General features: G+C 72.8%; 104 protein-coding genes (2 of these 104 running past the window's edge). 64 read left to right on the plus strand and 40 right to left on the minus strand.

The window, feature by feature from the left end; genetic code table 11:
- The 19 genes from ACSUPV_RS36315 to ACSUPV_RS36405 form a co-directional block, all read left to right on the plus strand.
- On the plus strand, window positions 1-50 hold the 3' portion of the coding sequence (locus ACSUPV_RS36315; RefSeq protein WP_004003113.1) for a phage tail protein. Its footprint begins 475 nt before the window's first position; only the last 50 of its 525 coding nucleotides appear in the window; the start codon falls outside the window, past its left edge; it ends in the stop codon at window positions 48-50.
- Window positions 51-155: 105 nt separating this feature from the next.
- Window positions 156-890, plus strand: a complete 735-nt coding sequence (locus ACSUPV_RS36320) for a hypothetical protein (RefSeq protein WP_031117150.1) — start codon at window positions 156-158, stop codon at window positions 888-890.
- Window positions 883-1,632, plus strand: coding sequence for a hypothetical protein (locus ACSUPV_RS36325; RefSeq protein ID WP_436949387.1), 750 nt, complete (start codon window positions 883-885; stop codon window positions 1,630-1,632). Before ACSUPV_RS36320 ends, ACSUPV_RS36325 begins: the two co-directional genes overlap by 8 nt.
- Before the next feature lie 75 nt (window positions 1,633-1,707).
- A complete protein-coding gene (locus ACSUPV_RS36330) occupies window positions 1,708-2,628 on the plus strand; it encodes a DUF4255 domain-containing protein (protein WP_436949389.1) in 921 nt (306 codons plus the stop codon).
- Window positions 2,629-2,660: 32 nt separating this feature from the next.
- Window positions 2,661-4,637, plus strand: coding sequence for an ATP-binding protein (locus ACSUPV_RS36335; protein ID WP_436949972.1), 1,977 nt, complete (start codon window positions 2,661-2,663; stop codon window positions 4,635-4,637).
- Entirely contained in the window at window positions 4,628-4,951 is a 324-nt protein-coding gene (locus tag ACSUPV_RS36340; RefSeq protein WP_359795247.1) for a hypothetical protein, read from the plus strand. Before ACSUPV_RS36335 ends, ACSUPV_RS36340 begins: the two co-directional genes overlap by 10 nt.
- A complete protein-coding gene (locus ACSUPV_RS36345) occupies window positions 4,948-11,772 on the plus strand; it encodes an eCIS core domain-containing protein (RefSeq protein ID WP_436949391.1) in 6,825 nt (2,274 codons plus the stop codon). The genes ACSUPV_RS36340 and ACSUPV_RS36345 overlap by 4 nt, the downstream gene beginning before the upstream one ends.
- Window positions 11,773-11,777: 5 nt before the next feature.
- On the plus strand, window positions 11,778-12,473 hold the full coding sequence (locus ACSUPV_RS36350; RefSeq protein WP_031120480.1) for a hypothetical protein: 696 nt from the start codon (window positions 11,778-11,780) through the stop codon (window positions 12,471-12,473).
- Window positions 12,470-13,156 (plus strand): hypothetical protein, encoded by a 687-nt coding sequence (locus ACSUPV_RS36355; protein ID WP_031120481.1) that lies wholly within the window; start codon window positions 12,470-12,472, stop codon window positions 13,154-13,156. The genes ACSUPV_RS36350 and ACSUPV_RS36355 overlap by 4 nt, the downstream gene beginning before the upstream one ends.
- Window positions 13,157-13,163: 7 nt before the next feature.
- Complete coding sequence (locus tag ACSUPV_RS36360) at window positions 13,164-13,529, plus strand: hypothetical protein (protein WP_031120482.1); 366 nt, start codon at window positions 13,164-13,166, stop codon at window positions 13,527-13,529.
- On the plus strand, window positions 13,522-14,661 hold the full coding sequence (locus ACSUPV_RS36365; RefSeq protein WP_037761992.1) for a hypothetical protein: 1,140 nt from the start codon (window positions 13,522-13,524) through the stop codon (window positions 14,659-14,661). The genes ACSUPV_RS36360 and ACSUPV_RS36365 overlap by 8 nt, the downstream gene beginning before the upstream one ends.
- A gap of 41 nt (window positions 14,662-14,702) precedes the next feature.
- The gene (locus ACSUPV_RS36370; RefSeq protein WP_037761994.1) at window positions 14,703-15,239 is read left to right on the plus strand and encodes a phage baseplate assembly protein V; all 537 of its coding nucleotides are present in this window, start codon (window positions 14,703-14,705) and stop codon (window positions 15,237-15,239) included.
- Window positions 15,240-15,254: 15 nt separating this feature from the next.
- A complete protein-coding gene (locus ACSUPV_RS36375) occupies window positions 15,255-15,590 on the plus strand; it encodes a hypothetical protein (protein ID WP_359793817.1) in 336 nt (111 codons plus the stop codon).
- Window positions 15,587-15,991, plus strand: a complete 405-nt coding sequence (locus ACSUPV_RS36380; RefSeq protein WP_031120486.1) for a GPW/gp25 family protein — start codon at window positions 15,587-15,589, stop codon at window positions 15,989-15,991. The genes ACSUPV_RS36375 and ACSUPV_RS36380 overlap by 4 nt, the downstream gene beginning before the upstream one ends.
- Window positions 15,988-19,098: a putative baseplate assembly protein gene (locus ACSUPV_RS36385; protein ID WP_436949395.1), complete on the plus strand. Its 3,111-nt coding sequence runs from the start codon at window positions 15,988-15,990 to the stop codon at window positions 19,096-19,098. The genes ACSUPV_RS36380 and ACSUPV_RS36385 overlap by 4 nt, the downstream gene beginning before the upstream one ends.
- On the plus strand, window positions 19,095-22,919 hold the full coding sequence (locus tag ACSUPV_RS36390; protein WP_436949397.1) for a putative baseplate assembly protein: 3,825 nt from the start codon (window positions 19,095-19,097) through the stop codon (window positions 22,917-22,919). Before ACSUPV_RS36385 ends, ACSUPV_RS36390 begins: the two co-directional genes overlap by 4 nt.
- On the plus strand, window positions 22,919-25,066 hold the full coding sequence (locus tag ACSUPV_RS36395; protein WP_436949399.1) for a hypothetical protein: 2,148 nt from the start codon (window positions 22,919-22,921) through the stop codon (window positions 25,064-25,066). The genes ACSUPV_RS36390 and ACSUPV_RS36395 overlap by 1 nt, the downstream gene beginning before the upstream one ends.
- A 58-nt stretch (window positions 25,067-25,124) precedes the next feature.
- Entirely contained in the window at window positions 25,125-26,672 is a 1,548-nt protein-coding gene (locus ACSUPV_RS36400; RefSeq protein WP_436949400.1) for a DUF6519 domain-containing protein, read from the plus strand.
- Entirely contained in the window at window positions 26,672-27,562 is an 891-nt protein-coding gene (locus tag ACSUPV_RS36405; RefSeq protein WP_359793829.1) for a peptidoglycan-binding protein, read from the plus strand. The genes ACSUPV_RS36400 and ACSUPV_RS36405 overlap by 1 nt, the downstream gene beginning before the upstream one ends.
- Window positions 27,563-27,602: 40 nt before the next feature.
- Here ACSUPV_RS36405 and ACSUPV_RS36410 read toward each other — a convergent pair whose 3' ends face one another.
- The 6 genes from ACSUPV_RS36410 to ACSUPV_RS36435 all read right to left on the minus strand — a co-directional run bounded on the left by ACSUPV_RS36410 (window position 27,603) and on the right by ACSUPV_RS36435 (window position 33,568).
- Entirely contained in the window at window positions 27,603-28,853 is a 1,251-nt protein-coding gene (locus ACSUPV_RS36410) for a glucarate dehydratase family protein (protein WP_359793831.1), read from the minus strand.
- Window positions 28,850-29,758, minus strand: coding sequence for a 5-dehydro-4-deoxyglucarate dehydratase (locus ACSUPV_RS36415; RefSeq protein WP_436949401.1), 909 nt, complete (start codon window positions 29,756-29,758; stop codon window positions 28,850-28,852). Before ACSUPV_RS36415 ends, ACSUPV_RS36410 begins: the two co-directional genes overlap by 4 nt.
- A gap of 28 nt (window positions 29,759-29,786) precedes the next feature.
- On the minus strand, window positions 29,787-30,731 hold the full coding sequence (locus ACSUPV_RS36420; protein ID WP_031120498.1) for a carbohydrate ABC transporter permease: 945 nt from the start codon (window positions 30,729-30,731) through the stop codon (window positions 29,787-29,789).
- Complete coding sequence (locus tag ACSUPV_RS36425) at window positions 30,728-31,639, minus strand: carbohydrate ABC transporter permease (RefSeq protein ID WP_359793839.1); 912 nt, start codon at window positions 31,637-31,639, stop codon at window positions 30,728-30,730. The genes ACSUPV_RS36420 and ACSUPV_RS36425 overlap by 4 nt, the downstream gene beginning before the upstream one ends.
- Complete coding sequence (locus ACSUPV_RS36430) at window positions 31,636-32,988, minus strand: ABC transporter substrate-binding protein (protein ID WP_037762021.1); 1,353 nt, start codon at window positions 32,986-32,988, stop codon at window positions 31,636-31,638. Before ACSUPV_RS36430 ends, ACSUPV_RS36425 begins: the two co-directional genes overlap by 4 nt.
- Before the next feature lie 196 nt (window positions 32,989-33,184).
- Window positions 33,185-33,568: a DUF5997 family protein gene (locus tag ACSUPV_RS36435; protein WP_037762023.1), complete on the minus strand. Its 384-nt coding sequence runs from the start codon at window positions 33,566-33,568 to the stop codon at window positions 33,185-33,187.
- Window positions 33,569-33,626: 58 nt separating this feature from the next.
- On the opposite strand from ACSUPV_RS36435, the gene ACSUPV_RS36440 reads away from it, so the two are divergent.
- Window positions 33,627-34,412: a LysR family substrate-binding domain-containing protein gene (locus ACSUPV_RS36440; protein ID WP_436949402.1), complete on the plus strand. Its 786-nt coding sequence runs from the start codon at window positions 33,627-33,629 to the stop codon at window positions 34,410-34,412.
- A 96-nt stretch (window positions 34,413-34,508) separates the two neighbouring features.
- On the opposite strand, the gene ACSUPV_RS36445 is transcribed toward ACSUPV_RS36440, so the two are convergent.
- The 4 genes from ACSUPV_RS36445 to ACSUPV_RS36460 form a co-directional block, all read right to left on the minus strand.
- Complete coding sequence (locus ACSUPV_RS36445) at window positions 34,509-35,273, minus strand: DUF4142 domain-containing protein (protein WP_031120503.1); 765 nt, start codon at window positions 35,271-35,273, stop codon at window positions 34,509-34,511.
- 142 nt (window positions 35,274-35,415) lie between these two features.
- On the minus strand, window positions 35,416-38,241 hold the full coding sequence (locus ACSUPV_RS36450) for a beta-L-arabinofuranosidase domain-containing protein (RefSeq protein ID WP_436949403.1): 2,826 nt from the start codon (window positions 38,239-38,241) through the stop codon (window positions 35,416-35,418).
- A 119-nt stretch (window positions 38,242-38,360) separates the two neighbouring features.
- A complete protein-coding gene (locus ACSUPV_RS36455; protein ID WP_436949404.1) occupies window positions 38,361-39,056 on the minus strand; it encodes an HAD family hydrolase in 696 nt (231 codons plus the stop codon).
- 20 nt (window positions 39,057-39,076) lie between these two features.
- Window positions 39,077-39,553, minus strand: a complete 477-nt coding sequence (locus tag ACSUPV_RS36460; protein ID WP_031120506.1) for an Lrp/AsnC family transcriptional regulator — start codon at window positions 39,551-39,553, stop codon at window positions 39,077-39,079.
- Between the two features lie 199 nt (window positions 39,554-39,752).
- On the opposite strand from ACSUPV_RS36460, the gene ACSUPV_RS36465 reads away from it, so the two are divergent.
- Window positions 39,753-41,246, plus strand: a complete 1,494-nt coding sequence (locus ACSUPV_RS36465) for an FUSC family protein (RefSeq protein WP_436949405.1) — start codon at window positions 39,753-39,755, stop codon at window positions 41,244-41,246.
- Between the two features lie 146 nt (window positions 41,247-41,392).
- Window positions 41,393-42,421, plus strand: coding sequence for a lactonase family protein (locus tag ACSUPV_RS36470; protein WP_037762034.1), 1,029 nt, complete (start codon window positions 41,393-41,395; stop codon window positions 42,419-42,421).
- A gap of 109 nt (window positions 42,422-42,530) precedes the next feature.
- On the opposite strand, the gene ACSUPV_RS36475 is transcribed toward ACSUPV_RS36470, so the two are convergent.
- The 4 genes from ACSUPV_RS36475 to ACSUPV_RS36490 form a co-directional block, all read right to left on the minus strand.
- Complete coding sequence (locus ACSUPV_RS36475) at window positions 42,531-43,454, minus strand: sirohydrochlorin chelatase (protein WP_031120510.1); 924 nt, start codon at window positions 43,452-43,454, stop codon at window positions 42,531-42,533.
- A gap of 110 nt (window positions 43,455-43,564) precedes the next feature.
- The gene (locus tag ACSUPV_RS36480) at window positions 43,565-44,551 is read right to left on the minus strand and encodes an N-acetylglucosamine kinase (RefSeq protein WP_436949406.1); all 987 of its coding nucleotides are present in this window, start codon (window positions 44,549-44,551) and stop codon (window positions 43,565-43,567) included.
- Window positions 44,548-45,225, minus strand: coding sequence for a uracil-DNA glycosylase (locus ACSUPV_RS36485; protein ID WP_031120513.1), 678 nt, complete (start codon window positions 45,223-45,225; stop codon window positions 44,548-44,550). The genes ACSUPV_RS36480 and ACSUPV_RS36485 overlap by 4 nt, the downstream gene beginning before the upstream one ends.
- A gap of 155 nt (window positions 45,226-45,380) precedes the next feature.
- Complete coding sequence (locus ACSUPV_RS36490) at window positions 45,381-46,538, minus strand: WD40/YVTN/BNR-like repeat-containing protein (protein ID WP_037762040.1); 1,158 nt, start codon at window positions 46,536-46,538, stop codon at window positions 45,381-45,383.
- Window positions 46,539-46,716: 178 nt separating this feature from the next.
- Here ACSUPV_RS36490 and ACSUPV_RS36495 point away from each other — a divergent pair, with 178 nt between their 5' ends.
- Window positions 46,717-47,301, plus strand: a complete 585-nt coding sequence (locus ACSUPV_RS36495; protein WP_037762043.1) for an Rv1733c family protein — start codon at window positions 46,717-46,719, stop codon at window positions 47,299-47,301.
- Between the two features lie 96 nt (window positions 47,302-47,397).
- Here ACSUPV_RS36495 and ACSUPV_RS36500 read toward each other — a convergent pair whose 3' ends face one another.
- Together ACSUPV_RS36500 and ACSUPV_RS36505 are read right to left on the minus strand one after the other, a co-directional pair.
- Window positions 47,398-49,434 (minus strand): hypothetical protein, encoded by a 2,037-nt coding sequence (locus ACSUPV_RS36500; RefSeq protein ID WP_037762046.1) that lies wholly within the window; start codon window positions 49,432-49,434, stop codon window positions 47,398-47,400.
- A 115-nt stretch (window positions 49,435-49,549) separates the two neighbouring features.
- Entirely contained in the window at window positions 49,550-51,232 is a 1,683-nt protein-coding gene (locus ACSUPV_RS36505) for a DNA alkylation response protein (protein WP_436949407.1), read from the minus strand.
- 74 nt (window positions 51,233-51,306) lie between these two features.
- Here ACSUPV_RS36505 and ACSUPV_RS36510 point away from each other — a divergent pair, with 74 nt between their 5' ends.
- Entirely contained in the window at window positions 51,307-52,059 is a 753-nt protein-coding gene (locus tag ACSUPV_RS36510) for a PaaX family transcriptional regulator C-terminal domain-containing protein (protein WP_436949408.1), read from the plus strand.
- 61 nt (window positions 52,060-52,120) lie between these two features.
- On the opposite strand, the gene ACSUPV_RS36515 is transcribed toward ACSUPV_RS36510, so the two are convergent.
- Complete coding sequence (locus ACSUPV_RS36515) at window positions 52,121-52,909, minus strand: pectate lyase (RefSeq protein ID WP_037762052.1); 789 nt, start codon at window positions 52,907-52,909, stop codon at window positions 52,121-52,123.
- Window positions 52,910-52,946: 37 nt separating this feature from the next.
- A complete protein-coding gene (locus ACSUPV_RS36520) occupies window positions 52,947-53,927 on the minus strand; it encodes a pectate lyase family protein (RefSeq protein ID WP_382617431.1) in 981 nt (326 codons plus the stop codon).
- A gap of 685 nt (window positions 53,928-54,612) precedes the next feature.
- Here ACSUPV_RS36520 and ACSUPV_RS36525 point away from each other — a divergent pair.
- Window positions 54,613-55,884, plus strand: coding sequence for an extracellular catalytic domain type 1 short-chain-length polyhydroxyalkanoate depolymerase (locus ACSUPV_RS36525; protein WP_037762058.1), 1,272 nt, complete (start codon window positions 54,613-54,615; stop codon window positions 55,882-55,884).
- 21 nt (window positions 55,885-55,905) lie between these two features.
- Here ACSUPV_RS36525 and ACSUPV_RS36530 read toward each other — a convergent pair whose 3' ends face one another.
- Window positions 55,906-56,985, minus strand: coding sequence for an NADH:flavin oxidoreductase/NADH oxidase (locus ACSUPV_RS36530; protein WP_031120523.1), 1,080 nt, complete (start codon window positions 56,983-56,985; stop codon window positions 55,906-55,908).
- Window positions 56,986-57,103: 118 nt separating this feature from the next.
- Between ACSUPV_RS36530 and ACSUPV_RS36535 the strand changes: the two genes are divergently transcribed.
- Window positions 57,104-57,490, plus strand: a complete 387-nt coding sequence (locus tag ACSUPV_RS36535; protein WP_051851575.1) for an ArsR/SmtB family transcription factor — start codon at window positions 57,104-57,106, stop codon at window positions 57,488-57,490.
- Here ACSUPV_RS36535 and ACSUPV_RS36540 read toward each other — a convergent pair.
- Entirely contained in the window at window positions 57,444-58,778 is a 1,335-nt protein-coding gene (locus ACSUPV_RS36540; RefSeq protein ID WP_031120525.1) for an FAD-dependent oxidoreductase, read from the minus strand. The genes ACSUPV_RS36535 and ACSUPV_RS36540 overlap by 47 nt on opposite strands.
- Before the next feature lie 210 nt (window positions 58,779-58,988).
- Here ACSUPV_RS36540 and ACSUPV_RS36545 point away from each other — a divergent pair, with 210 nt between their 5' ends.
- The gene (locus ACSUPV_RS36545; RefSeq protein WP_031120526.1) at window positions 58,989-59,501 is read left to right on the plus strand and encodes a DUF6214 family protein; all 513 of its coding nucleotides are present in this window, start codon (window positions 58,989-58,991) and stop codon (window positions 59,499-59,501) included.
- A 16-nt stretch (window positions 59,502-59,517) separates the two neighbouring features.
- Here ACSUPV_RS36545 and ACSUPV_RS36550 read toward each other — a convergent pair whose 3' ends face one another.
- The 5 genes from ACSUPV_RS36550 to ACSUPV_RS36570 all read right to left on the minus strand — a co-directional run bounded on the left by ACSUPV_RS36550 (window position 59,518) and on the right by ACSUPV_RS36570 (window position 63,562).
- Entirely contained in the window at window positions 59,518-60,237 is a 720-nt protein-coding gene (locus ACSUPV_RS36550; RefSeq protein WP_051648751.1) for a TetR/AcrR family transcriptional regulator, read from the minus strand.
- Between the two features lie 208 nt (window positions 60,238-60,445).
- On the minus strand, window positions 60,446-61,135 hold the full coding sequence (locus tag ACSUPV_RS36555; protein WP_436949409.1) for an HAD family hydrolase: 690 nt from the start codon (window positions 61,133-61,135) through the stop codon (window positions 60,446-60,448).
- 41 nt (window positions 61,136-61,176) lie between these two features.
- On the minus strand, window positions 61,177-61,854 hold the full coding sequence (locus ACSUPV_RS36560; protein WP_436949410.1) for a phosphatase PAP2 family protein: 678 nt from the start codon (window positions 61,852-61,854) through the stop codon (window positions 61,177-61,179).
- Window positions 61,855-61,969: 115 nt separating this feature from the next.
- Window positions 61,970-62,905 (minus strand): M56 family metallopeptidase, encoded by a 936-nt coding sequence (locus ACSUPV_RS36565; RefSeq protein ID WP_037762076.1) that lies wholly within the window; start codon window positions 62,903-62,905, stop codon window positions 61,970-61,972.
- Between the two features lie 96 nt (window positions 62,906-63,001).
- Window positions 63,002-63,562: a DUF5134 domain-containing protein gene (locus ACSUPV_RS36570; protein ID WP_436949411.1), complete on the minus strand. Its 561-nt coding sequence runs from the start codon at window positions 63,560-63,562 to the stop codon at window positions 63,002-63,004.
- 147 nt (window positions 63,563-63,709) lie between these two features.
- On the opposite strand from ACSUPV_RS36570, the gene ACSUPV_RS36575 reads away from it, so the two are divergent.
- Together ACSUPV_RS36575 and ACSUPV_RS36580 are read left to right on the plus strand one after the other, a co-directional pair.
- A complete protein-coding gene (locus ACSUPV_RS36575; protein WP_436949412.1) occupies window positions 63,710-65,374 on the plus strand; it encodes an FUSC family protein in 1,665 nt (554 codons plus the stop codon).
- Between the two features lie 305 nt (window positions 65,375-65,679).
- Window positions 65,680-66,228, plus strand: a complete 549-nt coding sequence (locus ACSUPV_RS36580; RefSeq protein ID WP_031120534.1) for a MarR family winged helix-turn-helix transcriptional regulator — start codon at window positions 65,680-65,682, stop codon at window positions 66,226-66,228.
- A 59-nt stretch (window positions 66,229-66,287) separates the two neighbouring features.
- Here the strand turns inward: ACSUPV_RS36580 and ACSUPV_RS36585 are convergent, their stop codons facing one another.
- On the minus strand, window positions 66,288-67,049 hold the full coding sequence (locus ACSUPV_RS36585) for a VOC family protein (protein ID WP_037762091.1): 762 nt from the start codon (window positions 67,047-67,049) through the stop codon (window positions 66,288-66,290).
- A 180-nt stretch (window positions 67,050-67,229) separates the two neighbouring features.
- Between ACSUPV_RS36585 and ACSUPV_RS36590 the strand changes: the two genes are divergently transcribed.
- A complete protein-coding gene (locus tag ACSUPV_RS36590; protein WP_037762093.1) occupies window positions 67,230-68,144 on the plus strand; it encodes a GNAT family N-acetyltransferase in 915 nt (304 codons plus the stop codon).
- 2 nt (window positions 68,145-68,146) lie between these two features.
- Here the strand turns inward: ACSUPV_RS36590 and ACSUPV_RS36595 are convergent, their stop codons facing one another.
- Window positions 68,147-68,539 (minus strand): VOC family protein, encoded by a 393-nt coding sequence (locus ACSUPV_RS36595; protein ID WP_037762096.1) that lies wholly within the window; start codon window positions 68,537-68,539, stop codon window positions 68,147-68,149.
- Window positions 68,540-68,601: 62 nt separating this feature from the next.
- Entirely contained in the window at window positions 68,602-69,015 is a 414-nt protein-coding gene (locus ACSUPV_RS36600) for a winged helix-turn-helix transcriptional regulator (RefSeq protein WP_436949413.1), read from the minus strand.
- 107 nt (window positions 69,016-69,122) lie between these two features.
- On the opposite strand from ACSUPV_RS36600, the gene ACSUPV_RS36605 reads away from it, so the two are divergent.
- The 4 genes from ACSUPV_RS36605 to ACSUPV_RS36620 all read left to right on the plus strand — a co-directional run bounded on the left by ACSUPV_RS36605 (window position 69,123) and on the right by ACSUPV_RS36620 (window position 71,429).
- Window positions 69,123-69,836, plus strand: coding sequence for a DsbA family oxidoreductase (locus ACSUPV_RS36605; RefSeq protein WP_436949414.1), 714 nt, complete (start codon window positions 69,123-69,125; stop codon window positions 69,834-69,836).
- A 21-nt stretch (window positions 69,837-69,857) separates the two neighbouring features.
- The gene (locus ACSUPV_RS36610) at window positions 69,858-70,049 is read left to right on the plus strand and encodes a hypothetical protein (RefSeq protein ID WP_359791328.1); all 192 of its coding nucleotides are present in this window, start codon (window positions 69,858-69,860) and stop codon (window positions 70,047-70,049) included.
- A 19-nt stretch (window positions 70,050-70,068) separates the two neighbouring features.
- Entirely contained in the window at window positions 70,069-70,731 is a 663-nt protein-coding gene (locus ACSUPV_RS36615) for an NAD(P)-dependent oxidoreductase (protein ID WP_031120541.1), read from the plus strand.
- A gap of 158 nt (window positions 70,732-70,889) precedes the next feature.
- Window positions 70,890-71,429, plus strand: a complete 540-nt coding sequence (locus ACSUPV_RS36620; protein WP_436949415.1) for a GNAT family N-acetyltransferase — start codon at window positions 70,890-70,892, stop codon at window positions 71,427-71,429.
- Window positions 71,430-71,432: 3 nt separating this feature from the next.
- On the opposite strand, the gene ACSUPV_RS36625 is transcribed toward ACSUPV_RS36620, so the two are convergent.
- Window positions 71,433-72,116, minus strand: a complete 684-nt coding sequence (locus tag ACSUPV_RS36625) for a glycerophosphodiester phosphodiesterase (RefSeq protein WP_037762103.1) — start codon at window positions 72,114-72,116, stop codon at window positions 71,433-71,435.
- Between the two features lie 249 nt (window positions 72,117-72,365).
- Between ACSUPV_RS36625 and ACSUPV_RS36630 the strand changes: the two genes are divergently transcribed.
- From ACSUPV_RS36630 to ACSUPV_RS36640, 3 genes are read left to right on the plus strand one after another with little or no spacing between them, the layout of a single operon-like run.
- A complete protein-coding gene (locus ACSUPV_RS36630; RefSeq protein ID WP_031120544.1) occupies window positions 72,366-73,763 on the plus strand; it encodes a DUF6421 family protein in 1,398 nt (465 codons plus the stop codon).
- A gap of 41 nt (window positions 73,764-73,804) precedes the next feature.
- Window positions 73,805-74,554 (plus strand): SDR family NAD(P)-dependent oxidoreductase, encoded by a 750-nt coding sequence (locus ACSUPV_RS36635; RefSeq protein ID WP_436949973.1) that lies wholly within the window; start codon window positions 73,805-73,807, stop codon window positions 74,552-74,554.
- Complete coding sequence (locus tag ACSUPV_RS36640) at window positions 74,551-75,621, plus strand: threonine aldolase family protein (RefSeq protein ID WP_031120546.1); 1,071 nt, start codon at window positions 74,551-74,553, stop codon at window positions 75,619-75,621. The genes ACSUPV_RS36635 and ACSUPV_RS36640 overlap by 4 nt, the downstream gene beginning before the upstream one ends.
- 48 nt (window positions 75,622-75,669) lie before the next feature.
- On the opposite strand, the gene ACSUPV_RS36645 is transcribed toward ACSUPV_RS36640, so the two are convergent.
- On the minus strand, window positions 75,670-77,040 hold the full coding sequence (locus ACSUPV_RS36645) for a hypothetical protein (protein WP_436949416.1): 1,371 nt from the start codon (window positions 77,038-77,040) through the stop codon (window positions 75,670-75,672).
- 172 nt (window positions 77,041-77,212) lie between these two features.
- Between ACSUPV_RS36645 and ACSUPV_RS36650 the strand changes: the two genes are divergently transcribed.
- Window positions 77,213-77,785 (plus strand): transglutaminase-like domain-containing protein, encoded by a 573-nt coding sequence (locus tag ACSUPV_RS36650; protein ID WP_037762109.1) that lies wholly within the window; start codon window positions 77,213-77,215, stop codon window positions 77,783-77,785.
- 61 nt (window positions 77,786-77,846) lie between these two features.
- On the opposite strand, the gene ACSUPV_RS36655 is transcribed toward ACSUPV_RS36650, so the two are convergent.
- Both ACSUPV_RS36655 and ACSUPV_RS36660 read right to left on the minus strand, forming a co-directional pair.
- Window positions 77,847-78,575, minus strand: coding sequence for a lysophospholipid acyltransferase family protein (locus ACSUPV_RS36655; RefSeq protein WP_031120549.1), 729 nt, complete (start codon window positions 78,573-78,575; stop codon window positions 77,847-77,849).
- Between the two features lie 187 nt (window positions 78,576-78,762).
- On the minus strand, window positions 78,763-79,179 hold the full coding sequence (locus ACSUPV_RS36660; RefSeq protein WP_382617460.1) for a DUF4395 domain-containing protein: 417 nt from the start codon (window positions 79,177-79,179) through the stop codon (window positions 78,763-78,765).
- A 78-nt stretch (window positions 79,180-79,257) separates the two neighbouring features.
- Here ACSUPV_RS36660 and ACSUPV_RS36665 point away from each other — a divergent pair, with 78 nt between their 5' ends.
- The 4 genes from ACSUPV_RS36665 (at window position 79,258) to ACSUPV_RS36680 (ending at window position 82,296) form a co-directional block, all read left to right on the plus strand.
- A complete protein-coding gene (locus ACSUPV_RS36665; RefSeq protein WP_436949974.1) occupies window positions 79,258-79,671 on the plus strand; it encodes a TlpA family protein disulfide reductase in 414 nt (137 codons plus the stop codon).
- A 107-nt stretch (window positions 79,672-79,778) separates the two neighbouring features.
- On the plus strand, window positions 79,779-80,270 hold the full coding sequence (locus ACSUPV_RS36670; RefSeq protein ID WP_078650823.1) for a flavin reductase family protein: 492 nt from the start codon (window positions 79,779-79,781) through the stop codon (window positions 80,268-80,270).
- A 219-nt stretch (window positions 80,271-80,489) separates the two neighbouring features.
- Window positions 80,490-81,278 (plus strand): electron transfer flavoprotein subunit beta/FixA family protein, encoded by a 789-nt coding sequence (locus ACSUPV_RS36675; RefSeq protein ID WP_031120553.1) that lies wholly within the window; start codon window positions 80,490-80,492, stop codon window positions 81,276-81,278.
- Window positions 81,279-81,333: 55 nt separating this feature from the next.
- Window positions 81,334-82,296, plus strand: a complete 963-nt coding sequence (locus ACSUPV_RS36680) for an electron transfer flavoprotein subunit alpha/FixB family protein (RefSeq protein WP_031120554.1) — start codon at window positions 81,334-81,336, stop codon at window positions 82,294-82,296.
- Between the two features lie 56 nt (window positions 82,297-82,352).
- Here ACSUPV_RS36680 and ACSUPV_RS36685 read toward each other — a convergent pair whose 3' ends face one another.
- On the minus strand, window positions 82,353-83,258 hold the full coding sequence (locus ACSUPV_RS36685; protein ID WP_037762115.1) for an endonuclease/exonuclease/phosphatase family protein: 906 nt from the start codon (window positions 83,256-83,258) through the stop codon (window positions 82,353-82,355).
- Window positions 83,259-83,452: 194 nt separating this feature from the next.
- Between ACSUPV_RS36685 and ACSUPV_RS36690 the strand changes: the two genes are divergently transcribed.
- Window positions 83,453-84,781: a DUF6986 family protein gene (locus ACSUPV_RS36690; protein ID WP_436949417.1), complete on the plus strand. Its 1,329-nt coding sequence runs from the start codon at window positions 83,453-83,455 to the stop codon at window positions 84,779-84,781.
- Between the two features lie 136 nt (window positions 84,782-84,917).
- Window positions 84,918-86,738 carry a serine/threonine-protein kinase gene (locus tag ACSUPV_RS36695; protein WP_436949418.1) on the plus strand — a complete coding sequence of 607 codons (1,821 nt, stop codon included), beginning with the start codon at window positions 84,918-84,920 and terminating at the stop codon, window positions 86,736-86,738.
- Here the strand turns inward: ACSUPV_RS36695 and ACSUPV_RS36700 are convergent.
- Both ACSUPV_RS36700 and ACSUPV_RS36705 read right to left on the minus strand, forming a co-directional pair.
- Window positions 86,684-87,508 (minus strand): hypothetical protein, encoded by an 825-nt coding sequence (locus ACSUPV_RS36700; protein ID WP_436949419.1) that lies wholly within the window; start codon window positions 87,506-87,508, stop codon window positions 86,684-86,686. The genes ACSUPV_RS36695 and ACSUPV_RS36700 overlap by 55 nt on opposite strands.
- Before the next feature lie 7 nt (window positions 87,509-87,515).
- A complete protein-coding gene (locus ACSUPV_RS36705) occupies window positions 87,516-88,502 on the minus strand; it encodes a LacI family DNA-binding transcriptional regulator (RefSeq protein ID WP_436949975.1) in 987 nt (328 codons plus the stop codon).
- A 272-nt stretch (window positions 88,503-88,774) separates the two neighbouring features.
- On the opposite strand from ACSUPV_RS36705, the gene ACSUPV_RS36710 reads away from it, so the two are divergent.
- From ACSUPV_RS36710 to ACSUPV_RS36775, 14 genes are all read left to right on the plus strand, one after another.
- Window positions 88,775-89,728, plus strand: a complete 954-nt coding sequence (locus ACSUPV_RS36710) for an ROK family protein (protein ID WP_359791342.1) — start codon at window positions 88,775-88,777, stop codon at window positions 89,726-89,728.
- A 104-nt stretch (window positions 89,729-89,832) separates the two neighbouring features.
- Complete coding sequence (locus tag ACSUPV_RS36715; protein WP_436949420.1) at window positions 89,833-90,300, plus strand: hypothetical protein; 468 nt, start codon at window positions 89,833-89,835, stop codon at window positions 90,298-90,300.
- Window positions 90,301-90,379: 79 nt separating this feature from the next.
- Entirely contained in the window at window positions 90,380-90,823 is a 444-nt protein-coding gene (locus ACSUPV_RS36720; protein WP_031120564.1) for a helix-turn-helix transcriptional regulator, read from the plus strand.
- Between the two features lie 10 nt (window positions 90,824-90,833).
- A complete protein-coding gene (locus ACSUPV_RS36725) occupies window positions 90,834-91,250 on the plus strand; it encodes a VOC family protein (RefSeq protein ID WP_031120565.1) in 417 nt (138 codons plus the stop codon).
- 148 nt (window positions 91,251-91,398) lie between these two features.
- Window positions 91,399-93,795, plus strand: a complete 2,397-nt coding sequence (locus ACSUPV_RS36730) for an ATP-binding cassette domain-containing protein (protein ID WP_436949421.1) — start codon at window positions 91,399-91,401, stop codon at window positions 93,793-93,795.
- A 100-nt stretch (window positions 93,796-93,895) separates the two neighbouring features.
- Window positions 93,896-94,171, plus strand: coding sequence for a hypothetical protein (locus ACSUPV_RS36735; RefSeq protein ID WP_031120568.1), 276 nt, complete (start codon window positions 93,896-93,898; stop codon window positions 94,169-94,171).
- 50 nt (window positions 94,172-94,221) lie between these two features.
- Complete coding sequence (locus ACSUPV_RS36740; RefSeq protein WP_031120569.1) at window positions 94,222-94,458, plus strand: hypothetical protein; 237 nt, start codon at window positions 94,222-94,224, stop codon at window positions 94,456-94,458.
- Between the two features lie 66 nt (window positions 94,459-94,524).
- Window positions 94,525-94,725: a hypothetical protein gene (locus ACSUPV_RS36745; protein WP_031120570.1), complete on the plus strand. Its 201-nt coding sequence runs from the start codon at window positions 94,525-94,527 to the stop codon at window positions 94,723-94,725.
- Window positions 94,726-94,874: 149 nt separating this feature from the next.
- Entirely contained in the window at window positions 94,875-95,918 is a 1,044-nt protein-coding gene (locus ACSUPV_RS36750) for an NUDIX hydrolase (protein WP_037762137.1), read from the plus strand.
- A 305-nt stretch (window positions 95,919-96,223) separates the two neighbouring features.
- Window positions 96,224-97,255, plus strand: a complete 1,032-nt coding sequence (locus tag ACSUPV_RS36755) for an ABC transporter permease (RefSeq protein ID WP_031120572.1) — start codon at window positions 96,224-96,226, stop codon at window positions 97,253-97,255.
- Between the two features lie 76 nt (window positions 97,256-97,331).
- Window positions 97,332-99,008: an ABC transporter substrate-binding protein gene (locus ACSUPV_RS36760; RefSeq protein WP_436949422.1), complete on the plus strand. Its 1,677-nt coding sequence runs from the start codon at window positions 97,332-97,334 to the stop codon at window positions 99,006-99,008.
- A gap of 78 nt (window positions 99,009-99,086) precedes the next feature.
- Entirely contained in the window at window positions 99,087-100,079 is a 993-nt protein-coding gene (locus ACSUPV_RS36765) for an ABC transporter permease (protein ID WP_436949423.1), read from the plus strand.
- 25 nt (window positions 100,080-100,104) lie between these two features.
- A complete protein-coding gene (locus ACSUPV_RS36770; protein ID WP_436949424.1) occupies window positions 100,105-101,205 on the plus strand; it encodes an ABC transporter ATP-binding protein in 1,101 nt (366 codons plus the stop codon).
- 26 nt (window positions 101,206-101,231) lie between these two features.
- Window positions 101,232-102,323, plus strand: coding sequence for an ABC transporter ATP-binding protein (locus ACSUPV_RS36775; RefSeq protein ID WP_051648752.1), 1,092 nt, complete (start codon window positions 101,232-101,234; stop codon window positions 102,321-102,323).
- A 6-nt stretch (window positions 102,324-102,329) separates the two neighbouring features.
- On the opposite strand, the gene ACSUPV_RS36780 is transcribed toward ACSUPV_RS36775, so the two are convergent.
- Both ACSUPV_RS36780 and ACSUPV_RS36785 read right to left on the minus strand, forming a co-directional pair.
- Window positions 102,330-103,031: an MBL fold metallo-hydrolase gene (locus tag ACSUPV_RS36780; protein WP_436949425.1), complete on the minus strand. Its 702-nt coding sequence runs from the start codon at window positions 103,029-103,031 to the stop codon at window positions 102,330-102,332.
- 61 nt (window positions 103,032-103,092) lie between these two features.
- Entirely contained in the window at window positions 103,093-104,448 is a 1,356-nt protein-coding gene (locus ACSUPV_RS36785) for a dipeptidase (protein WP_031120579.1), read from the minus strand.
- A gap of 133 nt (window positions 104,449-104,581) precedes the next feature.
- Here ACSUPV_RS36785 and ACSUPV_RS36790 point away from each other — a divergent pair, with 133 nt between their 5' ends.
- Window positions 104,582-105,823 carry a geranylgeranyl reductase family protein gene (locus tag ACSUPV_RS36790; RefSeq protein ID WP_436949426.1) on the plus strand — a complete coding sequence of 414 codons (1,242 nt, stop codon included), beginning with the start codon at window positions 104,582-104,584 and terminating at the stop codon, window positions 105,821-105,823.
- Here the strand turns inward: ACSUPV_RS36790 and ACSUPV_RS36795 are convergent.
- Window positions 105,807-106,256 carry a nitroreductase family deazaflavin-dependent oxidoreductase gene (locus ACSUPV_RS36795; protein WP_436949427.1) on the minus strand — a complete coding sequence of 150 codons (450 nt, stop codon included), beginning with the start codon at window positions 106,254-106,256 and terminating at the stop codon, window positions 105,807-105,809. The genes ACSUPV_RS36790 and ACSUPV_RS36795 overlap by 17 nt on opposite strands.
- 191 nt (window positions 106,257-106,447) lie before the next feature.
- On the opposite strand from ACSUPV_RS36795, the gene ACSUPV_RS36800 reads away from it, so the two are divergent.
- The 3 genes from ACSUPV_RS36800 (at window position 106,448) to ACSUPV_RS36810 (ending at window position 109,179) form a co-directional block, all read left to right on the plus strand.
- Window positions 106,448-107,158: a TetR/AcrR family transcriptional regulator gene (locus ACSUPV_RS36800; RefSeq protein ID WP_436949428.1), complete on the plus strand. Its 711-nt coding sequence runs from the start codon at window positions 106,448-106,450 to the stop codon at window positions 107,156-107,158.
- 100 nt (window positions 107,159-107,258) lie between these two features.
- Window positions 107,259-108,482, plus strand: a complete 1,224-nt coding sequence (locus tag ACSUPV_RS36805) for a sensor histidine kinase (protein ID WP_436949429.1) — start codon at window positions 107,259-107,261, stop codon at window positions 108,480-108,482.
- Between the two features lie 31 nt (window positions 108,483-108,513).
- Window positions 108,514-109,179, plus strand: coding sequence for a response regulator (locus ACSUPV_RS36810; RefSeq protein WP_436949430.1), 666 nt, complete (start codon window positions 108,514-108,516; stop codon window positions 109,177-109,179).
- Here the strand turns inward: ACSUPV_RS36810 and ACSUPV_RS36815 are convergent.
- A complete protein-coding gene (locus tag ACSUPV_RS36815) occupies window positions 109,140-109,424 on the minus strand; it encodes a DUF6332 family protein (protein WP_031120588.1) in 285 nt (94 codons plus the stop codon). The two genes, ACSUPV_RS36810 and ACSUPV_RS36815, sit on opposite strands and share 40 nt — an antisense overlap.
- Window positions 109,425-109,485: 61 nt before the next feature.
- Window positions 109,486-110,400: an SAM-dependent methyltransferase gene (locus ACSUPV_RS36820; RefSeq protein WP_436949431.1), complete on the minus strand. Its 915-nt coding sequence runs from the start codon at window positions 110,398-110,400 to the stop codon at window positions 109,486-109,488.
- 112 nt (window positions 110,401-110,512) lie between these two features.
- On the opposite strand from ACSUPV_RS36820, the gene ACSUPV_RS36825 reads away from it, so the two are divergent.
- On the plus strand, window positions 110,513-111,508 hold the full coding sequence (locus tag ACSUPV_RS36825; RefSeq protein WP_051851583.1) for a branched-chain amino acid ABC transporter permease: 996 nt from the start codon (window positions 110,513-110,515) through the stop codon (window positions 111,506-111,508).
- A 10-nt stretch (window positions 111,509-111,518) separates the two neighbouring features.
- Window positions 111,519-112,405, plus strand: the 5' portion of a protein-coding gene (locus tag ACSUPV_RS36830; protein ID WP_436949432.1) for a branched-chain amino acid ABC transporter permease. It continues 106 nt past the right edge of the window; the window shows 887 of its 993 coding nt (coding positions 1-887); the start codon lies at window positions 111,519-111,521; the stop codon falls past the right edge of the window.

Raw genomic sequence — 112,405 nt, forward strand, 5'->3', positions numbered from 1 at the left:
ACTACGAGGTGCCGGAGCCGGAGGAGCCGTCGTTCCTGAACCCGGCGTAGGCGCTCCGCTGGGAAGCGCCGGGTGGGGTCGTTGTTCGTCCGCGGGTTCGTGGGGGCTGGTCGCGCAGTTCCCCGCGCCCCTACGGGGCACGTGTTGGGGGAAGCATGGGCATCACACAGGCGGCCGAGTTCCTGACCACCTGGGAGGCCGGGCTGGCACAGGCCCCGGCCGGGCGTGCCCTGCTGCTGCACGGGGCGGCCCGTCCGGACCTGGGCGGTGACCCGCAGGCCCTGCTGGCACTGCCCGTGGGGGAGCGTGAGGCGGACCTGTTCGCCCTGCGCCGGGCGCTGTTCGGCGAGCGGATGCAGGTGCGTCTGGAGTGCGCGGCGTGCGGCGCGGACATGGAATTCGAGCTGGACGCCGGGGAGTTCGCCCGCACCCTGGCCGACCGCGGCGAACCGTCGGTGCGGGTGGCCGAGGACGGCTGGGAGGTCGAGTTCCGGGTGCCCGGGCTCGCCGACCTGACGGCGGCGGCCCGGACGGCCGAACCCCGCCGGGCACTGCTGGAGCGGTGCCTGGTCACCGCCGTACGGGACGGGCGGTCCGTGTCCGCGGACGCGCTGCCCGCCGCCGTGCAGCGGCGGATCGCCGAGGCGGCCCAGGCCGCCGACCCCGGCGGTGACGTCACGCTCAACGTGGCCTGCCCCGAATGCGGGCAGGCCACCCGGGCCGAGCTGGACATCGCCTCCTACCTGTGGACCGAACTGGACGCCTGGGCCCGCGACCTACTGCTCGACGTCCATCTGCTCGCCACCGCCTACGGCTGGAGCGAGCCGGAGATCCTGGCGCTCAGCCCGCTGCGGCGCCGCTACTACCTGGAGCTGTGTGCGGATGTCTGAGTCCAGCGCGGACGGGCGGCCGGAGCCCGACTTCCTCGACCGGCTGCTCGCCCGGCACGCGGCACCCGCCGCCCAACGCCCCGGCGTGGTGCGGGTACGGCCGCGGCTGGCCGGGCCGTTCGAACGGATCGAGGCGGTGCGGGCCACCCCGGCCGACCCGGACGGCAGCGAGCCGCTGTGGCCCGTCACCGCCCCGGCCGCCGCGGCCCGGCCCGGCCCGGCACGCCCGGCGGCCCGCGAGGTCGTCGTGACGGAACGGGAGCGGACGGTCGTCCGGACCGAGCAGGCGCCGGCGCCCGCCGACCCCGCCGCTCGCCCGGTCCGCCCGGCCGAGCCCGAGGCGCCGCTGCTGCGTCCCGTCGCGGCGACCGGCCCCGTACTGCGGCCGGTGCCCGACACCGGGCGCCGCGCGGCGGGCCGGGGCCGCACCGAGCGGGCGGCCCCCACCCACGCGGCGTCCGTGCCCGGCCCCCCAGGCGCGGGCGCCGTTCCCCCCGCCGCCGTGTCCGCCCCGCTGCTCCCCAGCGCGGCGGACACGGCGGCCGCACGGGACGCCGCACGGCAGGCGGCGGCCCGGCGCCCCGGGCGCCAGGCCGAGCAGGTGGTGCAGGTGCAGATCGGGCGACTGGAGGTCACCGCGGGCGGAGCGCCCCCGGGCGGCGGTGGCCCCCGGCCGCGCGCGGCGGAGCGCCCCCGGGCCACCGTCAGCCTGGCGGACTACCTGGCCAGGGGGCGCGAGTGAGCCGCGACCGGACAGCAGGCGTACGACGAGAAGCAGCAGGATCAGGACGAGGAGAGGGACCGAGGAACTGACGCCATGAGCAACGCACTTGCCCTCGCCCACGTCACCCAGGCCCTCGTGCTGCTGATCGAGGACAACCTGCCGCCGGACATCGACATCGCGGTGAAGGTCGAGCCGCGCAAGCCGCCGGCGGACCCGCCGGCCGAGCCGACCATCACCGTCTTCCTGTACCAGGTCACGCCCAACACCTCGCAGCGCAACAACGACCTGCCGACCCGGGCGCCCGACGGCACGCTGGTACGGCGGCCGGCCGCCGCGCTCGACCTGCACTACCTGATCAGCGCGTACGGCGAGGAGGCCGAACTGGTCGGGCAGCGGCTGATCGGCTCGGTGGTGCGGACCCTGCACGAGATACCCGTGCTGCCCAGGGACATCATCGAACTCGCCGGTCAGCGGCCCCACTTGAGCGGGAGCGACCTGGCCGAGGCGGTGCAGCGGGTGCGGTTCACGCCGACCGTGATGGACGTCGACGAGACGTCCAAGCTGTGGGGGATGCTGCACCAGACGCCCTACACGCTGTCGGTCGTGTACCAGGCCGTGCTCGTCCTCATCGACGGCCGCGGGACGCCGGTGCCGGCGAAGCCGGTGGAACGGCCGGAGGTGCGGGTGCTGCCGTTCGGGGCGCCGGGGGCGCCGTCGCCCGGTCCTGTCGGTGAGGAGCCGGTCGTGCCCTCGCGGGAGCCTGCGGAGCCCGCCGGCACACCTGCGAAAGCCGCGGCCGGGGCCGAGGCGAAGGCGCCCGCGAAAGCCGCGGCCGGGGTCGAGGCGAAGGCGCCCGCGAAGACCACCCGGAGCCGCAAGTCCGCGCAGCCGGCCAGGACCGGGCAGCCGGCCAGGGCCGGGAAGAAGGCGGCCGCCAAGTCCGCGAACGCGAAGCCCGCACGGCCCCAGCAGACGGCCGGGACGGCGGACAGCGGTGAGGACACGGAGAACTGAGGCGCATGGGAGCGACGGGGGCGGGTGAGGACATGGGAGCACAGCCGACGGCCGGGGGCGCCGCCGCACCGGGCGGCGGTACGACGCTGACGGCGGAGATCCGGCGTGTCCTGGCCCGCGTCGACGCGCACGCGCTCGGCGCCACGGAGGGCAGGGTCGGCGGAGGGGACGCCCACGCCCCCTTGCCCGAGTCCGTCGACGGCCCCGGCACCGCCCCCCTCGACGCCCTGGTCACCTGCCTCGGGCTCACCGCGTTCGAGCGGGACGTCGTGCTGCTGACGGCGGCGCAGGAGCTGGAGCCCACGACCGCCGCCCGCTGTGCCGCAGCCGGTGGTGATCCGGAGCGGGCGTACCCGACGTTCTCGCTCGCCCTGGCCGCCCTGGACGAACCGCACTGGAGCGCGCTGCTGCCGGTGTCGCCGTTGCGCCGCTGGCGGATCCTGGAGCTGGACGACGCGTCACGGCTGACGACCTGCCGGCTGCGGCTCGACGAGCGCATCCTGCACTTCGTGCTCGGCTCGCCGTACCTCGACGCCCGGCTGCACGGGCAGCTGCGCCGCACGGCCGTGCCGGACCGGCTGCCGCCGTCGTACGACAGGGCCGCGAGCCAGGTCGCGGCGGGCTGGACGGACGGCGCCCGCCCCGACGCGCCGCTGCTGGTCGAACTGGTCGGCGGCGATCTGCGCAGCCGTGCCGACATCGCCGCCGCGGCCGCCGCGCGCGCCGGGCTCGCGCTGTACGCGGTGAGCGCCGAGGACATCCCCGCCGACCCCGCCGAGCGCGACCGGTTCGCCCGGCTGTGGCAGCGCGAGGCGATCCTGCTGCCCGCCGCGCTGCTCGTGGAGTCCGGCGAGCCGGACCGGGACCAGCGGGCCGCCCTGGAGGCGTTCCTGGCCGGAGCCGCCGTACCGGTCGTCGTGTCGAGCGACGACCCGCGCCGCACCGACCGCCCGCACGGCACCCGGGTGAGCGTGCCGCCGCTGGACGACGACGAGCAACTGGCCCTGTGGTCGGACGCGTTCAGCGACGTCGCCGACCTGGAGGAGGGCGAACTGCGGGCCCTGGTCGCCCAGTTCCAGCTGCCACCGCACGTCGTCCGGTCCGCCGCCGCCACGGTCCGCCGGGAACTGCCCCACGAGGACGAGCTCGACGCCGCGGCCCTGGCCTGGCGGGCCGGTCTGGACGAGGCCCGGGTCGGCATGGACGGACTCGGCCGCCGGATCGAACCGCAGGCCGGCTGGGACGACCTCGTCCTGCACGAGCGGCAGACCGGCGTGCTGCGGGAGATCGTCGCGCACGTACGACAGCGCGGCCTGGTCCACCAGGAGTGGGGCTTCGCGGCGACCCTGCGCCGCGGCCTCGGCGTCACCGCCCTCTTCGCGGGCGGCTCCGGCACCGGCAAGACCCTGGCCGCCGAGGTGATGGCCAGGGAGCTCGGCCTCGACCTGTTGGTCATCGACCTCTCGCAGGTGGTCAGCAAGTACATCGGCGAGACGGAGAAGAACCTCCGCCGCGTCTTCGACGCCGCCGAGCGCGGCGGCGCGCTCCTCCTCTTCGACGAGGCCGACGCCCTGTTCGGCAAGCGCAGCGAGGTCAAGGACAGCCACGACCGGTACGCCAACCTCGAGGTCAGCTACCTGCTGATGCGGATGGAGGCCTACCGCGGCCTCGCCATCCTCACCACCAACATGAAGAAGGCCCTGGACAACGCCTTCCTGCGGCGCATCCGCTTCGTCGTCGACTTCCCCTTCCCGGCCGAGCACGAACGCGCCGAGATCTGGCGCCGTGTGCTGCCGCCGCAGGCCCCGGTGAAGGACATCGACCCGCAGCTGCTCGCGCGGCTGACCGTCGCGGGCGGCTCGATCCGCAACATCGCCCTGTCCGGGGCGTTCCTCGCCGCGGAGGAGGGCGAGGCGCTCCAGATGCGGCACATGCTCGCGGCGGCCCGCACCGAATACCTCAAGCTGGAACGCTCCTTGACGCCGACGGAGGTCCGCGGATGGGTGTGACACGTACGGGTGCGACGCAGGCCGGTGTCACTCCGCCGGGCGGGACACCGGCGCCGCGCGAGATCCGCGTGGAGATAGGCGAACTCGTCCTCGACGGCTTCCGCGCGGACCCCGACCGGGTGGCGGCCGCGTTCGAGCACGAGCTGACCCGGCTGGTCCGCGAGCGCGGCGTGCCCGCCGACCGCCCGTGGACGGCCGACGTCCTGTCCGGCCTGCCGCCGCTGCCCGCCGGGCTGTCCGCGCGCCGGCTGGGCCAGGAACTGGCACGCGCGGTGCACGAGGGCCTGTGCGGCGGCGGGGAGGTGACGTCGTGACGAACTCCCGTACTCAGGACGGCCGTTCCGAGCAGTCCGCCGAGCAGCGCCGACGCAAGCGCAAGGAGCGGGCCGCCAAGTCCCGCGCCCCCGAGCCCAAGGACATCGTCAGCGGCGCCGGCCAGCCGCTCGACCCGGGCGTACGACGGGAACTGGAGGAGCGCCTCGGCCACGACCTGAGCCGCGTACGCCTGCACACGGGCCGCGACGCGGGACGGCTGACGGAGCTGCTGGGCGCGGACGCGGTCGCCGTCGGCCAGGACGTGTTCTTCCGCGAGGGCACCTTCATGCCCGGCACCGACGAGGGCCTGCGCCTGCTCGCCCACGAGCTCCTGCACACCGTCCAGAACCCGCACGGGCTCGGTGCGCTGCGGGCCGGGCGGGAGTTGGGCGCGGTGAGTCTGCCGCAGGAGGCGATCGAGCGGGAGGCGGAGTCGGCGGCACAGGACCTGGTGCGGGACCCGCAGGCCGCGGCCCCGGAGATCGAGGAAGGGCGGGGCACGCCCGGCTGGCTGCGGTACGCCACCGTGGACGCCGACCGCCGCCGTATGGAGCAACTGGATCCGGCGACCCTCGTCGACCGCCTGGCCAACACGCTCCTGCGGTCCCTGCGCGGCGACCCGGAGGACCGCTCCGGCCGCGTGCGGATCCAGCTGGCCCGGATGGCGCCCGAAGTGCAGGACAGCGTCCTCGACCGGCTGGAACTACGTCTGCCGGAGCCCGTCGTCGACCGGCTGCTGGAGGCCGTGCAGGAGACCGAGCAGTCGGGCCCGCCGCCGCTGGATGCCGCGACGGCTCCGCACGCCGTGCCCGGTGCGGCGGAGGAGGTCGAGGAGGAGCGCGAGCGGGCGGACTCCCAGGCCGGGAACCCTCCGGAGCGGGACGCACGCCCGGACGAGCCCGGGGCCGGACGGCAGGAGGGCACGCCGGGGGACGACCGGGAGGAAGCCCCGTCCGGTGAGGCGGACCAGGAGAAGGCCCCGGGCGGCGCGGGCACGCCTCAGCGGGACGCGTCGAAGGACGAGCAGCAGCGCTCCCAGGACCAGCAGGAGGAGAAGGACGCCTCCGCCCGGGACACGCGGCAGGACTCCGCGGACGAACGCCAGGAGGCCTCCGACACCGAGCGCGCGCAGCAGGAACAGGACCAGCAGGACGAGCGGGGTGCCGAGGAGGACGCGGACGGAGGCGAGGACGAGGCCGCCCAGGAGCCGGACCGGCAGGGCGTCGAGCAGGAGCAGCGCCAGGACACCGCAGTCGGGGACGTCGCCCGCCGGCCTGCCGCGTCTCCCGGCGCGGTGGACCGCAGCGGGGCCGAGCCCGGGGAGAAGTCCCGCACCGCCGCTGACCCCGGCATGACCCGTACGGCGGGCGACCCGGAGAACGAACAGGACGTCGACGACGAGCCCTTGGGGCTCGACGCGGAATCCACGCAGGACGGAGCCGAGGACGAGCGGACCGCCGACGAGGAGGCGGGGAGCGGACGCGCCGGCGACTCCGACACGGAGCCGTCGGGGCCCGAGGCGGCTGACGTCCCGCAACTGTTCGTGCGACGCAGAAGGGGTGCGCCGCGGCCGCCGGACCTCGCACCGTCGCAAGACGAGTCGTTCCCGGATGAGACCACCGATACGGCGGAACCGGAGGCGTCTCGCGACACCTCCGGACGTACCGCTGACGACGCATCCGAAGACCGGACCCTCCCCGAGCTCGGCGACGCCACGACCGCGGACCACGACGCGGGCGCGGAGGCGGGCGGCGCGTCCCACGTTCCGGACGCGGCGGGCTCCGACACGGCGAGGACGTCCGATCCGGCCGCGGAGAAGAACTGGGAGCAGCAGCGGACCGAGGAGCAGCGGGAGGACGACGAGGCCGCGCGGCACGACCAGGCCGTCCGTGCCGACGACGCCGCCGCGCCTGCCCCGCCCCCCGCCCCGGGGGAGACCGCACAACCCGGGGAGTTGGCCAAGGCAGGCGAGGACGCGCGGACGCAGAGCGGCGGTTCGGCGTCAGGCTCGGGCTCGGGCTCAGGTCCCGGAGCCGCGGCGGACGGTGCGAGTCGGACGCAGGGTTCCGCGGAGCCGGAAGCCGGCGCCTCCGATCGGAGCGGTGGGCCGGGGACGAGCAGCGCGGCCGGAAAGGCCCCGGACAGGCAGACCGGCAAGGCCGCGGATGCCACGGGCGGCAGGGACGGCACCACCGGGGACCAGGGCACCACACCCCCGGCGCTCGAAGACGCCACCGGCAACCAGGACGTCACCGAGGGCAAGGGCCCTGCCACCGTGCCCGGCCCTGCGACCGGCCCGGACAAGGTCGCCACACCGGGGCCGGCCGGGGCCCCGGCACTGGCACCGGGCAAGGGCCCTTCCCCCCTGGCCTCCGGGCCGGAACCGAAGACCAACACCCCCAAGGCCGCGGAGGCCGGGGGAGCGGGTGGGGCGCCGGCCGGGCCCACAGGCTCGCGTTCCCGGCCGTCGGGCGGCAAGCGGCAGGCGGCACGGCAGGCCGCGAAGACCGCGTCCCGACGCGGGGGAGGCGGCAGCCGCGGGGCCCGGCCGGCCGCACCCGTGCGATCCGGCGGTCGCGGCGCCACCGGCCGCCCCGCCGCGACCGGCGGCGCCAAGGCCAAGAAGGAGGCCCCGCCCCCGGACGTCTCCAACGCCACCCCCGAGTCCGGCCTTTCCACCGCCGCGGGGCTCAAGCCGCACCAGGCCCTGGAGACCCTCAAGGGCGTCGACAGCGCGGTCGGCCGCTCGGTCGACAAGGAGCGCACGGCCCTGCACAAGGCCCCGCCGACGATGCAGCGGCCCTCCGGCTCCCCGCGCACGGTCCCCGGCGGCCCGAAGCCGGCGGCCCCGGGCACGTACACGAACGCCAAGGTCGCCCGTACGGAGGCCGCCCCGGGCAAGACGCCCGAGATCACCGGCGAGCAGAAGCCGCAGGGCGAGGTCCCGGGCGCGAACGTGCCGGAGCCGAGCTGGTGGGACATCGCCCTCACCATCGGCGCCCAGCTGTTCGGCAAGCTGCTGAAGGAGATCCTGCCGCTCGACGACCTGATCGACTCCACCCTGGGGCTGCCGACCAAGGACGAGGGCCTGCAGAACGCCCGTGTGGGAGACGCCCCCCGGCTGCCGCTCGAGAACGACTCCGATCCGCAGCGCACGGACGAGCAGAGCCGGAACCTCGACCAGCGGCGGGACGAGCTCCACCAGTCGGGGCGTGAGGATGCGGCCCGCCCCATGGGCGAGGACCAGATCTATCCCGACGTGCCGAAGGAGACCCTGACCGGCAAGGTGGCCGGCGGGAAGAAGGGCGCGAAGGCCGGCGGCACGCGGTCGGTGTCGGGCGGCGGTGTGCCGATCGAGTCCGCGTCCGCCGTGGCCGAGCACGACCGGGGCCCGCAGATCCAGGCGGGCTTCGCCCAGGGCCGGCAGAGGATGGGGCAGGAGCGCCAGGCCAAGGACAAGAAGGCGGCGGACGACCGCAGGCAGCACGACCAGGACCTCCAGAGGGAAGTCACGGCCAACGGCAAGAAGCAGTCCGACGCCCGTGACAAGGGCCGTTCCGACATCGCCGACTCGCGCGACCGGTGGCGCAAGGAGCAGGACGACAAGGTCGCCGAGATCGACGGCAAGAAGGGCAAGAAGTACGACCAGGTCCGCAAGGACATCCAGAAGAAGGAAGAGGACACCGACAAGGACGTCGACAAGCGCACCGAGGACGACAACAAGAGGATCGAGACCGAGCAGACCAACGCCGAGCGGGACGCCGAGAAGAAGCAGGAGGAGGGCAAGGACGACGCCGACAACTGGCTCGAGGAGGCCATCGAGAAGCTCAAGGAGTTCTTCGAGGGCCTGAAGAACGCCATCAAGGGCATCTTCGAGAAGGCCCGGCAGGTCGTCACCGACCTCATCGACCGGTTCAAGCAGCAGGTCTTCAAGCTGATCGACGACGCCCGCAACTGGGTCATCGACCAGATCAACACCTTCGCCGACGCGCTGATCGCCCTCGGCGACGAACTCCTCGCCGACTACCCGGCGATGCGCGACAAATGGCGCAACACCATCGACGGCGCCCGCGACTGGGCGGTGCAGAAGGTCAACGAGGCGGCGGACGCGCTGAAGGAGGTCGCCGGGAAGCTCCTCGACGGCCTGTGCGGAGCGCTGCTGGCAGGGCTCGACGTCCTGGAGGGCGGCCTCCTGGCAGCGGTCGACATCGCCGAGACGGTCACCGTGGGCGCGCTGGAGTTCGGTGCCGCCGCCGTCGCCGCGCTCGGCGAGTGGGCGGCCATCTTCAACGACATCGTCTCCGACCCGGGCGACTGGATCAGCAAGGCCGGGGCGGCCGCGGAGACAGGCGCCAAGGAGTACCTCTTCGAGGAGGTCAAGACCGCCGTCAAGGCCTGGTTCGAGCAGAAGGTCCAGGAGATCATCGGCATCCCGATGGAGGACTTCCAGGAGCTGGTCTCCGGCGGCGTCTCCGTCGAGCAGATGGCGCAGATGGCCTGGGACGAGGCCCTGCCCCAACTCCCCGTCATCATCGGCGTGATGGTCGTCGAGAAGGTGGTCGCCAAGCTCATCCCCGGCGCCGGCTGGGTGATGGCCATCATCGACGCCCTCCAGACCGCGTGGGGCGCCCTGAGCGAGATCCTCGCCGCGTTCGGCCTGTTCATGGACTTCCTGAAGTCGGTCAAGAGCGGCAACGGCGCCCTGCCCTTCGCCAAGGCGGTCGCCGCGGGAGTCGTCGCGCTGCTCGAACTGATCTATGAGTTCCTCATCGAGGGCGTCAGCCGCTTCATGGGCAAGGTGGCCGAACGCCTCGGCGACATGCTCAAGAACCTCCGCACGAAGAAGAAACAGCCGGGCCCGTCCGACGGATCCGACCAGCCGCCCGCCCCCGACAAGCCGAGGGACCAGCAGCCCGCCGCCTCCGACGACCGCACACCGGCCCCCGACCGCCGGACCGATCCCGCGGACGACAGGCCCACCGACCGCCCGGCCCCGCGCAAGCCGTCCCCGGACAAGACCTCCCGCCCCCCGTCGAGGCCACGCCCGGGCAAGCGCTCCACCCCCCAGAAGACCAACCGCCCCGCCCCGACCACCCGCCCGAAGAAGCGCCGCGACGACGACGAACGCCGCGATGACGGCCGCGAGGTGAACGCGGCCAGGCGCCGGGCGCGGGACGCCGAGCGCAGAGTGCGTGACGAGGACAGGGACGGCCGCACCGCCGGGCCCGCACGCCGTGGCCCCGCCCGGGACACCCTCCGCACGGACCGGCGCCGCCCCGGCAGGGACCGTACGGACGACCGCGAACGCGACCCCCTGGGCAAGCGCCCGGACGACGGGCGCCGCCCCGACGAGCGCCGCCCCGACCGCGACCGTGGGGACGACCGGCGTCGCGACACGGACAGGAAGCGCGACGACGACCGCCGCCCGGACGACCGCTCGCGGCGGCGCAGGCTCCGGCGCGCCCGCCAGACCCTCAAGTCGGCCGCCAACCGGGCCCGCCGGGCTGCCCGCCGCCTCTTCGGCAAGGCGCGCCGCAGGCTCGGCAGCCGCCTGAACGACCGGCTGCGCCGGCTGCGGGACCTGTGGCGGCGGCGCCGGGACCGGATGCGGGACGACCGGTCCCGGCGCCCGGGCAGGGACCGGCGCAACGGCGGCACGCAGTCCATCGATCTGCCGAAGGTGCGGTACGCCGACGCCGACGACGGCGAGCACCACACGCTGATGTTCCATGGCCGCGGCGCGGACGCGGGCCTCTTCGTGCACAGCATCCCGGAAGAGGTCCCCCGGTTCCTGGACGACTGGCGGGCCGACATCGAGAAACAGGAACCCTCTCCCGAGAAGGAAGAGCAGCAGACGCTCGTCAAGGCCGCCGCAGGCAGGTACAACAAGGCCCGGAGAATCCAGAAGGGCATTCCGTCACAGGTGAGGAAGGAGGACCGGGACAAGTACCGGCCCCGAGAGCGGGCGCTGCGGAGGAAGATGGCGGACTTCGCCCACGTGGCACGACTGCGGGAGTACAACGACGTCCCCACGCCGCCGGATTACCCGCCCTTCTTCGACGTCGGCACCGGACGCAAGAAGGCCGGACACGAGGCCGGTTACCTCGGAACGTCGGCCAAGACGGTGTTCGGCGGACCGGGTCAGGACGCCAGCCGCGCCAGGAAGGGGCAGCCGCCGGGCTGGGGTTACATCCAGAGCAAAGGCATGTCGAAGAATGCCGCCTGGGTGCGGATGCATCTTCTTCCCGAGCGGCTCGGCGGAAAGGCGACGGGCAACAATCTGGTCCCCGCACGCGGACCGCAGACCAACATCGACTTCCTCAACAACATCGAGGACGCCGCCTATCAGGACATCCCGAGGCGGGAAAAGATCATCTGGTACCGGACCAGGGTCGAGTTCAACCACGGTCCCGACTGGCCGGACTTCCCGAGTCACATCTACGCGGAGTACGGCGGCTACGAGAAGGTCGGCGGCACCGGCAAGAAGAAGAGCGACTGGACACCGAAGGGCAAGAAGGACGAGCACGACCAGCCGACGGCCCCGCCCCGGGAGGACGAGGAGAACACCCTGTTCATCAACTCGGCAGGGCGGACGACCCTCACCGAGATGCTCGACATCGGACGGACACTGGCCGACTACATCGTCGCCGAACGCAACAGGCTCAAGGGCATCGGGCTGAAGTTCAACAACCCGACCCACGTCTATGAGCTGTTGGAAGACATCAAGGGCGCGAAGAACAGCAGAGCCCTGCCGGGACTGGACGACATGTTCGAGAACCTCAAAGAGCTGGACCAGAACGGCAAAGTGGACTGGAACTGAGGGCCATGACCAACGAAGCAAGGAACGAATTCCCGTACGAGGAGCGCTGTGCCGCGACGTTGCGGGAGATCGAGAGCTGCCCCGAGTTCGAGGTGTACGACGCCCGGCTCGGCGATATTTCACCCCCGCTGGACGAGGCCCCGCGCATCTTCGACAAGCTTGCGAACCGCCATGGACTGTCATTCGGCCAGGAAGCCCGGGATCATTTCTTCCGCTTCGACGAAGTCGAAACATACTGGCGGTTGAACCGTCCCGACTCGGAGCTCGTCGGAGAATTCCACCTCACCCACGTCTACCGCAGTGTGATGGAGAACGGACTGCACCACACGTGGGAAGGGACCGACGACGAAGAGCGTGCACTGCACCGGGAGTTGAAGGTTTTCGACGACACGCCCCGCACGGGCAGCGGACGCATGGCGATGCTGCGCGCGCGGCGCGGCACCACCGACCCCGAGATCTGGTACTTCGACATGCACGAGGGCGCCATGCTCATGGACCTCGGCTATGCGGACTATCTCGACACCCTGCTCATCACCAAGGGAACCATCGGCTGGCAGTACCTCTACTGCTCGGCCGGGTTCGGCGACCCGGGTTTCACCCCCCTCGCGGACGGACTCAAGGAAATGCTGGACGTCTTCCCCCGCCTCTTCCCCGAGTACGACTACTCGGACTTGAAGGCCCGCCTCCGGGAGCGCACATGACCCGCTACGCCGACATCCCCAAACCCATCCGCTCCGGCATCGTCGTCGTCGACCCCGACACCGGCACGCCCCAGCGCGTCATCGTGCTGCAGTTCAACCCGGACACCCTGGAGCGCAGCGTCAGCCCGCAGTCGGCCGGCGACAGCGGGGACGCCGCGGGCGGCGGCACCGGCAGCGGGGACCGCAACGAGGCCCTGCGGCTGAAGGGGCCCGCCCAGGAGACCTGGAAGTTCACCGCCGAGATCGACGCCACCGACCAGTTGGACATCGCCGCGCCCGACGGCATCCACCCCCAGCTCGCCACGCTCGAGATGCTCGTCCAGCCGACCACCGCCAAGCTGCGCGAGGCGATGCGCCTGTCGCAGAAGGGCGCCATCGAGATCAGCCCGATCGAGATGCCGCTCACCCTCTTCACCTGGGGCAGCAAGCGCGTCATGCCCGTGCGGCTCACCGAACTGTCCATCAACGAGTCGGCGTTCGACGTGAACCTCAACCCGATCCGGGCCTCGCTCAGCATCGGGATGAAGATCCTCACCGTCAGCGACCTGCCCGCCGGGCACCGCGGCGCCGACCTGTACATGGCGCACCTGGCACAGAAGGAACGGCTGGCGGGCGCCGCGCGGGGCACCGGCCCGGGCGCCCTGGGGCTGTCCGGAACCAACGCCGTGATCGGGAGGGGATGAGCCGCACATGGCCGACATCGAACCGTACGAGAACGCCCTGGACGCGATACCCGGCGCCCACCCCTACCCCCGCACCAGCCGCTACCACGACGCCGAGATCGGCATCCACCGGCGGCCCGACGGGACCGAGGTCCGTTACACCAAGCGCCGGCTGCTGCCGCCCCTGGACGAGCAGGAGACGCAGGGCCACACCGTCGGCGCCGGCGAGCGCCCCGACCTGCTCGCCCAGCGCTACTTCGGCGACCCCGGCCAGTGGTGGCAGATCGCCGACGCCAACCCCGTACTCGACCCGCGGGAGTTGACCGACGAGGCCGGACGCGTCATCGGCATCCCGTCCGCCGGCGGCTTCCCCCGAGGAGACCGGCGTGTTTGACCTGCCCGTGGGGCAGGGCCCCGTCCACATCACCCTCCTCATGGGACCCAAGCTCACCCGGCCGGTCCCGGCGGAAGTCACCGAGGCCCTGCTCACCGCTCAGATCACCGCCACCGCCGGCGAACGCAGCGGCTTCCAGATCGCCTTCGACCTCACCAAGAACGGGCTGATCAGCCGGCGACTGCTGCCCGAGGGCTTCTTCGACCCCAAGACCCGGATCATCGTCACCGTCAGCGTCAAGGGCACCTCCGACGTGCTCTTCGACGGACTGATCGTCCGCCACGAGGTCGGCGCCAGCAACCTCCCCGGCCACTCCACCCTCACCGTCACCGGCGAGGACCTCACCCTCCTGATGGACCTGGAGGAACGCACCGCCCGCTACCCCAACCTGCCGCCCTCCCAGCGGGTCCTCGGCATCCTGCGCCGCTACTCCGACTACGGCATCCGCCCCGACGTCTACACCGAGAAGGTCGCCCAGCCCCCGCACCAGGACCTGCGCGTCCACTACCAGACCGGCACCGACCTCCAGTACGTCACCGAGCTGGCCCGCGCCAACGGCTACACCTTCTACCTGGAGCCGGGGCCGAACCCCGGGCAGTCCGCCGCCCGCTGGGGGCCGGAAGTCCGGCTCGGCATCCGCCAGCACGCCCTCAACGTCAACATGGACGCCCACTCCACCGTCGACCAGCTGACCTTCGCCTACGACGGCACGGCCCGTGAGGAGCCGCAGGCCCGCTGGCAGGACCCGGGGACCAGGCAGTCCACGCTGCTGCCGCAACCGCCGATCAGCCCGCTGCGCCCGCCCCTCGGCCGCCGCCCCACCCCGGCCCTGAAGCGCAGGACGCTGTCCGGCACCGCCAAGCAGCAGCGCGAACAGGCCGAGGCGGAACTGCTCGCCCGCGCGGCCGTCTCCGCCGACGTCGTCTCCGGCTCCGGCTCCCTCGACGTCAACCGGCACGGCTACATCCTCCAGCCCCGCCAGCTCGTCGGCGTCCGCGGCGCCGGACGCGCCTACGACGGCGACTACTACGTCAAGTCCGTCACCCACAACCTGCGGCCGGGCTCGTACCAGCAGAACTTCACCCTCTCCCGCGAGGGCCTCGAAGCCCGCAGCGACCACGTCCGGCCGTAACCCGCAGGCACCCACGACCATCACCCAGGAGCACCTCCACCATGGCGGCACCCAGCAATCGCTACCTCGGCAAGTTCCGCGGCCGGGTCGTCGACGACAACGACCCGCTGCGCATCGGCCGCGTCACCGTCGAGGTCCCGGACGTGCTCGGCGACGAGCCGTCGACCTGGGCGCTGCCCTGCCTGCCGTTCACCGGACCGGAGTCCGGGCAGTTCGTGGTGCCGCCGCCCGGCACGGGCGTCTGGGTGGAGTTCGAGCAGGGGGACCCCAGCTTCCCGGTGTGGACGGGCTGCTGGTACGGCGCCGCCGAGGAACTGCCGCCCGACGCGCGCCGGGAACTGCAGGCGAACGCCCCGAGCAAGCCGGTCGTCGTGCAGACACCGGGGGCGCACAAGCTCGTCATGAACGACACGCCCGGCGCCGAACAGGGGATCCTCCTCCAGGCCCAGGGCGGCGCGTACATCCGCATCACCCAGGGGGCCGTGGTCATCGCGACCGGCGCGGGTGCCGAGGTCGTGCTGCGCGGACGCGAAGTGACGATCAACGAGGGCCAGTTGACCGTGCTCTCCAAGCGATAGACGGGGGAACAGACCATGACCGGGAATCTCCTCGACACGGGCACCGTGATCGGCTGCCCGCACGGCGGCCGGGTCACCGCCGCCACACCGCCCGCCGGTGGCATCCGCGTCGCGGGCGCCGCCGTCGCCACGACCGCGCACCGCTACGTGGTCACCGGCTGCCCGCACACCGTCGACCGGGTGCCCTCGCCGTGCACCACGGTCCGCTGGACCGCCGACGGCACCGGCATCACCGTCGACGGCGCGCCCGTGCTGCTCGACACCTCCGCCGCCCAGTGCTTCAGCGCGGCCCTCGTCCCGCAGGGACCGCCCGTCGTCCAGGCCGCGCAGCGAAAGGTCACCGTCCGATGAGCCCCGACAGCCGGGCCGCCCGGCCCCGTTCCGACATCGCGTTCCCCTTCCGCGCCGACCGCCGGGGACGCACCGCGCACGCCGGCCACGGCGAGCACGTCCACGACCTGATCGAGCAACTGCTCTTCACGAGCCCCGGCGAGCGCGTGATGCGCCCCGACTTCGGCTGCGGACTCCTGGACCTGGTGTTCGCGCCCGACAGCCCCGAACTGATCAGCACGCTCGAACTCTCCGTACAGGCCGCTCTGCAGCGCTGGCTCGGCGACCTCATCGACGTACAGGCCCTCGACATCGTCAGCGAGGGCGGTGAGGACGGCGTCGTCCGCGTCCATCTCTCGTACGCCGTACGTGCCACCGGCGCACAGCGTGACGACGTCTTCGAAGGGAGGGCCGCCGCATGACGGCCGGCACCACCGCGTCCCGCCGCAGCAAGGTGCGGGCCGCGCAACTGGGCGGGATCGACCACGTCGAAGTGAGCGACGACGGCCTGCTGCTCACCGTCACCTTCCTCGGCAAGGCCCCGCACGGCCTCGGCCCCGAGAACGTCCGCGTCGACGGCGGCCGCCGGGTCACCGGCATCACCGCCGTCGACGTCAGCGTCGAACGCGAGGAAGACCCCGAGCTCGACGACCGGCTCTACGTCACCCTCGACAAGACCGGCGACACCTCCCGCTACCGGCTCTCCCTCGTCGAGACCGACCCCTACGGCCGGCCCGGCACCGAGCCCTACCGCGGCTTCGACCAGCGCTACCACAGCGCCACCTTCCACTTCCGGCCCGACTGCCCCACCCCCTTCGACTGCACCGACGACGACCGGCCCGAACCGGACTTCCCCGCCGCGCCCGTCGTCGACTACACGGCCCGCGACTACGACACCATCCGCAAGCTGCTCCTGGACCGGCTCGCGCTCACCACCCCCGACTGGACCGAGCGCAACCCCGCCGACCTGGGCATCACCCTCGTCGAACTCCTCGCCCACACCGGCGACCAGATCAGCTACCAGCAGGACGCGGTCGCCACCGAGGCCTACCTCGACACCGCCCGCCGCCGGGTCTCCGTACGCCGCCACGTACGGCTCATCGACTACGCGATGCACGACGGCTGCAACGCCCGCGCCTACGTCACCGTCCGCACGGCGGACGACCGGACGCTCGCCCCGGGCACGTTCCGCTTCGCCTCCGTCGACGTGCGCAGCCTCGACCCGCACGACCGGCCCGAGCCCGGCACGGTCATCGACGAGGCCGACCTCGGCGACCTCGACGAACGCGGCTCGGTGGAGGTCTTCGAACCGGTCGTCGCCACCGACCCGCTGGAACTGAGGGTCGCGCACAACACGATCCGGCTGTGGACCTGGGGCGGCGAGGTGTGCACCCTGCCGCAGGGCGCCACCGCCGCCACCCTGCGCGACTCCTGGGTGGACCCGGAGACCTGCCGCGAACGCCGCCTCGACCTCAAGCCCGGGGACGTCATCGTCCTGGAGGAGGTGAAGGGCCCGCGCACCGGCACCCCCGGCGACGCCGACCCCGCGCACCGCCAGGCGGTCCGCCTCACCTCCGTCACGCCCGGCCTGGACCGGATCGAGGACCAGCCGGTCCTGGAGGTCACCTGGGCCGCCGAGGACGCCCTGCGCTTCCCCCTCTGCCTCACCACCCGAGGCGGCCGCGACTGCCTGCCCGTCGAGGACGTCACCCTCGCCCGCGGCAACGTCGTCCTCGTCGACCACGGCAGGACCCTGACCGGCCTCCCCGAGACGGTCACCGTGCCGCCCGTGCCCGCCGTGGTCGCCCCCTGCGACCTCCCCGCCTTCGGCTGCCGCGACACCGAGGAGGGCAACGCGCCCGCCCGGCTGATCAACGCCCTGACGGACAGGGCCGACTCGGGCCGGGCCCTCCTGCCCGAGGACGTCCGCGAACTCTTCGACGTCGTCGGCGAGTCCGCGGTCAACCGGGCCGGCATCGGCCTGGAGAGCGCCGGGCAGCGGCACGAGCAGGTCGTGCCCGGCACGGCCTACGCCCAGGCCACCGCGCTGCGCACGCTGCTCGCCCAGTCGGTCCATCCCGGCATCACACCCCGCTTCCGCCCCGTCCTCGGCCGGGCACCCGTCACCCAGGCGGTGCCCTTCCCCGACGCCGGCACCGTCGCGGCCGGGCAGGCCGAGCGCATCGCGGCCATCCCCGGCCGGGTGCGGCAGCGGCTCGTCGAGCTGTGGCGCAGCGCCCGCGACCGCGACGGGCTCGCGGAGAAGGAGATCGCCGAACTCGCCGTGATCTACGGCCTGCACGTGCTGGAACGCCTCGAACTGCGCCGCCACCCGGTCCGCGCCCTGCGCGAACTGCTCTACCGCAGCGACGAGTTGCTCGACACCAAGCTGCGCCGCGTCCAGGTCCTCGCCGCCCGGGCCCGTGCGGGCACGGTCCTCGACGGGCACATCGCCTGGGAGATCGCGCACGCCTGGGGCCCGGCCCACGCGGCCGGACTCCACCCCGAGGAGACGGTGCTGCGCGGCTCGGCGACCGCCGCCCTCGCCCAGGACCCGCGCCGGGCCCTGCCCGCCGTACGCCTGCACGGCGCGGACGGGACCTGGGTGCCGCGCCGCGACCTGCTCGGCAGCGGGCCGCGCGAGAGGCACTTCGTGGGCGAACTGGAGGACGACGGCCGACTGGCCGTGCGCTTCGGGGACGGCCGGCACGGCGCGAAGCCCGCCCCCGGCAGCCGCCTGGAACTGCGCTACCGGCTCGGCGGCGGCACCACCGGCAACGTGGGCGCCGAGGCCATCAACCACCTGGTGGTACAGGGCGACCGCGACGTGCCGGCCGCCGTCGTGCGCAACCCGCTGCCCGCCACCGGCGGCACCCGGCCCGAACCCGTCGAACAGGTCCGCCAGCTGGCCCCGCTCGACCTGCGCCGCACCCGGCTGCGGGCCGTGACCGCCGAGGACTACGCGGCCCTCGCGAGCGAACTGCCGGGCGTGCAGCGGGCGGCGGCCGAGATCCGCTGGACCGGCAGCGTCCAGGAGGCCCACATCGCGATCGACGCGTACGGCACCGCCGCCCCGTCGCCGGACCTGCTCGACTCGGTCACCCAGGCACTGGAGGCCTACCGACGCATCGGACACGACCTGGTCGTGGGACCCGCCCGGCTGGTGCCGCTCGACATCGCGCTGACCGTGTGCGCCGAGCCCGGCCACCAGCACGGCCAGATCCTGGCCGAGCTGTACCGGGTGCTGGGCACCGGACGGCTGCCGGGCGGACGGCTCGGCTTCTTCCACCCCGACGCGCTGACCTTCGGCGAACCCGTCAGGCTCAGCCGCCTGGTGGCCGTCGCCGCGGCCGTGCCCGGGGTGGCGGGCGTCGAGGTCACCCGGCTGCGGAGGCTGTCCGGACAGGACCGAGGAGAGAGGGAGGACGGCGTGCTGCGGCTCGGCCCGCTGGAGATCGCCACCTGCGACAACGACCCCGACCGGCCGGAGAACGGCCTGCTGGCGATATCCCTGGGAGGTGCCCGATGACGGACCCGCACCCGGTCACCGCGACCGACGACTGCGGCTGCGGCGGCGCCTGCCGCGGCGGCCACGACGAGCGCCTCGCGCCCACCCCGACGCACAACCCGCCCGGCCGCACCGCCCTGGACTACCGCGTCGGCACGTACGGCTCCTTCCTGGCCGCGCTGCTCGACCGGCTCGCCTCGCCCGCCTATCCGGCCCTGAACGGCCTCACCGTCCGCACCCCGGACGACCCGGCGATCGGCCTGCTCGACGCCACCGCCGTCCTCGGCGACCTGCTCACCTTCCACTCGGAGCGGATCGCCGACGAGGCCTACCTCCGCACCGCCGACGAACACCGCTCCCTGGTGCTGCTCGGCCGGCTCGTCGGACACCGCCCGCGGCCCGGCGTCGCGGCCACCACGCACCTGGCGTACACCCTCGAACGCGACCCGCGCGCCGAGGCCCAGAACGTGCTGATCCCGCGCGGCGCGCGCAGCCACAGCGTGCCCGCCTCCGCCGACGAGGAGTCGCTGACCTTCGAGACCAGCCGGGACCTGGTCGCCCGCTGGGACTTCAACGAACTGAAGGTGCGCCGTCGCCGTCCCTCGCTGCTCACGCCGCAGGACCTTTCGAAGCGCTCGGAGTTGTTCGTCGAGGGCACGGCGCACTCGTTGCAGACGGGTGACCAGTTGCTCTTCGTCTTCGGTGAAGAGGCGGGCGGCGAGCGCAAGTTGCTGCCGGTGGCGAAGGTGCGTGTCGACCGGGACGACGACGTCACGGCGATCTCCGTGCCGAAGTCGGCGCCGCCGACGCTGAAGGAACTGGTCGACGAGGTGCGGCGCTGGACGGCTCCGCCGGCGCAGCCGGGGGAGCCCGGTGAGGAGCCTCCCACGCCGGAGGTTCCGAACCCGCGCCCGGTCAGCCGGCTGATCGAGGACTTCGAGGGCCAGGTCCTGGAGCCCTTGCGTCACGACTTGGACGGTGTGAAGACGCCCGAGCGGCTCGCGGCGCGCCTCGCGGAACCTCTCGCCCGGCTCGGTGAGGCTCAGGTGCTGGCCGAGCCGTATCAGGACGTGGCGGAGTGGTTCGAGCAGTTGGAGGCCGTCCTCGCGGAACTCGCCGAGCGGGCACTGGAATTGGCTCCGGCGCAGACGGATCCGGAGGGTGTCTCGATGGTTCGTCGGCCGTCTGCGGCGCCGTCGGGGCTGGCCGCGCAGTTCCCCGCGCCCCTCAGGGACGAAACACGCACCGCCGCTTGGGATGCCCTGGGCGCCATACTCCCCGCCCTGCGCGCCACCGCCCACACGCAGAAAAACGCGACCGGCCACCCACTCCCCGGCACCGACACCGCCCGCCTCCTCTCCGCCCTCGACCCCACCCTGGGCAGCCTCTACCCGGCCTGGCGCACAGCCGCCGCCCCCGGCAGCCCACGGCTGCTGCGCGAGCTGCTTGCCCTGCGCGTCACCGCGGCCCCCTTCGGCGCCACGGCCCCGCTGAAGCCGGTCCAGGACGACCGCGGCCGGGTCGTCCGCACCGCCGACTGGCCGCTGACCGGCGCGGTGCTGGCCACCCTGCGGGTCGTGTACGACACGGCGGGCAAGGTGCCGGTCCGGGCCGAACTCCAGTACGTGGAGGGCAGCAGCTCCGACCAGCGCGCCGAGAACCTGCCCGTCGCCCAGCCGGTCACCTTCACCCTCGGCCCCGGCCAGGTCGAACTGTCCGCGCGCTCCGGCCAGGACCGCGACCTGAGCTGGCTCAACCGGCGGCCCGCCGACTCCCAGGAGCCCGGCGTCACCGCCCGCCTCCACTCCGGCCTGCCCGAGCGCACCCTGTTCGTGTCGCGCCCCGACGACGAGGGCCTGGTCCACGTCGGCGTCCACAACGGCACCTCCGAGCAGCTCACGCTCCGGCCCGGGGCGAGCGAGCAGTTCACGCACGGCGAGTACGAAGTCGGCCTCAAGTACACCCTGGGCAGCGCCGAGCCCAACGTCGAGGTCGTCATCGCCACCAAGCCGGAGCCCGTCAACCGCCGCACGCTCCAGCTGGACACCGTGCACGAGGGCATCACCGTCGGCAGCTGGGTGGCGATCCAGCGGCCCGCCAAGGGCGCCGACCAGGGCATCCCCGGCGATCCGAAGCTGGCCTTCGTCACCACCCAGGTGGTGGCCGCGCGCACGGCCGCGTACACCAACTACGGCATCACCGGACGCGGCACCGAACTCACCCTCGCCGACCCCTGGCTGGACGAGTTCGACGTCCTGCTGTCGCACATCCGCGACACCACCGTGCACGCGGCGGGCGAACCGCTGAGCCCGGCCGACGAGCCGCTCGGCGAGGACGTGCACGGCAACGAGATCGAACTCGGCGAGCTGTACGAGGGACTGCGGCCCGGCCGCACGCTCATCGTGACCGGCGAGCGCAGCGACCTCCCGGGCACGGCCGGCGTCCGGGCCACCGAGGTCGTCACGATCGCCTCCGCGGAGCCGGCCGCCGACCCGCGGCTGCCCGGCGACCCCGTGCACACCCGGCTCGTCCTCACCGCGGACCTGGCCTACCGCTACCGCCGCGAGACGGTGCGGATCCTCGGCAACGTCGTCGAGGCCACCCACGGCGAGAGCCGCGAGGAGGCCATCGGCAGCGGCGACTCGGACCGCGTCAACCAGACCTTCGCGCTCTGGCAGTCCCCGCTGACCTGGCTCGCCGACGACAACCCCCTCGGCGCCACGCCCGTGCTGGAGATCCGGGTCGACGGCGTGCTGTGGCACGAGGTCGACAGCCTCGCGGGACGCGGCCCCAGCGAGCGCGTCTACATCACCGGCGCCACCGCCGACGGCCGTACGACGGTGACCTTCGGCGACGGGGTGCACGGCGCCCGCCTGCCCTCCGGGCACGAGAACATCCGCGCCCGCTACCGCTTCGGCACCGGCAAGGCCGCCAACGTGCCCGCCGACCGGGTCACCCAGCCCCTCACCCGGCCGCTCGGCGTCACCGCCGTCACCAACCCGCGCCCCGCGACCGGCGGCGCGGACGCCGACGGCCCGGGCCTGACCCGCCGCACGATCCCCCTGGCCGTGTCGGCCCTGGACCGGCTGGTCTCCGCCTCCGACTACGAGGACTTCGCCCGCTCCCGCGCCGGTATCGGCCGGGCCGCCGCCCGCGAACTCTTCGACGGACGCAGGCGCGTCCTGCACGTGACGGTCGCCGGCACGGACGACGTGCCGATCGCCCCCGACTCCGACACCCTGCGCGCCCTGCGCGGAGCCCTCACCGAGTACGGCGACGCGAACCTCCCGGTCCGCGTGGACGGCCGCGAGCTGGTCCTGCTGCTGCTCGCGGCCCGGGTCAAGGTCGCCCCCGACCACGCCTGGCAGAACGTCGAGCCGCGCCTGCGCCGCGCCCTGCTGCGCCGACTCGGCTTCGAGGGCCGCGAACTGGGCCGGCCCGCCCGCCTCTCCGAGGTCCTGGCCACCGCCCACACCGTGCCCGGCGTCGACTACGTGGACGTCGACGTCTTCACCGGCGTGCCCGCCTCCGCCACCCCGGAGGAGCTCACCGAGCTGCTCACCCGGCCCGGCCCGCCCCGGGCGTCCGTCCCCGCGCACCCGGCGACGTACGACGAGAGGACCCACACGGTCCGCGCCGAGAACGGCGAGACGCTGTCGGAGATCTGCGCCCGGTACGCCATCCCGCTCGCCGAACTCCTGCGCCTCAACCCCGACATCACCGACACCCGGCGCCTGCCCGCGGGCCGTTCGGTGTACGTCTTCCGCGGCATCCGCCCGGCCCAGCTCGCCCTGCTGTCGCCCCGGGCCGCGGACACCCTGATTCTGACGGAGGTCAAGTGATGTCCCCGGACACCCAGTTGGAGACGCCGGCCCCGGTGGTGCCCACGGACCCGGACGGGCTCGCCGCGCTGCTGCCCCGCTGGCACCGGCTGCGCGACGCCGAGGAGGGCGAGCCGCTGCGCGCCCTGCTCGCCGTGATCGCCGAGCAGCTCGACCGCGTCCGCGACGGCGTCGAGCAGGGCTACGAGGACCTGTTCGTGGAAACGGCCGCCCCCTGGGTGCTGCCGTACCTCGGCGATCTGGTCGGCTACCGCACCCTGCCTGGCTACGAGCGCGTCCTCACCACCGGCCTGCACGACGGCGGCCGGGCCGCGCTCGCCGAGGCCGTCGCCCCGCGCCGGGACGTGGCCGCCACCGTCGCCCACCGCCGCCGCAAGGGCACCCTGCACCTGCTGGAGGAACTCTCCGAGCAGGTCGCCGACTGGCCCGCCCGGGCCGTCGAACTGTCGCGGCAGGTGGCGCACACCCAGCCGGTGAAGCTGTACGGCACCGGCAGCCGGCGCGGTGAGCGGGGCCGTCTCGTCGACCTGCGGGACGGGGCGGAACTCGCGCTCGGCGGCGGGCCGTTCGCGGGCACGGCCCGCACGGTCGACGTCCGCAGGGCCGACTCCGCCCGACGGCAGGGCGGCTGGAGCCCGGCGGGCGTCGCCCTGTTCGTGTGGCGGCTGAAGGCGTACCCGCTGACCCGCACCCCGGCCTACTGCATCGACCGGGCCCGCAACCTCTACACCTTCTCGATCCTCGGCAACGACACCCCGCTGGTCACCAAGCCGTTCCCGGAACCCTCGCCGACGCACATCGCCACCGTCGACAACGTCCCGGCGTTCGTCACCCGCCGCCTCCTGCACGACCGGCTGCTCGACTACTACGGCCCCGGCAAGAGCTTCGTCATCCGCCGCGACGGCGAGGACAAGCCCGTCCCGCCCTCGGACATCGTCGTCGCCGACCTGTCCGACTGGCGCTACCGGCCCCGGCGCGGCCAGGTGGCCGTCGACCCGGAGCTGGGCCGGATCGCGTTCGGTTCGCGCTCCGCGCCCCGGCAGGGCGTGTGGGTCGACTACCACTACGCCTCCCCGGCCGACCTGGGCGGCGGCGAGTACGAGCGGAACCGGGAGCCGCGGCCGGACGCCGAGGTGTACCGGGTCGGACCCGGGCAGCCGTACCGGCAGATCATGGACGCCTACCGGGCCTGGCAGCACGACCGCCGGGCCGACCGGACCGGGCCCGCCGGCATCATCGAGATCACGCACAGCGGCGCCTACCAGGAGCAGCTGGACTTCGACCTCGACCCCGGCGACCGGCTCGAACTGCGCGCGGCGGAGGGCACCCGCCCGGTCATCCGCCTCCTCGACTGGTACAGCAACCGCCCCGACGCCCTCAACATCCGCGCGGTGTCCGAGGACTGCGCCCCGCACGAGCGGCCCCGGGTCGTGCTCGACGGGCTGCTCGTCGCCGGACGCGGCATCAACGTCACCGGCGCGATGGGCGCCGTCGTCGTACGGCACAGCACCCTCGTGCCCGGCTGGTCGCTGGAGCCCGAGTGCGCACCGCACTCGCCGGAGGAGCCGAGCATCGTCCTGGACCGCACCACCGCGTGCCTCCAGATCGAGCACAGCGTCCTCGGCACCATCGAGGTCATCGGCGACGAGGTGAGCGAGGACCCCCTCGACATCCACATCCGCGACAGCGTCCTCGACGCCACCGCCGACGACCGCGAGGCCCTCTCCGCCCCCGACTGCCGCCACGCCCACGCCGTGCTGCACCTGCACCGCACGACCGTCTTCGGCGAGATCCACACGCACGCCGTCGAGATCGCCGAGAACAGCGTCCTCACGGGCCGGCTCCACGTGGCCCGGCGCGGCATCGGCTGCCTGCGCCACTCCTACGTCCCCACCGGATCGCGCACCCCGCGCCGCCACCGCTGCCCGGACACCAAGCCGCTGTTCGCCTCCCAGCGCTACGGCACACCCTGGTACGGCCTGCTCGCCGACCGCGCCCCCGAACAGATCCGGCGCGGCGCGGACGACGGAGCCGAACTCGGCGCCTTCCACGACCTGTACCGGCCGCAGCGCGAGGACGGTCTCCGGGCCCGGCTCGCCGAGTACACGCCCGCGGGCACCGACGCCGGGATCTTCTTCGTGACGTGAGGCGCGCGCCGCCACCGACCTTGTGAACCCGCATTTCTGAACCAGGGGGACACCCTTCATGCACGCAGACCTCTCCCGCTCCACCTTCCGCCCGGAGCGGCACTACTCCGCGGTCGTCGCCCAGCAGGGCCGCGTCCAGCTCGACGCCGACCTCAACGAGCAGACCGCGATCCAGCTCCACCAGGCCCGCACCCTCGCCGCCGACCTGATCGGCCCGCACGGCGGCCCGCGCGACGCCGCCGGCTTCCGCATCGAGTACGTCGGCGGCAAGCACGAGATCGACACCCTCCTCATCCACGGCGGCCGCTACTACGTCGACGGCATCCTCTGCGACGCCGACCGCCCCGCGCCCGGCGTGCCCGTCCCCGACGAGGAGAGCGCGGAGTCCGCGCCGGAGCCGCCCGCGCACTGGACCTACTGGGACCAGCCCGACGGCTTCCGCGACCCGGAGAAGCCCGGCGACCGACTGCCCTCGCCCGCCCAGACGCCGTTCCTCGTCTACCTCGCCGTGTGGGAGCGCTCGGTCACCGCGGCCGAGGACCCGACGCTGCGCGAGGTCGCCCTCGGCGCGGCCCTGCCCGACACCGCCGCCCGGGTGAAGGTCGTCTGGCAGGTGCTGCCGCTGTCCCTCACCGCGCTGGAGATCGAGGAGACCGACCCGTCCAAGGAGGTCGTCCGGGCCGCCTTCACCCGCTGGGCCCAGCGGCAGTCGGCCCCCGCGGCACGGCTCGCCGCCCGCAGCGAGCGGCCCGACCACGCCGACGAGGACCCCTGCCTCGTCAAGCCGGACGCCCGCTACCGCGGCCCCGAGAACCAGCTGTACCGGGTGGAGGTGCACGCGGGCGGCGAGGCGAAGGACGCCACCTTCAAGTGGTCCCGCGAGAACGGCTCCGTCGTCTTCCCCGTCGACGAACTCGACGGCACCTGGGTGCAGTTGGCGTCCCTCGGCCACGACGACAAGCTGGACCTGGACGTCGGCGACCACGTCGAGTTCGTCGACACCGCCTACGCCTCCCGTCTGGAGCCCCTGCCGCTGCTGCGCGTCGAGGAACTGGACCTGCCCGGCCGCCGCGTCCGCCTGTCCGCCGAACCCGCCCCGGGCGTCGGACGCCTGGCGCACCTCAACCCGTACCTGCGCCGCTGGGACCACACCGGCGGCCCCCGGCGCAAGGGCCGCACCACCGCCCTGCGCGGCGGCGCGATCCCCGTCACCGAGGGGGAGTGGCTGCCCCTGGAGGACGGTGTCGAGGTGTACTTCGCCCAGGGCGGCACCTACCGCACCGGCGACCACTGGATCGTCCCGGCCCGCACCGCCACCGGCGGCGTCGAGTGGCCGCTGGACCGGGCCCGCCGCCCCCTGCTCCAGGGACCGGCCGGCATCGCCCGGCACTTCGCCCCGCTGGCCCTCATCAAGGGCGAGGGCAGCGCGGTCGACCTGCGCCTGGCCTTCGGCCCGATGGCGAGCAGCGTGCCCGCCGCCGACGAGGCGGCCCTCGCCGCCGAGGAGCAGGCCCGCCGCGAGGAGCAGGCCGCCGAGGCCGACCCCTCCCACGGGAGGTCCCAGACCACCGCGGAGGCGGAAGCCGCCGTGGAAGGAGACAACTGATGGCCAAGCCGCTGAGCGCGTCCAAGCTGGTGGAGATCCTCCGGGCCGAGGGCCTGACCGTCCACGAGGTCCGCAGCTGGCGCACCCACAACCGCAACAGCAAGGGCCCCTGGGGCCCGGTGAACGGCGTGATGATCCACCACACCGTCACCTCCGGCACCGCCGCCTCCGTCGACATCTGCTACGACGGCTACTCCAGCCTCCCCGGCCCGCTCTGCCACGGCGTCATCGACAAGAAGGGCCACGTCCACCTGGTCGGCAACGGCCGGGCCAACCACGCCGGCCTCGGCGACGGCGACGTCCTGCGCGCCGTGATCAACGAGTCGAGGCTGCCGGCCGACAACGAGGCCGACACCGACGGCAACCGGCACTTCTACGGCTTCGAGTGCATCAACCTCGGCAACGGCAAGGACCCCTGGCCCGAGGCGCAGAAGGAGGCCATCGAGAAGGTCGCCGCGGCGATCTGCCGCCACCACGGCTGGTCCGAGCGGTCCGTCATCGGCCACAAGGAGTGGCAGCCGGGCAAGGTCGACCCGCGCGGCTTCACCATGGACGGCATGCGCTCCCGCATACGCGACCGGCTCAAGGGCGCCGGGGGAGGCGGCAAGCCGGCCCCGGACCCGAAGCCGGCGCCCAAGCCGTCCTACGAGCCGTTCCCGGGCGCCGCGTTCTTCCACGTCGGGCAGCGCTCCCCGATCATCACGGCGATGGGGCGCCGCCTGGTCGCCGAGGGGTGCAGCCGCTACGAGGAGGGGCCGAGCCCCGACTGGAGCGAGGCCGACCGCCGGTCCTACGCGCTGTGGCAGCAGAAGCAGGGCTTCTCCGGAAAGGACGCCGACGGCATCCCGGGCAAGCTCACCTGGGACCGGCTGAAGGTGCCCAAGTCGTAGGGGACGCGTGCGCCCCTCCCCGGGGAGGGGCGCACGGGTGTCACCAGCGGGGGAGCCGCAGTTCGTAGTCCGGCCGGAACCGCCGCATGTAGCCGGTGTCGTCCCTGCTGCGCATCCCGGAGTCGAGGTACCGTCGGTGCAGTCGCTCCAGCCGGTCGTGGTCGAGCTCGACGCCCAGCCCCGGCCCGGTGGGCACCTCGACCTCCCCGTCGCGCAGCTCCAGCACGCCCGGCACGATCACGTCGTCGGCCGAGTTCCACGGGTAGTGCGTGTCGCAGGAGTGGTCGAGGTGGGGGATCGCCGCCGCGACATGGGTCATCGCGGCGAGGCTGATGCCCAGGTGCGAGTTGGAGTGCATCGACAGGGCGAGCCCGAACGCCTCGCACACGGCGGCCAGTTCACGGGTCCGGCGCAGTCCGCCCCAGTAGTGGTGGTCGGTGAGCAGGACCTGGATCGCGTTCTGCTCGACGGCCGGCTTCAGGTGTTCCCAGGCGATGACGCACATGTTGGTCGCGAGCGGCAGGGGAGAGTCCTGGGCGACCTCGGCCATGCCGGGGATGCCCTTGGTCGGGTCCTCCAGGTACTCCAGCACGCCGTCCAGTTCACGGGCGACGTACTTCGACGTCTCCACCGTCCACGCCACGTTCGGGTCCAGGCGCAGCGGCTGCCCTGGGAAGGCCTCCGCCAGCGCCCGCATCGCGGCGATCTCCTCGTCGGGCGGGAAGACACCGCCCTTGAGCTTGAACGAGCGGAAGCCGTACCGCTGTTGCATCAGCCGGGCCTGCTCGACGATCCCGGCCGGGTCGAGCGCCTCGCCCCAGTCGTCGGCGATGGCGGCACGGCCGTCGAGCGCGGGGTGCTCGGCCCACTTGTAGAAGAGGTACGCGGCGAACGGCACCGAGTCGCGGACCCTGCCGCCCAGCAGGTCGCTCACGGGACGCCCGAGCAGCTTGCCCTGCGCGTCCAGGCAGGCGACCTCCACGGCCGACGTGGTCCAGCCGCGCTCGTGGGAACTGGGCACGGTCGGCAGCAGGGCCGTGTCGATCGCGGCGCAGACGGCGGTGGCGTCGAAGACGTCCATGCCGGCCACCACCTGCGCGGCGGCGTGCAGCCGCTCCAGCCGGGCCGTGCCGCCCGGGGACTCGCCGAGCCCGACCGTGCCGTCCTCCAGGACCAGCTGGAGCACGATCCGCAGGGCGAGCGGCTCGTGCACGCCGTTGGAGTTGAGCAGGGGTGGGTCGCCGAACGCGATCGGCGTGACGATCAGCTCGCGGATGCGCGTCGCGCTCATGCGCCGGCCACCTCCAGCCCGCGGTCGAGGAGTTTCGCGAGCCGCGCCACGTGCTCCGGCGCCGGATCGAGCAGGGGCGCCCGGACGCCGCCCACGTCCAGGCCGCGCAGCGTCACCCCGGCCTTCACGAGCGACACGGCGTACCCGGGCACCTCGTCGCGCAGGGCGACCAGCGGGCCGTAGAACTCGTCGAGCAGCAGCGACACCCGGGCGTCGTCGTCCTCCGCGAGGGCCCGGTGGAAGGCCAGGGCGATCTCCGGGGCGAAGGCGAACACCGCCGAGGAGTACAGCTCGACGCCGACCCCCTGGTAGGCGGGCGCGGTCATCTCGGCGGTGGGCAGGCCGTTGAAGAACTGGAAGTCCTCCCCGCCCGGCACGGCGCGCACCGCGCGGACGATGCGGTGCATCCGCTCGATGTCCCCGATGCCGTCCTTGAGGCCGACGACCCCGGGCAGCGCGGCGATCCGGGCCGCCGTTTCCGCGGTGAGCCGGGCGGTGCCCCGCTGGTAGAAGACCACGGGCAGCCCGGTGGCGGCGGTGACCTCCTCGACGTACCGCACGAGGCCCTGCTGCGGGGCGCTCACCAGGTAGGGCGGCAGCAGCAGGATGCCGTCGGCGCCGGCGCGTTCGACGCGGGCGGCCTGGTCCCGGGCGACCGGCACGGGACCGCCGGCCGCCGCGAGGACCGGCACCCGGCCGGCCGTGGTCGCGACGGCGACCCGTGTGGCCCGCTCGATCTCCTCGGCCGTCAGCGCGTGGAACTCGCCGGTGCCGCAGGCGACGAACACACCTCCCGCGCCCGCGGCGACACCCGACTCGATGTGCTGGGCCAGCCGTTCCTCGTCCAGTGAGCCGTCCACCGCGAACGGCGTGACCGGGAAGAACAGCACTCCGTGGAACTTCATGTCTCCCTCATACGTGGGGGTTGGGTGGTCAGCCCTTGGTGGCCCCGGCGGCGATGCCGGTGACCAGCGAGCGCTGGAGGAGCAGATAGACGATCAGGCTGGGCAGCAGGGCGATGACCGCACCGGCCAGCACCACCCCCGAGCCGACCTCGGGGTCGGTGCGCAGGATGGACAGGGCGACGGTGACCGTGTAGTCGGTGGGGTCCTTGGCGGCGATCAGGGGCAGCAGGTACTGGTCCCAGATCATGATGAAGCCGAGCACACCGGCCACGCCGAGCGCGGGCCTGCACAGCGGCAGGACCACCTGCCACAGCATCCGCAGCTCGCCCACGCCGTCGATCCGGGCGGCCTCCTCGATCTCGGCGGGGATGTCCTTCATGAACTCGGTGAGCACCATCACCGAGAACCCCCAGGCGCCGAGCGGCAGGATCACGCCCCAGACGGTGCCCTTCAGATCGAGACCGACCACGGGCACATGACCGAGGACCAGGGACAGCGGGATGGCGATGACCTCCTCCGGGAGCATCATCGTCAGCATGAACAGGGTCAGGATCAGCGCCTGCCCGCGGAACCTGTGCCGGGCCAGGGCGTACGCGGCCAGTGTGCAGACGACGAGCTGGAGCAGCAGTCCGCCGCCCGCGATGAGCAGGGAGTTGCCGAAGTAGTCCCAGATGCCCCGCTCTCCCGCCACCTCGAAGTTGAGCAGGGTCGGGTGGTGGGGGAGGAACGACAGGGTCGAACCGCTGGCCTTCTCGCTGAAGGAACCCGAGAAGATCGTCAGGAACGGGGCCGCGAAGACGCCGAGGGCCAGCAGGCAGAGCAGGACGCGCAGGAGCCAGGCGGGGCCGGGCCGGTCGCTCCAGCCGAGGGCCGTGTCGAAACGGGCGGGGGTGGTGCGCTGCTTCCCGGCGGACTTCCGCGCGGGGGATGCGGTCACCGGGGTGCGGACGGGGTCGATGGCGGGGGCGCTCATCGCACGTCTCCCCTCTTGCGGAGGTAGTTGACCGTGACGGTGAGCAGCAGCGTCACGCAGAGCAGGACCACGGAGGCGGCCGAGGCGCCGCCGATGTCGTTACGGGTGAAGCCGAGGGTGTAGGCGCGGGTCATCCACACGTCGGTGGAGCCGGCCGGGCCGCCGCCGGTGAGGACGTACACCTCGGTGAAGACGCGCAGTCCGCGGATGGCGGCGAGGGTGAGGACGATGCCGAGGGCGGGGCGGATCGCGGGCAGCGTGATGTGCCGCAGCCGCTGCCACAGCGAGACGCCGTCCATCGCGGCGGCCTCGTACAGCGAGCGGTCCACGCCGGCCAGTCCGGCGAGGATGATCACCATGTTGTACGGGGCGAGCATCCAGATGCCCATGGCCATCGTCGCCCACAGCGCCGTGTCGGGGTTGTCGAGGTAGGGCACGGGGCCCAGACCCAGCAGCCCGAGACCGCTGTTGATGAGGCCGTCGGAGGTCGGGTAGTACATCAGCCGCCACATCTCGCCGACCACCGCGGTGGCGGTGACGACGGGCAGGAACACGGCGGTGCGGACGAGCTTCAGGGAACGGGCCTGGCCCTCCAGAAGCAGGGCCAGCAGGAAGCCGACCAGGATGCCGCCTATGGACATGCCGATGCCGAGGACCAGCGTGTGGCCGATGGCGTCCTGGAAGCGGTGGTCGGTCAGGACCCGGGTGTAGTTGTCGAGGCCGACCCACTTGTCACCGAGGAAGGGCCGTACGTCGAAGAAGCTGAGCCAGACGCCCTTGCCCATGGGCAGGAACTTGAAGACGAGGGCGAGCAGCAGGCCCGGGGCCAGGAACAGCCAGGGCAGTACGGCCTTCTTGCTCAACAGCCGGGCTCTGCGGGGCCCGGGCGTCGTCACGGTCGCGGTCATTTCAGCAGCTCCTGGTCCTTGAGGTCACCGGCGAGGGTGTCGTTGAGTTCCTTCAGGCCGGAGCGGACGTCGCTGCCGCAGTACGTGAAGAGCGCGTTCAGCGCGTCGGCGGTGTCCTGCTTGATCGGGGCGAAGTCGGGGGCGTTGGGGAACTGCACGGAGGCCGTCTCGTACGCCTTCTGCACCACGCTCCAGCGCGGGTCGTCGCGCACCTTGGCCGCGTCCAGCGTGGAGTTGACGGGGATACGCACCACGGGCTGGTGGTCGCCGGTCATGGCGAGCGTCTGGCCCTCGGGCGAGATCAGGAACGCGGCGAGCGCCTGTTCCAGCTTCGCCTTCCCCGTCTTCGCGCCGAAGTAGATGTTCTCGCCGTCGGCCAGCACGTCGTTGTTGCCGGCCGGGCCGGAAGGCGCGGGCAGCACCTCGTACTTGTCCTTGCCCAACGCCTTGTCGAACGTGGAGATGTTGTACGGGCCCGTGAGGTACATCCCGGCGTTGCCGTCCTGGAAGTTGGTGGTGTTCGCGGTGACGGAGGTCAGGGCGCTGGGCTGGATGACACCGTTGTCACCGCAGAAGAGGTTGTCCTTCATCCAGGTGACGGTGCGCAGGGCGGCCGGGGAGTCCATCGCGGGCCGGTAGCCCGAGCCGTCCTTCTCGATGATCCGCACACCGCCCTGCCACAGCCAGCTGGCTCCCCACCAGGCGACATAGCCGTTCTGCGCGCTGCCGGGCACGACCATGCCGTACGTGTTCCTCCTGCCGTCGCCGTCCGGATCGCGGGTGGCGAAGGCCTTGGCGAGGGCGAGCGTGTCCTGCCAGGTCCTCGGCCGCGGCAGGCCGAGCTTCTCGCGCCAGTCCTTGCGGACGAACAGCGTCATGGCCTGCCGGGAGTACGGGATGCCGTAGTGCCTGCCGTCGCGGCCCACGGTGGACGACCAGGACGTGGCAGTGATGTCGTCGTGGCCCGCTATCGAGGCCGGGGTGATGGGCTTGAGCAGGCCCTGCGCCTGGTAACTGCCCATCAGAGCGGTGTCGTTGATCATGACGTCCGGCAGGTCCTTGGTGGACGCGCGGCTCTGGAGCTGCTGGTCGAAGTTCATGACCGGCTGGTAGTCGATCCTGATGCCGGTCTTCTTGGTGAAGGCGGCGAACACCCGGTCGTAGGTCTGGGCGGACTCCGGGTCGCTCCGGGTCCACACCTCCAGCGTGTTCGGATCGCCGGCCCGGGCGCTGCCGGAACCGGAGCCGCAGGCGGCCGTTCCGAACAGGAGCCCTGAGACGGCGAGCGCGGCAGCCAGGCGGCGCGCGTGGCGGAGCCGCATGTCGATGCGGCGTCGGCGATCCCGCATGGATGATTCTCCGTTCATATTCGTGAACGTCCTTCACGAATCTAAATGATCGGCCAAGCTACGGATCGTTTCATCACCACGTCAAGACATGGCTGAAAGATTTCACCGATGCCCCACGGGGCCCGGGAGGGCCCGGAAACGACGGCGGCCCCCACCGGAAGGACCGGTGGGGGCCGTCTGCGAGGAGACCGGCAGGTCAGTCGTTGCGCTGGGCGTTCTTCTTCCTGATGCGGACCGCCTCCTTGCGGACCTCCGCCTGAGTGGCTCGCTCCCGCACCAGCCACTCGGGGTTCTCCTGTTTCAGCGTCTCGATCTGATCGGTGGTGAGGGGCTCGGTGACGCCCCCGCGGGCGAGCCCCGCGATGGAGACGCCGAGCTTCGCCGCGACCACCGGGCGGGGGTGCGGGCCGTTGCGCCGCAGGTCCTGAAGCCACTGCGGCGGGTTCGCCTGGAGCTCGTTCAGCTCGGCGCGCGAGACGACACCCTCCCGGAACTCGGCGGGGGTGGCCTCGAGGTACACACCCAGTTTCTTCGCCGCGGTAGCGGGCTTCATCGTCTGGGTGCTCTGGTGCGACGTCATGCCGTCCAGCCTATCGAGCGTGTGCGCGACCCCCGACCACGGCCGGTAACCTGGCCAGGTGACAGGCTCGGATGAAACTCCCCCGTTCCGGCTCGTGTACGTCCCCGGGGTGATGCCCGACAAGTGGGTGCGCATCTGGAACGAGCGGTGTCCCGACGTCCCGCTGGCCCTCACGCAGGTGCCCGCCGCCGCTGCGGCCGAGCGGCTGCGGGGCGGGGACGCCGACGCGGGGCTGGTGCGGCTGCCCGTGGACCGCACGGTCTTCAGCGCGATCCCCCTCTACACCGAGCAGACCGTCGTCGTGGTGCCCAAGGACCACCTGGTCACGGCGGTCGACGAGGTGTCCCCCGAGGACCTCGCCGACGACATCGTGCTGCACCCCCTCGACGACGTCCTCGACTGGGAGACCCTGCCCGGGCGGCCCGCCTTCGAACGCCCCGCCACCACAGCCGACGCCGTCGAACTCGTCGCGGCCGGCATCGGCGTCCTGATCGTCCCCCTGTCGCTCGCCCGCCTCCACCACCGCAAGGACCTCACCCACCGTCCCCTCAAGGACGCCCCCGAGTCACGCGTGGTCCTGGCCTGGCCCGAGGACGCGACGACGGACCAGGTCGAGGACTTCATCGGCATCGTCCGCGGCCGCACGGTCAACAGCACCCGGGGCCGCACGCGGCCCGCGGCGCAGGACAAGCCCGGGCGCACGGAGAAGGACGGAGCCCGGCGGAAGCCGGCGGCGTCCGCCGGGCAGCCGGGCACGAACCATCGCCGCGGAAGCGGCTCCGGCGGCACCCCCAAGGGCACCCCCAAGAGCGGCAGGCGGGGCAAACCCCGCCGGCGGTCGTAGCACTCGAAGGGCCCGGGGTGCACCGCGCCGGGCCAGGGAGTCACCGCGCGGAGCCTGAACTCTTCCTTCAGGCCGGCTCGGTCCCGCCGCCCTCGCTCATCCCGCCGACGGCGTCGGCTGCGGCGCCCCGTAGGACGGGTTGGGGGCGACCGTCTGGAGGTCCTTCAGGTCGTCGGGGATCGGCAGCACACGGACCGGCGCGCCCGCCTGCGGAGGCGGCGGCGTCGTCTGGTCCTGGGGCAGCTTGGCCGGAGCGGTGATCTGGAAGGCGACCTGCTCGTGGTTGATCAGACCGGTCTTCTCCAGGACCGTGATGTGGTCGAGAACGGTGTCGTTGGTCGTGTCGGCGAGCTCCCGCACGAGGCTGTTCCGGGTGGTCGCCCGGATCTTGGCGATCGTCGGGAAGATGCCCCCGTGCGCGACGCGCATGACCGTCACGGCCGTGGACTCGAACTCCTTGCCGGAGCTGCCTTCCGCCGTCGCCACGAACTGCTGCTGCTGCGGCGACGCCTCGTTCGGCAGGGTGATGCCCATGTCCGTGGCCACCTTGCGGCAGCCCGCGTCGAGCCGGCCGTGGCCCACGAGCAGGTGCTCGGCGACCTCCTGCATCTCCGGCGACTTGCTCCGCTGCCTGATCAGTTGCGCCATCGGGTACTCCCACAGCCCGGCCGCGCGCACACGGACCACGAAGTCGCGGTCCGCCTCGGTCAGCGGACCCCACTGGGTGTTGGCGATGATGCGGTCCTGGCCGGAAGCCGTGTTCTGCACGCCCAGCATGCTCGGGTAGGCGAGTGCGGTGAGCGTCAGGATCATCGCACCGCCGACGAACGCGGTTCCTGCCGTGCTGCGCGAGATGCGCATCGTGCCTCCTGGGATGTGAACGGCCCAACACCAAGAAGTACGGACGCCGGAGGCGAAACAATCACCGCTGCCGCAAAAAAGTTCGGGCGCCGCCCGGGCCCGGCACCGTGGGACGCACGGCACCGGACCCGGACGCGGATGCTCAGGGCCGGTACGAGGCCCCGGCCGCCGTCCGCACCACCTGGTCGCCGTCGGCCCTGCTCAGCATCCCGGCCGTGACCCACGCGTCCACCGTGGACCGTACCCGCGCCACCAGCGCACCCTTGCTCCGGAACGGCGCCCCGGCCCAGATCTCGTCCAGGAGCGTGGTGCCGTCGGCCCGCGCCGGGTTGGCGACGCCCGAGTCCTCGCCGCCGAACACGGCCTTCGGCTCAAAGCGGCGGAAGTAGGCGTGGGTCGGGTCCTCCGTCCCCTCGGAGAACGGCGCCCATTCCCGTCCGTCGAGGGTGAAGTGGAGCGGCTTGCCCGGCACCGGCGTGAGGGAGTGCGCCAGGTCGCCGGAGAGACCGGCGTTGCCGTACAGCCCGACCTTCAGCCACTCCGTGGCGGCGTCGCGGGCCACCAGGTTGACCGGGCCGTGGAACAGGGTCTGCAGCGACGGGTCGTCGAGGGCCTTCTCCACCCGCGTCCGGAACGGCATGGCGATGCGGACGGTGTCGCCGGCGCGCCAGGTCCGGGACACGTCGAAGTAGCTCCCCGGCTTCGGGGTCCCGGACACCGCACGCCCGTTGACGGTCACCCGGAACCCGGCGGTCGCCCACGACGGCACGCGCAGCCGCAGCGTGAACGAGGCCGGCCCGCCCCCGAAGGCCAGCGTGCTGCCCTGCTCCTGGGGGAAACGCGTGGTCTGGGTGACCGTGACGCCCTTCTCGGCCCAGGTCAGCGTGGACGGGCTGTACAGGTTGACGTACAGGGCGCTGCCGTCGGACCGCGTGAAGTACACCGAGTCCTGGTACTTGGTGGCGCTCTCCATGCCGGTGCCCTCGCAGCAGGTGGTGCCCTGCTTGGGCGTGTAGTCACGGACATGACCGGGCGTCAGCCCGATGAAGTACGTGACGAGCGGCTTCTCCGCGTCGGGCTTGTCCTGCTTGGAGCCGAGGACCTGGTTGTACAGGGCCCGCTCGTAGTAGTCCATGTACTTCGGGTCCTGCTCGTGGAAGAACAGGGTCCGGCTCAGCTTGAGCATGTTGTACGCGCAGCAGGTCTCGGCCGTGGTCGCGCCGATCGTGCCCGCGATCACGTCCCGCGCCTTCCAGAACTCCTGGGTGCTGGTGCCGCCGATGCCGTACATGCGGTGCGGGACGACCATGTCCCAGAAGTGCTTCGCCGACGTGAGGTAGCGCTCCTCGCCCGTCTCGTCGTACAGCCGCACGTAGCCGGTGAAGATCGGGATGTGCTGGTTGGCGTGCAGCCCGTCGAGGATGTCGGTGTTCGCCGCGCACGCGTCGATCAGCCGGTCCAGGTCGAACAGCTTGGCCAGCGCGAGGTGTTCGGCCTTCCCGGTGATCGTGTGCAGGTCGCAGATCGCCTCGACGATGCCCCCGAACTCGCCGCTGGAGAAGATCCCCCACATCCGCTGGAGCGTGGACTCCGGCAGCTTGGACAGCCGGGAGTACATCCAGTCGCACATGCCGGACGCCAGGTCCAGGGCCCGGTCGTCGTCCGTGGCGGTGCAGGCGTCGAGCAGCCCCCTGAGGATCTTGTGCGCGGTGTAGTACGGCGCCCACACCTTGGTGTAGTCGGAGGTGGTGCGCGACTCCAGGTCGATGAACTGCGTCTCCGGGTACGCCGCGAGGAACCCCGGGTGGCTGGGCCCGCCCCAGGTGCGGCGCAGGGTGGCGGTCAGGCCCCGGCCGGAGGCGTCCGCGAAGGTCCCGCCGGCCGTCTCGTCGAAGGCGTACGACGCCAGGTCGCCCTTGCCTGTCGAGGCGTCGGCGGCCGGACGGCTCTGCAACTCGGTGATCTCGGCGGCGGTCAGGGCCCGTGAGAAGACGTTGAACTCCTCGAAGGCGCCCGCGAAGACGGGGTCGGCTGAGTAGTTGGAGCGGCCGAGCCAGTTGTTCCTCAGCGTGCCGAGCGCCGACGGGGTGAGGGTCATCGCGGTGTTGCGGGCGACGGCGGTGCCGTTGACGTAGAGGGTGCCGGTGCCGCCCGCGAGGGTGACCGCCAGGTGGCTCCACTGGTTCAGCGGCAGCGTGGCCGTGCCGTTCAGGCCCTGCTCGCCGCCGGCGCCCGAGGTCGTGACGGCGAAGCGCGGCACTCCGGCCTGGTTGCGGGCGGCCAGGTACAGGTACCGGTTCGTGTCGTCGCCGAAGTCGAAGACCCGGGTCCAGCCGGCGTCGTGCGTGGGCTTCACCCACACCGACAGGGTGACGGCCGGGGCACCGCCGAGCACGGCGGCCGGCAGTTCGACGTACTGGTAGGAGCCCCGCACGTTCTCCACGGCCGTCCCGAACCTCCCGGCGACGCTGAGCGCCGCCGGATCGCGCCGCAGCGCCGCGCGCACCTCGGTCAGCGCGCCCACCATGGTGCCGATCCGGTCGGCGAACACCTTTTCCTGCGTGCTGCGGTACGCCTGCGCCAGCATGGTCAGGAAGTGGCCGGTGTAGTGGCCGCGCAGATTGCCGTTGGCCTCGCCGTCCAGCCCCTCCCAGCCGCCCGGCGCGACCGCGCCGCCCGTGGCCAGACCGGCGTTGGCGCGGAACACCTGCAGCAGCCGGTTCACGTCGTAGCCCCGCGCGTGATCCAGCATCAGCTGCCGTTTGTCCGCGAAGACGCCCCGGCCGAGCGCCACTTCCTCCAGACCGAAGGGCCGTACGGTCCAGGCCGACGGGGCGGCGGCCGCGGCGAGGGCCGCCGCCGCGGGTACCGCCGCGGCCCGGCCCGTCACCGTGCGGGAGAGAGCGGGTACGGCCGCGGCGAGGGTCGCGGCCTGGAGAAGGGATCGTCTGGAGAGGGGCCGTGCCATGGGTGCTCCTCCACGGGTCCACAGTGCAACGAGCGTTCGGAATATCGAACCTTGTGCGAGAGGTCGACCAGACCCTAGGGAGGGGACGAGGGGGCGTCAACGGGTCGGGAGTGGCGAGTTCAGGAAAGGCCGCCCGAGCGCGCCAGCCAGTCATATGCCGTCCGTGCCGTGAACTCCTCCTGGCCGCCCCGCAGGAGCAGGCCGGCGGTGGTGAACTCCGGTGCGTCCGCCTGTGCCGGGACGTACGGGATCGCGATGCAGCGCATCCCCGCCGCGTGCGCGGCGGCGGCGCCCGGGGCGGCGTCCTCCAGCACCACGCAGTCGGCCGGGTCCGACCCGAGCCGGCGAGCCGCCTCCAGGAAGACGTCGGGAGCGGGCTTGCCGTGCGCGACCTCGTCGGCCGAGACGACGGTCCGCAGGTGGTCGGCCAGGCCCGTGCCGGACAGGACCGCCTCGATGGCCTCGGGGGAGGACCCGGAGGCCACGGCCATGGGGACGTCCTCGGCCGCCAGCAGCTCGACGAACGCGCGCATTTCGGGGTACGCGCGCGTGGCGGTGCGGGCCAGTTCGAGATAGCGGCGGTTCTTGGCGGTGAACAGCTCCTCCACGGAGGCCCGCAGGCCGTACCGCTCCTTCCAGTCGGCGACGGTCTCCTGCGTGCTGATGCCGACGTACCGCTCGTGGTCCGCCCAGCTGAAGTCGGGGACGCCGTGCTCGGCGAGGGTCTGCCGACCCGCCTCGTAGTAGTTCGGCTCGCTGTCCACGAGCGTCCCGTCGAGATCGAAGATGACCGATATTCCATGGAGATTGCTCATGGCGCCCATGCTCTCAAAGATCATCTGCGGGCCGACCGGCCGATCGACTCCACCAGCGGCAGCAGCCGGTGCGGGACCCGCTCGCGCAGGGCGACCTCGGTGCGCGTGCGCACCACGCCGGGCATGCTGATCAGCTTCTGGACGACGTCCTCCAGGTGCGCGTTGTCCCGCGCCACGACCCGGGCCAGCAGGTCCCCGCCGCCCGTGATGGAGAACGCCTCGACGATCTCCGGGACCGCCGCCAGCGCGTCGCCCACCTCGTCGAGATGGCCCTGGGTGACCTCGATGTGCACGAACGCGAGCACCGGATGCCCGAGCGCGGCGGGGGAGAGGGCCGGCCCCGTGCCGGTGATCACCCCGTCGCGTTCCAGGCGGTCCAGCCGGGCCTGGAGCGTGCCCCGGGCGACACCGAGGATCCGGGCGTACTCGCGCACGCTCGTGCGGGGCTGCTCCAGCAGCAGCCGCAGGATGCGGGTGTCGAGCGCGTCCACGGCCATGACGTCCGGCCTCCTCGTCCGTTGGCTCTGCCGCGGCCGGGCCTCGGCCGCTCGCGCTGTACCAATGGCCCAGTCTAGAAGGAGCTGGTTGAGCCAGTGGCGTCCGGGATGCTGATATGGATGCGTCGATGGCGCTGCGGACCCCGCGGCGCCTTTTTCATGCGTGCTCATATCCGACGTGCGAAGGGGGCGGTAAGCGGTGCTGAAGAGGGTGTTCACGGCTCCGGATCCGGGGCGGACGCGGCTGCGGTTCGCCACGCGGGCCGTGCTCGGCATCACGCTCGCGGTCGCCGTGTGCGCTCTCGCCGGGCACTCCCTCGCGGGCGCCGTCACCGGCGGTCTCGCCGCCCTGCTCGCCCTGTTCACCGTCACCGACGCCACGGTCCGCGGCCAGGCCGTCACCACCGCGCTGCTGCCCGCCGTCGGACTGCCCGTGCTCACCGCCGCGGCGGAACTCCACGACCACCCGGTGGCCCGGGACCTCACCTTCCTCGCCGTGGTCGGCGCGGGCGTGTACGCGCGCCGCTGGGGCCCGCGCGGCCACAGCCTCGGCGTGTTCGCGTTCATGACCTTCTTCGTGGCGCAGTTCCTGCACGCCGCCACCGGTCAGCTGCCCGAGCTGTACGCCGCCGTCCTGCTGTCCGTGGCGGCCGCCGCCACGGTGCGCTTCGGGCTGTGGTGCTACGAGCGCCGCCTGCCCCCGCCCGCCGCGCCCGCCCCGCCGGGTGGCACCGGCCTGGCCCGCGTGACCACCCGCCAGGCCATCCAGGCGACCGCCGGCGCCGGATTCGCCCTCGTCGTGGGGCAGTTGGTCTCCGGGCAGCGCTGGTACTGGGCCGTCGGCGCCACCTGGTGGATCTTCGTCAATACCACCTCCCGCGGCGAGACCCTGGTCCGCGGCTTCCGGCGGCTGCTCGGCACGGTCATCGGCATCGCCCTCGGCCTCCTCGTCGCCCTGCCGGTCCACGGGGACCCGACGGTCACCGCCGTACTCGCGGCCGCCTGCGTCTTCGGCATCTTCTACACGGCCGCCGTCTCCTACACCTGGATGATGCTCTGGGTCACCCTGCTCGCCGGACTGCTCTACGGCCTCCTCGGCGTGCTCGGCCCCGGCCTGCTCGTCCTGCGGCTCGCCGAGACCGGCGTCGGGGCGCTCGGCGCCGCGCTGGCCGTGCTGTTCGTCCTGCCCGTCACCACCCACAGCGTCACCGACGCCTGGATCCAGCGGGCCCTGCGCTGCGTCCACGCCTGCGCCGTCGAGACCGCCCGGCGGCTGGCGGGAGCGGCGGACGCCGACCCGGCCCCGCGCGTGGCCGAGCTGGAGCAGCTGCTCGCCCGGGTGCGGCTCTCGGTCGCCCCGCTGGTGCACCCGCTGAACCCGATGCGGGGCCGCAAGCGGCGGGCCCGGCACGTGCTCGCCCTCCTCGACGACTGCGCCCGGGAGGTCCGCGGCCTGGTCGCCGTCGCCGCCGACCCCGAGGCCTCCCACGACGCCCGCCTGGCCACGGCCTGCCGGCGTGTGGAGGCCGCGGTCGAGGCGCTCACCGAGGGCGGGGACGTCCTGGTCCAGGCGACGGACGGGCCGTCCGCGACGGAGCCGGTCCTGGCCCACCTGCACGGGCTGGAGCGGGCCCTGGCCGAGCTCGCCCGGCCGCTGCGGGCCCCCTCGGGCTCCCCGCTGGCCGGGGCCTGACGCCGTCGACCCCCCGGCGGTCGCCGCGCGCGACCGCCGGTGCCGGGGCGAGCCACGCCCACCCGACTTCTTGACCCTTTGGTCTAGACCGCGCATGATCGGCTCCGCGGTCGTTCCGGGCGGCCCGGGCACGAGAGGGGACAGCGGTGGCGGACCACGGCAGGCGGCGGGCGTTCATCGGGTCGTTCACGGCGGCCGGCGGCCCCGGCATCGTGACGGCGCGAGCCGACCCCGACAGCGGCGCGCTGACCGTCCTCGGCAGCGTGGACTCCGTGCCCGACCCGTCCTACCTGGCCCTCTCGCCGGACGGAGGGACGCTGTACGCGGTCAGTGAGACGGCCGAGGGCGCCGTCGCCGCGTACCGGGTGGGCGGGGACAGGCCCGAGCCGGCCGGGCCGCCCGTGCCGGTCGGCGGCAACGGCCCGACGCACCTCGCCCTCTTCGACGGGCATCTCCTCACCGCCAACTACGGCTCCGGCAGCGTCACCGCGGTCCCCGTCCGTCCCGACGGCACCCTCGCACGGTCCGTGTCCGGGGTGCTCCGGCACACCGGCGCGGGCCCGCACACCCAGCGCCAGCAGGGGCCGCACGCCCATCAGGTACAGCCCGACCCGAGCGGCCGCTGGGCCGTCAGCGTCGACCTCGGCACCGACTCCGTGCGGGTGTGCACGCTGACGGACGGTGCCCTCGCCCTGCACCGCGAGAGCGCCCTGCGGCCCGGCTCGGGGCCGCGTCACCTGGCCTTCCACCCGGACGGCAGGCACGCGTACGTCGTCAACGAGCTCAGCCCGTCCGTCACCGTCTGCCGCTGGGACGCGGCCGACGGCGTGCTGACCCCGCTGACCGAGACCCCGGTCCTGCCCGGCGCGCCGGCGGGCGACGCCTGGCCGTCGGGGATCGCCGTCTCGCCCGACGGCCGCCACGTGTGGACCGCCACCCGCGGCGAGGACGTCCTGTCCGTGCTCGCCGTCGAGGGCGAGGACCTGCGGCTGGTCGCCACGGTGCCCTGCGGCGGCCACTGGCCGCGCGCGCTCACGGCGTCCGGCGGCTTCCTCTACGTCGCGAACGAACGGTCGGGCGACGTGACCTGGTTCGCCGCGGACCCGCACACGGGCATCCCGCGACGCGGCGGCTCGATCAGGGTGCCGGCGGCATCCTGCGTGATCCTGGACTGACGGGGCCGCCGGTCAGCGCGCGGGGACCGGACCACGAACGGCGAAGGCCCGCTCCGGAACCGGAGCGGGCCTTCGCCGTTCGTGCCGTGGGCTCGTTCGTGCCGGGGCGTCAGCGAACCGGCGCGCCCTGCGGCTGCTGCGGCGTGATGCCCAGCGCCGTCGTGTACTTGGCCAGGGCGAGCTTCCCGATCGCCGGGTAGGGGCCGAGCGACTCGGCGGCGGAGCACTCCGCCTCCTTCGCGGCCTCCTCGACCAGCCCCGGCTCGATCTCCGGGCCGATCAGGTACGGGGCGAGGGCCAGCTGCTGCGAGCCCGAGGACCGCAGCTGCTCGGCGACGGACGCGATGGAGCCCTCCCGGTCCAGGGCCGCCGCCATCACCGGCACCGCGAGGCGCGCGGCGAGCAGCATGCCGGTGATCCCGGCCGCCTGCACGGCCTCGTCACCGCCCACGGAGGCCAGGATGATGCCGTCGGCGGCGGTCGCCACGGTGAACAGCCGCGCGCGGTCCGCGCGGGCCAGACCGGCCTCGGAGAGCCGCACGTGCAGCGCCTCGGCGAGCAGCGGGTGCGGGCCGAGGACGTCGGTCAGCTCGGCGGCGACCCGGCTCTCCATGAGGGCCTGGCGGACCTGGCGCAGCAGAGCGCTGTCCGGGCCGGCGAGCAGCGGCACCACGACGGCGACGGGGCCGTCCGGCGCCTTGACGTCCAGGCCGGCGGCGCGGGCCTGCTCGAAACGGGCCGTGCGCTCCTCGGCGGCGTGCACGAGCACGGCCTGCAGCGAGGGGAACTCCGCGTTGTCCCCGTCCAGGTACCCGATGCGGGCGTCGAGGCCGGGCAGCTCGGAGCGGGCGATGCTCACGACCTCCTCGGCGAGGCTGCGCGTGGCGCTACTGGGCGTCCCCGGCACGGCGAGGACGAGCGCGGGCGCGCCCTCGGGAGCAACCAGCGGCTCGGGACGGCGGTGCCGTCCGGGCTGGCGGGGGCGCGGCATTCGTACTGGCAGGCCATCCGCGGGCCCAGTGGGGGAACTCATGGCGCCGCATGTTACTGGCTTCCTGGGCTCCCCTGTTCGGGGAGGGGGCAGGTGAGCGGTATCCGTCCGGTTTTGTCTGATGAGTTACGTACGGATCGGGCGCGATCGGATCAATCACCCGACAGGGTGGTAACGGAGAGCATCGCAGCGTCACCCGGCAGGGTGAGCGCACCGGTGCTCAGCTCCGCCGCCATCCGCACCGCGCCGTCCAGCGGATCGCCCTCGGCCGGCACCCGCCGCACCCCCGGCAGCCGCTTCGCCAGTTCCTCGTCCAGCGGCTCGAGGAGCGGGGCGCCCAGCTTGAACAGCCCGCCGGTGACGGCGACGCGGGGCTCACCGGCGGTGGGGCACACGGCCGCCGCGGAGTCGGCCAGGTGCCGCGCGGCGGCGCGCAGGATCCCCGCCGCGACGGGGTCATCGTCCGCGCAGGCGGCCACCCGGGGCGCGAACGAGGCGAGCACGGCGGGCCGGTCAGGCCGCGGATACAGCGCGCCGGGCAGCCCCGCCACGGGCCCGAACACCTCCTCGGCGGATGCCAGCAACCGGGCCGAGCCGCCCTCGCGCCCGTCATGGGCCCGCAGCGCGGCCTCGAGACCCGCCCGCCCGATCCAGGCCCCGCCCCCGCAGTCGCCGAGCAGATGCCCCCAGCCGTCCGCGCGGCGCCAGCCGGTCAGGTCCGTGCCGATCGCGATCAGGCCCGTACCGCCGGCGACCACCGCTCCCGGCCGGGGCCCGAGGGCGCCCACGTACGCGGTCACCGCGTCGGCGGCCAGCGCGACCCTGCGCACCCCCAGCTCCCGGGCCAGGGCACCCGGCAGTTCGGCGCGCAGCGCGTCCCCCAGGGAGGCGAGCCCGGCGGCGCCGACGACGGCGGCGGTCAACGGCACCGGCCCGGCCTCGGCGGCCGCCGCACGGACCAGCGGCAGCAGTCGCGCCATGAAGTGCCCGGCGTCGATGCCCCGCTCACTCGTGCGGACCGGCTCCCCGGACGCCGCCCGGGCCAGCGGGCCGCGCTCGGCGGTCCCCACGACAGCCCGGAGCCCGGACCCGCCGGAGTCCACGGCGAGGAAGCCGGAACCGGCCGACGCCCCGGTCACGGCAGGCGCCAGTCCACCGGTTGGCCGCCCTGGCGGATCAGCAGGTCGTTGGCCCGGCTGAACGGGCGCGAGCCGAAGAAGCCCCGGTCCGCCGACATGGGGGAGGGGTGGGCGGATTCGACGGAGGGCAGGTCGCCCAGCAGCGGGCGCAGGTTGCGGGCGTCACGGCCCCACAGGATGGACACCAGCGGCTTGCCACGCGCCGCCAGCGCCCGGATGGCCTGCTCCGTTACTTCCTCCCAGCCCTTGCCCCGGTGGGCGCCGGGCTTGCGCGGAGCCGTCGTGAGCGCCCTGTTGAGCAGCAGCACGCCCTGCTGCGTCCAGGGCGTGAGGTCACCGCTCGACGGCTGCGGCAGCCCCAGGTCGGCGTTCAGCTCCCGGAAGATGTTGATGAGGCTGCCGGGCAGCGGCCGCACCTCGGGCGCCACCGAGAACGACAGCCCCACCGCGTGCCCCGGGGTGGGGTACGGGTCCTGACCGACGATCAGGACCCGTACGTCGTCGAAGGGTTGCTGGAAGGCCCGCAGGACGTTCGGCCCGGCCGGGAGGTACGTGCGTCCCGCGGCGATCTCCGCGCGGAGGAAGTCCCCCATCGCGGCGACGCGTTCGGCCACCGGCTCCAGGGCTTTCGCCCAGCCCGCTTCGACGATTTCATGCAAGGGTCGTGGTGCCACGGGCGTCACCCTACTGCCGTACCGGCAGCGGCCATCAACCGGTGGCCAAGGCCCGCGCGTCAGCGCGTCCCCCACGTCCCCCAGCACTGCGCCCGGTCGCCAAGGATTCCCCGCATCCCCCGCATCCCTCGCAGCCCTCGCATCCGTCCGCGCCTTCAGCCGACGACCGCGGCCCGCACGCACAGCACGTCCGGCAGATGCGCGGCGAGCTGCTGCCAGCTGTCGCCGTCGTCCGCCGACGCGAACACCTCGCCGTTGCGGTTGCCGAAGTAGACACCCGCCGGATCCGCGTCGTCCGTGCACATCGCGTCACGCAGCACCGTGCCGTAGTGGTCCTCCCGGGGCAGCCCCGCCGAGAGCGGCTCCCACGTCTTGCCCGCGTCCGCCGTGCGGTAGACGCGGCACCGGTGGCCGGCCGGGACGCGGTCGGCGTCGGCGTTGATCGGGAACACGTACGCCGTGTCCCCTCTGCGCGGGTGCGCCGCCACCGCGAAGCCGAACGTGGACGGCAGGCCCTCGCCGATGTCCGTCCAGTGCGCGCCCGCGTCGTCGCTGCGGTACACGCCCCAGTGGTTCTGCAGGTAGAGCCGGTCCGGGGTCGCCGCGTCCCGCGCGATCTTGTGCACGCACTGGCCGAACTCCGGGTTCGGGTCGGGCAGGAACACCGCGGAGACCCCGGAGTTCGACGGCGTCCAGCTCGCGCCGCCGTCCTGGGTGCGGAACACACCGGCCGTCGAGACGGCGACCGTCACCGCCCGGGCGTCGCGCGCGTCGGTGAGCACGGTGTGCAGGCCCTCACCGCCGCCGCCCGGCACCCACTGGGAGCGCGTCGGGTGCTCCCACAGGGGCCGGACGAGCTCGAAGGTCTCGCCGCGGTCCTCCGAGCGGTACAGCGCGGCCGGTTCCGTGCCCGCGTACACCACGTCCGGCTCGGCGGCGGCCGGGTGCAGTTGCCACACCCGCTCCAGGGACGCCCCCGTGTCCTTGGGGAACTTGACGGCCGGCCGGGCCGGTTCGGTCCACGTCCGGCCGAGGTCGTCGGAGTGGAACACGGACGGGCCCCAGTGCGCGCTGTCGCCGCCGACCAGCAGCCGCGGCGTCGCGGTGCGGGTGTCGAGGGCGACCGAGTACACGGCCTGGGCGTTGAAGTAGGGACTCTCGTCGAACTCCCAGGCGCCACCGCCCCGCCGGCGCCCGATGAACAGGCCTTTGCGCGTGCCCACGGCGAGCAGTACCTCGGTCATGCCGATCACCTCCGCGGCGTCGTCGTCGACGCCCTTGTCACGGACACCGGCCAGTCTGCACCCCACCACTGACAGTCACCCCTGGAGCGGCTGCGGCGCAGGTCAGGAGAGTGTCGGCGACCGTCGCAACGGACCGGGGCCGCGCGCGGGGCCCACCGCGGCGGTAGGTGCAGTGAGCATCCAGGGGTCCTCTTCCGTATGGGGAGGGCGGCGGGATGGTCATGCGCTCGTGAGGAGGGTGCCTTCGATGGCGTTACGTGGTCCGAAGGTGTGGCTGTGGCGCTGGCGGCGCAATCCGCTCAAGCGCCGCGCCGACAGGGTGGAGGCCTGGGTCGTGCTGGGCGTGGGGCTGCTCACCGTGTGCGCCGGGATGCTGGCGGGTACGGCGGTGAGCCGGTCCGTCGAGGACGGGCTGGCCCGGGAGCGCGTCGAGTGGCGCCCTCTCGTGGCACGGCTCGCCGAGCGGGCTCCCGGGACCGCGTCCGGGAACCACGACGTGTCCCGCGCCGAGCAGGTGTGGGCGGAAGTCGTGTGGACGGCCGCGGACGGCTCCCCGCACTCCGGCCAGGTGCGGGTCCCGGCGGGGAGCGCCGCCGGCAGCCCGGTCACCGTCTGGACGGACTCCGAGGGCCGCCAGGTGACCCGGCCCGTCACCGAGAGCCAGGCCCGCGTACGGGCCTGGCTGATCGGCGGGGTGGCGGCCATCAGCGCCGCCGCCGTGCCGTTGCTGGCCGGCCGCGCGGTGCGCGGCCGTCTGGAGCGCCGCCGCATCGACCAGTGGGACGCCGAGTGGTCCCGCTTCGGCCCGATGTGGGGACGCACCACGGGGTGACCCCCACGCCGGTACCTCGTCCCCACTTGACGCCTACCTGGGTGGGGACGCACCACGGCGTAACCCTCACGCCGGTATCACGTCACCGCGTAACGCCTACCTGGTCGTTCGGCGTCCCGGCCCGGTCAATGCCTCCCGGCAGACCCGGAGCAACCGCAGATCCGCGTGGAGGCCGTGGCCTCCGGGGGCGACCACGTGCCGACGCGGGGAGGCGAGCTCCGCGCGCAGCAGGTCGTGCAGCGGTGCTCCCGCGGGCCCCAGATCAGCGACGCACCCGGCGATGGTCGTCCGGGTGCGCGGGTGCTCCGCCCACGCGGAGCGCAGCACGGGCAGGACCTCGTCCGACTCGTCGGCCGTCCGCCACAGCGCACACGCGGCCGCGACCCGTTCCGACGCGTCGCCGGAGCCGGTCATCCGGCGCAGCCCGGGCAGGCCGGGACGCGCCGCCGGTCCCAGTCGCCCGAGGACGTCCGCGGCCGCCGCACGCCGGTGCGGGCCGCTCGCGGGGTCGCCCGACTCCCGGAGCAGAACGGGCAGTACGGCATCCGCGTCCCCCGTGACCGACCAGAGCGCGTCCGCCGCCGCGACGGCACAGCCCGTCTCCAGCAGCCCGCGCAGGTCCGGTATCGCCTCGCGCGCGGCGCCGCCGAAGGCGCCGAGGGCACGCACCGCCGCCCCCGTGACGGCGTCGCGCCCCGGCAGCTCCTCCGGCATGCCCCGCAGCAGGCGCAACACCGCCGGCAGGGACTCGGCGTCATCCAGGGCCGTCAGGGCCGACAGCAGGGGCACGGCCCGGTCCCGTATGCCGGGCTCGTCCGGCGGCACCTGCGCGAGCCGTCGCCGTAACGCCGGAGCGAGCGGCGCGGCGGCCCGGCCCAGGAGGGGGACGACCAGCCCCAGGTCGTGCGGTACGACCGGGCCCGCCAGCACCTCGGCCAGCACGGGTGTGGCCCGCGCGTCCCCGGTCCTGGCCAGTGCCTTGAGCGGGCCGCCCAGGGTCGGCGCACCTCGCTCCCGGTGTCGTATGCGCAGTTCGGGGCGGTACGCCACCAGCGTGTGCAGGGGGTCGGCGGCGGGTCTCGCCAGCTCGAAGAGCTCCACCAGGACGGCGACCGCCGCGTCGTGCAAGCGGTCCTCCTCCTCGCCCAGTTGGTTCCCTATGAGCGTGACGGGCTCCTCGTGCCCGGCACGCCACTCGCGGAACAGTCCCGCCGACATCCACACGGCGTTGCACCGGTCGAGGGGGTCCGGGCTGGTCAACTGCCCGCACAGCAGGGCGACCCGGTCGGCCACCCGGCCGCCGAGCGCGGAGTGCAGGGTCCGCAGCAGCTGGGAACCCTCCTCGTCCGAGGGGCGCAGCCGCCGCAGCCGCCGCGCGAGCGTGTCCGTGCCGGGACAGTCCGACGCGGGTCCCGACCGGGCGCGCTGCCCGGATCTGTCCCTGAGCAGCCGGACGACGACCGGGACGAGGTCGGCGGGCAGCCGCTCCGGGGCGCACGCCGCGAGCCGGCCGAGTGCGGCGAGCCGCAGTCCGGGGCCGTACGGGGGCCCGCTCAGCTCGGCGAGCAGCCGCACCGCCTCGTCGGCGTGTGCGTCACCGGCCGTGCGGTACCGCTGCGCGAACACGCCGAGGGCTTCGGCCAGGGCGATCAGCACCCCGTCGTCCCGCTCCACGCCGATCCGCTCCCGCAACAGGGCGAGCACCCGCGCCGGCCGGTCGAGGAACCGGACGAGCGCCCCGGCGGCGGCCCGGCGCACCCCGGCGTCCGCGTCGCCGGACAGCCGGACGAAGACCTCGGCACCCGCGCGCACCGCGGCACGGGCCCTCGCGGCGAGTTCACCGGCACCGGAGCCGCCCTCGATGCCGCCGATGCTGACGAGGAGTTCCACCACCCCCGCCCGGTCCCGCACCTCCTCGCGGACGGCGAGCGCGAGGAGAAACGGAACACAGGCGAGCGTCGAGTCGTACACGTCCCCCTGGTGGTGCACGGCGCCGTACATCCCGTCGAGCGCGGTCTCCCGCTCGGCCGGGTCGGCGGAGGCCAGTCCCCGCAGCAATCCGGGCACGTCCTCCGCACTGCCGTGGGCATGGCGCAGTGAGGCCCAGTCGACCTCGTCGATCCCCCTGAACACGTTGTCCTCCCCAGCGAAGTGCCGACTGACGGGGAGTCTGCACCACGGCACTGACAACGAAGCGGAATCGGGAGATGACTGTGCGCGAACTGAGTGCTCGTTGGCTGACTGTCGTTCAGCCCACGTCGGGCAGCGCGCGTTCCAGGACCGTGTCGAGCCCCGACCCCTCGGGCAGCGTCCCGAACGCGTGCCCCCAGTCGCCGCCGAGCCGCGTCGCACAGAACGCGTCGGCGACCGCCGGCGGGGCGTGCCGGACGAGGAGCGAGGCCTGGAGCGTCAGGGCCATCCGCTCCACGAGCCGGCGGGCGGTCACCTGCGACGCCTCGGCCAGCTGCCGCTTCAGCCGGGTCACGGCCGTGTCCAGCCGGGAATCCGCCCCCCGCGCGCGGTCGAGCTCGCCGAACAGCGCCTCGACGGTGCCCGGTTCCCGGCTCAGCGCCCGCAGCACATCGAGGGCGTTGACGTTCCCCGAGCCCTCCCAGATCGACAGCAGGGGAGCCTCGCGGTAGTGCCGGGGCATGCCCGAGTCCTCGACGTAGCCGTTGCCGCCGAGGCACTCCAGGGCCTCCGCCGTGAAGGCCGGGCCCCGCTTGGTCACCCAGTACTTGCCGACGGCCGTGGCGATCCGGCGGAAGGCGGCCTCGCCCTCGTCGCCGCGGACCGCCCGGTCGGCCGCCCCGGCCAGCCGCAGCGTGAGCGTCGTGGCGGCCTCGGACTCCAGCGCCAGGTCGGCCAGGACGTTGCGCATCAGCGGCTGGTCCACCAGCCGGGCGCCGAACGCGCTGCGGTACCGCGCGTGGTGCCCCGCCTCCACGAGCGACTTGCGCATCAGCGCGGCCGACATCATCACGCAGTCAAGACGCGTGCAGTTGACCATTTCGATGATGGTCTTGACGCCCTGTCCCTCGGGGCCGACCAGCCAGGCGACGGTCCCGTCGAACTCGGGCTCGGAGGAGGCGTTGGACCGGTTGCCGAGCTTGTCCTTCAGCCGCTGGATGCGGAAGGTGTTGCGGGTGCCGTCGGGCAGGACGCGCGGCACGAGGAAGCACGACAGCCCGCCCGGAGCCTGCGCCAGCACCAGGAACACGTCGCACATCGGCGCCGAGGTGAACCACTTGTGCCCGCGCAGGGTGTACACGCCGGGCTCGGCCGTGGGCGTGGCCGCCGTGGTGTTCGTCCGGACATCGGAGCCGCCCTGCTTCTCGGTCATCCCCATGCCCGCCAGCAGGCCCGGCTTCTCGGTGGGCACCCCCAGCTGCGGGTCGTACTCCCGGCTCGTCAGCAGCGGCTCGTAGACCTTCGCCAGCTCCGGCTGCCGGCGCAGCGCGGGGACGGCCGCGTACGTCATCGACGTCGGACAGCCGTGCCCCGCCTCCGTGTGGCCCCACACCAGTCCGCCGGCGGTCCGGGCGACATGGGCGCCGGGCCGGTCGTCCGCCCAGGGCGACCCGGCCAGCCCCTCGGCGATCGCCGTGCGCATCAGGTGGTGCCAGCTCGGATGGAACTCGACCTCGTCGACGCGGTTGCCGTACCGGTCGTGGGTGCGCAGCTCCGGCTCGTGCCGGTTGGCCAGGTCGGCCCACTCCTGCGCCTGGACGCTGCCCGCCTGCCTGCCGAGGCGCCGCAGGTCCTCCTCGGCCCAGCCGGCACCCTCCCGCCGCAGCCCCTGGAGCAGGGCCGTGTCCGCGGAGGCGTCGTACGGGGTGAGGGGTGGGGCCTGGTTGGTGACGTCGTGCGTGGCGGGACCGCCAGGCGCCGACCCGCCCTGCGCCCGCTGTCCGTCCGATGTCGAGACCATACCCCGAGTGTTGCACTCTTCTTGCGGTCGCAGCAATCATGCAACACGTAATTCCGCCCCGTACAGTCGGGACCATGCCGATGAACGACCCGGCGCCGCCCGGCGAGATCGAACTGCGTCCGCTCTCCGCGCGGTCGGTCGTCCTGAGCCTGCTGCTGGGCACGCATCCCCCTGAGCTGCCGGTGAAGGACCTGGTGGCCAGGGTGGAGGCCTTCGGTGTCGGCGGGTCCACGGTGCGGGCGGCGCTCAGCCGGATGGTGGCCGCGGGCGACCTGCGGCGCACCGGCACCGGCTATCGCCTCAGCGACCGGCTGCTGGAGCGCCAGCGCCGCCAGGACGAGTCCGTGCACCCGCACACGCGCGCGTGGGACGGCGACTGGGAGATGGTCGTGATCACCGCGAGCGGCCGCGGCCCCGCCGAACGCGCCGATCTGCGCGCCCGGCTCACCGCCCTCCGGCTCGCCGAACTCCGCGAGGGCGTCTGGCTCCGCCCCGCCAACCTGCGCCGGACCCTGCCCGACGACCTCGGCCGGGTGGCCGAGTGCTGCGCGGCCCGCCCCGCCCGGCCGGCGCGCGAGCTGGCGGCGAGCCTGTGGCCGCTGGACGCCTGGTCCGCCACCGCGCGGGCGCTGCTCGCCCACGTCGCCCGCGCGGACCGCCCCGCCGACCGCCTCACCGCGTTCGCGGCCGTCGTACGCCACCTGCTCGCGGACCCCGTCCTGCCGCCGGAACTGCTGCCCGCCGACTGGCCGGGCGCCGAGCTGCGCGCCGCGTACACCCGCTACCAGCGGGAGATGGCCGACGGGGTGCGGGCGCACCGGACGTGACGCGGCGGCCGTACGGAGTGCCGGGCGGGCACTCCGTACGGCCGCGTTCACCGTGGGGGGACTACCTGTAGGTGATGTCCGAGGTGCTGTACTTGCAGTTCGTGCTGTCGGGGCCGGTGCCCACCGCCGTGTTGTTGTTGTACTTCTGGCAGGGGATGACCTTGCGCGAGGCGTCGTTGCGGATGGTGATGCCGCGCAGCGTCGCCACGTCGTTGCGGTTGACGTTGATGCCGACGAGCCGCGCCGTGCTGCCCGTCCCGGTCACGTCGATGGTGTTCAGGTTGACCTTGCGCGTGTACTGCGTGGAGCAGTCGCCGCAGGATCGGTAGAGCGTCTTGAACTCCTGCACCGCGAAGTTGGAGATGTTGAGCGTGCCGCCGCCGTTGTGCTGGAAGACCTTGTCCGCCGCCTTCTTCGCGCCGCCGCCGATCACGTGGTACGTCGCGCCGGTGCCGCCGCGGAAGGTGGCGGCGTCCTCGCCGACGTCCTCCCACCAGACGTTCTGCAGCGTGCAGCTGCCCTCGCAGTGGATGCCGTCGGCCGCCGGGGCGCCGAGGATGACGTTCTTCAGCACCGCGCCGTCGGTGAGCCTGAAGATCGGGTCCTGGCCCTCCTCCTGGCCGCCACCGTCCAGGTCACCGGTGCCGAAGTACCGCTTCATCCCGTAGTCCTTGGTGCCGGACACCGAGATGGTGGAGGAGGTCCCCTGGCTGCCGTTCGGCGTCGGCCAGGTGGCGGCGCTCGCCGTGGGCGCGTTGGTGGTCATGATCATGCCAACCGACAGGCCGAGGGTGGCCAGCGCGCCGGTCAGCGCGCGCCTGCGGGCGCGCGGACGTGTCGCAGAAGTCATGTCCCGATTCCTTCTGTCCGTTCGAGCGATGGGGGTGTCAGAGCTTCCCGGCGCCCGCACCCGACGTCACCGAGGCGGCGACGGAGGAGGCGGGTTCCGCCGAGTAGCCGTAGGGCGGGTTGGTGAAGCTGCCGACCCGCGAGATCTCGGTCGCGGCTCCACCGAGATCGTTGCCGCGCAGGTTGGCGTATCCGTCGACGTCGCTGCTGCGGTTCGTGGTGACCGCGACCTTCGTCGAGCGGAAGACGTTGTTCTCGACCAGCATCTGGGCGCCCATGCGCGAGTGGCAGGCGGTGTCTGCGCCCTCGACGTAGTTGTTGTAGAAGTGCCCGGTGCCGAAGCGCAGGCTGGGGATGCGCGAGTACACGTTGGCGAAGTGGTTGTGGTGGTACGTCACCTTCAGGCGGCCCGTGTCCTCGCTCGCGTTGTTGTCGCTGTGGCCGACGAGCGAGCCCTTGAAGTGGTTCTTGAAGGTGTTCCAGGACACCGTGACGTTGTCCGCGCCGTGGTTGATGTCCAGCAGGCCGTCGTAGTAGTCCTTGTCGTGATCGCGGTCGGCCGAGAAGGAGTTGTGGTCGATCCAGACCTTGGTGGACGCCTCGACGGTGATGCCGTCGGCGGGCGCGACCGGCTTGCTGATGTTCAGGTTGCGGACGACGACGTTCGAGACCCTCTTCAGCCGCAGCCCGCCGCCCGTGAAGCCGGAGGCCGAACCGACGCCCAGCACCGTGGTGTTGGAGCCGATGTCGACCTGACCGCTCAGCGAGATCAGGCCGTTGACGCGCACGACCTTGGCCGTGTTGCCGGTCACCGCGGACTTGAAGGCGCTCAGCGACGAGACGGTGACCGCCGGGGCGCTGCCGCCGCCGGTCGTCCCGGCGCCGAACCCGATGGGTGAGCTCTCGGCGGCCCCGGCCGGCTGGGGAACGGCCAGGACCGCCACGGTCGCCAGGGTGGATGCGGCGGCGACCGCCAGGGCGGATCTCTGGGTGCGTGTGCGTGGGGGGCGAGTACGCATGTGGGGTGCGTCCCTTCGTGGTGCGTGATGGTGCCCGGCAGATCATGTATATGAACTTTGTTCGCCATGGTGTTCATCTCGCGCGCTGCCTGTGACCGATCCGGAGGTCGAGCCGGGCCCTGGGGGTGCACTTCCCCTGCGTCGGCAGCCTTCGTCGGGCGTCTTCGCGTGGCGGCGCGATGACGCTTCTGGGTCACACTGCTGAACGGAACGTAGGGGGCAAGCGCTTTCTAGTCAACGCCTCGCGCAGAACACATTCGGCCGGTCCTGGTCAGGGGGCGGGCGCTGTGGGAGCGCTTCCATGTGGGCCATGTCCATGTCACCATGCCGGGCGGGCGCTTCCCTTCACGAGAGGGCGGGTCGATGAGGACTCCGGATATCCGTACGGGAGTCGGCCGGCCGGTGTTCAGGCCGACGGCCGTCTATGTCCTGCCCCTGACACCGGGGGCCGACCGCCGCGGGCGCGTCGCGGCACGGCCGCGGGCCTTCTGCCCGGGCGTTCCCGGCTCCCCACCGGCAAGGACCCCTCGCACCTGCTCGGTTGGAGGGGAGCCGGCCCCGCTGACCCGCACGAGCCCCACCCGCTGAACCGCCGCACGACGTCCTGCGAGCCGCACCTCACAACGGAAGGGACCCGGACGTGCCTGCCACCCCCCGCCCCACGGCGAGGAGACCCCTGCGGTCGATGCTCCTCGCGCTCCTCGCCGCGCTGCTGCCCCTGCTCGCGGCCTCGGTGCTCACCGCGCCCGCCGCCTCCGCCCGGGAGAGGGCCGTACCCACCGCCGCGCTCACCGAGGTCACGGACTTCGGCGCCAACCCCAGCAACCTGCGGATGTACCTGTACGTCCCGGAGAGCGTCACCGCGAACCCGGCGGTCGTGGTCGCCGTGCACTGGTGCACCGGCTCGGGCCCCGACATGTACAACGGCACCGAGTACGACACGCTGGCCGACCAGTACGGGTTCATCGTGCTCTACCCGTCCGTCACGCGCAGCAGCAAGTGCTTCGACGTCTCCTCGCCCCAGGCCCTGCGCCGTGGCGGCGGCAGCGACCCCGTCGGCATCAAGTCGATGATCGACTGGGTGACCCGCACCTACGACGCCGACACCGGCCGGATCTTCGCGACGGGCATCTCCTCCGGCGCGATGATGACGAACGTCCTCCTCGGCGACTACCCCGACGTGTTCGCCGCGGGCGCCGCCTTCTCCGGAGTCCCCTTCGGCTGCTTCGCCACCACCGACGGCTCCGAGTGGAACAGCGCCTGCTCGGGCGGCACGGTGACGCACACCCCGGGGGAGTGGGGCGACCTGGTCCGGGGCGCGTACCCGGGCTACACCGGCCCCCGCCCCCGGATGCAGATCTGGCACGGCACCCAGGACGACGTCCTGCGCTACCCGAACTTCGGCGAGCAGATCAAGCAGTGGACGAACGTGCACGGAGTCAGCCAGACCCCGGCCGCCACCGACACCCCCCAGCCCGGCTGGAACCGCACCCGCTACGGCGGCACGGGTGACCGGGCCCCCGTCGAGGCGATCAGCCTCCAGGGCGTCGGCCACAACCTGTACGCCCAGGGCATGGCGTCCCGCGTGCTCACCTTCTTCGGCCTTGACCGCTCGGGCCCGGCACCCCAGCCGCAGCCGGGCGCCTGCCGGGTGAAGGCCACGGTGAACGCCTGGAACACCGGCCTGACCGCCTCCGTGACCATCACCAACAGCGGCACGACGACGGTCAACGGCTGGAAGCTCGGCTTCACCCTCCCCGCCGGCCAGACCATCACGGGCGGCTGGGGCGCCACGTACGCGCCGACGACCGGGGCGGTGACCGCCGCGAACGTGTCGTACAACGGCAGCGTCGCGCCGGGTGCGAGCGTCAGCATCGGCTACCAGGCGAGCCACAGCGGCAACAGCGCCGCTCCGGCCGCGTTCACGCTCAACGGAACGGCGTGCGCGGCCGGTTGACGGACGGCTCCGGGTGCCGGATCAGACCGAACGGTGGTACTGGTCCGGCACCCGCACCTCACCCCCGAGCTCCCGCGCCGCGTGCCGGGCCCACGAGGGGTTGCGCAGCAGCTCACGGCCCAGCAGGACGGCGTCCGCCTCGCCGTTGGCCAGGATCTTCCCGGCCTGCTCGGCCTCGGTGATCAGGCCGACCGCGGCGACCGGCAGGCCCGTCTCGCTTCGCACCCGGGCGGCGAAGGGCACCTGGTAGCCGGGGCCGGTGGGGATGCGGACGCCGGAGGCGTTGCCGCCGGTGGAGACGTCGAGCAGGTCGACGCCGTGGGCCCGCAGGTCGGCGGCGAAGCGGACGGTGTCGTCCGGGGTCCAGCCGCCCTCGTCGAGCCAGTCGGTGGCCGAAACGCGGAAGAACAGCGGCTTGTCGTCCGGCCACACCTCCCGCACGGCGTCCACGACTTCGAGCGCGAACCGGGTGCGGTTCTCGTACGAGCCGCCGTAGGCGTCGGTGCGGTGGTTGGAGTGCGGGGAGAGGAACTCGTTGATCAGGTAGCCGTGGGCGCCGTGGATCTCGGCGATCTCGAAGCCGGCGGCGAGCGCGCGGCGGGCCGCCGCCGCGAACTGCTCGACCACCTCTGCTATCTGATCGACGGTCAGCTCGGTCGGGGCCGGGTGCCGGTCGTCGAACGCGATCGGGCTCGGCGCCACGGAGTCCCATCCGTACGCGTCCGGGCCGACCGGGGCGCCGCCCTTCCAGGGGCGGTCCGTCGACGCCTTGCGGCCGGCGTGGGCGAGCTGGATCGCCGGAACCGTGCCCTGCGCGGCGAGGAAGCGCGTGATGCGACGGAAGGCCTCGACCTGCGTGTCGTTCCAGATGCCGAGGTCGTACGGAGAGATGCGGCCCTCCGGGGAGACCGCGGTGGCCTCGACGATGATCAGGCCCGTGCCGCCGGTCGAGCGGGCGGCGTAGTGCGCGAAGTGCCAGTCGTTCGGGGCGCCCGTCTCCGGGCCTTCCGGGGCCGCCGAGTACTGGCACATCGGGGGCATCCACACGCGGTTCGGGATCGTCACATCGCGCAGGGTGAGGGGCTCGAAGAGCGCGGTCACGGCGGACTCCATTCGTCACGGGGCCGAGGTCGACTCGTACGATAGGCATCGTAGTACGGCGGATGTCAAACTACGACGGTTCTCGTACTATGGAATCCCCGAAGGAAGTGAAGCCGCCGTGACCTCGCCCGCCGTCAGCAGTCGCGCCCTGCCGCATCCCGAGCGCGAGGAGATCCGGCTGGAGGAGGTGCTGCACGCGCTGTCCGACCCGATGCGGCTGCGGATCGTGCGGGAACTCGCCGCGGCGAGCGGTGAGTTGTCCTGCTCGCACTTCGAGCTGCCGGTCACCAAGTCGACCACCACGCACCACTTCCGGGTGCTGCGCGAGAGCGGGGTGATCCGGCAGGTGTACCGGGGGACGGCGAAGATGAACGGGCTGCGGCGGGACGACCTGGACGATCTCTTCCCCGGTCTCCTGGGCGCGCTCCTCGACGCCGCGGCCCGGCAGGACGGCCGGATCAGGAGCGGGCGGCGTGCAACAGGGACTCCCAGTCGGGGAGTTTGACCACACCGCGTCCCAGTGACGCGCCCAGTTCCGCCTCCGCGCGCTCGATCGACTGCCAGCCCGCCCACTCGACCGGGTCGGTGCCCTCCGCGCGCAGGGCCGGGAGAGGGTCGTCGGGGACCGTGCGCAGGGCGAGCGCGGGGGCGTCCTCCAGGAGGGAGGTCGCCGTCTCCTTCGCGCAGGGGCGATTCGTGCCGATGACGCCGGTGGGGCCCCGCTTGATCCAGCCCGCCACGTACTCGCCGGGGGTGACGACTCCCTCGCGCAGGACGCGGCCGGACAGGTTCGGGACCGTGCCGGTGGCGGTGTCGAACGGGAGGCCTTCCAGGGGCACCCCGCGGTAGCCCACCGAGCGCAGCACCAGCTGGGCCTCGAGGTCCTCGTACCGGCCCGTGCCCGTCACGCCGCCGCGCCCGTCCGGCGCCGTCCGCTCGAAGCGCACCGCGCCCACGTGGCCCCGGTCGGCGAGCAGTTCGACGGGGCGCAGGAAGAACCGGAGCCGGATGCGGCGCGGGGCGCCTTTCGGGGGCGCCTCCGCCCAGCCGCGCAGCACCTCCACGTTGCGCCGCTGCGGGGCGGGCAGCGCGGACGGGTCCGTGTACCCGGGATCCAGCGCCAGCTCCGCCGGGTCCACGGCCACGTCGGTCTCGGGCAGGGTGCCCAGCTCGCGCAGCTCCTTGGTGGTGAAGCGGGCCTGGGAGGGGCCGCGCCGGCCCACCATGTGGATCTCGGTCACCCGGCTCGCCGCCAGCGCGGTCAGTGCCGCCTGCGGCATGTCGGTCGGGGTCAGCTCGGCCAGTCCCCGCGCCAGCATGCGGGTGACGTCCACGGCCACGTTCCCCACGCCGATGACCACCGCCGACCGGGCGTCCCGCAGGAACCCGTCGTCCACGGCGTCCGGATGGGCGCTGTACCAGGCCACGAACTGCGTCGCCGACCAGCTTCCCGGCAGGTCCTCTCCGGGAACGCCGAGATGCCGGTCCGTGGCGGCGCCCACGCAGTACACCACCGCGTGGTACAGCTCCCGCAGCCGCGCGACGGGCACCCCGTCGGGGCCGACCTGGACGCCTCCGAGGAACCGGATCCGGTCGTGCTCCAGGACCGCGCGCAGGTTGTTCTGCAGCGACTTGATCTTCTCGTGGTCCGGTGCCACGCCGTAGCGGACCAGTCCGTACGGGCACGGCAGCCGGTCCAGGACGTCGACGCACACCTCGGAGTCCTGCTGGACGAGGCTCTGGGCGGTATAGCACCCGCTCGGCCCGGAGCCTACGACGGCGACTCGCAGCACGGCGGAACTCCTTACCCGGGGGATCCCGAGGGATCTCAGGAGAGTGCTGACGCCTCCAGCATCGCACCGGCCGGGCTCCGCTGACAGGGTGCTGTGCTCCGCCCGGGGAGCGTGTCCGATCTATAGGGAATGTGATCATGCGGTTTCGTTCCGTGTGTGCTGGCAGCCTCCTTTCTGAATCTTTCTGATCGCTCTCCGGCGGACGGTGTGGTGACCGTGCGGCCGGCCTGGGAAGTGCGGGAGAACGACGACGCCACGCGGTGGTTCGACGTCCGGCTGGCCTTCACGGACGGCGCCCGCGTCGACGCGCTGGCCGTCGTGGCCGGGGGATGCGTCCATATCGAGGAGGTGCGGGCCCAGCCCGCGCTGTCCCTCGACGACCTGGCCGTGCTCGCCGACTGGATCGAGGACTCCGTGGCCGAGGCGTGCGCGGCCGCTGCCGGACCGGTCCCGGAGCGCTGTGCGGGTCAGGCGCCGCAAGGCCATGGGGGACAGGTGCCGGAGGGCCGCGGGGGCGGGGGACGCCGCGCCCGGCCGGCCTGGCCGAACGGCGCGGAGGGACGGTGGCTGGTGGCCCGGGAGTACCGGGCGGCCCAGCGGGAGGGCGCCGACCCGGTCCTGGCCGTGATGTGCGCGACCGGACACAGCCGCCGCACCTCGCTCAGGTTGATCGGTCAGGCCCGGGACGCGGGCCTGCTGACACCGCGCCGCGCCCGGCGGTGAGCTCCCGGGGGCGGTGTCACCGCTGGACCTCGGGCTCACGCCCCGGCGCGCCGCCGTCCCCGAGGCCGGTCGGATCGCCGGTCGGGCCGCCGGTCGCGAAGAACCGCGACAGGTCCGCGTCGCCCTTCCCGTCCCGCGCCTCGGTGTCCGGCGGGACGCCCAGCTCCCAGTCGAGCCGGTACCGCTTGAACAACTCGGCCCGCAGCACCGGAACCGGCATCGGCACGCCCGGCACCAGGGCCGCGTACACGGCGCCCATCAGCAGGGCGCGCAGCATCGGGTAGTCGCCGTCCACGTCCCGCGACCCGTGCCGGGCGACGGTGTCCCGCAGCAGCTCGGCCAGGCGCCGCTGCTCCGGGCAGGGCACGAAACCCTCGGCCTGCAGCAGTCCCGCCATGTGCTGGCGCATCAGCACGGGCCGGTCCCTGGCCAGGCCCAGGATCGCGTCGATGGCCCGCGCCATCCGCTCCCGGCCGTCCTCGGTGCGCGGCTCCCGCTCCAGCGCCTCCTCCAGCGTGCGGTGCATCAGCCGGTGCACGGCGGACTGCACGAGCTGGCGCTTGCCCGGGAAGTAGTACGAGACCAGACCGCGCGCCGAGCCCGCCCGGTCCGCGATGTCGCCGAGCGTCGTCGCCTCGAACCCACGCTCGCCCACCAGCTCGACCGCCGCCTGCAGAAGCCGCTCCTTCGAACGTCTCCGCAACTCTTCATTGACCGAGGCGCTGCGCGGGGACATGCTGTAACTCCTGCGTTGACTGGCTGCCAGCCAACTATACTCAGAGCGTCCGGCCCCGGCCCGCGTGGTCCGGGCCGGTGATGCCGTCTGCCTCGGGCGACGCGGGGGATCGTCCGAGGCGGGCGCGCAGACGGCACGCCACCGGCTGCCCGCCGATCACCGGCTGCTCCCCGCCCGGCGGCCCGGAGCGACGGGCGCGCCGCCCTTCTCAGCCCACCAGGTCCAGAACGGGCCGCAGCCCGTCCGGCCGGTCGGTCACCGGCAGGTGGTCCACGAAGTGCACCCCGCACCCCAGGGCGCCGGCGCCGCCGTCGGCCCTGCGGTCGTCGCCGACCATGAGCGTCCGGCGCGGATCGGCGCCGAGCGCCTCGCAGGCGGTGGCGAACAGCCTCGGGTCCGGCTTCTGGATGCCGTGCTCGTACGACAGGACGTACACGTCGATGTACGGGTCCAGGCCGTGCGCCCGGAAGACCGGCCGCAGATCCCAGCCGATGTTGCTGACCACACCCACGGGGACGCCCCGTTCCCGCAGCGTGCGGAGCACCTCGACGGCGTCCGGGTACGGGGCCCAGGCGTCCGGCGTCATATGGCGGTCGTACAGCGCGTCGTGCAACGCCGGGTCGGGCAGCCGGACCTGGCGGGACAGGCCGGTGTAGGCGGCCCGGTGCAGTGCGGCGCTGCGGTCCCGGATCAGCCAGGTGTCGGCCAGTTCGTCCGGAATCCGCTCGGGGGCGCCGCCGCCCGGCAGTGCCCCGGCCGCCTCCAGTGCCCGGGCCGCGGCGGTCAACTCCGTCTCGTCGAGCCGGATTGCGGCGGTGGCGAGAACGCCGCGCAGCCAGGATTCGGTGGACTCGACGCGGAAGAGGGTCCCGGAGAAGTCGAACAGCACGGCGGTCATGGGGTGATCCTACGAGGCCGCGGTCGGCGCGGGGGCGGGGTTCACGGCCGTCGGAGCCGGTGCACCCACACCGCCACCGCCACCACCGTCGCGCCCAGCAGCCAGCCGCCCACCACGTCCGACGGCCAGTGCACGCCCAGCCAGACGCGGGTCAGCCCGACGCCGACCACGGAGACCACCGCCACGGCCACGGCCGCACGCCACACGGCGGGGCCGACGCCGTGCCGGTGCAGGAGCCACAGGAGCAGGCCGCAGACGACCGTGGCGGTCATCGCGTGGCCCGACGGGAACGCCGCGTAGTGGGCCGAGTCGACGGGGTCGGGCCACACCGGGCGGGGGCGGTCCACCGCTGCCTTGAGCCCCTGTTGCAGCAGCGTGCCCAGAGCGACGGCCGCCGCCAGCCACAGCGCCGTCCAGCGCGCTGCGAGCCGTACCACCAGCCATACGACGACGCCCGCGCACAGCAGACGCATCGTCCACGGATCCCACACCCAGTCCGTCAGGATGCGGCACGCCTGGGTGATGCCGCCCTCGTCCACGGCCCAGCGGTGGGTGGTGGCGGCGATCTCCCCGTCCGCGTCGATCAGCGGGCTCCATCTCGCCGCGACGAGGGCCAGCAGCAGAGTCGAGCAGAGGGCCAGGGCACCGGTGAGACCGGCGAGACCGGCGGTGGTGCGGTGCTCCGGGCGGGGCGGGGAGTCGACGGACGAGGTGTGCATACAGCGATCCTCGCCGAACCGGGGGCTCCGGATCCAGTAAGGGGGCGATCTTCCGCTACCGGGACGACATGCTTCGGCCATGCGGCGTCCACCGGAACCGGCCCGGACGCCCCGGCTACCCCAGCGCCCGCAGCCCCGGTACGAACGCCACCAGCACCGGCACCACCGGCACCAGTGCGGCCGCCGCCGTCAGCCGCAGGCGCCGTGCGGCGGTCAGCCGGTCCGGGGGCGTGAGCAACCGGTGCACCCGCGCCGGGACATGGGCCTGGGGCGTCGGACAGGGGCCGAACACGCCGCGGTGCTCGTTCAGTTCGACCAGGGCCAGGGCCGTGGTGAGGCGGCCGAAGCGGCGGGAGGCCGTGTCGTCGGCGGCGAGTTCGACCAGCCGGTGCATCTCGTCGCGGAACGCGGCGAATACCGGCACCTGCGGAAAGCCGCCCGCCAGCGCGGAGGAGCAGTTCAGCAGCCAGTCGTGGCGGGCCCGCGCGTGCCCCTGCTCGTGGGCCAGCACGGCGTCCAGCTGCCGGCCCTTCAGCCGGCGCAACGCGGCCGTGGTGACGACCAGTTGCGGCGGGGTGCCGGGCTGCCACCAGGCGTCCGGCTGCTCGCTCTCCAGCACGACGAGCCGGCCGGACACGGCGACCTCGCCGGGCAGCAGCGGGGCCCGGACCAGGAGGTCGGCGCGCCGGCGGCGGCGCCGGGCGCGCGCCCGGGCGACCTCGCGGACCAGCATCGCCGCGCTCCACAGCCCGCCGCAGGCCAGTGCGACCGCGGTGGTCGCCGCCCACGGGCCCGCCGTGCCGAGGGCGTAGGCCTCGACGACCGCACCGGGCGCCGTCGCGAAGACGTGCCCGCCGACCGCGTGCCAGGCCGCCGCCGCGCTGAGTGTCATCGACAGCGCGCAGCACACGAGTACGGCCGCCACCACGCACTGCCACATCCACAGCGCCACCACCGGTTCACGGTCCGGCCAGTCCGCCCGGGCGAGCAGCCGGGGACCGACCACGGCGGTCAGGGCGCCGAGCAGCAACAGCGCCGCGGGGAGCATCATGCAGCGCAGCCTATGAGCGCGGGGCCGCTCACGGGTACGACTTGTGCCGCCGAAGTGACGCAGGCAACGGATCCGTACGCCGCGCACCACGCCCGCTCACAACGTGAGCAGCATCGCCACCATCGCGATCCCCATCGACAGCCGGCACGCCCGCGTCAGCTCCGGCCGGTCCCCCCACCCGGGGGAACCGCCGCCCCCGTTCCTCCCGGCCACGGCTGCCACCGGCACCAGGCGGACCCCGGTCAGCAGCACGTACCCGGCGAAGTAGAGCAGCAGCGCCCCGGTCAGGAGCGGGACCCCCGACCCGCCCCCACCGTGCGCGCGCGCCGGGGAGCCGGCCATGACGACGGACATGTAGACCATCGCGGCGGCCCCCACCAGGTGGTGCAGGTGGTGGGCACCGGCCCGCGCCGCCCACAGCGCGGGCAGCGCCGCCGCCGCGAACAGGGCCGCGTAGACGGACCAGGCCCACGAGGGCGGGGTGAACACCGCCGCCGGTACCGCCATCGCGGCCATCCCGAAACCCATCAGCGCCTCGCCGCCCGCGGCGCGCCGCTGCTCCGCGGCGCCGCCGCCGCGCATCCGCGTCAGGCAGTAGGTGCCGGTCATCGCGCAGAGCGCCACCAGCAGCCAGCCGGACGAAGCCGGTCCGTGCACGCGCACCTCCCCGCTCGACAGTCGGTCTTTCGATGCCCGGGCCATGCGGCGCGCACGCGAGCGCGCGGAGGTACACGGGGAGCATTCGGCGGAGCACGGCAGGTCGGAAGATGTTTTACGAATAAAACACCTGTTAATCTTGCGCGTATGAGCAGCACGCCCTCCGCCTCCACCTCCCCGCCCGCCCCGCGTCTCCCGCTGGCGGGCGTGCTGCGCGTCGGCCGGCCCTCGGACATCTGGTTCAAGCCCGCGCTGAGCGTCGTCGCGGCGATCACCCCGCCCACCCTCACGCTCCTGGCGCTCGGCCGGCTCGACCTGGCGATGTACGCGATGGCCGGGTCCCTGTGCGCCCTGTACGCCCACAACCGCCCGTACGCCGCCCGGGCCGGGGTCCTGGTGTGGGTGGTGCTCGGCATGCTCGGCGGGCTCGCCGTCGCCCTGGTCACGGCCTCGCTCACCGACAGCGCCGCCGTACTGGTCACGGTCGGTGCCCTGCTGGCCGCCGCCCAGAAGGTGCTGTGCGACGCCACGCGTGTCGGCCCGCCGGGCAACGTCGTCCTCACCTTCGTCAGCTCCGCCTCCCTGTTCGCACCGCAGACCCTCGACCAGGTCCCCGGCCATCTGGCGCTGGCGGCCGCCACCGGGGCCTGGGCCTGGCTGGTCTGCATGGCGCCCGCACTGGTCCGCCCGCACGGCCCGGAGCGCCGTGCCACCGCCACCGCCCTGACGGCCGCCGCCGCGTACGCCGACACGGGCGGCACGGGGGAGGGGCACGCCCCGGCGCGGGCCGCCGGGTACGCAGCGGTGCACGCCGCCTGGCAGTCGCTCCTGGCCACGCGCGCCCGCTCCCGGACCCGGCGCGCACTCGAACGGCTCGTCGTCCGGGCCGAGGTCGCCCTCGCCGCACCGGCACAGGCCGAGGCCGAGCGGCTGCGCGCGTGGGCACGCGCACTGCGCGGCACCGGACCCGTCCCGCAGGCCTGCCTCCCGTCGGCGGCCGCCGACGAACTGCTCGGTGTCGACGCGGCCCGGTCCCTCTGGGCGCGGCTGGGCCCGCTGACCCCGCTCGCGGCGCGTACCGCGCTCGGCTGCGCGCTCGCCGGCTACGCCTCCCTCGCCCTCGGTATCGGCCGCCCCTACTGGGCCCTGGTCACCGCCGCCTCGCTCTACCAGGCCAACATCGCCCTGACCTGGAGCCGGGCCGTGCAGCGCGTCGTCGGCAACGTCGTCGGGGTGCTCGTCTTCGCGGCCGTCGCACCACTCGCCCACCTCGGGCAGGCGGCACTGGTGCTGTGCTGCCTCGCGTTCAGTTTCGGGGCCGAGCTGCTGATCAGCCGCAACTACTGGCTCGGCAGCGTCTGCGTGACCCCCATGGCCCTGCTCATCACCGAGTTCGCCGGGTACCGGGCGACCGGCGAGCTGGTGACCGAGCGGGTCGCGGACACCGTCGTGGGTGCCCTGGTCGGCTTCGCCGCCGCCGTGGCGGTCACCAACCGGCGCGCGGGCGACCGCGTGGAACGCGCGCTGACGGCCGCCGACCGGGCCCGCGAACACGCCGCCCGCCTCCTGGCCGAGCCGGGCCCCGACCCCGCCGCGCTGGAAGCGGCCCGCCGCGGCCTCGCCGTCGCCCTGGCGGATCTGCGGGCGACCGCCGACGCGGCGGCCGGCGAGTGGTGGCAGCGCGCCCTGCCCCAGGAGCGGGTCGTGCTCACCGAGCAGTCCGGACACCGTACGCTCGCCGCGACGGCACGACGCCAGGGGCTGCTCCCGGACCAGGGCACGGCCACAGAGACGGAGGACGCACGGCCATGACGCCGACGGAAGGACCAACGCCCACGGGGGCCGGATCGGGGCCCGGCCCGCACCAGGGCGCCGCAGGAGAGCGGGCGCGGGGCGGGCGGAGGGCGGACGGGGGACACACCGGTGGTGCGCTCGCAGTCGGCGACGATTCCGCCGGTGGTGCGCCGTCGGCCGGAGGGGGCTCGGCCGACAGGTCGCCCTCGGTCGGGGAGCACTCGGCTGGTGGTGCGCCGTCGGCCGGAGGAGGCTCGACCGGCGGGTCGCCCTCGGCTGTGGAGGGCTCGGCCGGGCGTACGCCCTCGGTCGGGGAGGGCCCGGTGGGCGGGACGCCCGCGGGCGGAGGAGAGCTGGCCGGTGGGCGGCGGGAGGACACCGTCGCCGCCGTCGTCCGGCAGTGGCGGGCCGTGCACCCCGGCCTCGACACCGGGCCCATGGAGGTCATCGGCCGCATCAACCGCTGCGCCGCCCTCCTCCAGCAGGCCGAGGACGCCCCGCTGCGCCGGGCGGGACTGAGCCGCCCCGAGTTCGACCTGCTCGGCGCGCTGCGCCGCACCGGGCACGAGCTGACCCCCGGGGAACTGGCGCGGGAGACGTTCTCCTCGGGCGCCGCCGTCACCAAGCGCCTGAAGCAGCTGACCGAGCGCGGCCTGGTCGAACGCCGCGGCGACACCCGCGACCGCCGCGTCGTCCACCTCCGCCTCACCGACACCGGACGCGACCTCGTCGACGGCATCCTGCCCGCCCAGCTCGCCTACGAGACCGCCGTCCTGTCCGGACTCGACGGCCCGGAGCAGGGCGAACTCGCCGCGCTGCTCGGCGAGTTGCTCGCCCAACTGGAGGGCCGTCTGGGCGCGCTCCGGGCCTGAGCCGCAGCGTCCGCACGGCGGGGCGACGTCAGCGGAGAGCCGGCCTCACCGCCCTCGCCTCAGAATCCGTCACCGGCCCGGTACACGCCGAACATCGCCCCCTGCGGGTCCCGCAGCACCGCGATGCGCGGCCCGTCGGGCACGGACGTCGGCACCATCAGAACGGTGCCGTGCCGCTGGACGACGGCGGTCGTCGCGTCCACGTCCGCCACGGCGAAGTACGGCAGCCAGTGCGGCGGCACCTCGGGCGGGAACTTGTCGTCCATCGTCACCATGCCGCCGAAGTCGGCGCCGCCGACACCCCACTGGGTGTAGCGCTCCCCGGCGTTCACGGTCCAGTCGAACACCTGCGTGTAGAAGGCCACGGCCTGTTCCGGGTCCCGGGTGAACAGCTCCACCCAGCCCAGCGCGCCGGGCGCGTTGAAGAGCCCGGCGCCCGGGAACGTCCCCGCCTGCCACAGCTGGAACACGGCACCGCCCGGATCGGCGGCCACCGCGAAACGGCCCACGTCGAACACGTCCGTCGGGCCGAGCAGCACCGCACCGCCCGCCTCCGTCACCGCACGGGCGCCGGCGTCCGCGTCGGCCACCGCGAACGACACGTTCCACGCGACCGGCTGCGACGGCTGGTAGAGCGGGGTGAGCGCGGCGACGGCCGCGTCCCCGAGGTGCGCGACGGTGTAGCCGCCCGCCTCCTGCCGGGGGTCCGTCTCGGGCCGCCAGCGGAACAGCCGTGTGTAGAACCGCTGGGCCGCCTCCAGGTCGCTGGTCCCCAACTCCGTCCAGCAGGGCCCGCCGGTCACCGGTGCGTCGAGCTTCATGGCGTTCCTTCCGCAGAAAACCCCCGCCGGCACGACACCCCCTCCAGCACGCTAAGCCGCCGCCGGGCGTGCCTGCCATCCGGAAAACCCACTGGTGTGCGGCGCCGCCCCGGCATACGCTCGCCCCGTACCGCACCGCGTGGCGGCCTCCCGCTCCTTCACCCTGCCCGGAGGTACGTCATGCCCGCGCCCGAGGTGCGCCCCTTCCGCCGAGCCGACCGCGACCAGCTCACCGACCTGGTCAACCTGCACGTGGCGGCGGTCGCCCCCGGCGTCTCCGTCTCCGTGAACACCGTCCTCAGCGACCTGGAGCGGCAGCCCGGCGAGTTCATCACCGACCCGTGGGTGGCCGAGCGGACGACACTCGTCGCCGAGCAGCGCGCGCACATCGTCGCCGCGGCCCACCTGCTGCGCTACCGCGCCGACGCCGGGGTCGGCGAGGCCTACCGGGACGCCGCCGAGATCGACTGGTTCGTCCACCGCCCGGCGGCGTCCCTCTGGCCGGACGCCGACCGGGCCGCGGACCGGTTGATGCGGGCCTGCCTGGCGCAGTTCGCCCGCTGGAACGTCCGCGTCCGATACGCCGACGGCTCGCTCCCCGCCCCGCTGGTCTACGGTGTGCCCCGCCCCTGGCCGCACGTCCGGGCCGTCTACGAACGCGCCGGGTTCCGCCACGTCGGGGACACCGAAGTCATCCTGATCGCCCGCGTGGCCGACCTACCGGTCCACGAACCCCGGCCGGGCGTCACGGTCGAGCGCACGCTGGGGGAGTGCGGCACCCGCTTCACGGCCCGCGCCGACGGACACGCCCTCGGCTTCATCGAGGTCGGCACGGCCCTGGCCCGCCCGGAACGCCACGCCCGCGCGGCCGGTCTCGCCGACATCGGCAATCTGCACATCGACCCCGAGCAGTACGGCACCGGCCTGGAGCACCGGCTCCTCGCCCACGCCGCCGACTGGCTCCGCCTGTGCGGCATCGACCGGCTCGTCGCCTACGAGGAGGCCGCCGCGACGGACATGCTCGGACTTCTGACCGGGGCGGGCTTTCGTGAGCTGACCCGGACCGACCGGGGCTGGGAGCACCGCCCCGGGTGACCTCAGATACCCGGCCGGTAGCGCATCGGGTGGTCGGCCGGGACCTCCACCAGCACGATCGGCGTCCCGTCCGGATCCGCGATCCACATCTCGACCAGCCCCCACGGCTCCTTCACCGGCGGCCGCACGATCTCCACGCCCTTCGCCCGCAACTCGTCCCGCGCCGCCGTGACGTCGTCGACCTGGAGCCACAGACGCACGGCGGGTGCCGAGGCAGTCCCGGCCCGGCCCGAGACCTCCAGGAAGCCACCGCCCAGGAAGTAGACCGTGCCGCGCTCGGGACCCGTGCCGAACTCCCGGTACACGGCGAGGCCCAACTGCTCGCCGTAGAAGGCCCGGGACTTCTCGGGGTCGGCAGGGTGGAGCAGGATCCGGCTGCTGAGTACATGCACCATGCGCCGGAGCCTAGTGGCTGTCCCGCACATGACTCCGACGCACCTTTCGACCTGCTTGCGTCTCAGGAACGGGAGGAGGGTGCGGTGCCGGCCCGCGCGCGGTGGGTGCGGATCTCGTCGTGGTGGTCGGCGGCCCAGCCGATCAGTTGCAGGACGATCTCGTGCAGGCCGCGACCGAGCGGGGCGAGGGCGTACTCCACGCGTGGCGGCACCTCGGCGTAGGCGGTGCGCGTGATCAGGCCGTCGTCCTGGAGCTGGCGCAGCGTGTGGGTGAGCATGCGCTGGGAGATGCCGGGGATCTGGCGCTGCAGGTCGGTGTAGCGCAGTGGGCCGTCCCGCAGGACGGCGATGATCAGCATGCTCCACTTGTCGCCGACCCGGTCCAGGACCTGCCGGATGAAGGCCATGTGGTCGGCCGGGATGTTCGCGCACGGCCCCGCCGCGGCCGCCATCTCCCTGCCCGCGCTGTCCTGCATGGCGCCCCTTCCTCTCCGTCGCGCACACCGATGTGCCTTTTGTACCGCCTTCCATACTGGCTCATTATGGCGTTACGAACAAATGAGAGGAATCAGAGGTCAGGGCTATGAAGGTAGAGATCTGGGCCGAGGTCACCTGCCCCTGGTGCGGGCTCGGCAGCCACCGTGTGGACCGAGCCGTGGAGCGGTTCGAGCACAGCGACCAGGTGGAGGTGGTCCACCGCTCCTTCCCGCTGGGCGGCGGCTTCCCCGCCGACCGCACGATCAGCGTCCGCGAGGCCCTGCTGAGCAGGCACGGCATCAGCGGCACGCAGGCAGAGGCCGCGACCCGGCGGATCGAGACGCTCGCCGGCGCCGAGGGCCTGAGCCCCTACCGGGTGTGGGACAACGTCGTCGGCAACACCGAGCAGGCCCACGAGTTCCTGGCCCACGCTTCCGCGCAGGGCAAGAACCGCGAAGCCTGGGACACGATCTTCCGCACCTACTTCGGCAGGGCCGAGCCCGTCTTCGCCCTGGACGACCTGCTCCGCCTCTCCGACGAGCTGGGCCTCGACCGCGACCTGACGCGCCAGGTGCTCACCGACCGCCGCTACCGCACCCGAGTCCAGGACGACGCCCGCCGCGCTCAGCGCCTGGGCGCCACCGGAGCCCCGTTCATCGTCGTCGACGGCCGCTACGGAGTCCCCGGCGCGCAGGACAGCGACACCCTGCTCGGCCTGCTGCGCACAGCCTGGAAGGAAACCCGCTCCGTCACCCTCGCCCCCGCGGGCGACGCCCCCGGCTGCGGCCCCGACGCGTGCGCCGTCCCGGCTCGTCCCTGACCCGTCACCATCCCCTGTTTCGTGTCCCCCTCCGTCCTCGGTCGCGACGACCTCCTCGGCCTGGACGTCACCACCGTGACACCCGAGCTGACCATGGCCCCCGTCGCCCCGGCCCTCGCCCCGTTCCTTCCCCTGCACGAGGCATCCAGGGCCGCCGCCCACGACCAGGTACGCGGCCTCGCCCGGACCATCGGCGCACCGCGTGCCGCCTGACTCCTCCCCGGTGATCCCCATGACTGATCTGCTTGTTCTCGGCGGCAGCGGCCGCACCGGAATCCACGTGCTCCGGGAGGCCGCCGCCCGCGGCCACCGCGTCCGTGCGCTGGTCCGGAACCCCGACACGGTCCGGGCCCCGGCCGGTGTCGAACTCGTCCGGGGCACACCCGCGAACATCGACGACATCCGCGAGGCCGCCCGGGGCACCGAGGCCGTGATCAGCGTGCTGAGCAATGCCCGCGCCTCGGACAACCCCTGGGCCAGGCCCGTCAGCCCGCCCGGCTTCATGACCACTGCGGCCCGCGACACCCTGGCCGTGATGGACGAGCAGGACATCCACCGGATCGTCCTGGCCTCCACGCAGGGTGCCGGTGACGACTGGGCTCATCTCAACCCGGTGGCGAAGGCGTTCATCAAGGCGTCCAACATCAAGGCCGGATTCGCCGACCACGACGGAGTCGACCGGACCGTCCGCGCCTCGCACGCCGACTGGACGCTGGCCCGTGCCGTCGCCCTCAGCGACAGACCGGCCGGTGGCCGGGTGAAGGCCGCCGAACGCGGCACCGGCAGGCCGGCCCCGCGGATCAGCCGCGCCGACTTCGCCGGGTTCCTGATCGACGCCGTGGAGAGGGACGCCTGGATCCGCCGGGCACCACTGGTGTGGAACTCCCGGGGCTGACCCGGGCCAGGCGGGCCGGCGGCCGTCGGCGGCTCCGCACCCGGTGCCGGCTGCGGTCCCGGTGCCGGCTCCGTCCGGAGTCCGTCCCCGCCGATTCCGCCGAGACGGTTACGCTCATCCCGGCCCGAGCCCCGCCCAGGACAGGGAGACGTACGCCCATGGACACCCTCGCCACCGGACTGACCTTCCGCGACGCCACCGACGCCGACGTCGACGAGCTGGTCGGGCTCATCGAGTCGGCGTACCGGGGCGACTCCAGTCGGGCCGGCTGGACCACCGAGGCGGACATCCTGGAAGGGCAGCGGACCGACCCCGAGGGCGTGCTGGCCGTCGTCAAGTCGCCCGACAGCCGGCTGATGACCGTGGAGCGGGAGGACCGGATCGTCGCCTGCTGCCAGCTGGAGCACCGGGGTGACCACGCCTACTTCGGCATGTTCGCCGTCAGCCCGGGCCTCCAGGGCGCCGGCCTCGGCAAGGTGATCATCGCGGAGGCGGAGCGGCAGGCCCAGGAGAGCTGGGGCGTCAAGGAGATGCACATGACCGTGATCTCCGTACGCGACGACCTCATCGCCTGGTACGAGCGGCGCGGCTACCGCCGCACGGGCCGGATGACCCCGTTCCCGTACGGCGACGAGCGCTTCGGCATCCCCCGGCGCGACGACCTCCAGTTCGAGCTGCTGGTCAAGGAGCTCGGCTAGCGGTCAGGCCGTGAAGCGGCCCGTGCGCTTGATGTCGGGGTGGTCGGTGGTCGCGCCGTCCAGGCCGAACGCCCGCACGAGCCGCAGGTGGTCCTGCGTGTTCACCACCCAGCCGATGATCCTCAGGTCGGCCTTGCGGGCGCGCTCCACGATCTCCAGGGTGAGCCGGCGGATGTTCAGGCAGACGGTCTCGGCGCCGACCGCGACCGCGCGGTCCACGATGTCGGTGCCGTAGCGGCTCGCGATCAGCGCGGTGCGCACCCCCGGCACCAGTGGCTTGATCTCGGCGATCGCCTCGTCGTGGAACGAGGACACCTCCACCCGGCCAGCCAGCCCGCGCTCGTTCATCACCTGGGCCAGGGCCCGCGCCGCCTGCGCGTCCTTGATCTCGGCCTGGAGCGGCGCCTGGACGGCCTCCAGGACCTCCTCGAAGACCGGCACCCGCTCGCCCCGGCCGGCGTCCAGCGCCCGCAGCTCGGCGAGGGTCTTCTCGGCGATCGGCCCGGTGCCGTCGGTCGTCCGGTCCACATCCGTGTCGTGCATGACGACGAGCGCGCCGTCCTTGCTCAGGTGCAGGTCGAGTTCGATGGCGTCGAGGCCGGCCTCCTGGGCGGCGACGAAGGACCGGAGGGTGTTCTCGGGTTCCACACCCATGACTCCGCGGTGACCGATGGTGAGGAAGTTCAAGACGCGACTCTCTTCCGTCGACAGGCGGCAGTGGGGGCCTGACGGCCCACCTGACCGTATCGCCTGGACCCGCCCCGTGCAGAGAGTGAGCGCATGGTCGGCGCGCGTACGGGCACAAGCATGACCGACAGGAAAAAGTGCGGTGAAGGCCGGGGTGGGGCAGGATAATTTCCTGAGGTGGCTCTTGCTGGGAGGAACCTCGTGTGTATACGGTCGGGGTACGCGAGATTCTCCCGTGGAGGATGGGACATGACGGAAATTCTTGTGCAGGTGGGTTCGGAGGAGCGGGTTCCTCCCGTGGCCAGGGTGGTGGAGCACCCGGCATGGCCCGTGCTCAAGGATGCCGTGGAGCGGATCCGGCCATGGCAGTCCAAGGACGGGTCGATCGACTTCGACGCCGAGGGCGCGCCCGACCCCGCCGACGCGGAACTCGCCGTCCGCCGGATCGCCGACGCGGTGCTGGACCTCTCCCCGCTGCTCCCGCACGACGGCGCGTACCACGAGGCCCTGGTCAAGGACCTCGGCCGGTGGGCCGACGGCGGCTTCCGGGTGCCCGACTTCCTCGACTCGCTGCTGGCCTTCCAGCCCGCCGCGAACCGCGCGGACGGCCTCCAGCACCTGGTCGTCTTCCCGATGTACACGCAGAACGGCAACCCCGACCGCAACCTCGAAGCGGTCGTGCTGCGCATGGTCTGGCCCGACTGGCTGGCCGAACTGGAGCGCACCCGCTACGACAACCCGCTGTTCTGCGGCATCAAGTTCGAGGACTTCACGTCCGGCTACGACACCAACTCCGCCGTGCTGTTCCCGGAGACCATCGCCGTGCGCGAGGCGCCGGAGCGGTTCACCTGGGGCGGCATCTTCTGCGACCGCGAGGCCGCCCGCTTCCGCCGCGTGACCGACGCCGCCGTCGACATCCTGGGCCTGGAGCTGCCCGAGGACGTCGCCGCGATGGTCCACGACCAGAAGCGCTGCGAGGAGGCGTTCGTCCTGTGGGACATGGTCCACGACCGCACCCACAGCCACGGCGACCTGCCCTTCGACCCGTTCATGATCAAGCAGCGCCAGCCGTTCTGGATGTACGGGCTGGAGGAGCTGCGCTGCGACCTCACCGCCTTCAAGGAGGCCGTGAAGCTGGCGGCCGAGGGCGTCCCGCAGGCCCGCGACGTCCAGGTCGCCGTCCTCTTCGACCGCATGTTCCGCTTCCCGGTCACCGGCGAGCGCGTGCGCAACTACGACGGCCTCGGCGGCCAGCTCCTCTTCGCGTACCTGCACAGGCACGACGTCGTCCGCTGGACCGACAACAAGCTCTCCATCGACTGGGAGCGCGCCCCGCAGGTCACCAACCAGCTCTGCGGCGAGATCGAGCAGCTCTACCGCGACGGCATCGACCGCCCCAAGCTCGTCCACTGGTTCGCCGGGTACGAGCTGGTCTCCACGTACCTCTCCCCGCACCCGGGTTCGAAGTGGGCCAAGGGCCCGGACGCCCTGGACCTGACGCAGCCGCCGCGGAAACTCGTCGATGACGTGCTTCCGGACGAGTTTCCGCTGAGCATGTTCTATGAGGCACTGTCCAAGAAGCTGAAGAACGTGATCGCCTCCACCAAGGGCATCACGGCGGACGGCGCCGAGCGGATCGCCGCGTGAGCGATCGGCAGACCGGGAACACTGCTCAGGAGGCGAAGAACATGGCGGGGAACGGGGCGCTCAGCGGTGCGGTGATCGCGGTGGCCGGTGCGGGCGGGCCCGCGGGCCGGGCGGCGCTGCTCAGGCTGGCCGAGGCGGGAGCGACCGTCATCGGCTCGGACAACGACCCGGAGCGGCTGGCGGAGGCGGTGGACGCGGCGAGCTACGCGACCGGCGGCGCCACCGTCACGGGCGACACGGTCGACCTGCTCGACCTGCAGGCCACCCGCGACTGGGCCAACCGCATCGAGAAGGACTTCGGCCGCGTCGACGGCCTCGTCCACCTCGTCGGCGGCTGGCGCGGCAGCGAGACCTTCACCCGGACCAGCCTCGACGACTGGGACTTCCTGGAGATGCTGCTCGTGCGCACCGTGCAGCACACCTCCCTCGCCTTCCACGAGGCACTCCAGCGCAGCGACCGCGGACGGTACGTGCTGATCAGCGCCGCCGGCGCCAGCAAGCCCACCGCGGGCAACGCCGCGTACGCCTCCGCCAAGGCCGCCGCCGAGGCCTGGACGCTGGCCATGGCCGACTACTTCCGCAAGGCCGGGGGCCCCGAGGGCCCGACGTCGGCGGCTGCGATCCTGGTGGTGAAGGCCCTGGTACACGACGCGATGCGCGCCGAGCGCCCCAACGCGAAGTTCGCCGGCTTCACCGACGTCAAGGAGCTGGCCGAGGCCATCACCGGGGTCTGGGAGAAGCCCGCCGCCGAAGTGAACGGAAACCGTCTGTGGCTCACCGAGAAGCCGTGAACCCGCCGAAGACCGACGCCCGCCGCCACCACGACCCCGACGTCCGCGGATTCGCCAGCGACAACTACGCCGGTGCCCACCCGGAGGTGCTCGCCGCCCTCGCCCTGGCCAACGGCGGGCACCAGATCGCCTACGGCGAGGACGCCTACACCGAGAACCTGCAGAGCGTCGTCCGCAGCCACTTCGGGCCCACGGCCGAGGCGTTCCCGGTCTTCAACGGCACCGGCGCGAACGTCGTCGCCCTCCAGGCGGTCACCGACCGCTGGGGCGCGGTGATCTGCGCCGAGAGCGCGCACATCAACGTCGACGAGTGCGGGGCGCCCGAGCGGGTCGGCGGCCTGAAGCTGCTCACCGTCCCGACGCCGGACGGCAAGCTCACGCCCGAGCTGATCGACCGGCAGGCCTACGGCTGGGACGACGAGCACCGCGCGATGCCCCAGGTCGTCTCGATCGCCCAGGCCACCGAACTGGGCACGGTCTACACGCCGGACGAGATACGCGCCCTGTGCGACCACGCCCACGCGCACGGCATGAAGGTGCACCTGGACGGCTCCCGCCTGGCCAACGCCGCCGCCACCCTGGACGTCCCGATGCGGACCCTCACCAACGCCGCCGGCGTCGACATCCTCTCCCTGGGCGGCACGAAGAACGGCGCCCTCTTCGGCGAGGCCGTCGTGGTGATCGACCAGGACGCCGTCAGCCACATGAAGCACCTGCGCAAGCTGTCCATGCAGCTCGCCTCCAAGATGCGCTTCGTGTCCGTGCAGCTGGAGGCCCTGCTCGCCCGGGACCTGTGGCTGCGCAACGCCCGCCACGCCAATGAGATGGCCCAGCGCCTCGCCGAGGGCGTGCGGGCCGTGCACGGGGTGGAGATCCTCTACCCGGTGCAGGCCAACGCCGTGTTCGCGCGTCTTCCGCACGAGGTGAGCGAGCGTCTGCAGAAGCGGTTCCGCTTCTACTTCTGGGACGAGGCCGCGGGCGACGTCCGCTGGATGTGCGCCTTCGACACGACCGAGGAGGACGTGGACGCGTTCGTGGCGGCACTGAAGGAGGAGATGGCCCGCTAGGGGTGTCCCTAATGTCACCCCCTAGGGCCATCCCCTCGCCCGAGGGCGTCAGTTGACGACGATCCGCGCGCTGTTGTTGCGCAGGTTCGGGTCGAACTTCCGGATGCTCAGCTCGGGATCGTCGTTGACGGTGGCCACGGTGGCCTGTGCCCCGCGCACCACGCGGTCGATCCGCAGCGGGACGTCGAAGGTGTGCGACGCCTTGTCGTGCAGGTAGATCGGCGTCTTGCAGGAATAGGTCGCGGGGGACGCGCCGTCGCCCGAGGGCCAGCAGTTCTCCTCCTCCGGCGGGAGCACGACCGTGGTGCCCTCCGGCGCCTGGAACCGCACGGTGGCCACGGCCGCTCCCGCGCCCAGTGACGCCACCCAGGCCGGACCCCGGTTGAGGACGGTGACCCGGGCCGTCACGGTGTCGCCCGCGGCCCCGCGCACCCTGCTGCCGGTGAGCTTCAGGTCGGCGGTGTTCCGGGCCTCGAGGATGACGCTCCCGTAGTTGTCCTGCGGGTCGATGTCGGGCTCCGAGGCCACGGACCGGGCGGCCAGGGGACGCAGGTTCAGTTCCGGACCCGTGCCCCTGGTCCACGTCCACTCGCCGCGGGCCTCCCGGTACGCCTCGTCCGAGTAGGGCTGGACGGAGTGGTCGAACCGCTCGTACAGCGCGTTCCGCCCGACGCCGAGGCGCGTGCCCAGCGCGTACCGCTGCCCCGGCGCCACCGCCTCGTCCAGCACGCACAGGGCGGAGGTGCCCCGGTCGTCCTGCCGGTACTCGCAGTTGGCGTGCCGCTCCTGGAAACGCAGGCCGTAGGAGGCGTCGAGCCACAGCAGCGTGCGCTCGGCGGTGCGGTTGCCGTTGTTGGACAGCGTCGCCCGCACGGTCGTCTCCGTGCCCGGCCGGAGCCCCCGTTGGTCGTCGACCGGGCCGAGGCCGAGGTCCGGCCCGTCGCCGACGCCGACCCGGGTCTCACCGGCGTGGGACGTCAGTTCACCGGCGACGGCCGAGTAGCGCACGTACCCCGAGGCGCTGGCGTCCGCCCCCGGCAGCGCGCTCAGCCGGAAGGTGGCGGCCGGCACGCTCTCCGTCCCGTCGGGCATCTCCGGGAACGCGCAGACCGCCCTGGCCTCCGCCTCGGGCACGCAGTTCGCGGGCCACGACACCCGCGCGAAGGCGGCGACCTCGCTCACGTCGACCGTCAGCCGCCCGGCCGGCACCCTGCCGTCGGCGACGTCCCGGCTCACGCGGACGTCCAGGCTGCGCTCGCGCGCACTGCCGTCCGCGTCCGCGCCGGGCAGCACCGTCTCGTACGGTGCGCTGATCCACAACTCGTTATCCAGGGCGTACGCGGGCCCCGCCGCCGTCCCGGCCGCCGCGAGGGCGCAACCGGCGAGCGCCACGCCCAGCAGGCGCTGTAGGTCCTTCATGCCGTCTCCTTGTCGCTGATCCGCGGAGCCGAGACCGGCGGGGGACGGGAAGGGTTGTGCCGGGGCGAGGGGTTGCGGCGGTGTTCGGCCGTTCTTCCGACTGGTGCATAGATATACGCTCAATGGAAATTTCATTGACCTGGAAGTAGGGCTCTCCCTATGCTCTGGCCGCATGCAGCTGATCCAGGAAACCCCTGACCTGTCCGCTTACTTGGCCGCCGATGAGGCGATTGATCACCAGCACCCACTGGTCCGCGAGACGGCTGCCAAGCTTGCCGACGGCGTGGCGAACTCGTATGAGTATGCGCGAGCGGCGTTCGAGTTCGTGCGCGACACCATCCCCCACTCGCAGGACTCCGGCGACCTCCGCGTCACCTGGCGCGCCTCCGATGTCCTGGAACAGCGCACCGGCATCTGCTACGCCAAGGCCCACGCGCTGGCCGCACTGCTGCGGGCCGAGGATATCCCCACCGCGCTCTGCTACCAGAAGTTCGACGAGGTGCACGGGCTGGTCGCCGTGCGCTTCCACGGCGCCTGGCACCGGCAGGACCCCCGGGGCAACAAGCCGGGCGTGGACGCGCGGTTCTCCCTCGACGGGGAGCGGCTCGCCTTCACGCCCGACCCCGCGTCCGGCGAACGGGACTACCCGGTTCTGTACGCGGCACCGCACCCGCTCGTGCTCGACACCCTCAAAGCGGCTCGCGACCGGCCCCATCTGTGGCGGACGCTTCCCGCCGCACTCTGAGGCATCGCCCACCGGCTCCCTGCCGGGGCGAGGACGCCGGTCGCATGGAGCGGACCGGGCGTCAGTGCGCCTCGGCCTCCCGTACCTGCTCCGGCGTCGGCGCCGTGCCGCCGAGGTGGGCCGGCATCCACCAGGTGTCCTCCGGGCCCTTCGGGCGCACCGGGTAGGCGCGCTGGGCGGCCTCCAGGAGCTCCTGGACGCGCTCGCGCAGCTGGCGCGTGATCGCGCCCGCGTACTTGTCGCGGGAGGCCTCGATCGCCTCGCCGACCCGGATGGTGATGGGGATGTGGCTGCGCTTGAAGTTGCGCGGGTGGCCCTTGGTCCACAGCCGCTGGGTGCCCCACACCGCCATCGGGATCAGCGGGACCCCGGCCTCCTGGGCCAGGCGCGCGGCGCCCGACTTGAAGCTCTTCAGCGTGAACGACTGCGAGATCGTCGCCTCCGGGAAGACCCCGACGATCTCGCCCGACCGCAGCGAGTCCAGGGCGTGCGCGTACGCCGCCTCGCCCTGCTTGCGGTCCACGGGGATGTGCTTCATGCCCCGCATCAGGGGGCCCGAGACGCGGTGGCGGAAGACGGACTCCTTCGCCATGAAACGCACGAGACGTTTCTGCGGCAGCGCCGCCAGGCCGTTGAAGACGAAGTCCAGGTAGCTGATGTGGTTGCTGACCAGCACGGCGCCGCCCGAGCGCGGGATGTTCTCCGAACCCTGACAGTCGATCTTGAGGTCCCACACCTTGAACAGCGTGCGGGCGAAACCGACGACGGGACGGTAGACGAGCTCTGCCATGGGCGGGTCGGACCCTTCCTGCTCTGCCTGGGAAGGGATTCCCAGCGGACAAGTTACGCAGCCGTAGGTTTACGGCTTGTCGCAGATCGTGCCCGAAGAACGGCCGGGTAGCCAGCCCTCGTGCCCGTGGTGGAGGAGATTCTCGTCACGTCGCCGCCGGATCCGACCTCGTGCTTTTACGCCCGCATTACTCCGCGCGTACCGTCACCCGGCGGATGAGCAGGTACAACTCGCAGCCCAGGCAGTACCCGAACGCGGCGTTCAGGAAGGCGGCGGCGAGCGCGGCGCCGGTCGCCGCGAGTCCCAGCCAGTCAGGGCCCAGGGTGTACCCGACGAGCCCGAAGCCGGCGAAGAGCAGCCCCACCGCCTGGGCGAAGCGCGGCGGTTCGGGCGCCTCGAACCCGGTCGGCGGCCCGAGCCGGGGCCGGACGACCCGGCGGAACAGCAGGCCGTACGGCGAGCGGCCCACCCCGCCCGCCGCGCCCAGCAGGAACGCCAGCGTCTGCCAGGCCAGCAGCCACGCGCTCCCCGTGACCAGAACGGCCGCCAGGACGGCGGTCGTCACGGCCGCGCCGAAGCGCGGCCCTCGTGCGTCGATGTCCATGGGAACCAAGCATTCCGCAACGGCGGTCCGTGGGGAGGGCGGGAATCTTTTCAGCCTCGTGAACGCTTGTAGCGGGTGATGACCGGACTGGTGGTGTGCGTTTCGGTGCTCGCGGCGGCGAGCGCCTACGGAGTGCTGCAACGGCGGCGGAGCGGGAGAGTGCGGGTGCGCGGGCGGGACGACGGCAAACGGCTCGATGCGGCTCAGCTGGGCGCGGAACTCGGCGAACGGGCCACGCTCGTACAGTTCTCCAGCGCGTTCTGCGCGCCCTGCCGGGCGACCCGGCGGGTCCTCGGCGAGGTCGCCGGCCTGGTCCCGGGCGTGACCCACGTCGAGATCGACGCCGAGGCCCAGCTGGACCTCGTACGCCGGCTGGACATCCTCAAGACCCCGACCGTGCTGGTCCTCGACGCCGACGGCCGGGTGGTGCGACGGGCCACCGGCCAGCCGCGCAAGGCCGATGTGATCGCCGCGCTGGGGGAGGCGGTGTGAGAGGTCCGGAGCGAGGCGGCGCGAGAGGTGCCACGCCGCCAGTGAGCCATCTCCCACATCACGGAACCAACTTGACTGTGTCTACCATTTATCGTCAGCCTGACCCCATGCCTGCGGACCTCCTCACCACGACCGACCTCCTGCGCTCGGTCTTCCGGCGGCACGCGGCGGGAGTGGCCGTCATCACCGCCCGTGGCGAGGCCGGTCCGGTGGGCTTCACCGCGACCTCCCTCACCTCCGTCTCCGCCGAGCCGCCCCTGCTCTCCTTCGGTATCGGCACCGGCGCCTCCAGCTGGCCCGCGATAGCCGAGACCGGCCACGTCGGCGTCCACGTCCTCGGCGAGCACCAGCAGGAGCTGGCCGCCACCTTCGCTCGCAGCGGAGCCGACCGCTTCGGCCCGGACACCGCCTGGCGGGAGGGGCCCGAGGGGGTCCCCGTGCTGGACGGCGTCCTCGCCTGGCTGGTCGGCCGGGTCGTCACCCGCGTACCGGCCGGCGACCACCGGATCGTGATCGCCGAGGTCGTGCACGGCGACCCCACGGGCACCGGCCGCCCGCTCCTCTATCACCAGGGACGTTTCGGGCGCCTGGGCGACTGAGCCGGGTGTCCCCCCGGGCTGCGTGACCGTCGAGTTCCGGTTACGCTGCGTTGCGAAGGTCACAGTTCAAAGCGCTTGCTTAGCGGGCATGAACTGGATGTACTGACGAGTAATATTTCGCTCGGAGCGTGGGTCGCCCCGACCGGGATCGGCCGCTTGAGGCGCCTATGCTGCCTGCAAGAGGCAGCCGAGAAATGACGATGCAGTAGGAGAGCCGGCGTGAGCTTGAGGATCGTTGTCACTGTGAAGTACGTGCCCGACGCCACTGGCGACCGGCACTTCGCCGATGACCTGACCGTCGACCGGGACGACGTGGACGGTCTGCTCTCCGAGCTCGACGAGTACGCGGTCGAGCAGGCGCTGCAGATCTCCGAGAACTCCGACGACGACGTGGAGATCACCGTCCTGACGGTGGGCCCCGAGGACGCCAAGGACGCCCTGCGCAAGGCGCTGTCCATGGGCGCCGACAAGGCGATCCACGTCGAGGACGACGACATCCACGGCACCGACGCCATCGGCACCTCCCTGATCCTGGCCAAGGCGATCGAGAAGGCCGGCTACGACCTGGTCATCTCCGGCATGGCCTCCACCGACGGCACCATGGGCGTCGTCCCGGCCCTGCTTGCCGAGCGCCTGGGCGTCCCGCAGGTCACCCTGCTCTCCGAGGTCTCGGTCGAGGACGGCACGGTCAAGGGCCGCCGCGACGGCGACGCCGCCTCCGAGAACCTGGAGGCCTCCCTGCCGGCGGTCGTCTCCGTGACCGACCAGTCGGGCGAGGCGCGCTACCCGTCCTTCAAGGGCATCATGGCGGCCAAGAAGAAGCCGGTGGAGTCCTGGGACCTGTCCGACCTCGACATCGAGGCGGAGGAGGTCGGCCTGGAGGGCGCCTACACGGTCGTCGACGGCGCGGCCGAGCGCCCGGCCCGTACCGCGGGCACGATCGTCAAGGACGAGGGCGAGGGCGGCAAGCAGCTCGCTGAGTTCCTCGCGGGCCAGAAGTTCATCTGAGCCCGGCATTCGCTGACCGCCCCTCATCTTTCGCAAGCAGGAGAGAAGAAGTCCCATGGCTGAAGTTCTCGTCTACGTCGACCACGTGGACGGTGCCGTCCGCAAGCCCACCCTGGAGCTGCTGACCCTCGCCCGCCGCATCGGCGAGCCCGTCGCCGTCGCGCTGGGCAACGGCGCCGCCGACACCGCCGCCACGCTCGCCGAGCACGGCGCGGTCAAGGTTCTCACGCACGAGGCCGCGGAGTACGCCGACTACCTGGTCGTGCCGAAGGTCGACGCCCTCCAGGCCGCGCACGAGGCCGTCTCCCCGGCTGCCGTGCTGGTCCCGTCCTCCGCCGAGGGCAAGGAGATCGCCGCCCGTCTGGCGCTGCGCCTGGGCTCCGGCATCATCACCGACGCCGTCGACCTGGAGGCCGGCGACGAGGGCCCGGTGGCCACGCAGTCGGTGTTCGCCGCGTCCTTCACCACCAAGTCCCGCGTCTCCAAGGGCACCCCGGTCATCACGGTCAAGCCGAACAGCGCCGCCGTGGAGGCCGCCCCGGCCGCCGGTGCGGTCGAGGCCCTGTCCGTGAGCTTCTCCGCGCAGGCCACCGGCACCAAGGTCACCGGCCGCACGCCGCGTGAGTCGACCGGCCGTCCCGAGCTGACCGAGGCCGCGATCGTGGTCTCCGGTGGCCGTGGCGTCAACGGCGCGGAGAACTTCGCGATCATCGAGGCGCTCGCCGACTCCCTCGGTGCCGCCGTCGGTGCCTCGCGTGCCGCGGTGGACGCGGGCTGGTACCCGCACACCAACCAGGTCGGCCAGACCGGCAAGTCGGTCTCGCCGCAGCTGTACATCGCCTCCGGCATCTCCGGTGCGATCCAGCACCGCGCCGGTATGCAGACCTCGAAGACGATCGTGGCGATCAACAAGGACGCCGAGGCCCCGATCTTCGACCTGGTCGACTACGGCGTCGTCGGCGACCTGTTCGACGTCGTCCCGGCCCTGACCGAGGAGATCAAGGCCCGCAAGGGCTGATCGACCCCGGCCGTGGAAGGCCCCCGTGACCGTCCGAACGGTCACGGGGGCCTCTCTCATCCCAGGGTCATCGAGGCCTGCACCGGCAGATGGTCGCTCGGATACGTCCCGTCCACGCTGAAGGTGTTCATCCCGGCCCAGTGCGTGGTCACCCCGGGCGTGGTGAGGATCCAGTCGATGCGCCGCCCGCCGGGCCTGAGCCCCCGGTAGCCGTGGTGCGTCCCGTACGCCGGACCCCGTGAGGCCGCCGCGTCCCAGGCGTCCACCAGCCCGATGTCGAGCATGAGGTCGTACACGCGGTTGTCATGGGCGTCCGCGTTGAAGTCGCCGGTGACGATGACCGGTAACGACCGGTCCCACCCGGCGATCGTCTCGCCGATGAGCCCCGCCGAGCGTTCGCGGGCGTACTGGCTGACGCTGTCCAGGTGGGTGTTGAGGACGTAGAACTCCCGTCGCCCCTCGGCGAGATCGGCGAAACGGACCCAGGTCACCATGCGCAGCCAGTCCGCGCCCCAGGTGTTCGAGGCGATCGTGTACGGGGTGTCGGACAGCCAGAAGTGATCGAACTCGATCGGTTCGAGTCTGCGCGTGTCGTAGAAGACCGCCATGAACTCGTCCTTGCTGCCGCCCCCACGCCCGGTGCCGATCCAGTCGTGGTGTCCGCCGAGATCCTTCTCGATCATGCGCACCTGCTGGTAGAGCCCTTCCTGGATGCCGATGAGGTGTGGTCGCTCGCGGCGCAGCAGTTCTCGCATCACCGGCCGGCGCACGGCCCAGCGCGGCGTCGCGTCGACGACGGTCGCGAAGCGCACGTTGAACGTCATGACGTTCAGGGCACCCGGGTGCTCGCCGGCGGAAGCGGGCTGTGTGGGGCCCGCGGTGGTGAGCAGCGGTCCTGTGATCGCGGCGGCGGCCGCCGCCTTGAGCCCGTGGCGGCGCGTCACTCCGACCTCGTTCGGCACGTGGTCTCCCTCCCCTTGCACGTCAGGATGAAGCTTGCCTTCTGAATACGGAAGAAGAGGGCGGGTCGGCAGTGATCAAGGGTGAAGGATGGGCAATCCCACCTCACCACGGTGTTGACCAGGCCGAAGGCCGGCCGATAACTTCGCTCTACGGATTGTTGATTCCGTACAGCGGAAAACAGGAGGGTCTCGGAATGGGTCAGGGCCAGCAGGAGAAGGTGACGACCAGCCTCGCGGGCGCCGTCAGCGAGGAGATCAGCGCCTCCCTCGCGCCGGTCGACGCCGAATTGGAGCGCCGCTACCCCGGGGACCCCGGCACCCGCCAGCCCGTCCACACCGTCTACGTACCCGGCGACGTCTTCGCCGCCGACACCGTCCGCTCCTGGGGCGACCGGGCCCTCGCCGCCCTCGACGAGCACGCCCCGGACGCCGCGTCCTTCGCCGCCGTCCTCGGCCTCTCCGACGACCTCGCCGAGCCCGTCCACGCGCGCGTGCGCGCCAAGCTGGAGCGCGAGCCGATCGAGGACCTGCGCGTCGACTTCGAGGACGGCTACGGCAACCGTCCCGACGCCGAGGAGGACGAGGCCGCCGCCCGCGCCGCCCGCCTCATCGCCCAGGCCTGCGCTGGGGGCACCTCCCGGCCGGAGGCTGGGGGAGGAACCGCGGCCCCCTACATGGGCATCCGCATGAAGTGCATGGAGGCGCCCGTACGCGCCCGGGGCATCCGCACCCTCGACATCTTCCTCACCGGCCTCATGGAGGCCGGAGGCCTGCCCGCCGGGCTGGTCCTCACCCTGCCCAAGGTGACGTACGCGGAGCAGGTCACCGCCATGGCGCGGCTGCTGGACGCCTTCGAGAAGACGCACGGCCTGGAGCCCGGCCGGATCGGCTTCGAGATCCAGATCGAGACCAGCCAGTCCATCCTCGCCGCCGACGGCACCGCCACCGTCGCCCGCATGATCCAGGCCGCCGAGGGCCGCGCCACCGGCCTGCACTACGGCACCTTCGACTACAGCGCCTGCCTCGGCGTCTCCGCCGCCCACCAGGCCAGCGACCACCCCGCCGCCGACCACGCCAAGGCCGTCATGCAGGTCGCCGCGGCCGGCACCGGCGTCCGCGTCTCGGACGGCTCCACCAACGTCCTGCCCGTCGGCCCCACCGAGAAGGTGCACGCCGCCTGGCGCCTGCACTACGGCCTCACCCGCCGCGCCCTGGCCCGCGCCTACTACCAGGGCTGGGACATGCACCCCGGCCACATCCCCACCCGCTACGCGGCCGTCTTCGCCTTCTACCGCGAGGGCTTCGAGCAGGCCGCCGCCCGCCTCGCCCGCTACGCCAACCGCACCGGCGGGGACGTCATGGACGAGCCCGCCACCGCCAAGGCCCTCAGCGGCTACCTGCTGCGCGGCCTGGACTGCGGCGCCCTCGACATCGGGGAGGTCGCCCGCCTGACCGGCCTGACCCGGGCCGACCTGGAGAGCTTCGCGGCGCCCCGGCGAGGGGACCTGACGGCGTCCGCCTGAGGGGCCGCCGGGCGCGTACGTACCGGCACGGTCACAGCCGTCATCGGCGGCTGTCGCCGTCACCGCCGCCCCGTAGTCTGTACGCCACATACGGACGTGCCGGTGCGTCCGGTGGGGTCACAGGAACGGGGCAGCGGTGTCAACGGGGGAGTACGGGCAGGCGGACGGGGCCGGCCGGCTGCTGGCGGGGCGTTACCGCGTCACGGCCCAGCTGGGGCGCGGCGGCATGGGCGTCGTCTGGAAGGCCGTCGACGAGGTCCTGGGCCGCGAGGTCGCCGTCAAGGAACTGCGCACCTACACCGACGCGGCCGGGCCCGAACTGGCCGACCTGCAACTGCGGATGCAGCGCGAGGCGCGCGCGGCGGCCCGGGTGCGCCACACCGGCGTCATCGCCGTGCACGACATCGCCCAGGTCGACGGCCGCCCGCTCATCGTCATGGAACTGGTCGACGGGCCCAGCCTGGACGACGTCCTGCGCGACCGCGGCCCACTGGACCCGCGCGAGGCGGCCGGGATCGGCGCTGAGGTCATGGACGCGCTGGCCGCCGCGCACCGCGTGGGCGTCCTGCACCGGGACGTGAAGCCCGGCAACATCCTGCTCGACCGCTCGGGCCGGGTCGTCCTCACCGACTTCGGCATCGCCACCATGGACGACCCGGGCGACGGTTCGGCCACCCACCTCACCCGCAGCGGCGAACTCGTCGGCTCCCTCGACTACTTGGCCCCCGAGCGCGCCCAGGGCGCCGACCCGGGCCCCTCCTCCGACATCTGGGCCCTGGGCGCCACGCTGTACGCGGCCGTCGAGGGCACCTCGCCCTTCCGCCGCACCTCCACGTTCTCCACGCTCACCGCCATCGTCACCGAGCCGCTCCCGGAGCCCCGCCGCGCCGGCCCGCTCGGTCCCGTCCTGCGGCAGCTGATGGAGAAGCGCCCCGAGTCCCGCCCCGACGCCGACCGGGCCCGCACACTGCTCCAGGCGGTGGCGGAAGCGGGCGGCACCGACACGCCCACGTCGACACTGCGCGGCCCGGCGGCCCCGCCCCCGCGCCCGGAGACGGAGCGCAGCGTGCCGTCGGTACCGCCGGGGTTCGGACCGCCGCAGCAGGTGCCACCGAGCGCTGGCGGGTCGCACGAGAGCCAGGGCACGCCCGGCTTCGGCCCGGCCGCGGCCCTCGGTGCCGCAGGGGCGCCCGGAGCGGCGGGGCCTGACCGGCCGGAGCAGACGGGGCCGGACGGCACCGCCCCCACCGGCCCGATGCCCCCCCAGCCCGCCGCCCGCCGCAGGAAGACCCGCGCGCTGCTCGCCGCCGCGGCCGTCACCGTCGTCCTCGCGGCCGCCGGCACCACGGTCGCCCTGCTCAGGGACTCGGGCGGCGCGGACCCGGGCACCCGCACCGACGCCGCCGGTGCCGACACGGCGGCCTCGTCCGAACCCGGCCGCACCGACGACGGCTCCAACGCCCCGAGACCCACGCAGCAAGGCGACGAGAAGGACAAGACCCCGTCCAAGAAGCCCGAGGAGGAGAAGGAGTCCGAGCCGACCGGCCGGCCCTCCACCTCGGCTCCCGCGAAGTCCTCCGGTGGCACCACGGGCGACACGACCGGCGGAGCGTCGGGCGGCGGCACCTCCGGCGACGGCGGCGCGACAGGCGGCCCGACCACTCCGGCTCCGGCCCCGGCCTGCCACGCCATCGGCGGCGGCAAGTACAACTGCCAGGTCTGGAAGACAGCCGACTCCTACACCGCCTCCGGCGCCAAGGTGGGCATCCTCAACGCGGGCACCAACTACTTCTACTGCCAGCAGAACCTGGGCCGCCGCGAGACGTCCGGGCAGTGGACCAACGTCTGGTGGGCGAAGACCGACGACGACAGCGGCAACACCGACGTGTGGGTCAGCGACGTCTACATCAAGGGCGGCGACAACGACGCGCCGGTCCCCGGACTCCCGGTCTGCTGAGCACGCGCCGAGACCGCCGCGTACCGCTCCAGCCCGGAGGCCGTCACCAGTTTCTCCTCGACGAACAGCCGGGTGCCCCGGTCGCACAGCCGCCGGTCGGCGCGGGCCCGCGCGCAGAACTCCTCGGGCACGACGCCGAACAGCTCCCGGAAGCGCGGCAGACCGACCAGCAACTCGGTGAGCAGCTCCCGCTGGCCCGGGTGGGTGCGCGGCGTGCCCGTGCCGTCGTGCAGGACGCCGTGCCGGTTGACGTAGGCGTACGCGCCGGGCAGCCGGGTGCCGTCGGCCAGGTCGATCCGTACGTCCGGAGCCGGCAGCCAGGCCCGGTCGAAGTTGCCGCCCGGCACCGGCGCGCCCTCGCTCGCGTCGATCACGGCGAGCTGCTCGGCGTCGAACCAGAGGACGAACAGCTCCCGCACGGTGTCCGGGGCGCTGACCGGCGAGGCCGACACGTACCCCATGCGGCTCACGTGTGCCGAGACGCCGGCGTCGACGCCCGTCACCCGGGCCTTCACCATCGGGAGCGGCGCCATGATCCCGAACTCCAGCATCTTGTGCCGCAGTTGCCCCGGGCAGGCGTTGGAGCCGATGGCCAGGACCGGCGTGCGGTCCTCATGCACCAGCCGCTCCAGCGGCAGGAAGCGGTCCCCGTCGAGAAGCCCGGAATCCGCCGGCCAGGCCCCCGGATACAGCAGGGGATGCTCGCGCGGCGCCTCGGCGAGGCCCAGTGCCCGCAGCGTGCGATCGGTGAGGTGCTCCCTATGGTCCATGGGCCGCTCAGTCCGCCGGGGGGAGCTCGCCCGACCCGCGGGTGATCAGCCGGGTCGGCAGCTCGATGCGTTCGGGGGTGGCCAGGGTGCCGTCCAGCTGCCGGAAGAGGCGCTCCGCGGCGGTGCGGCCGATCTCCGCCGCGTCCTGGGCGACGACCGTGACGCCCGGTTGGAGCAGGTCGGCGAGTTCGATGTCGTCGAAGCCGACCAGGGCGACGCGGCGGGTCTGCTCGGCGAGCACCCGGATCACCGTGACCGTCACGCGGTTGTTGCCCGCGAAGACCGCGGTGACCGGATCCGGCCCGGACAGCATTTCCTCGGCGGCCCTGCGCACCCGCTCGGGGTCGGTGACGCCGGGGGACATCCAGGAGTCCGCCACCGGTATGCCCGCGTCCTCCATCGCGGCCCGGTAGCCGCGCAGCCGCTCGGCGGCGGTGTGGATGCGGGGCATGTCGCCGATGAAGCCGATCCGGCGGTGCCCGTGCGCGATCAGGTGGGCGACGCCGTCACGGGCGCCGCCGAAGTTGTCCGACAGCACCACGTCGGCGTCGATGCGCCCGGCCGGCCGGTCCACGAACACCGTGGCCACACCGGCTTTGAGCTCCGGTTCCAGATACCGGTGGTCGTCCCCGGCCGGGATCACCACAAGACCGTCCACCCGCCGCGCGCACAGGGCCAGCACCAGTTCCTGCTCGCGCTCCGGGTTCTCCGCGCTGGAGCCGTTGATCAGCAGGGCGCCGTGCGCCCGGGCCACCTCCTCGACCGACCGGCTCAGCGGCCCGTAGAAGGGGTCCGCGAGGTCCTCCAGGACCAGTCCGATGCTCGCCGTGCGGCCCTTGCGCAGCACCCGCGCGCTGTCGTTGCGGCGGAAGCCGAGGGCGTCGATCGCCTCCTGGACCCGGCGCTCGGTCTCCGGGGTGACCCCGGGCTCCCCGTTCACGACCCGCGAGACCGTCTTGAGGCCCACCCCGGCACGGGCGGCCACGTCCTTCATGGTCGGACGGTTGCCGTAGCGCGTGGCGGAGCGGAGATGGGTCTGGGGCACGGTGCGGTGTCCTGTCCTGTCGTCCACGGGGGTGCGTCGGTCCTGGGTTTGTATGAGGATGTGGCGTCGAGCATAGAGCCTGGACAACGTTGTCAGCCTCGGGGGAGACTGTCCACCGCACCCTCCGGCCCGGGCTCCGCCGCGGGGCCGGGGCCGCGGTGTGCCCTGCCCGATGGCTTTCTCGGCGTTTTTCTCATGGTTGACGGGGAGATCCGACACTGATGCACACCGACCTCGTGGCCGCGCTCGACATCGGCGGCACCAAGATCGCCGGCGCTCTGGTGGACGGCCACGGCCGGATCCTGGCCCGCGTCCAGCGGCCGACGCCCGCCCGGGAGGACGGCGACACCGTGATGCGGGCCGTGGAGGAGGTGCTCGGCGAACTCACGGTCTCTCCGCTGTGGGAGCGCGCCGCTGCCGTGGGGATCGGCAGCGCCGGGCCCGTGGACGCCTCCGCGGGCACGGTGAGCCCGGTGAACGTGCCCGGCTGGCGCGACTACCCGCTCGTCGCCCGGGTCCGGGCCGCGGCCGGGAACCTGCCCGTGGAGCTGATCGGTGACGGTGTGGCGATCACGGCGGCCGAGCACTGGCAGGGCGCCGCCCGCGGTCACGACAACGCGCTGTGCATGGTCGTCTCCACGGGTGTCGGCGGCGGTCTGGTGCTCGGCGGGCGGCTGCACCCGGGGCCCACGGGCAACGCGGGTCACATCGGCCACATCAGCGTGGACCTCGACGGCGATCTCTGCCCGTGCGGCTCGCGCGGCTGCGTGGAGCGCATCGCGAGCGGCCCCAACATCGCCCGCCGGGCTCTGGAGAACGGCTGGCGCCCCGGCCCCGACGGTGACACGTCCGCCGCGGCGGTGGCCGAGGCGGCCCGGTCCGGGGACCCGGTCGCGGTCGCCTCGTTCGACCGGGCCGCCCAGGCCCTGGCCGCCGGGATCGCCGCCACCGCGACCCTGGTCGAGATCGACATCGTGGTGATCGGCGGGGGAGTGGGCAAGGCGGGCGACATCCTCTTCGCTCCCCTGCGCAAGGCCCTGCGCGGCTACGCGACCCTTTCCTTCGTCCAGCACCTGACCGTGGCACCGGCCCAGATGGGCACCGACGCGGGCCTGGTGGGTGCGGCGGCGGCAGCGCTGGCGAAGCGCACGGACGCCGCCGCGGCGGGCGTGTGAGACCGCGCAGGAACGTTCAGGCGGTGAGGACCGGGCGTCTCACGGGCCCCGCCTGCGGCTGATCCGGAGGGAACCGCTCCGAGCGGGGTGGCATCTGGCCCGGCGTGGGCGTCGTGATGGTGTTCTTCGGGCTGGGTTTCATGGGCGGGTGGGCGGCGGCCCTCGCCGCGCTGGCGTACGCCGTCGTCACGCTGGTCCGCGACCGCTCACGGGACCGGGTGCGGCGCCAGGGGCGCCCCGCGGTAGGGCTGCTGGTCCCGGCCCCCGCGTACCGGCGCTTCGACATGAGGCTCGCCGTGGCGGCCCTCCTGGCCGACCTCTGGCTCGTGTCGGCGGTCATCGTGTTCGGCGCCGACGGCGTCTTCACCGAGGAGTGGATGGGCTACCCCGGCATGGTCGACCCCACCGGTCAGGGATACCAGGCCGGCGCGGAGAGCCTGCTGCGCACGACCGCGTGGCGGACCGCGGGGACCGCGCTCCTCGCCCGGTGCTGGACCACCGCCGCCGTGCAGCTGTGCGTGCTGTCGCCCGCGGCCTGGTGGATCGGCTCGTTCGACACCTACTACACCTGACGGAGACCGGACCCTCCTCTGCCGGGCTCTGTTCGCGGAAACCGACCGCACGTCCGTGCGATGTGGCACGATCGCGCGTGTGAGCAGCAGACCCGCCTCGGTGCAGCGCCTGAGCGACCTCGCCCGACTGCGCCGGGTCAAGGACCGGATCGACCGGGAGTACGCGCAGCCGCTGGACGTCGAGGCGCTGGCCCGGGGAGTGCACATGTCGGCCGGGCACCTCAGCCGCGCGTTCCGGCAGGCGTACGGGGAGTCGCCGTACAGCTACCTCATGACGCGGCGCATCGAGCGCGCGATGGCGCTGCTGCGCCGTGGCGACCTCAGCGTCACGGAGGTGTGCTTCGAGGTCGGCTGCCAGTCGCTGGGCACTTTCAGCACCCGCTTCACCGAGCTGGTCGGCATGCCGCCGAGCACCTACCGGCGGGAGGCGGCGCGCGCGACCGCGGGGATCCCGTCGTGCGTGGCGAAGCAGGTCACCAGACCGGTCAGGAATCGAGAAGCGCCCGCCGGGAGCCGAAACTAGCGTGGGGGCCATGGACATCACCATTCACGCGAGTTTCCTGCCGCACGACGACCCGGACGCCGCCCTGGCGTTCTACCGCGACACCCTCGGCTTCGAGGTCCGCAACGACGTCGGCTACGAGGGCATGCGCTGGATCACGGTCGGGCCCGCCGGCCAGCCCGGGACGAACATCGTCCTGCACCCGCCGGCCGCCGACCCCGGCATCACCGAGGACGAGCGGCGCACCATCGCCGAGATGATGGCCAAGGGCACCTACGCGAGCATCGTCCTCGCCACCCCCGATGTCGACGGCACCTTCGAGCGGCTGCAGGCGGGCGACGCCGAGGTCGTCCAGGAGCCCATGGACCAGCCGTACGGCGTTCGCGACTGCGCCTTCCGCGACCCCGCGGGCAACATGGTCCGCATCCAGCAGCTGAAGACGCAGTAGCGGTCCCACCGATCGACCCTCACTCCGCGGGATCCCGGTACGGCGCCCAGCACCGCCGGCTCCCGCATCCCCGCGCCGCACCTCCGGGCCGGCGCGGGGCGACGAGATCGTCCGAGCGCGGCAGCCCCGCCCGAAAGATGGAGACACCATGAGCCAGGCCACGACGACGGACAGACAGTCGCCCGGGCCGCACGTCGCCGACAGCCATGACGTGATCCGCGTGCACGGCGCGCGCGAGAACAACCTCAAGGACGTCAGCATCGAGATCCCGAAGCGCCGGCTGACGGTGTTCACCGGAGTCTCCGGCTCGGGCAAGAGCTCCCTGGTGTTCGACACGATCGCGGCGGAGTCGCAGCGGCTGATCAACGAGACCTACAGCGCCTTCCTGCAGGGGTTCATGCCGAACCGGGCCCGCCCCGAGGTCGACGTGCTCGACGGGCTCACCACCGCCATCGCCGTCGACCAGCAGCGGATGGGCGGCGACCCGCGCTCCACGGTCGGCACCGCCACCGACGCCAACGCGATGCTGCGCATCCTCTTCAGCCGACTCGGCACGCCGCACATCGGCCCGCCCAGCGCGTACTCCTTCAACACCGCCTCGGTCACCGCGAGCGGCGGGATCAGGGTCGAGCGCGGTGCCGACAAGACCAAGACGGTCAAGGCGACCTTCTCCCGCACCGGCGGCATGTGCACCCGCTGCGAGGGCCGCGGGAAGGTCTCCGACATCGACCTCACCCAGCTCTACGACGACTCCAAGTCGATCGCCGAGGGCGCCTTCACCATCCCCGGCTGGAAGACGGACAACGTCTGGACGGTGGGCGTCTACGCCCAGTCCGGCTTCCTGGACCCGCACAAGCCGATCCGCCGGTTCACCAAGAAGGAGATGCAGGAATTCCTCTACGGCGAGCCGACCAAGGTCAAGGTCAACGGCGCCAACCTCACCTACGAGGGCCTCATCCCCAAGATCCAGAAGTCGTTCCTGTCCAAGGACAAGGAGGCGATGCAGCCGCACATCCGGGCGTTCGTGGAGCGGGCGGTCACCTTCACCACCTGCCCCGAGTGCGACGGCACCCGGCTGACGGAGGCGGCCCGGTCGTCGAAGATCGGCGAGGTCAGCATCGCCGACGCCTGCGCCATGGAGATCCGGGACCTGGCCGAGTGGGTCAGGGGCCTGACGGAGCCGTCGGTGGCGCCGCTGCTCACCGCGCTGCAGGGGACGCTCGACTCGTTCGTGGAGATCGGCCTCGGCTACCTCTCGCTCGACCGGCCCGCGGGCACGCTCTCGGGCGGTGAGGCGCAGCGCGTGAAGATGATCCGCCACCTCGGCTCGTCCCTCACCGACGTCACGTACGTCTTCGACGAGCCCACCATCGGCCTGCACCCGCACGACATCCAGCGCATGAACGACCTCCTGCTGCGGCTGCGGGACAAGGGCAACACGGTGCTCGTCGTGGAGCACAAGCCGGAGACGATCGCGGTCGCCGACCATGTCGTCGACCTCGGCCCCGGCGCCGGCACGGCGGGCGGCACCGTCTGCTATGAGGGCACGGTCGAGGGGCTGCGCAAGAGCGACACCGTCACCGGCCGCCACCTGGACGACCGGGCCGTCCTCAAGGAGACGGTCCGCAAGCCCACCGGCGCACTGGAGATCCGGGGCGCGTCCGCCAACAACCTGCGCGACGTCGACGTGGACGTCCCGCTCGGCGTGCTCACCGTCGTCACCGGCGTCGCCGGCTCCGGCAAGAGCTCCCTGCTGCACGGATCCATCCCCGCCGACGCGGGCGTGGTCTCGGTGGACCAGAGCCCGATCAAGGGCTCGCGGCGGAGCAACCCCGCCACCTACACCGGGCTGCTGGAACCGATCCGCAAGGCCTTCGCCAAGGCCAACGGCGTGAAGCCGGCCCTGTTCAGCGCCAACTCCGAGGGCGCCTGCCCCACCTGCAACGGCGCCGGCGTCGTCTACGTCGACCTGGGCATGATGGCCGGCGTCGACACTCCCTGCGAGGACTGCGAGGGCAAGCGGTTCCAGGCCTCGGTGCTGGAGTACCACCTCGGTGGCCGCGACATCAGCGAGGTGCTCGCGATGTCGGTGACCGAGGCCGAGGAGTTCTTCGGCGCCGGCGAGGCGAGCACCCCGGCCGCGCACCGGATCCTGGAGCGGCTCGCCGACGTCGGCCTCGGCTACCTCACCCTCGGCCAGCCGCTCACGACGCTGTCCGGCGGTGAGCGGCAGCGGCTGAAGCTGGCCACGCACATGGCCGACAAGGGCGGGATCTACCTCCTCGACGAGCCGACCACCGGCCTCCACCTCGCGGACGTCGAGCAGCTGCTGGGCCTGCTGGACCGGCTCGTCGACTCCGGCAAGTCGGTCGTCGTCATCGAGCACCACCAGGCGGTCATGGCGCACGCCGACTGGATCATCGACCTCGGCCCCGGCGCCGGTCACGACGGCGGCCGGATCGTCTTCGAGGGCACCCCGGCCGACCTCGTCGCGGCCCGCTCCACGCTGACCGGGGAGCACCTCGCCGCCTACGTGGGCGCCTGAGGTGCCCGATTACCGGACATAACGTGCGAAAAGGATGAATAGCGGCACGTTCCGGGGGCACTCCGTCCCCTGAACCACCCCCCTCGGAACGGAGCCGCTGATGATCATCAAGAAGATGCACGAGATGGGCGTCCGCAGCGAGCACGCCTACATGGCCGCCATGGCGTCCATCGGCTTCAGCGTCGTCACCTGGATGGGCTCTTTGAAGATGGAACCCGGCACCGGCCTCGCCCGTGCCGACCGCTGGGGCATCTTCGTCGGTGAATGGGCACCCACCTTCTTCGGCCTCGGCCTCGCACTGTCCCACTACGAACAGCACGACGGCACCCTCACGGCCGATGTCCACGAATTCCGGCAGACGAAGAAAGCCGGCTGAACGGCCCCTCCCGACGAGCGCTCGGCGCCGTCTTCGCGGACCCTGATGCCATGGCGTCCGTGAAACCCGTCGTGGTCTACCCGCCTGCCGCGGACGGCGGCAGGCGGGTCCGTGTGGACGACCGGTTCCTCGGCATCGCCTACGGGCTGCTGGACGTCGCCGAATTCCTGCGGCGGGCGGGGATCGAGGACGCGGACGAGGCGTACGTGGTGGCGTCGGGGCTGATCGAGTGGCGGGGCGGGGGCCCCGGCGCCTGGGGCACCGAGCCGGACGGCGACTCGGCATGAGGCGTTCCCTCGCCCGGTCGTACGCCGCTGCGTGACTCCGCGGCGCCTCGCGGCGTTGTGCCGGGCATGAAGAAGCGCAGCATGCTCGCCATCGCCTCCCTCGCCACCGGATTCGTCGTCGCGGCGGTCACCCCGTCCCACGCCCTCACGGAGAACCTGGGCACCTCCAGCGTGGACGACACCCTCAAGACGCTCGACGAGACCGTCGCCAAGGACAGCCTGTCCCTGGACAGGGAGGACGGCAGCCAGGAGAAGGAGAAGGGCTGACGAGCCGCCCGGCCCCGGCCCACGGCGCCGGCGCTCCCCGTGTGAGGGGGGGGGCGCCGGCGCCGTCGTCATGCGCCCTCAACTGCGGCTGGTTTTCGTGGCAGGGTGAAGCGGGCAAGCCTCAGGGGGCCAACAGAAGAGGGGGACCTGTGACCGTCGTCTGGATCAACGGCGCGTTCGGTGCGGGGAAGACCACCACCGCACGGGAGCTGATCGAACTGATCCCGAACAGCACGCTCTTCGACCCGGAGGTCATCGGCGGCGCGCTAGCCCACCTGCTGCCGCCCAAACACCTCGCCGAGGTCGGCGACTTCCAGGACCTGCCGATCTGGCGACGCCTCGTGATCGACACGGCGGCGGCGATGCTCGCCGAGCTCGGCGGGACCCTGGTGGTCCCCATGACCCTGCTGCGCCAGGAGTACCGCGACGAGATCTTCGGCGGACTGGCCGCGCGCAGGATTCCGGTCAGCCACATCCTGCTCGCTCCGGCCGAAACGATACTGCGGGAGCGCATAGCGGGCCGCGAGGTTCCCCCCGACCTCCCCGACGGCGAGATGCGAATACGCCAGTGGTCCTTCGACCACATCGAGCCCTACCGGGCCGCCCTCGCCTCCTGGCTCACCGCCGACGCCCACCCCGTGGACACCAGCGACCTCACCCCGTACCAGACCGCCGCCCGGATCGCCGAGGCCGTCAACAGCGGTGCCGTGCCCGTCTGCGACATCGTGCAGACGCCCGAGCCCACCGCCGAGACGCTCGCCGCCGGGGTGCTCCTCTTCGACGAGCGGGACCGGGTGCTGCTGGTCGACCCCACCTACAAGCCCGGCTGGGAGTTCCCCGGCGGGGTCGTCGAGCCCGGAGAGGCGCCCGCGCGCGCCGGGATGCGGGAGGTCGCCGAGGAGACCGGCATCCGCCTGGAGGAGGTGCCCGGCCTGCTCGTCGTCGACTGGGAACGCCCCGCACCCCCCGGCTTCGGCGGACTGCGGCTCCTCTTCGACGGCGGTCTCCTCGCCGCCGCGGAGGCCGAACGGCTGCTGCTGCCCGGCCCCGAACTGCGCGACTGGCGGTTCGTCACCGAGGAGGAGGCCGCCGGACTGCTGCCGCCCGTGCGCTACGAGCGACTGCGGTGGGCGTTGCGGGCGCGGGAACGCGGAGCCGCGTTCTACCTGGAAGCCGGGGTTCCGCTGGGCTGACGGCGAGCCCCCGTCCGTGCCCTTTACCCGGCCCGGGGGATTCCGAGGGAAAAGCAAAAGGAAACGTCGCCGGAGCCACGGCCAATCGATCCCCAAGGAATCTCCCGCACTCCTTCACGCGGCGGGTAATCACATTCCCCGCTTGCGTCAACACTTTTCCATGACCGCAAACAATCCCTTTTCTGGCCCCTGCTCGGCTTGACCGGACTCGCACGGCATTGCGAAAGTCCGCAGAGTCTCACGGCGGAAGTTACGACCGCCACCCAATTTCCTTGCCCCAGGGGCAGATCCGGGATGTCCGTACGATGACCACGCAACACCAGCCGGTCGACACCGGCGGCGGCACCGCGCTGCTGACCGAGCCGTCGACGCAGGACCCCAGACCCGGCGGCACGGCCGTCGCCGGCCGCTCACCGGCCCGGATGGCCTGGCGGCGGATCAGGCGGGACAAGGTCACCATGACCGCCCTGGTGGTCACCGTCCTGTTCGTCGTGATCGCGCTGCTCGCGCCGGTGCTCACCGCGGTGACCGGCTGGGGACCGATCACCCCCGACAACAAGGCGATCGACCCGGACACGGGCAACTTCCCCTACGGCTCGCTGGGCGGCATCAGCGCCCAGCACCTGCTGGGCGTCGAACCGGGCACGGGCTACGACCTGTTCGCCCGCATCGTCTACGGCCTGCGTACCTCCCTCTACGTGGGATTCGCCTCCGCCGTGCTCTCCACCGTCGTCGGGGTCGTGGCGGGCCTCGCGGCCGGGTACTTCGGCGGCTGGGTCGACTCCCTGCTGTCCCGGGTCATGGACGTGATGCTGGCGTTCCCGCAGTTGCTGTTCATCATCGCGCTCACCCCGGTGATCCAGAACGCCCTGCAGACCAACAGCCACGGCGGCACCGACGAGAACCTCCGCCTGCTCGTGCTGGTCCTCAACATCGCCGTCTTCGCCTGGGCGTACACCGCCCGGCTGGTGCGCGGACAGGTGCTGTCCCTGCGCGAGCGGGAGTTCGTCGACGCCGCGCGGCTGATGAGCGCGGGCCGGCGGCACATCCTGTTCCGGCAGCTGCTGCCCAACCTCTGGGCGCCGATCCTGATCTCCTTCGCGCTCGCCGTCCCGCAGAACATCACCACCGAGGCGGCGCTGTCGTACCTGGGTGTCGGCGTCATCCCGCCCAACCCCGACTGGGGAGCCCTGCTGTCGGACGCCTCCCAGTTCTTCCTGCAGGACCCGATGTACCTCTTCGTGCCCGGCGTCCTGCTCCTCGTCCTGGTCCTGGCGCTCAACCTCCTCGGGGACGGCGTCCGGGACGCGCTGGACCCCCGCGCCCGGCGCGGCTGACAAGCCACCCCCCGAGTATCGGTCCGGCGGCTCCACGAACGGCCGTCGGGCCCGTAGCAAGAACGGAGTTTCCTCAATGACGCGCAACACGCGCAGATCGCGCACGGTCGCTCTCACGGCCTCCGCCGTGATGATCGCCCTGGGGGCCACCGCATGCGGAGGGTCCTCCGGCAGCAGCGGCAGCGGCGCACCCGGCAAGGGCGGCACCCTGACCGTCCTGGACAAGGCGGACTTCGACCACCTCGACCCCCAGCGCGTCTACACGACCGAGGGATCGAGCATGGACGAGGAGATCGTCCGGACCCTCACCGGCTGGGACGAGACGGGCTCGCAGCCCAAGCTGGTCGGCGACCTCGCCACCGACACCGGAACACCGAGCAAGGGCGCCACCGTCTGGACCTTCCACCTCCGGCACGGCATCAAGTACCAGGACGGCACCGAGGTCACCGCACCCGACGTCAAGTACGGCGTCGAGCGGTTCTTCTCGTCCGACATCAACGGCGGCCCGCCCTACGCCGCACAGTGGCTCGTCGGCGGCGCCGACTACAAGGGCCCCTACCAGGGCAAGGAGCTCGCCTCCATCCAGACGCCGGACAAGTACACGATCGTCTTCCACCTGAACCAGCCGGTGGCCGACTTCAACGAGACCACCGCGATGACCGGCTGGGCGGCCGTGCCCAAGGCCCATGACACCGGCTCGACGTACGACACCAAGGTCTGGGCCGACGGCCCGTACATGATCAAGTCGTACACCAAGAACAAGGAACTCGTCCTCACCCGGAACAAGTACTGGTCGCAGTCGACCGACCCGATCCGGCAGCAGAACGTCGACGAGATGGACGTGAAGTTCGGCCAGGACGAGGCGGCCATCGACCAGCAGATCAAGGCCGACGCCGGCACCGCGCAGACGTCGATCCAGCAGTGGCCCATCGCCGGATCCGACCTGGCGCAACTCGCCAACGACCCGTCCCTGAAGAGCCGTTACTACAAGATCCCGGCACCCGGCATCAACTACCTCGCGATCAACACCACCCGCGTCAAGGACCTCCGGGTGCGCCAGGCCATCGAGTACGCCATCGACAAGACGACGGTCCGCGGCGCCTTCGGCGGCTCGGCGTACGGCGACTACGCCACCACCATGCTGAGCCCCGGCATCGGCGGCTACAAGAAGTTCAACCTGTACGGCGCCAACCCCTCGGGCAACCTCGCCAAGGCCAAGGCGCTGATGAAGCAGGCGGGCAACCCGAAGCCGACCATGTCGATCGCCGTGGAGAACACCGCCACCGAGGAGCACTTCGCCGACGCCGTGAAGACCGCGCTGGAGCGCATCGGCATCCACGTCAACATCTCCCCGATCGACGCCGCGAACTACTTCAGCACCGTCAGCAACACGAAGAACCAGTACGACCTGACCTGGGGCGACTGGATCGCCGACTGGCCGAACGCCTCCACGGTGCTGCCCACCCTCTTCGACGGCCGGCTGATCAAGAAGAACCCGCAGGCCAACCAGGACCTGTCGTACCTGAACGACCCGAAGGTCAACGCGCTGATCGACAAGGCCGCCAAGATGACCGACGTCAAGCAGCGCAACGCCACCTACGGGCAGCTGGACGAGCAGATCCTCAAGGACGCCGCCGTGGTCCCGCTGATGTACATGAACTTCAGCGACATGTCCGGCTCCAAGGTCGGCGGAGTCATCCCCGACACGATCCTGGCCGAGCCGAGCCTGGTCCACGTCTACGTCAAGCACTGACGGACGCCCCCTCTCTCCACCCCGCCGGCGGCCCCGGCCGCCGGCGGGCATCCCACTCACGTCAGGTCCCGGCACCCCATGTTTCGTTACCTCATCAGACGCCTGCTGGCAGCGGCCCTGATCATGCTGGTGATCACCACGATCACCTTCTTCATCTTCTTCGCGCTGCCGTCCGACCCCGCCCTCCTGGCCTGCGGAAAGACCTGCTCCCCCTCCCGCCTGGCGGAGATCAAGCACTCGCTGGGCCTGGACCAGAGCTACCTGACGCAGTACTGGGAGTTCTTCAAGGGCCTGTTCGTCGGCCGCGACTTCGGCGACCAGAGCGTACGCATCCACTGCGGCGCGCCCTGCCTGGGCGTCTCCTTCCAGACGGACACCCCCGTCCTGACCACCTTGCTGTCGGACTTCCCGGCGGACCTCTCCCTCGGTCTCGGCGCCGCGGTGGCCTTCCTGGTCCTGGGCGTCGGCCTCGGCACCGTCGCCGCGGTGCGCAGGGGCAGGGCCGCCGACAAGGCGGCGGTCGGACTCGCCCTGTTCGGCGTGTCGGTGCAGATCTACTTCATCGGTCTGCTCCTGCTGTACCTGTTCGTCGACAAGTTCCAGATCCTGCCGACCTCCGGCTACACCTCCATCACCGAGGACCCGGCCGGCTGGTTCCAGGGGCTGATCCTGCCGTGGACCACCCTCGTCATCGTCTACCTCGCGATGTACACCCGGCTCACCCGCTCCTCCATGCTGGAGGTCTTCGCCGAGGACTACATGCGCACCGCCCGCGCCAAGGGCCTGCCCGCCTCCAAGGTCGTCCTCAAGCACGGCCTGCGGGCCGCCATCACCCCGATCATCACCATCTTCGGCATGGACGTCGGCTCCCTGATCGGCGGCTCCGCCGTCATCACCGAGTCGGTGTTCGGCATCAACGGCATCGGCAAGCTCGCCGTCGACTCCGTCCAGAACTCCGACCTGCCGGTCATCCTCGGCACCACGCTGTTCGCCGCGACGTTCGTCGTCCTCGCCAACGTCGTCGTCGACCTGGTGTACAGCCTCGTCGACCCGCGCGTGCGCCTCGCCTGAGCCCCTTTCGTCCTTAGGAACACCCGTGTCCGTTCAGATCTCACCGCAGCCCGCGGACCTCGCGCCCGCGCCCGCCCCCTTCCTCGACGTGCGCGACCTCAGGGTGCACTTCCCGACCGAGGACGGCCTCGTCAAGTCCGTCGACGGCGTCTCCTTCACCCTGGAGAAGGGCCGCACCCTCGGCATCGTCGGCGAGTCCGGCTCCGGCAAGTCGGTGACCTCACTGGCCCTGCTCGGACTGCACAAGGGCACCAGCGCCCGGGTCGGCGGCGAGATCCGGTTGGAGGGCAGGGAACTCGTCGGCCTGCCCGAGGCCGAGATGCGCGAACTGCGCGGCCGCACGGTCTCCATGATCTTCCAGGACCCGCTCTCCGCGTTGCACCCCTTCTTCACCGTCGGCTCCCAGATCGCCGAGGCCTACCGCGTGCACCACAAGGTCTCCAAGCAGGAGGCCAGGGACCGCGCGGTCGAGATGCTGAAGCGGGTCGGCATCCCGCAGCCCGAACGCCGGGTCCGGGACTACCCGCACCAGTTCTCCGGCGGCATGCGCCAGCGCGCCATGATCGCCATGTCCCTCGTGTGCGACCCCGAGCTGCTCATCGCCGACGAGCCCACCACCGCCCTGGACGTCACCGTCCAGGCGCAGATCCTGGACCTGATCCGCGACCTCCAGGAGGAGTTCGGCTCCGCCGTCGTCATCATCACCCACGACCTCGGCGTGGTCGCCGACATCGCCGACGACATCCTGGTGATGTACGGCGGCCGCCGCATCGAGTACGGCACCACCCGCGAGGTGCTCAAGCAGCCCCAGCACCCCTACACCTGGGGCCTGTTGCAGTCGATGCCGCACCTCGGCGGCGACGTCGGCGAACGGCTCAACCCGATCCCCGGCACGCCGCCGAGCCTGATCAACCTGCCGGACGGCTGCTCCTTCCACCCCCGCTGCGCCTACAAGGGCTGGGCGACGGAGGGCCGTTGCACGGCGGAACGGCCCGAGTTGCGCCTCGTCTCCGGCAGCGATCGGCACCTCGCCGCCTGTCACCTCACCGACGAGGCCAAACAGGAGATCCGCGGCGGGACGGGCCCGGACGAACACGGCGCCGGAACCGACCGGGCCGCGCAGTGACGGCGGCGGACGAAAGGGAACATGCCGTGAGCACCACCCAGCCCCTCACCGGGACCGGCACCGGCACCGACCGCCCGGCCGGCGAGAACCTCCTCGACGTACGCGGTCTGCACAAGCACTTCCCCATCCGGCAGGGCATCATCTTCCAGCGGCAGATCGGCGCCGTCCGCGCGGTCGACGGCATCGACTTCTCGGTCGGGCCCGGCGAGTCACTGGGCCTGGTCGGCGAGTCGGGCTGCGGCAAGTCCACCACGGGCCGCCTGATCACCCGGCTGCTCGAACCCACCGGCGGTTCCGTGGTGTTCGACGGCCAGGACATCACGCACCAGCCGCCGGGGCGGATGCGGGAGGCCCGCCGCAGCCTCCAGATGATCTTCCAGGACCCGTACTCCTCGCTGAACCCCCGGCACACCGTCGGCACCATCATCGAGACGCCGATGCGGCTCAACGGCATCAACTCGCCCCAGGGCCACAAGAAGCGCGCCCAGGAACTCCTGGAGACGGTCGGCCTCAACCCCGAGCACTACAACCGGTACCCGAACGAGTTCTCCGGCGGTCAGCGCCAGCGCATCGGCATCGCCCGCGCCCTCGCCCTGCGGCCGAAGCTGATCGTCGCCGACGAACCCGTCTCCGCGCTGGACGTCTCCATCCAGGCGCAGGTCGTCAACCTGCTCCAGGACCTCCAGCGGGAGTTCGGCATCGCCTTCCTCTTCATCGCGCACGACCTCGCCGTCGTACGGCACTTCTCCGAACGCGTCGCCGTGATGTACCTCGGCAAGATCGTCGAGGTCGCCGACCGGGAGTCCCTCTACACCCGGCCGCGGCACCCCTACACGCACGCGCTGCTGTCCGCCGTCCCCGAGGCCGACCCGGACGCCGTGGAGCGGCGCGAGCGCATCCGGCTGGCCGGGGACGTGCCCTCGCCCATCGACCCGCCCTCCGGCTGCCGCTTCCGCACCCGCTGCTGGAAGGCCCAGGACCGGTGCGCCGCCGAGGAACCCCCGCTGGTGCGCGTCGAGGGCAGCCCTGCGGGCCATCTGACCGCCTGCCACTTCCCCGAGGAGCCGACGGTCGCGGCCCGCGAGGAGGACATCGTCCTGGACCCGGCGCTCGGGTAGCGGCGGCTACCCCCGGGCCGCCTTCCGCAGCGCGCGCGAGGCCTGTGCCGTCACCGGGTCCCCGTGGCCGAAGCAGGCCATGTCCGGGCCCAGCTCCGCCAGCCGTCCGCAGGCGGCGAGGACCCCGTCGCGGTCGAGGTTGAACACGCCGGGGATCACCGAGCCGACCACGGGGGACGCCGCGACCGTGTCCCCCGTGAACAGCACGCCGTGCTCCGGGAGATGGAGCGCGGTGCTGCCGTGCGTGTGCCCGGGCACGTGCACCACGTGCGCCCCGCCGCCGACGTCCAGCACCTCGCCGCCGGCCAGCTCCGTGACCTCGCCGGGCCGGGCGAAGTCACCCGTGGGCAGGAGCTTCGCCGCCTGCTCGTGCAGCGGCCGCTCCCAGTCCTCGAACAACGGCTCCGGCCCCGGGAGTTCACCCCGCACGAACGGCGCGTCCAGCCGGTGCGCCAGCACCTCCGCTCCGCTGAGCGCGGCGAACTCTCCCGCCCCGCCCACGTGGTCCTCGTGGAAGTGCGTGAGCACGATCCGCCGCACGGCCCGGGGATCCGAGCCCAGTGCGGTCACCGCCTCGGCGATCGCTGCCCCGGAGCCCGCCGGGCCGGCGTCGATCAGCGTCCACTCGTCGCCGTCGCGCCACAGATAGGCCTGGCCGACCGGGAAGCGCAGCAGAAGCAGGCGGGGGAGAAGCGCGACGACGTCCATGGGACGACCGTAGAGAAGGCCCCCGCCCGAGGACGAGGGCCTTCTGCCGAGAGCAGAGCGGTCAGCTCGCCGCGTAGTTCCGCAGGAACAGCGCCTCCGCCACCGACAGCCGCTCCAGCTCCTCGGGCGACACGCTCTCGTTCACCGCGTGGATCTGGGCCTCCGGCTCACTCAGCCCGATGAGCAGGATCTCCGCCCGCGGGTACAGGGCGGCGAGGGTGTTGCACAGCGGGATGGAGCCGCCCTGGCCGGCGTACTGCATCTCCTGCCCCGGGTACGCCACCGCCATCGCCTCCGCCATGGCCTGGTACGCCGGGCTGGAGGTGTCCGCGCGGAAGGCCTGGCCCTGGCCGATCTGCTCGGTGCTCACCCGCGCGCCCCACGGCGTGTGCGCCTCCAGGTGCGCCTGGAGCAGCTTGGTGGCCTCGGCCGCGTCCACGCCCGGCGGCACCCGCAGGCTGACCAGCGCGCGGGCGCTCGCCTGCACGGACGGGGTGGCGCCGACGACGGGCGGGCAGTCGATGCCGAGCACGGTCACGGCCGGGCGTGCCCAGATGCGGTCGGCGACCGTTCCCGACCCGATCAGCTCGACGCCGTCCAGCACCTTGGCGTCCTGCCGGAACTGCTCCTCGTCGTACTGCAGCCCCTCCCAGGACGCGTCGGCGGTCAGTCCGTCGACGGTCGTCGAACCGTCCTCGGCGCGCAGCGAGTCCAGGACGCGGATGAGGGCCGCCAGCGCGTCCGGCGCGGCACCGCCGAACTGGCCCGAGTGCAGATTGCCCGCGAGCGTGTCGACGCTCACCCGCAGCATCGTCATGCCCCGCAGGGTCGAGGTGACCGTCGGCAGGCCGACCCGGAAGTTCCCCGCGTCGCCGATGACGATCGTGTCCGCCTCCAGCAGGTGCGGGTGCTCCTCGGCGTACCGCTCCAGGCCGCCCGTGCCCATCTCCTCCGAGCCCTCGGCGATCACCTTCACGTGGACCGGCACGCCGCCGTTCGCCTTCAGCGCGCGCAGCGCCAGCAGGTGCATGATCAGACCGCCCTTGCAGTCGGCGGTCCCGCGCCCGTACCAGCGCCCGTCCCGCTCGGTCAGCTCGAACGGCGGGGTCGTCCAGCCGGCCTCGTCCAGCGGCGGCTGCACGTCGTAGTGGGCGTAGAGCAGGACGGTCTTCGCGCCCGCCGGGCCGGGCAGGTGGCCGTAGACCGACTGCGTGCCGTCGGGGGTGTCGAGCAGCGCCACGTCCTGGAACCCCTCGGCGGCCAGCGCGTCCGCGACCCAGCGGGCGGCGCCCTCGCTCTCGCTCCTCGGGAACTGCTCGAAGTCGGCCACCGACCGGAAGGCCACCAGTTCGGTGAGCTCCTGCTTCGCCCTGGGCATCAGCGAGGCGACGGTCTCGGCGACCGGATTCGGCGACATGGGCACGCTCCTTGTGGGTGCGACGTTGTAGCGGTGAGTGCCGTAGATCCTCCCACAGCGGCCGGTGACCGGGTCGGCCGTAGGATGCGGGAGGTAGCAGCGGCAGGCGGCTTGATCGGAGCAGTAGACCATCGTGAGCAGCGAGAACTCTTCGGCGGACGACGTGCGGCAGGTGTGGGACGTCGTCGTGGTGGGCGCGGGACCGGCGGGCGCTTCGGCCGCGTACGCGGCGGCGGTCGCCGGGAGACGCGTGCTGTTGCTGGAGAAGGCGGAGCTGCCGCGGTACAAGACGTGCGGCGGCGGCATCATCGGCCCCTCGCGCGACTCCCTGCCGCCGGGCTTCGAGCTGCCGCTCAAGGACCGCGTGCACGCGGTGACCTTCTCCAACAACGGCCGCTTCACGCGCACGCGCCGGTCCCGGCAGATGCTGTTCGGGCTGATCAACCGGCCCGAGTTCGACCAGCAGCTCGTCGAGCACGCGCAGAAGGCGGGCGCCGAGCTGCGCACGGGCGTCACGGTCCAGCGCGTCGAGCAGCACGGCTCGGCGGTGCCGGACCGGCGCACGGTCGCGGTCGTCCTGCAGGGCGGCGAGGTCCTGCTCGCGCGGTCCGTGGTCGGGGCGGACGGCAGCGCCAGCCGCATAGGGGCGCACGTCGGGGTCAAGGTGGACCAGGTGGATCTGGGCCTGGAGGCGGAGATCCCGGTGCCGGACACGGTCGCCGAGGACTGGAAGGGCCGGGTGCTCATCGACTGGGGCCCGATGCCCGGCAGTTACGGCTGGGTCTTCCCCAAGGGCGACACCCTGACGGTCGGGGTGATCTCGGCGCGCGGCGAAGGAGCCGCCACCAAGCGGTACTTGGAGGAGTTCATCGGACGGCTCGGCCTCGCCGGCTTCGAACCGAGCATCTCCTCCGGGCACCTGACCCGCTGCCGTGCCGACGACTCGCCGCTCTCGCGCGGCCGGGTGCTGGTGTGCGGCGACGCGGCGGGGCTGCTGGAGCCGTGGACCCGCGAGGGCATCTCCTTCGCGCTGCGCTCCGGCCGGCTCGCGGGGGAGTGGGCGGTGCGGATCGCCGAGGCGCACGACGCCGTGGACACGCGCCGACAGGCCCTCAACTACGCGTTCGCGGTCAAGGCCGGGCTGGGCGTGGAGATGAGCGTCGGCAAGCGGCTGCTCACCGTGTTCGAGCGCCGCCCCGGCCTGTTCCACGCGGCGCTGACGGGCTTCCGCCCGGCGTGGAAGGCGTTCAAGGAGATCACCCAGGGCTCGACGTCGCTGGGCGAGATCGTCCGCACGCATCCGATGGCCCAGAAGGCCCTGACCGCACTGGACCGCCGTCCGGTGACCGTCGACGACGTCAGCCCGTCGGAGTGATCTCGAAGACCGGGTGGTCGGGGGCGACGCGGCGCAGCTCGGCGTCCGGGGAGTCCGGGCCCACGCCGTCGAAGAAGACCCCGACCTCCGCCTTCCAGCGCTTGAGGTAGGCGCGCAGGATCGGGGCCTTGTCGTCGTCGGCCACCTCGGTCGCGGTGAAGATGTCCACGCGCTTGCCCAGGTGCAGTTCGCCGCCGCCCGCGGCGCGCATGTTGTGCGTCCACTGGACGTGGCCGCGGGGTGCGACCAGGTACTGCCGGCCGTCGAGGGTGAGCACGTTGACCGGCGTGGTGCGCCACTGGCCGCTCTTGCGGCCGCGGACGGCGAGGACGCGGGAGCCCCAGACGCTGATGCCGCGGCGGGTCAGCCAGGTCACGAAGCGGTTGAAGACGTTGACGGTGAGCCAGCCGGGCTTCTGGACGTGTGCGGACATGGGGTCCCCCCAGGTTGTGATCGGAGCGGTGCTCTCTTTTGTGAGCACCGCTCTCGCTTGGCTGATGCCAGTCTGCAGGAGACTGCCGCTCCAAAGCAAGAGCACTGCTCTCGTTTTTGTTTGGCGCTCTCGCTTCAGTTCAGTGCTCTCGTTTGTGTGCACCGCTCTGCTTCCATGGGACACTGCCCCGCATGAGCACCGCACACGGCGCCCGAGCCCGGGCCAGGATCGAAGTCACCGCGGCCATCAAGGACGAGGCTCGCAGACAGCTCGCGGCCGAGGGCGCCGCCAAGCTCTCCCTGCGCGCCGTGGCCCGCGAGCTCGGCATGGCCTCCTCCGCGCTGTACCGGTACTTCCCCAGCCGAGACGACCTGCTGACCGCGCTCATCATCGACGCCTACGACTCCCTCGGCGAGAGCGCCGAGGCGGCCCACGGCGCGGCCGCCGCCTCCGGCCCCCTCCAGCGCTGGATCGCCGTGTGCGAGGCCGTACGCGGCTGGGCGCTCGCCCATCCGCACGAGTACGCCCTCATCTACGGCTCGCCCGTCCCCGGCTACACCGCGCCCGACACCACCGTCCCCGCGGCCGCCCGGGTCGGCAACCTCCTCCTCGGCATCCTGCGCGACGCCTACCGCGGCCTCGGTCTGGCCCGGCCCCCGCTGCCCGCCGCACTGCGCCCCGAGGCCGAGCGGATGGCCGCCGACCTGGCGCCGGACCTCCCGCCCGAGACGGTGACGGCCCTCGTCGCGGCCTGGGCCCAGCTGTACGGACTGGTCGGGTTCGAGCTGTTCGGGCAGTTCAACCGGGTGGTGGAGGACCGGGAGACGTTCTTCCGGCACGCGGTGGGGCAACTCGCGCAGGGGGTGGGGCTGGTGTATCCGCAGCGGGGGCCTGCCTCCTAGCCCCGACGGCCTCGCCGGGAACCGTACTTCCCGCGGAGTACGCCCCACCACCCCGCCGGGGTGACGCCCGCGCCGTCGGGCGGCGTCTAGCGTGGCCGGTATGGACGAGCAGCGGGTGCGGGGCGGGCCGCCGCAGTGGTGGCGGCACGGGCCGCCGTGGTGGGACCGGTGGGAGGAGGGGGAGCGTGCGCCCCGGTGGCCCTGGCGGTCCACCGCCGTCGTGACGGCGTTCGTCCTGGCCGGCTCCCACTTCGCCGCGCACGGTCAGCAGGGCGAGCGGGCGGATCTGGACCCGTTCGCGCGCGTGCTGCTGCTCGTGGCCGGGGTGCTGCTGCTGTGGCGGAAGCGGTATCCGGTGGCGGTGGTGTTCGGTACCGCTGGTGCCGTCCTGGTCTACCTGGGGGCCGGGTATCCGTATGGGCCGGTGCTGTTCACCGTCGCCCTGGCGTGCTTCAGCGCGATCGTCGCCGGGCACCGGTGGGCGGCGTGGGGCGCGATGGCGGCGCTCTGGGCCGGGCACGTGCTGGTGGGGCACTGGCTGTACGCGTGGCTGCCGCCCTCGGGGGACTCCGCCGCGCCCTGGGGCGAGGAGATCGTCGTCGCGACCTGGGTCGTGGCGGTCGCGGCGGTGTCGGAGCTGTTCCGGGTCCGGCGCGAGCAGTGGGCCCGTGAGCGGGCCGAGCGGGCCGAGGCCGCGCGGCGGCGGGCCGACGAGGAGCGGCTGCGGATCGCGCGCGAGCTGCACGACGTCCTCGCGCACAGCATCTCCGTGATCAACGTGCAGGCGGGTGTCGGCCTCGCGCTCCTGGACACCGACCCCGAGCAGGCCCGTACGGCGCTCACCACCATCAAGGACAAGAGCAAGGAGGCGCTCGGCGAGGTCCGCCAGGTGCTGGACACACTGCGCGCGCCCGGTGCCGCCCCCCGGGCCCCCGCGCCCGGGCTCGACCGGCTGCCGGAGCTGGTGGAGCAGGCGGCGAGCGCCGGTCTGACCGTCGACGTCGAGGGAGAGCCGCCGCGCCTCGCGCCCGGCACGGACCTCGCCGCCTTCCGGATCGTCCAGGAGGCCCTGACCAACGTCGTGCGGCACTCCGGGTCGCGGCACGCCCGCGTGCACCTCGCCCACGACACGGGCGCCCTGCGGCTGCGCGTCGACGACGACGGGCCCGCGACCGGAAAGGACGCCGGCGGCAGCGGCAACGGACTGGCCGGGATGCGCGAACGGGCCGCCGCGCTGGGTGGCACGATCGAGGCGGGGCCCCGCCCGGACGGCGGCTTCCGGGTGCTCGCCGTACTACCGCTGACGCCGTCCGCCGACACATGAGCCGCGTCAGGGAACCACTGGAGGAGGACCGGTGATCCGCGTACTGCTCGCCGACGACCAGTCACTGGTCCGGGCGGGGTTCCGCGCGCTGCTCGACGCGCAGCCGGACATCGAGGTGGCCGCGGAGGCCGCCGACGGGGAGGAGGCCGTGGCCCGGGTCCGTGAACTGCGGCCGCACGTCGTCCTGATGGACATCCGCATGCCCGCGCTCGACGGCCTGGCCGCGACCCGGCGGATCACCGAGGACCCCGCCCTGCGGGACGTGAAGGTGGTCATGCTCACCACCTTCGAGCTCGACGAGTACGTCTTCGAGGCCATCCGCTCCGGCGCCTCCGGCTTCCTGGTCAAGGACACCGAGCCGGAGGAACTCCTGCGTGCGGTACGGGCGGTGGTCGCGGGGGACGCGCTGCTCTCGCCCGGGGTGACGCGCCGGCTGATCGCCGAGTTCGCGGCCCGCTCCAAGGAGCCCGCGGCGGCCGACGCGCTGGCCCGGCTCACCGAGCGGGAGCGGGAGGTGATGGCCCTGGTCGGCATCGGCCTGTCCAACGAGGAGATCGCCCGCCGACTGGTCGTCAGCCCGCTCACCGCGAAGACCCACGTCAGCCGCACCATGGTGAAGCTCGGCGCCCGCGACCGGGCCCAACTGGTCGTGCTCGCCTACGAGTCGGGGTTGGTACGGCCGGGCTGGCTGGGCTGAGCCGCCGACCGGAACCGGAGCAGCACACTGATGACCCGGGCGGCGAAGAGGACGGGCGCGAGCACCAGTCCGGCACGCAGCAGCAGGCTCTCGGGTGTGTCCGGCAGGTCGAAGAGCAGCGCGGGCCCGGCCACGGCCCCGAAGACGACCGCCGCGGCGAAGGCCGCACTGCACAGCGCGTAGCCGATCTCGACGGTGATCGCATCGCGTTCGGCCTGCGTGCGCCGTCCCCCGTGGTGAGTCATACGGTGAGTCAAACAGGAGGTCGCGCGGTGGGCAAGCGCCCGGCACGCCGACGCCCGGCGGTCAGCGGGCACCTGCGGTGACGCCGCCCGCGGGCTTGTCGAGGACGTAGGCCGTGTAGCGCGTGACGCGCCCGATGGCCCGGTGGGCCCGGACGACGGCGATGACCTCGTCCCAGTCCCGCGCGTCGAGCGTGCGCAGGCCGGGCCATCGCACGCACAGGGCCCGCCGGCCGGCCCGGGTGGACGCGGTGCCGACGAACAGGGCGCAGAGCAGGGCTGCCCGGTGGAGGACGGGGGTGGTCCAGTCGAGGATCCGGCGCGTGGTGAAGCCGGCGGCGGACGCCATCCGCGGGTACCGCTCGCACGGTTCCAGGTCGTCGAAGCGCCAGGTCGCGCGGACGAGGCCCGTCGGGTCGAGGGACCCGATCGGCCGGTCCGTACGGGAGGTGACGTCCACGAGGACGAGCCGGCCTCCGGGGCGGAGCAGCCGGAAGCTCTCGTCCAGGAACGACCGACGGCCCTCATGGCCGAAGTGGAAGGCGGCCTCCAGGCAGTGCACACGGTCGAAGGAACCATCCGCCAGCGGGATCCGGTCGGCCTGCCGCGGCAGAGCCGTGGCGTCGGCGACGGCGAAACGCGCCCTGTCGCCGAAGCGGCGGCGCGCCTGGTCGATCTGCGCGGGCTGGACGTCCACCCCCAGCGCCCGGCATCCCGCGGCGCCCAGCCGCGCCGTGGTCTCGCCACGCCCGCAGCCGGCGTCCAGGACGAGCTGTCCGGGCCGGGCGTCCAGCAACGCCAGCGACCGGCGCGCCAGTCGGCGCTGGAAGGGCACCGGCCCGGTCAGGGCCACGAGCGGCAGGGTGGGCAGGGTGTAGTAGCCGATGTCGGCCAGGCTGTCCCAGCCGAGGTGCCGCAGCACCCGGAAGAGCACGCTGTCGTCGTTGTACGCACGCGCGAGGTCCCGGCCGTCACTCATCCCGCGTCCTCCGTTCCGCACGAGCCTCCACCCGTCCCCTTACCCCTGTCACCGCCCCGACCCGCGCCTACACTGACCCCATAAGGGATGTTCGTGACGTACCGGAACCACCGTGCGCTATCAGCGGATCTTCGTGTCGGCCCTCGCCCTGGTCCTCGTGATGCTGCCCGCGATCTCCACGCGGGCCCAGGGCGAGGAAGTGCCGCGCGGCCCCACGTTCGCCGCGCGCGCTCTGCAGGCTCTGATCGACGGTGTCCAGTTCGGAGTGATCATCGCGATCACCTCGGTCGGACTCTCGCTGATCTTCGGCACGATCCACCTGATCAACTTCGCGCACGGAGAGTTCGTCACGATCGGCGCCACCTTCGCGTTCTTCCTCAACGTCTCAGCGGCCGGCCCGGGCTGGCACCTGATTCCCGCCGCCCTCGCCGCGGTGGTCTTCGGCGCCCTGCTGGGCGGCGCCGTCGAACGCGGCATCTGGCGCCCGCTGCGCGCCCGGGGCACCGGGCTGATCAACATGTTCATCGTCACCATCGGGCTCTCGCTCCTGCTGCGCCACGTCGTCCTCGTGCTCTACGGCACCCGGCCCGCCTCCTACGCCCAGTACGACATCCAGAGCACGATCGGCCTCGGCCCGGCCGGCATCACCCCCCGGGACCTCACCGTCACCCTGCTCTCCGTGCTGGTGCTGCTCGGCATCGCCGTGCTCCTGCAGAAGACGCGGATCGGCACGGCCGTGCGGGCCGTCGCCGCCAACCGTGACCTCGCGGAGGCGTCGGGCATCGATGTGCAGCGGGTGGTGCTGTTCGTGTGGATGCTCGCCGGCGCCCTGGCCGCCCTCGGCGGGGTCTTCTTCGGCCTGGTGGAGATCGTCACCTGGGACATGGGCTTCAAGCTCCTGCTGCTCATGTTCGCGGGGATCATCCTGGGCGGCCTCGGCTCCGCCTACGGTGCGATGGTCGGCAGTCTCGTCATCGGCGTCGTCGCCCAGATGTCCACCCTGTGGTTCCCGGTCGACCTGCAGTACGCCTGGGCGCTGCTCGTCCTGATCCTGGTCCTCCTCGTCCGGCCGCAGGGCATCCTCGGCCGGGCCGAACGCGTCGGGTGAGGGGTGTGCCATGGACTTCTCGGCCATCGTCTCCGACGCCCTGCGCTCGGGCATCGGTCCCATCGCCGCCGTCTACGCGCTCGCCGCGATGGGCCTGAACCTGCACTTCGGCTACACGGGGCTGCTGAACTTCGGCCAGGTCGGTTTCATGCTGGTCGGCGGCTACGGGCTCGCCATCACGGTGGCGAGGTACGACGGCCCGATGTGGCTCGGCGTCCTGGGCGGGATCGCCTGCGCGATCGTGCTGGCCCTGCTCCTCGGCCTGCCCACCCTGCGGCTGCGCGCCGACTACCTGGCCATCACCACGATCGCGGCGGGGGAGACGCTTCGCCTGTTCTACCGCTCCAGCTGGGCCGAGCCGGTCACCGGCGGGGTGTTCGGCCTGCAGAGGTTCGCGAACGACTTCTACGCGCTCAACCCCATCGACCCCGGCACCTACGGCGTGTGGCTCGTGCGGTTCAGCTCTCGCGACATCTGGGTGATGATCGTCGGATGGGCGCTGGTCGTCGTGGTCGGATCTCTGCTGGCCCTGCTGATCCACAGCCCGTGGGGCCGTGTCATCCGGTCGATCCGTGAGGACGAGGTCGCCGCCCGCAGCCTCGGCAAGAACGTCTACGCGTACAAGATGCAGAGCCTCGTGCTCGGCGGCGTCATCGGGGCGGTCGCGGGCATGCTGCAGGCGATCCAGGTGCAGTCCGTGAACCCGGACAACTACGACCCGGGCGTCACGTTCTTCCTGTACACACTGCTCGTCCTCGGAGGCGCCGGGCGGATCCTCGGGCCGGTCGTCGGCGCGATCCTGTTCTGGTTCGTCCTGAGCTTCCTCGACAGCGCGCTCCGCCAGGCCATCGACGCCGAGTACGTCTCGCCGGACCTCATCAGCACCTCGGAGGTCGG

Source organism: Streptomyces sp. SudanB52_2052, from assembly GCF_964272415.1.
Lineage (GTDB): Bacteria > Actinomycetota > Actinomycetes > Streptomycetales > Streptomycetaceae > Streptomyces > Streptomyces olindensis.

Bases quoted from the DNA above. Each gene is read 5' to 3' on its own strand.
- ACSUPV_RS36320 (WP_031117150.1), top strand. From the start codon at position 156: ATGGGCATCACACAGGCGGCCGAGTTCCTGACCACCTGGGAGGCCGGG.
- ACSUPV_RS36325 (WP_436949387.1), top strand. From the start codon at position 883: ATGTCTGAGTCCAGCGCGGACGGGCGGCCGGAGCCCGACTTCCTCGAC.
- ACSUPV_RS36330 (WP_436949389.1), top strand. From the start codon at position 1,708: ATGAGCAACGCACTTGCCCTCGCCCACGTCACCCAGGCCCTCGTGCTG.
- ACSUPV_RS36335 (WP_436949972.1), top strand. From the start codon at position 2,661: ATGGGAGCACAGCCGACGGCCGGGGGCGCCGCCGCACCGGGCGGCGGT.
- ACSUPV_RS36340 (WP_359795247.1), top strand. From the start codon at position 4,628: ATGGGTGTGACACGTACGGGTGCGACGCAGGCCGGTGTCACTCCGCCG.
- ACSUPV_RS36350 (WP_031120480.1), top strand. From the start codon at position 11,778: ATGACCAACGAAGCAAGGAACGAATTCCCGTACGAGGAGCGCTGTGCC.
- ACSUPV_RS36355 (WP_031120481.1), top strand. From the start codon at position 12,470: ATGACCCGCTACGCCGACATCCCCAAACCCATCCGCTCCGGCATCGTC.
- ACSUPV_RS36360 (WP_031120482.1), top strand. From the start codon at position 13,164: ATGGCCGACATCGAACCGTACGAGAACGCCCTGGACGCGATACCCGGC.
- ACSUPV_RS36370 (WP_037761994.1), top strand. From the start codon at position 14,703: ATGGCGGCACCCAGCAATCGCTACCTCGGCAAGTTCCGCGGCCGGGTC.
- ACSUPV_RS36375 (WP_359793817.1), top strand. From the start codon at position 15,255: ATGACCGGGAATCTCCTCGACACGGGCACCGTGATCGGCTGCCCGCAC.
- ACSUPV_RS36380 (WP_031120486.1), top strand. From the start codon at position 15,587: ATGAGCCCCGACAGCCGGGCCGCCCGGCCCCGTTCCGACATCGCGTTC.
- ACSUPV_RS36385 (WP_436949395.1), top strand. From the start codon at position 15,988: ATGACGGCCGGCACCACCGCGTCCCGCCGCAGCAAGGTGCGGGCCGCG.
- ACSUPV_RS36390 (WP_436949397.1), top strand. From the start codon at position 19,095: ATGACGGACCCGCACCCGGTCACCGCGACCGACGACTGCGGCTGCGGC.
- ACSUPV_RS36395 (WP_436949399.1), top strand. From the start codon at position 22,919: ATGTCCCCGGACACCCAGTTGGAGACGCCGGCCCCGGTGGTGCCCACG.
- ACSUPV_RS36400 (WP_436949400.1), top strand. From the start codon at position 25,125: ATGCACGCAGACCTCTCCCGCTCCACCTTCCGCCCGGAGCGGCACTAC.
- ACSUPV_RS36405 (WP_359793829.1), top strand. From the start codon at position 26,672: ATGGCCAAGCCGCTGAGCGCGTCCAAGCTGGTGGAGATCCTCCGGGCC.
- ACSUPV_RS36410 (WP_359793831.1), bottom strand. From the start codon at position 28,853: ATGAGCGCGACGCGCATCCGCGAGCTGATCGTCACGCCGATCGCGTTC.
- ACSUPV_RS36415 (WP_436949401.1), bottom strand. From the start codon at position 29,758: ATGAAGTTCCACGGAGTGCTGTTCTTCCCGGTCACGCCGTTCGCGGTG.
- ACSUPV_RS36420 (WP_031120498.1), bottom strand. From the start codon at position 30,731: ATGAGCGCCCCCGCCATCGACCCCGTCCGCACCCCGGTGACCGCATCC.
- ACSUPV_RS36425 (WP_359793839.1), bottom strand. From the start codon at position 31,639: ATGACCGCGACCGTGACGACGCCCGGGCCCCGCAGAGCCCGGCTGTTG.
- ACSUPV_RS36430 (WP_037762021.1), bottom strand. From the start codon at position 32,988: ATGCGGGATCGCCGACGCCGCATCGACATGCGGCTCCGCCACGCGCGC.
- ACSUPV_RS36435 (WP_037762023.1), bottom strand. From the start codon at position 33,568: ATGACGTCGCACCAGAGCACCCAGACGATGAAGCCCGCTACCGCGGCG.
- ACSUPV_RS36445 (WP_031120503.1), bottom strand. From the start codon at position 35,273: ATGCGCATCTCGCGCAGCACGGCAGGAACCGCGTTCGTCGGCGGTGCG.
- ACSUPV_RS36450 (WP_436949403.1), bottom strand. From the start codon at position 38,241: ATGGCACGGCCCCTCTCCAGACGATCCCTTCTCCAGGCCGCGACCCTC.
- ACSUPV_RS36455 (WP_436949404.1), bottom strand. From the start codon at position 39,056: ATGAGCAATCTCCATGGAATATCGGTCATCTTCGATCTCGACGGGACG.
- ACSUPV_RS36460 (WP_031120506.1), bottom strand. From the start codon at position 39,553: ATGGCCGTGGACGCGCTCGACACCCGCATCCTGCGGCTGCTGCTGGAG.
- ACSUPV_RS36475 (WP_031120510.1), bottom strand. From the start codon at position 43,454: ATGAGTTCCCCCACTGGGCCCGCGGATGGCCTGCCAGTACGAATGCCG.
- ACSUPV_RS36495 (WP_037762043.1), top strand. From the start codon at position 46,717: ATGGCGTTACGTGGTCCGAAGGTGTGGCTGTGGCGCTGGCGGCGCAAT.
- ACSUPV_RS36505 (WP_436949407.1), bottom strand. From the start codon at position 51,232: ATGGTCTCGACATCGGACGGACAGCGGGCGCAGGGCGGGTCGGCGCCT.
- ACSUPV_RS36510 (WP_436949408.1), top strand. From the start codon at position 51,307: ATGCCGATGAACGACCCGGCGCCGCCCGGCGAGATCGAACTGCGTCCG.
- ACSUPV_RS36515 (WP_037762052.1), bottom strand. From the start codon at position 52,909: ATGACTTCTGCGACACGTCCGCGCGCCCGCAGGCGCGCGCTGACCGGC.
- ACSUPV_RS36520 (WP_382617431.1), bottom strand. From the start codon at position 53,927: ATGCGTACTCGCCCCCCACGCACACGCACCCAGAGATCCGCCCTGGCG.
- ACSUPV_RS36525 (WP_037762058.1), top strand. From the start codon at position 54,613: ATGCTCCTCGCGCTCCTCGCCGCGCTGCTGCCCCTGCTCGCGGCCTCG.
- ACSUPV_RS36550 (WP_051648751.1), bottom strand. From the start codon at position 60,237: ATGTCCCCGCGCAGCGCCTCGGTCAATGAAGAGTTGCGGAGACGTTCG.
- ACSUPV_RS36555 (WP_436949409.1), bottom strand. From the start codon at position 61,135: ATGACCGCCGTGCTGTTCGACTTCTCCGGGACCCTCTTCCGCGTCGAG.
- ACSUPV_RS36560 (WP_436949410.1), bottom strand. From the start codon at position 61,854: ATGCACACCTCGTCCGTCGACTCCCCGCCCCGCCCGGAGCACCGCACC.
- ACSUPV_RS36565 (WP_037762076.1), bottom strand. From the start codon at position 62,905: ATGATGCTCCCCGCGGCGCTGTTGCTGCTCGGCGCCCTGACCGCCGTG.
- ACSUPV_RS36575 (WP_436949412.1), top strand. From the start codon at position 63,710: ATGAGCAGCACGCCCTCCGCCTCCACCTCCCCGCCCGCCCCGCGTCTC.
- ACSUPV_RS36585 (WP_037762091.1), bottom strand. From the start codon at position 67,049: ATGAAGCTCGACGCACCGGTGACCGGCGGGCCCTGCTGGACGGAGTTG.
- ACSUPV_RS36590 (WP_037762093.1), top strand. From the start codon at position 67,230: ATGCCCGCGCCCGAGGTGCGCCCCTTCCGCCGAGCCGACCGCGACCAG.
- ACSUPV_RS36595 (WP_037762096.1), bottom strand. From the start codon at position 68,539: ATGGTGCATGTACTCAGCAGCCGGATCCTGCTCCACCCTGCCGACCCC.
- ACSUPV_RS36600 (WP_436949413.1), bottom strand. From the start codon at position 69,015: ATGCAGGACAGCGCGGGCAGGGAGATGGCGGCCGCGGCGGGGCCGTGC.
- ACSUPV_RS36605 (WP_436949414.1), top strand. From the start codon at position 69,123: ATGAAGGTAGAGATCTGGGCCGAGGTCACCTGCCCCTGGTGCGGGCTC.
- ACSUPV_RS36615 (WP_031120541.1), top strand. From the start codon at position 70,069: ATGACTGATCTGCTTGTTCTCGGCGGCAGCGGCCGCACCGGAATCCAC.
- ACSUPV_RS36620 (WP_436949415.1), top strand. From the start codon at position 70,890: ATGGACACCCTCGCCACCGGACTGACCTTCCGCGACGCCACCGACGCC.
- ACSUPV_RS36630 (WP_031120544.1), top strand. From the start codon at position 72,366: ATGACGGAAATTCTTGTGCAGGTGGGTTCGGAGGAGCGGGTTCCTCCC.
- ACSUPV_RS36635 (WP_436949973.1), top strand. From the start codon at position 73,805: ATGGCGGGGAACGGGGCGCTCAGCGGTGCGGTGATCGCGGTGGCCGGT.
- ACSUPV_RS36645 (WP_436949416.1), bottom strand. From the start codon at position 77,040: ATGAAGGACCTACAGCGCCTGCTGGGCGTGGCGCTCGCCGGTTGCGCC.
- ACSUPV_RS36650 (WP_037762109.1), top strand. From the start codon at position 77,213: ATGCAGCTGATCCAGGAAACCCCTGACCTGTCCGCTTACTTGGCCGCC.
- ACSUPV_RS36655 (WP_031120549.1), bottom strand. From the start codon at position 78,575: ATGGCAGAGCTCGTCTACCGTCCCGTCGTCGGTTTCGCCCGCACGCTG.
- ACSUPV_RS36660 (WP_382617460.1), bottom strand. From the start codon at position 79,179: ATGGACATCGACGCACGAGGGCCGCGCTTCGGCGCGGCCGTGACGACC.
- ACSUPV_RS36665 (WP_436949974.1), top strand. From the start codon at position 79,258: ATGACCGGACTGGTGGTGTGCGTTTCGGTGCTCGCGGCGGCGAGCGCC.
- ACSUPV_RS36670 (WP_078650823.1), top strand. From the start codon at position 79,779: ATGCCTGCGGACCTCCTCACCACGACCGACCTCCTGCGCTCGGTCTTC.
- ACSUPV_RS36680 (WP_031120554.1), top strand. From the start codon at position 81,334: ATGGCTGAAGTTCTCGTCTACGTCGACCACGTGGACGGTGCCGTCCGC.
- ACSUPV_RS36690 (WP_436949417.1), top strand. From the start codon at position 83,453: ATGGGTCAGGGCCAGCAGGAGAAGGTGACGACCAGCCTCGCGGGCGCC.
- ACSUPV_RS36700 (WP_436949419.1), bottom strand. From the start codon at position 87,508: ATGGACCATAGGGAGCACCTCACCGATCGCACGCTGCGGGCACTGGGC.
- ACSUPV_RS36705 (WP_436949975.1), bottom strand. From the start codon at position 88,502: ATGAAGGACGTGGCCGCCCGTGCCGGGGTGGGCCTCAAGACGGTCTCG.
- ACSUPV_RS36710 (WP_359791342.1), top strand. From the start codon at position 88,775: ATGCACACCGACCTCGTGGCCGCGCTCGACATCGGCGGCACCAAGATC.
- ACSUPV_RS36725 (WP_031120565.1), top strand. From the start codon at position 90,834: ATGGACATCACCATTCACGCGAGTTTCCTGCCGCACGACGACCCGGAC.
- ACSUPV_RS36730 (WP_436949421.1), top strand. From the start codon at position 91,399: ATGAGCCAGGCCACGACGACGGACAGACAGTCGCCCGGGCCGCACGTC.
- ACSUPV_RS36735 (WP_031120568.1), top strand. From the start codon at position 93,896: ATGATCATCAAGAAGATGCACGAGATGGGCGTCCGCAGCGAGCACGCC.
- ACSUPV_RS36740 (WP_031120569.1), top strand. From the start codon at position 94,222: ATGGCGTCCGTGAAACCCGTCGTGGTCTACCCGCCTGCCGCGGACGGC.
- ACSUPV_RS36745 (WP_031120570.1), top strand. From the start codon at position 94,525: ATGAAGAAGCGCAGCATGCTCGCCATCGCCTCCCTCGCCACCGGATTC.
- ACSUPV_RS36755 (WP_031120572.1), top strand. From the start codon at position 96,224: ATGACCACGCAACACCAGCCGGTCGACACCGGCGGCGGCACCGCGCTG.
- ACSUPV_RS36760 (WP_436949422.1), top strand. From the start codon at position 97,332: ATGACGCGCAACACGCGCAGATCGCGCACGGTCGCTCTCACGGCCTCC.
- ACSUPV_RS36765 (WP_436949423.1), top strand. From the start codon at position 99,087: ATGTTTCGTTACCTCATCAGACGCCTGCTGGCAGCGGCCCTGATCATG.
- ACSUPV_RS36780 (WP_436949425.1), bottom strand. From the start codon at position 103,031: ATGGACGTCGTCGCGCTTCTCCCCCGCCTGCTTCTGCTGCGCTTCCCG.
- ACSUPV_RS36785 (WP_031120579.1), bottom strand. From the start codon at position 104,448: ATGTCGCCGAATCCGGTCGCCGAGACCGTCGCCTCGCTGATGCCCAGG.
- ACSUPV_RS36795 (WP_436949427.1), bottom strand. From the start codon at position 106,256: ATGTCCGCACACGTCCAGAAGCCCGGCTGGCTCACCGTCAACGTCTTC.
- ACSUPV_RS36800 (WP_436949428.1), top strand. From the start codon at position 106,448: ATGAGCACCGCACACGGCGCCCGAGCCCGGGCCAGGATCGAAGTCACC.
- ACSUPV_RS36805 (WP_436949429.1), top strand. From the start codon at position 107,259: ATGGACGAGCAGCGGGTGCGGGGCGGGCCGCCGCAGTGGTGGCGGCAC.
- ACSUPV_RS36815 (WP_031120588.1), bottom strand. From the start codon at position 109,424: ATGACTCACCACGGGGGACGGCGCACGCAGGCCGAACGCGATGCGATC.
- ACSUPV_RS36820 (WP_436949431.1), bottom strand. From the start codon at position 110,400: ATGAGTGACGGCCGGGACCTCGCGCGTGCGTACAACGACGACAGCGTG.